104 protein-coding genes (1 of these 104 cut by a window edge) are annotated in these 112066 nt (G+C 72.9%); 64 read left to right on the forward strand and 40 right to left on the reverse strand.

Annotated elements, in window-relative coordinates:
• Nucleotides 1–61: 61 nt before the first annotated feature.
• The 8 genes from mqo to ACFT2C_RS06685 all read right to left on the reverse strand — a co-directional run bounded on the left by mqo (nt 62) and on the right by ACFT2C_RS06685 (nt 6610).
• Nucleotides 62–1552: a malate dehydrogenase (quinone) gene (mqo, locus tag ACFT2C_RS06650; protein WP_377206235.1), complete on the reverse strand. Its 1491-nt coding sequence runs from the start codon at nt 1550–1552 to the stop codon at nt 62–64.
• A 102-nt stretch (nt 1553–1654) separates the two neighbouring features.
• Nucleotides 1655–2326 carry a maleylpyruvate isomerase family mycothiol-dependent enzyme gene (locus ACFT2C_RS06655; protein ID WP_377206236.1) on the reverse strand — a complete coding sequence of 224 codons (672 nt, stop codon included), beginning with the start codon at nt 2324–2326 and terminating at the stop codon, nt 1655–1657.
• Nucleotides 2327–2417: 91 nt separating this feature from the next.
• Nucleotides 2418–3071: a pyridoxal 5'-phosphate synthase gene (locus tag ACFT2C_RS06660; RefSeq protein ID WP_377206237.1), complete on the reverse strand. Its 654-nt coding sequence runs from the start codon at nt 3069–3071 to the stop codon at nt 2418–2420.
• Entirely contained in the window at nt 3068–3628 is a 561-nt protein-coding gene (locus tag ACFT2C_RS06665) for a TetR/AcrR family transcriptional regulator (protein WP_377206238.1), read from the reverse strand. Before ACFT2C_RS06665 ends, ACFT2C_RS06660 begins: the two co-directional genes overlap by 4 nt.
• Before the next feature lie 67 nt (nt 3629–3695).
• A complete protein-coding gene (locus ACFT2C_RS06670; RefSeq protein ID WP_377206239.1) occupies nt 3696–3914 on the reverse strand; it encodes an SCO4848 family membrane protein in 219 nt (72 codons plus the stop codon).
• 89 nt (nt 3915–4003) lie between these two features.
• The gene (gene eis / locus ACFT2C_RS06675) at nt 4004–5227 is read right to left on the reverse strand and encodes an enhanced intracellular survival protein Eis (RefSeq protein ID WP_377206240.1); all 1224 of its coding nucleotides are present in this window, start codon (nt 5225–5227) and stop codon (nt 4004–4006) included.
• A 78-nt stretch (nt 5228–5305) separates the two neighbouring features.
• On the reverse strand, nt 5306–5941 hold the full coding sequence (locus ACFT2C_RS06680; protein ID WP_377206241.1) for a GNAT family N-acetyltransferase: 636 nt from the start codon (nt 5939–5941) through the stop codon (nt 5306–5308).
• 132 nt (nt 5942–6073) lie between these two features.
• Entirely contained in the window at nt 6074–6610 is a 537-nt protein-coding gene (locus tag ACFT2C_RS06685; protein WP_377206242.1) for a GNAT family N-acetyltransferase, read from the reverse strand.
• 87 nt (nt 6611–6697) lie between these two features.
• Here ACFT2C_RS06685 and ACFT2C_RS06690 point away from each other — a divergent pair, with 87 nt between their 5' ends.
• Nucleotides 6698–8086, forward strand: a complete 1389-nt coding sequence (locus ACFT2C_RS06690) for an MFS transporter (protein ID WP_377206243.1) — start codon at nt 6698–6700, stop codon at nt 8084–8086.
• A gap of 118 nt (nt 8087–8204) precedes the next feature.
• On the opposite strand, the gene ACFT2C_RS06695 is transcribed toward ACFT2C_RS06690, so the two are convergent.
• The 4 genes from ACFT2C_RS06695 to ACFT2C_RS06710 form a co-directional block, all read right to left on the reverse strand.
• Nucleotides 8205–8744 (reverse strand): GNAT family N-acetyltransferase, encoded by a 540-nt coding sequence (locus ACFT2C_RS06695; RefSeq protein WP_377206244.1) that lies wholly within the window; start codon nt 8742–8744, stop codon nt 8205–8207.
• Nucleotides 8741–9220, reverse strand: a complete 480-nt coding sequence (locus ACFT2C_RS06700; RefSeq protein WP_377206245.1) for a VOC family protein — start codon at nt 9218–9220, stop codon at nt 8741–8743. Before ACFT2C_RS06700 ends, ACFT2C_RS06695 begins: the two co-directional genes overlap by 4 nt.
• A gap of 122 nt (nt 9221–9342) precedes the next feature.
• The gene (locus tag ACFT2C_RS06705) at nt 9343–10266 is read right to left on the reverse strand and encodes an NADP-dependent oxidoreductase (RefSeq protein ID WP_377206246.1); all 924 of its coding nucleotides are present in this window, start codon (nt 10264–10266) and stop codon (nt 9343–9345) included.
• Nucleotides 10267–10324: 58 nt separating this feature from the next.
• Nucleotides 10325–12868, reverse strand: a complete 2544-nt coding sequence (locus ACFT2C_RS06710) for an ATP-dependent DNA ligase (protein ID WP_377206247.1) — start codon at nt 12866–12868, stop codon at nt 10325–10327.
• A gap of 101 nt (nt 12869–12969) precedes the next feature.
• On the opposite strand from ACFT2C_RS06710, the gene ACFT2C_RS06715 reads away from it, so the two are divergent.
• Nucleotides 12970–13293, forward strand: a complete 324-nt coding sequence (locus ACFT2C_RS06715) for a glutaredoxin domain-containing protein (protein ID WP_377206248.1) — start codon at nt 12970–12972, stop codon at nt 13291–13293.
• 66 nt (nt 13294–13359) lie between these two features.
• Nucleotides 13360–14169 (forward strand): Ku protein, encoded by an 810-nt coding sequence (locus ACFT2C_RS06720; protein ID WP_377206249.1) that lies wholly within the window; start codon nt 13360–13362, stop codon nt 14167–14169.
• Nucleotides 14170–14175: 6 nt separating this feature from the next.
• Here the strand turns inward: ACFT2C_RS06720 and ACFT2C_RS06725 are convergent, their stop codons facing one another.
• From ACFT2C_RS06725 to ACFT2C_RS06735, 3 genes are read right to left on the reverse strand one after another with little or no spacing between them, the layout of a single operon-like run.
• Nucleotides 14176–14691: a hypothetical protein gene (locus ACFT2C_RS06725; RefSeq protein ID WP_377206250.1), complete on the reverse strand. Its 516-nt coding sequence runs from the start codon at nt 14689–14691 to the stop codon at nt 14176–14178.
• A gap of 2 nt (nt 14692–14693) precedes the next feature.
• Nucleotides 14694–16694, reverse strand: coding sequence for a primary-amine oxidase (locus tag ACFT2C_RS06730; protein ID WP_377206251.1), 2001 nt, complete (start codon nt 16692–16694; stop codon nt 14694–14696).
• Between the two features lie 26 nt (nt 16695–16720).
• Nucleotides 16721–18211: an APC family permease gene (locus ACFT2C_RS06735; protein WP_377206252.1), complete on the reverse strand. Its 1491-nt coding sequence runs from the start codon at nt 18209–18211 to the stop codon at nt 16721–16723.
• Nucleotides 18212–18449: 238 nt separating this feature from the next.
• Here ACFT2C_RS06735 and ACFT2C_RS06740 point away from each other — a divergent pair, with 238 nt between their 5' ends.
• Together ACFT2C_RS06740 and ACFT2C_RS06745 are read left to right on the forward strand one after the other, a co-directional pair.
• Entirely contained in the window at nt 18450–20015 is a 1566-nt protein-coding gene (locus ACFT2C_RS06740; protein ID WP_377206253.1) for an APC family permease, read from the forward strand.
• Entirely contained in the window at nt 20015–20722 is a 708-nt protein-coding gene (locus ACFT2C_RS06745) for a helix-turn-helix domain-containing protein (protein WP_377206254.1), read from the forward strand. The genes ACFT2C_RS06740 and ACFT2C_RS06745 overlap by 1 nt, the downstream gene beginning before the upstream one ends.
• A gap of 64 nt (nt 20723–20786) precedes the next feature.
• Here the strand turns inward: ACFT2C_RS06745 and ACFT2C_RS06750 are convergent, their stop codons facing one another.
• The gene (locus ACFT2C_RS06750) at nt 20787–21305 is read right to left on the reverse strand and encodes a hypothetical protein (RefSeq protein ID WP_377206255.1); all 519 of its coding nucleotides are present in this window, start codon (nt 21303–21305) and stop codon (nt 20787–20789) included.
• A 325-nt stretch (nt 21306–21630) separates the two neighbouring features.
• Here ACFT2C_RS06750 and ACFT2C_RS06755 point away from each other — a divergent pair, with 325 nt between their 5' ends.
• The 4 genes from ACFT2C_RS06755 to ACFT2C_RS06770 all read left to right on the forward strand — a co-directional run bounded on the left by ACFT2C_RS06755 (nt 21631) and on the right by ACFT2C_RS06770 (nt 26068).
• Complete coding sequence (locus tag ACFT2C_RS06755) at nt 21631–23298, forward strand: metallophosphoesterase (protein ID WP_377206256.1); 1668 nt, start codon at nt 21631–21633, stop codon at nt 23296–23298.
• Nucleotides 23299–23308: 10 nt separating this feature from the next.
• The gene (locus ACFT2C_RS06760) at nt 23309–24055 is read left to right on the forward strand and encodes a metal-dependent transcriptional regulator (protein ID WP_377206257.1); all 747 of its coding nucleotides are present in this window, start codon (nt 23309–23311) and stop codon (nt 24053–24055) included.
• 77 nt (nt 24056–24132) lie between these two features.
• Complete coding sequence (locus ACFT2C_RS06765) at nt 24133–25362, forward strand: MFS transporter (protein ID WP_377206258.1); 1230 nt, start codon at nt 24133–24135, stop codon at nt 25360–25362.
• 46 nt (nt 25363–25408) lie between these two features.
• Entirely contained in the window at nt 25409–26068 is a 660-nt protein-coding gene (locus tag ACFT2C_RS06770; RefSeq protein ID WP_377206259.1) for a vitamin K epoxide reductase family protein, read from the forward strand.
• A gap of 6 nt (nt 26069–26074) precedes the next feature.
• On the opposite strand, the gene ACFT2C_RS06775 is transcribed toward ACFT2C_RS06770, so the two are convergent.
• Nucleotides 26075–27370, reverse strand: a complete 1296-nt coding sequence (locus ACFT2C_RS06775) for an alkaline phosphatase family protein (protein WP_377206260.1) — start codon at nt 27368–27370, stop codon at nt 26075–26077.
• A 129-nt stretch (nt 27371–27499) separates the two neighbouring features.
• On the opposite strand from ACFT2C_RS06775, the gene leuS reads away from it, so the two are divergent.
• Nucleotides 27500–30451, forward strand: coding sequence for a leucine--tRNA ligase (leuS, locus tag ACFT2C_RS06780; protein WP_377206395.1), 2952 nt, complete (start codon nt 27500–27502; stop codon nt 30449–30451).
• A gap of 62 nt (nt 30452–30513) precedes the next feature.
• On the opposite strand, the gene ACFT2C_RS06785 is transcribed toward leuS, so the two are convergent.
• The gene (locus ACFT2C_RS06785; protein ID WP_377206261.1) at nt 30514–31287 is read right to left on the reverse strand and encodes an endonuclease domain-containing protein; all 774 of its coding nucleotides are present in this window, start codon (nt 31285–31287) and stop codon (nt 30514–30516) included.
• A gap of 286 nt (nt 31288–31573) precedes the next feature.
• Here ACFT2C_RS06785 and ACFT2C_RS06790 point away from each other — a divergent pair, with 286 nt between their 5' ends.
• Nucleotides 31574–32455 (forward strand): DegV family protein, encoded by an 882-nt coding sequence (locus ACFT2C_RS06790; RefSeq protein WP_377206262.1) that lies wholly within the window; start codon nt 31574–31576, stop codon nt 32453–32455.
• Between the two features lie 93 nt (nt 32456–32548).
• On the opposite strand, the gene ACFT2C_RS06795 is transcribed toward ACFT2C_RS06790, so the two are convergent.
• Complete coding sequence (locus tag ACFT2C_RS06795) at nt 32549–33421, reverse strand: alpha/beta fold hydrolase (protein ID WP_377206263.1); 873 nt, start codon at nt 33419–33421, stop codon at nt 32549–32551.
• 448 nt (nt 33422–33869) lie between these two features.
• Between ACFT2C_RS06795 and ACFT2C_RS06800 the strand changes: the two genes are divergently transcribed.
• The 8 genes from ACFT2C_RS06800 to ACFT2C_RS06835 all read left to right on the forward strand — a co-directional run bounded on the left by ACFT2C_RS06800 (nt 33870) and on the right by ACFT2C_RS06835 (nt 41484).
• Complete coding sequence (locus ACFT2C_RS06800; protein ID WP_377206264.1) at nt 33870–34667, forward strand: helix-hairpin-helix domain-containing protein; 798 nt, start codon at nt 33870–33872, stop codon at nt 34665–34667.
• Nucleotides 34664–37180 (forward strand): ComEC/Rec2 family competence protein, encoded by a 2517-nt coding sequence (locus ACFT2C_RS06805; protein WP_377206265.1) that lies wholly within the window; start codon nt 34664–34666, stop codon nt 37178–37180. The genes ACFT2C_RS06800 and ACFT2C_RS06805 overlap by 4 nt, the downstream gene beginning before the upstream one ends.
• Before the next feature lie 73 nt (nt 37181–37253).
• Nucleotides 37254–38084, forward strand: coding sequence for a hypothetical protein (locus tag ACFT2C_RS06810; protein ID WP_377206266.1), 831 nt, complete (start codon nt 37254–37256; stop codon nt 38082–38084).
• An 11-nt stretch (nt 38085–38095) separates the two neighbouring features.
• Nucleotides 38096–38785, forward strand: coding sequence for a hypothetical protein (locus ACFT2C_RS06815; protein WP_377206267.1), 690 nt, complete (start codon nt 38096–38098; stop codon nt 38783–38785).
• The gene (locus tag ACFT2C_RS06820) at nt 38785–39633 is read left to right on the forward strand and encodes a neocarzinostatin apoprotein domain-containing protein (protein ID WP_377206268.1); all 849 of its coding nucleotides are present in this window, start codon (nt 38785–38787) and stop codon (nt 39631–39633) included. Before ACFT2C_RS06815 ends, ACFT2C_RS06820 begins: the two co-directional genes overlap by 1 nt.
• Before the next feature lie 72 nt (nt 39634–39705).
• Nucleotides 39706–40713 (forward strand): DNA polymerase III subunit delta, encoded by a 1008-nt coding sequence (gene holA / locus ACFT2C_RS06825; RefSeq protein WP_377206269.1) that lies wholly within the window; start codon nt 39706–39708, stop codon nt 40711–40713.
• Nucleotides 40714–40804: 91 nt separating this feature from the next.
• On the forward strand, nt 40805–41098 hold the full coding sequence (locus ACFT2C_RS06830) for an ArsR/SmtB family transcription factor (RefSeq protein WP_377206270.1): 294 nt from the start codon (nt 40805–40807) through the stop codon (nt 41096–41098).
• The gene (locus ACFT2C_RS06835; RefSeq protein WP_377206271.1) at nt 41095–41484 is read left to right on the forward strand and encodes a VOC family protein; all 390 of its coding nucleotides are present in this window, start codon (nt 41095–41097) and stop codon (nt 41482–41484) included. Before ACFT2C_RS06830 ends, ACFT2C_RS06835 begins: the two co-directional genes overlap by 4 nt.
• 78 nt (nt 41485–41562) lie before the next feature.
• Here the strand turns inward: ACFT2C_RS06835 and rpsT are convergent, their stop codons facing one another.
• A complete protein-coding gene (gene rpsT, locus ACFT2C_RS06840; RefSeq protein WP_377206272.1) occupies nt 41563–41823 on the reverse strand; it encodes a 30S ribosomal protein S20 in 261 nt (86 codons plus the stop codon).
• A gap of 244 nt (nt 41824–42067) precedes the next feature.
• Here rpsT and ACFT2C_RS06845 point away from each other — a divergent pair, with 244 nt between their 5' ends.
• Entirely contained in the window at nt 42068–43192 is a 1125-nt protein-coding gene (locus ACFT2C_RS06845; RefSeq protein WP_377206273.1) for a calcium:proton antiporter, read from the forward strand.
• Nucleotides 43193–43205: 13 nt separating this feature from the next.
• Here the strand turns inward: ACFT2C_RS06845 and ACFT2C_RS06850 are convergent, their stop codons facing one another.
• From ACFT2C_RS06850 to ACFT2C_RS06865, 4 genes are all read right to left on the reverse strand, one after another.
• Nucleotides 43206–43760, reverse strand: coding sequence for a type II toxin-antitoxin system PemK/MazF family toxin (locus tag ACFT2C_RS06850; RefSeq protein WP_377206274.1), 555 nt, complete (start codon nt 43758–43760; stop codon nt 43206–43208).
• Between the two features lie 67 nt (nt 43761–43827).
• Complete coding sequence (locus ACFT2C_RS06855; protein WP_377206275.1) at nt 43828–44259, reverse strand: type II toxin-antitoxin system PemK/MazF family toxin; 432 nt, start codon at nt 44257–44259, stop codon at nt 43828–43830.
• Nucleotides 44260–44301: 42 nt separating this feature from the next.
• Nucleotides 44302–45093, reverse strand: coding sequence for an alpha/beta fold hydrolase (locus ACFT2C_RS06860; protein ID WP_377206276.1), 792 nt, complete (start codon nt 45091–45093; stop codon nt 44302–44304).
• Between the two features lie 46 nt (nt 45094–45139).
• A complete protein-coding gene (locus ACFT2C_RS06865) occupies nt 45140–46027 on the reverse strand; it encodes an aminoglycoside phosphotransferase family protein (RefSeq protein WP_377206277.1) in 888 nt (295 codons plus the stop codon).
• A gap of 126 nt (nt 46028–46153) precedes the next feature.
• On the opposite strand from ACFT2C_RS06865, the gene ACFT2C_RS06870 reads away from it, so the two are divergent.
• The 4 genes from ACFT2C_RS06870 to ACFT2C_RS06885 all read left to right on the forward strand — a co-directional run bounded on the left by ACFT2C_RS06870 (nt 46154) and on the right by ACFT2C_RS06885 (nt 50248).
• The gene (locus ACFT2C_RS06870) at nt 46154–47806 is read left to right on the forward strand and encodes a circularly permuted type 2 ATP-grasp protein (protein WP_377206278.1); all 1653 of its coding nucleotides are present in this window, start codon (nt 46154–46156) and stop codon (nt 47804–47806) included.
• Nucleotides 47800–48729, forward strand: coding sequence for an alpha-E domain-containing protein (locus tag ACFT2C_RS06875; RefSeq protein WP_377206279.1), 930 nt, complete (start codon nt 47800–47802; stop codon nt 48727–48729). Before ACFT2C_RS06870 ends, ACFT2C_RS06875 begins: the two co-directional genes overlap by 7 nt.
• The gene (locus ACFT2C_RS06880) at nt 48726–49577 is read left to right on the forward strand and encodes a transglutaminase domain-containing protein (protein WP_377206280.1); all 852 of its coding nucleotides are present in this window, start codon (nt 48726–48728) and stop codon (nt 49575–49577) included. Before ACFT2C_RS06875 ends, ACFT2C_RS06880 begins: the two co-directional genes overlap by 4 nt.
• Before the next feature lie 95 nt (nt 49578–49672).
• A complete protein-coding gene (locus tag ACFT2C_RS06885; protein WP_377206281.1) occupies nt 49673–50248 on the forward strand; it encodes a Uma2 family endonuclease in 576 nt (191 codons plus the stop codon).
• A gap of 21 nt (nt 50249–50269) precedes the next feature.
• On the opposite strand, the gene ACFT2C_RS06890 is transcribed toward ACFT2C_RS06885, so the two are convergent.
• Nucleotides 50270–51010 (reverse strand): maleylpyruvate isomerase N-terminal domain-containing protein, encoded by a 741-nt coding sequence (locus tag ACFT2C_RS06890; protein ID WP_377206282.1) that lies wholly within the window; start codon nt 51008–51010, stop codon nt 50270–50272.
• Nucleotides 51011–51247: 237 nt separating this feature from the next.
• On the opposite strand from ACFT2C_RS06890, the gene ACFT2C_RS06895 reads away from it, so the two are divergent.
• The 6 genes from ACFT2C_RS06895 to ACFT2C_RS06920 all read left to right on the forward strand — a co-directional run bounded on the left by ACFT2C_RS06895 (nt 51248) and on the right by ACFT2C_RS06920 (nt 59403).
• Nucleotides 51248–52609 carry a hemolysin family protein gene (locus ACFT2C_RS06895; protein WP_377206283.1) on the forward strand — a complete coding sequence of 454 codons (1362 nt, stop codon included), beginning with the start codon at nt 51248–51250 and terminating at the stop codon, nt 52607–52609.
• On the forward strand, nt 52606–53652 hold the full coding sequence (locus tag ACFT2C_RS06900; protein WP_377206284.1) for a CNNM domain-containing protein: 1047 nt from the start codon (nt 52606–52608) through the stop codon (nt 53650–53652). Before ACFT2C_RS06895 ends, ACFT2C_RS06900 begins: the two co-directional genes overlap by 4 nt.
• A gap of 147 nt (nt 53653–53799) precedes the next feature.
• Entirely contained in the window at nt 53800–55677 is a 1878-nt protein-coding gene (lepA, locus tag ACFT2C_RS06905; RefSeq protein WP_377206285.1) for a translation elongation factor 4, read from the forward strand.
• Nucleotides 55678–57102, forward strand: a complete 1425-nt coding sequence (hemW, locus tag ACFT2C_RS06910; RefSeq protein ID WP_377206286.1) for a radical SAM family heme chaperone HemW — start codon at nt 55678–55680, stop codon at nt 57100–57102. It abuts the gene before it with no gap.
• 129 nt (nt 57103–57231) lie between these two features.
• Nucleotides 57232–58359, forward strand: coding sequence for a hypothetical protein (locus ACFT2C_RS06915; protein WP_377206287.1), 1128 nt, complete (start codon nt 57232–57234; stop codon nt 58357–58359).
• Between the two features lie 90 nt (nt 58360–58449).
• Nucleotides 58450–59403 carry a hypothetical protein gene (locus ACFT2C_RS06920; RefSeq protein WP_377206288.1) on the forward strand — a complete coding sequence of 318 codons (954 nt, stop codon included), beginning with the start codon at nt 58450–58452 and terminating at the stop codon, nt 59401–59403.
• A gap of 121 nt (nt 59404–59524) precedes the next feature.
• Here ACFT2C_RS06920 and ACFT2C_RS06925 read toward each other — a convergent pair whose 3' ends face one another.
• The 4 genes from ACFT2C_RS06925 to ACFT2C_RS06940 all read right to left on the reverse strand — a co-directional run bounded on the left by ACFT2C_RS06925 (nt 59525) and on the right by ACFT2C_RS06940 (nt 64238).
• Complete coding sequence (locus tag ACFT2C_RS06925; RefSeq protein WP_377206289.1) at nt 59525–60052, reverse strand: DUF4870 domain-containing protein; 528 nt, start codon at nt 60050–60052, stop codon at nt 59525–59527.
• Between the two features lie 36 nt (nt 60053–60088).
• Nucleotides 60089–60952 (reverse strand): DUF3097 domain-containing protein, encoded by an 864-nt coding sequence (locus tag ACFT2C_RS06930; protein ID WP_377206290.1) that lies wholly within the window; start codon nt 60950–60952, stop codon nt 60089–60091.
• A gap of 81 nt (nt 60953–61033) precedes the next feature.
• Nucleotides 61034–63943: an ATP-binding protein gene (locus ACFT2C_RS06935; RefSeq protein ID WP_377206291.1), complete on the reverse strand. Its 2910-nt coding sequence runs from the start codon at nt 63941–63943 to the stop codon at nt 61034–61036.
• 112 nt (nt 63944–64055) lie between these two features.
• Complete coding sequence (locus ACFT2C_RS06940) at nt 64056–64238, reverse strand: hypothetical protein (RefSeq protein WP_377206292.1); 183 nt, start codon at nt 64236–64238, stop codon at nt 64056–64058.
• 374 nt (nt 64239–64612) lie between these two features.
• On the opposite strand from ACFT2C_RS06940, the gene hrcA reads away from it, so the two are divergent.
• From hrcA to ACFT2C_RS06955, 3 genes are read left to right on the forward strand one after another with little or no spacing between them, the layout of a single operon-like run.
• Nucleotides 64613–65632 (forward strand): heat-inducible transcriptional repressor HrcA, encoded by a 1020-nt coding sequence (hrcA, locus tag ACFT2C_RS06945; protein WP_377206293.1) that lies wholly within the window; start codon nt 64613–64615, stop codon nt 65630–65632.
• A gap of 40 nt (nt 65633–65672) precedes the next feature.
• Nucleotides 65673–66794, forward strand: coding sequence for a molecular chaperone DnaJ (dnaJ, locus tag ACFT2C_RS06950; RefSeq protein ID WP_377206294.1), 1122 nt, complete (start codon nt 65673–65675; stop codon nt 66792–66794).
• 10 nt (nt 66795–66804) lie between these two features.
• Entirely contained in the window at nt 66805–67569 is a 765-nt protein-coding gene (locus ACFT2C_RS06955) for a 16S rRNA (uracil(1498)-N(3))-methyltransferase (protein ID WP_377206295.1), read from the forward strand.
• 66 nt (nt 67570–67635) lie between these two features.
• Here ACFT2C_RS06955 and ACFT2C_RS06960 read toward each other — a convergent pair whose 3' ends face one another.
• Nucleotides 67636–68457: an OmpA family protein gene (locus ACFT2C_RS06960; RefSeq protein ID WP_377206296.1), complete on the reverse strand. Its 822-nt coding sequence runs from the start codon at nt 68455–68457 to the stop codon at nt 67636–67638.
• Complete coding sequence (locus ACFT2C_RS06965) at nt 68454–70238, reverse strand: helix-hairpin-helix domain-containing protein (RefSeq protein WP_377206297.1); 1785 nt, start codon at nt 70236–70238, stop codon at nt 68454–68456. Before ACFT2C_RS06965 ends, ACFT2C_RS06960 begins: the two co-directional genes overlap by 4 nt.
• Nucleotides 70239–70480: 242 nt before the next feature.
• On the opposite strand from ACFT2C_RS06965, the gene ACFT2C_RS06970 reads away from it, so the two are divergent.
• A complete protein-coding gene (locus ACFT2C_RS06970) occupies nt 70481–70831 on the forward strand; it encodes a histidine triad nucleotide-binding protein (RefSeq protein ID WP_377206298.1) in 351 nt (116 codons plus the stop codon).
• Here ACFT2C_RS06970 and ACFT2C_RS06975 read toward each other — a convergent pair whose 3' ends face one another.
• Genes ACFT2C_RS06975 through ACFT2C_RS06985 form a run of 3 tightly spaced genes read right to left on the reverse strand, consistent with a single transcriptional unit; the run spans nt 70832 to nt 73580 of the window.
• The gene (locus tag ACFT2C_RS06975) at nt 70832–71647 is read right to left on the reverse strand and encodes an FAD:protein FMN transferase (RefSeq protein ID WP_377206299.1); all 816 of its coding nucleotides are present in this window, start codon (nt 71645–71647) and stop codon (nt 70832–70834) included.
• 14 nt (nt 71648–71661) lie between these two features.
• Nucleotides 71662–72132, reverse strand: coding sequence for an FMN-binding protein (locus ACFT2C_RS06980; protein ID WP_377206300.1), 471 nt, complete (start codon nt 72130–72132; stop codon nt 71662–71664).
• 17 nt (nt 72133–72149) lie between these two features.
• Entirely contained in the window at nt 72150–73580 is a 1431-nt protein-coding gene (locus tag ACFT2C_RS06985) for a ferric reductase-like transmembrane domain-containing protein (protein ID WP_377206301.1), read from the reverse strand.
• 147 nt (nt 73581–73727) lie between these two features.
• Here ACFT2C_RS06985 and ACFT2C_RS06990 point away from each other — a divergent pair, with 147 nt between their 5' ends.
• The 6 genes from ACFT2C_RS06990 to era all read left to right on the forward strand — a co-directional run bounded on the left by ACFT2C_RS06990 (nt 73728) and on the right by era (nt 79372).
• Complete coding sequence (locus ACFT2C_RS06990) at nt 73728–74408, forward strand: response regulator transcription factor (protein WP_377206302.1); 681 nt, start codon at nt 73728–73730, stop codon at nt 74406–74408.
• Nucleotides 74405–75382, forward strand: coding sequence for a sensor histidine kinase (locus tag ACFT2C_RS06995; protein ID WP_377206303.1), 978 nt, complete (start codon nt 74405–74407; stop codon nt 75380–75382). Before ACFT2C_RS06990 ends, ACFT2C_RS06995 begins: the two co-directional genes overlap by 4 nt.
• A gap of 138 nt (nt 75383–75520) precedes the next feature.
• Nucleotides 75521–76576, forward strand: coding sequence for a PhoH family protein (locus ACFT2C_RS07000; protein ID WP_377206304.1), 1056 nt, complete (start codon nt 75521–75523; stop codon nt 76574–76576).
• Nucleotides 76573–77025: an rRNA maturation RNase YbeY gene (gene ybeY / locus ACFT2C_RS07005; protein WP_377206305.1), complete on the forward strand. Its 453-nt coding sequence runs from the start codon at nt 76573–76575 to the stop codon at nt 77023–77025. Before ACFT2C_RS07000 ends, ybeY begins: the two co-directional genes overlap by 4 nt.
• A gap of 5 nt (nt 77026–77030) precedes the next feature.
• Nucleotides 77031–78422 (forward strand): hemolysin family protein, encoded by a 1392-nt coding sequence (locus ACFT2C_RS07010; protein WP_377206306.1) that lies wholly within the window; start codon nt 77031–77033, stop codon nt 78420–78422.
• Nucleotides 78419–79372: a GTPase Era gene (era, locus tag ACFT2C_RS07015; protein WP_377206307.1), complete on the forward strand. Its 954-nt coding sequence runs from the start codon at nt 78419–78421 to the stop codon at nt 79370–79372. The genes ACFT2C_RS07010 and era overlap by 4 nt, the downstream gene beginning before the upstream one ends.
• 59 nt (nt 79373–79431) lie before the next feature.
• Here era and ACFT2C_RS07020 read toward each other — a convergent pair whose 3' ends face one another.
• Nucleotides 79432–79884, reverse strand: a complete 453-nt coding sequence (locus tag ACFT2C_RS07020) for a MarR family winged helix-turn-helix transcriptional regulator (RefSeq protein ID WP_377206308.1) — start codon at nt 79882–79884, stop codon at nt 79432–79434.
• Between the two features lie 88 nt (nt 79885–79972).
• Between ACFT2C_RS07020 and ACFT2C_RS07025 the strand changes: the two genes are divergently transcribed.
• The 4 genes from ACFT2C_RS07025 to ACFT2C_RS07040 all read left to right on the forward strand — a co-directional run bounded on the left by ACFT2C_RS07025 (nt 79973) and on the right by ACFT2C_RS07040 (nt 84817).
• A complete protein-coding gene (locus ACFT2C_RS07025; protein WP_377206309.1) occupies nt 79973–81076 on the forward strand; it encodes an NAD(P)/FAD-dependent oxidoreductase in 1104 nt (367 codons plus the stop codon).
• A gap of 94 nt (nt 81077–81170) precedes the next feature.
• A complete protein-coding gene (locus ACFT2C_RS07030; RefSeq protein ID WP_377206310.1) occupies nt 81171–82445 on the forward strand; it encodes a cytochrome P450 in 1275 nt (424 codons plus the stop codon).
• A gap of 87 nt (nt 82446–82532) precedes the next feature.
• Nucleotides 82533–84059, forward strand: coding sequence for a class I adenylate-forming enzyme family protein (locus ACFT2C_RS07035; RefSeq protein WP_377206311.1), 1527 nt, complete (start codon nt 82533–82535; stop codon nt 84057–84059).
• A complete protein-coding gene (locus tag ACFT2C_RS07040) occupies nt 84056–84817 on the forward strand; it encodes a crotonase/enoyl-CoA hydratase family protein (RefSeq protein ID WP_377206312.1) in 762 nt (253 codons plus the stop codon). Before ACFT2C_RS07035 ends, ACFT2C_RS07040 begins: the two co-directional genes overlap by 4 nt.
• 72 nt (nt 84818–84889) lie before the next feature.
• Here the strand turns inward: ACFT2C_RS07040 and ACFT2C_RS07045 are convergent, their stop codons facing one another.
• Entirely contained in the window at nt 84890–86089 is a 1200-nt protein-coding gene (locus tag ACFT2C_RS07045; RefSeq protein ID WP_377206313.1) for an FAD-dependent oxidoreductase, read from the reverse strand.
• A gap of 72 nt (nt 86090–86161) precedes the next feature.
• On the opposite strand from ACFT2C_RS07045, the gene ACFT2C_RS07050 reads away from it, so the two are divergent.
• Both ACFT2C_RS07050 and ACFT2C_RS07055 read left to right on the forward strand, forming a co-directional pair.
• Nucleotides 86162–86770 (forward strand): PadR family transcriptional regulator, encoded by a 609-nt coding sequence (locus ACFT2C_RS07050; RefSeq protein ID WP_377206314.1) that lies wholly within the window; start codon nt 86162–86164, stop codon nt 86768–86770.
• Between the two features lie 27 nt (nt 86771–86797).
• Nucleotides 86798–88453, forward strand: coding sequence for an alpha/beta hydrolase family protein (locus ACFT2C_RS07055; RefSeq protein ID WP_377206315.1), 1656 nt, complete (start codon nt 86798–86800; stop codon nt 88451–88453).
• Nucleotides 88454–88571: 118 nt separating this feature from the next.
• On the opposite strand, the gene ACFT2C_RS07060 is transcribed toward ACFT2C_RS07055, so the two are convergent.
• Nucleotides 88572–89372 (reverse strand): 4'-phosphopantetheinyl transferase family protein, encoded by an 801-nt coding sequence (locus ACFT2C_RS07060; protein WP_377206316.1) that lies wholly within the window; start codon nt 89370–89372, stop codon nt 88572–88574.
• 219 nt (nt 89373–89591) lie between these two features.
• Here ACFT2C_RS07060 and ACFT2C_RS07065 point away from each other — a divergent pair, with 219 nt between their 5' ends.
• Together ACFT2C_RS07065 and leuA are read left to right on the forward strand one after the other, a co-directional pair.
• On the forward strand, nt 89592–91772 hold the full coding sequence (locus ACFT2C_RS07065; RefSeq protein ID WP_377206317.1) for a hypothetical protein: 2181 nt from the start codon (nt 89592–89594) through the stop codon (nt 91770–91772).
• Nucleotides 91773–92038: 266 nt separating this feature from the next.
• Nucleotides 92039–93868, forward strand: a complete 1830-nt coding sequence (gene leuA, locus ACFT2C_RS07070; protein WP_377206318.1) for a 2-isopropylmalate synthase — start codon at nt 92039–92041, stop codon at nt 93866–93868.
• A 91-nt stretch (nt 93869–93959) separates the two neighbouring features.
• Here leuA and ACFT2C_RS07075 read toward each other — a convergent pair whose 3' ends face one another.
• Complete coding sequence (locus ACFT2C_RS07075) at nt 93960–95549, reverse strand: serine/threonine-protein kinase (protein WP_377206319.1); 1590 nt, start codon at nt 95547–95549, stop codon at nt 93960–93962.
• A gap of 107 nt (nt 95550–95656) precedes the next feature.
• Between ACFT2C_RS07075 and ACFT2C_RS07080 the strand changes: the two genes are divergently transcribed.
• Nucleotides 95657–96610 carry a hypothetical protein gene (locus ACFT2C_RS07080; RefSeq protein WP_377206320.1) on the forward strand — a complete coding sequence of 318 codons (954 nt, stop codon included), beginning with the start codon at nt 95657–95659 and terminating at the stop codon, nt 96608–96610.
• An 83-nt stretch (nt 96611–96693) separates the two neighbouring features.
• Here the strand turns inward: ACFT2C_RS07080 and ACFT2C_RS07085 are convergent, their stop codons facing one another.
• Complete coding sequence (locus ACFT2C_RS07085) at nt 96694–96942, reverse strand: SCO4226 family nickel-binding protein (protein WP_377206321.1); 249 nt, start codon at nt 96940–96942, stop codon at nt 96694–96696.
• Nucleotides 96943–96987: 45 nt separating this feature from the next.
• Nucleotides 96988–97938, reverse strand: coding sequence for a DMT family transporter (locus ACFT2C_RS07090; RefSeq protein WP_377206322.1), 951 nt, complete (start codon nt 97936–97938; stop codon nt 96988–96990).
• A gap of 61 nt (nt 97939–97999) precedes the next feature.
• Here ACFT2C_RS07090 and ACFT2C_RS07095 point away from each other — a divergent pair, with 61 nt between their 5' ends.
• From ACFT2C_RS07095 to ACFT2C_RS07165, 15 genes are all read left to right on the forward strand, one after another.
• On the forward strand, nt 98000–98602 hold the full coding sequence (locus ACFT2C_RS07095; protein ID WP_377206323.1) for a TetR/AcrR family transcriptional regulator: 603 nt from the start codon (nt 98000–98002) through the stop codon (nt 98600–98602).
• 98 nt (nt 98603–98700) lie between these two features.
• Nucleotides 98701–100380 carry an FAD-dependent monooxygenase gene (locus ACFT2C_RS07100; protein ID WP_377206324.1) on the forward strand — a complete coding sequence of 560 codons (1680 nt, stop codon included), beginning with the start codon at nt 98701–98703 and terminating at the stop codon, nt 100378–100380.
• Entirely contained in the window at nt 100377–101000 is a 624-nt protein-coding gene (locus ACFT2C_RS07105) for a TetR/AcrR family transcriptional regulator (RefSeq protein WP_377206325.1), read from the forward strand. The genes ACFT2C_RS07100 and ACFT2C_RS07105 overlap by 4 nt, the downstream gene beginning before the upstream one ends.
• 42 nt (nt 101001–101042) lie before the next feature.
• Nucleotides 101043–102161 carry an acetamidase/formamidase family protein gene (locus ACFT2C_RS07110; RefSeq protein ID WP_377206326.1) on the forward strand — a complete coding sequence of 373 codons (1119 nt, stop codon included), beginning with the start codon at nt 101043–101045 and terminating at the stop codon, nt 102159–102161.
• Nucleotides 102158–103300, forward strand: coding sequence for an amidase (locus tag ACFT2C_RS07115; protein WP_377206327.1), 1143 nt, complete (start codon nt 102158–102160; stop codon nt 103298–103300). The genes ACFT2C_RS07110 and ACFT2C_RS07115 overlap by 4 nt, the downstream gene beginning before the upstream one ends.
• 193 nt (nt 103301–103493) lie before the next feature.
• On the forward strand, nt 103494–103958 hold the full coding sequence (locus ACFT2C_RS07120; protein WP_377206328.1) for a DUF4383 domain-containing protein: 465 nt from the start codon (nt 103494–103496) through the stop codon (nt 103956–103958).
• A gap of 123 nt (nt 103959–104081) precedes the next feature.
• Nucleotides 104082–104600, forward strand: a complete 519-nt coding sequence (gene uraD, locus ACFT2C_RS07125; protein ID WP_377206329.1) for a 2-oxo-4-hydroxy-4-carboxy-5-ureidoimidazoline decarboxylase — start codon at nt 104082–104084, stop codon at nt 104598–104600.
• Nucleotides 104597–104890 (forward strand): hydroxyisourate hydrolase, encoded by a 294-nt coding sequence (locus ACFT2C_RS07130; RefSeq protein WP_377206330.1) that lies wholly within the window; start codon nt 104597–104599, stop codon nt 104888–104890. Before uraD ends, ACFT2C_RS07130 begins: the two co-directional genes overlap by 4 nt.
• A complete protein-coding gene (gene pucL, locus ACFT2C_RS07135) occupies nt 104891–105850 on the forward strand; it encodes a factor-independent urate hydroxylase (RefSeq protein WP_377206331.1) in 960 nt (319 codons plus the stop codon). It abuts the gene before it with no gap.
• A complete protein-coding gene (gene allB, locus ACFT2C_RS07140; protein ID WP_377206332.1) occupies nt 105847–107292 on the forward strand; it encodes an allantoinase AllB in 1446 nt (481 codons plus the stop codon). Before pucL ends, allB begins: the two co-directional genes overlap by 4 nt.
• Entirely contained in the window at nt 107289–108572 is a 1284-nt protein-coding gene (locus tag ACFT2C_RS07145; RefSeq protein ID WP_377206333.1) for a pyridoxal-phosphate-dependent aminotransferase family protein, read from the forward strand. Before allB ends, ACFT2C_RS07145 begins: the two co-directional genes overlap by 4 nt.
• Entirely contained in the window at nt 108569–109936 is a 1368-nt protein-coding gene (locus tag ACFT2C_RS07150; RefSeq protein ID WP_377206334.1) for an allantoate amidohydrolase, read from the forward strand. Before ACFT2C_RS07145 ends, ACFT2C_RS07150 begins: the two co-directional genes overlap by 4 nt.
• A complete protein-coding gene (locus ACFT2C_RS07155) occupies nt 109933–110769 on the forward strand; it encodes a MurR/RpiR family transcriptional regulator (RefSeq protein WP_377206335.1) in 837 nt (278 codons plus the stop codon). Before ACFT2C_RS07150 ends, ACFT2C_RS07155 begins: the two co-directional genes overlap by 4 nt.
• Nucleotides 110770–110779: 10 nt before the next feature.
• On the forward strand, nt 110780–111610 hold the full coding sequence (locus tag ACFT2C_RS07160) for an FAD binding domain-containing protein (protein WP_377206336.1): 831 nt from the start codon (nt 110780–110782) through the stop codon (nt 111608–111610).
• A protein-coding gene (locus ACFT2C_RS07165; protein ID WP_377206337.1) for a molybdopterin-dependent oxidoreductase crosses the window boundary here: on the forward strand, nt 111607–112066 show its 5' portion. It continues 2297 nt past the right edge of the window; only the first 460 of its 2757 coding nucleotides appear in the window; it begins with the start codon at nt 111607–111609; its stop codon lies beyond the right edge, outside the window. The genes ACFT2C_RS07160 and ACFT2C_RS07165 overlap by 4 nt, the downstream gene beginning before the upstream one ends.

The raw sequence follows: 112066 nt of genomic DNA on the forward strand, positions 1-112066 counted from the left end.
CCATTGCGCTTGGTTCCACGGCTGGAACCAAGCGCAATGGCGTTCTCGAAGCGGACCTTCGTCAGGCGCCCGCCGTGACCCGCTGGTCGGTGAGCTGCGCGGTGTCGTAGTCGACGCCCCCGCCGAGGCTCGGCATCATCGAGGTGAGCTGGGGCTTCCACTCGTCGTACTTGGCGGGGAAGCAGCGCTCCAGCAGCCCGGTCATGGCGGCGACGGCGGTCGAGGCGCCCGGGGACGCGCCGAGCAGGCCGGCGATGGTGCCGTCCTGGGACGCGACGACCTCGGTGCCGAACTCCAGGACGCCGCCCTTGCCCTTGACCCACTTCATCACCTGGACGCGCTGGCCCGCGGTGATCTGCTCCCAGTCGCCGGGCTGCGCCGTCGGCATGAACCGCTGCAGCTCGTGGAACTTGGTTTCCGGAGCGGCCGCGACCTGGCCGACCAGGTAGCCGGTGAGGTCCATGTTCTTCGCGGCGACGCCGAGCATCGTGCCGATGTTGTGCAGACGCAGCGACGTGATCAGGCCGAGGTACTTGCCCTTCTTCAGGTAGTTCGGGCTGAACCCCGCGTACGGGCCGAACATCAGGTAGCTCTTGCCGTCCACGATGCGCGTGTCCAGGTGCGGCACGGACATCGGCGGGGCGCCGACGTCGGCCTTGCCGTACACCTTGGCGTTGTGCTGGGCCACGATCTCCGGCGACGCGGTGCGCAGGAACTCGCCCGAGATCGGGAAGCCGCCGTACCCGCGGGCCTCCTTGATGCCCGACGCCTGCAGCAGCGGCAGCGCGCCACCGCCCGCGCCGACGAAGACGAACTTGGCGGTGACGGTACGACGGCGGGTGCCCGCGTTCCAGGAGCGGTCGCGCAGGGTGAGGCGCCAGCGGCCGTCACGGAGCTTCTTCAGGCCGCGGACCTCGTGGTTCACGTGCAGCTCGGTGTTGTTCGCAGCGGCGAAGTCGATGAGCTGCTTCGTCAGCGAGCCGAAGTCGACGTCCGTGCCCGCGGCGGCGCGCGTCGCCGCGATCGGCTCGTCGGCGTCCCGGTCCAGGGTCATCAGCGGGGCCCACTGCCCGATGACGGCGGGGTCGGAGCTGAACTCCATGTCGCTGAACAGCGGGTGCACGCTCAGCGCCTCGTAGCGGCGGCGCAGGAAGTCGACGTTGTCGGCCCCGCGCACGAACGTCATGTGCGGCGTGACGTTGATGAAGTCCGTGCCCTCCATCAGGCCGGCGGTCAGCAGGTGGTTCCAGAACTCGCGCGAGGTGTGGAACTGCTCGTTGATCGTCACCGCCTTGGAGATGTCGACGGAGCCGTCCTTGCGCTCCGGCGTGTAGTTCAGCTCGCAGAGAGCGGAGTGGCCGGTGCCCGCGTTGTTCCACGGGTTCGACGACTCGAGAGCCACCTCGTCCAGGCGCTCGTAGATTCCGATACGCCAGGTCGGCTCCAGGATCGTGAGCAGCGCGCCGAGGGTGGCGCTCATGATCCCTCCGCCGATCAGCGCGACATCGACCTCTTCGGAGGGACGCGGGGCTGTCTGGAGGTAAGAAGTCACGGCAGAAACATTAGCGGGCTTGTGAAAAGCGGAACGAGCGCTGTGGCGTGAATCACGTGATGTGTTCCGTGACCTCGCTCACGCGCGCTCGTCCCGCCGGCGTCACCGGGCCGGGAGGGCGGACGGCCAGGGCCCCAGCTCGGGCAGGTCACCCCGCAGCGGGGTCTCCGGGACGCGCCCGGCCAGCCAGGCGGTGACGTCGCGGGGGTCGCCGGCGACGTCGGCCACGGACACGCCGTCGGGCAGGCGCACCGCCAGGAACTCGCGCAGGTGGGCGCACAGGGCGTCGTCCCACGTCTCGTACCCGACCTGGCGAGATGTGCCGGCGAGGGCATCGACCGAATGGATCCGCACCTCGCGCCACCAGCCGAGCAGGCAGCCCGACAGCGGCCCGCTCCGGTACCCGCTCGGGGCGTCCCAGAGCGGCGAGCCGGGCTCGGGCCAGGTCCGCGCCATCTCGTCCCGGAGGGCGCCCAGCACCGCCAGGTGCTCGGCGACACTACGGCCGGAACCGGCCTCGATCCCCGTGTCGCGGGCCTCCTGGCTCGCGTAGACGGGGACCACCTCGCCGCGTTCGGCGGCCCGCGCCTGGCCGAGCAGCGCGGCGCCGACGCCGGCGACGTGCGACAGGACGTGCCCGCGGGTCCAGCCCTCCAGTGTCGACGGCCCGGCGAGCTCGTCGCCGGTCAGGTGCCCGACGGCGTCCAGCAGCGCGTCGAGCCCGGCCGCCGAGTCGGCGAGGGCGTGGGGGATCGGGCCGGTGCTCGTGGTCATGGGTGTCCCTTGGTCTCAGTGGTATCGATCAGTGCGGGTGTCAGACGTCCAGGTCAGCCGGGTGACCTGGACGTCTGACAGGTGACGTGGGTCAGGGCCACGTCAGGCTTCGCGTCCAGCCCTCGGCGTCCGCCCGGTACAGCAGGCGGACGTGCGGGCCGTCGTCGGGCGCCTGCCAGAACTCGACCTCCGTCGGGGCGAGCACGTACGCGGTCCAGTCCGTGGCCGCCAGCTCGGGATCGGCGCTGACGGCGCGCAGCGCCTCGGCGAACGCGCGCTGGTACTCCGCCAGGGAGGCGAGCGGCTCGCTCTGCCGGTTCACCAGGCCCGCCGCGCGGGACGCGTCCGGCCGCGCCAGGAAGTCCGCCCGGCTCGCCTCCGGCCCGGCCGACGCCGCGCTGCCCGTCACCTTGACCTGGCGGCCCAGCTCGGGCCAGAAGAACGTCATCGCGGCATGCGGGTTCGCCGCGAGGTCGCGGCCCTTCGGGCCCGTCGACTGCGACGCGAACCACCATCCGTCCGCCGTCACGTCCTTGAGGACCAGCGTGCGGGCGTGGACGTGCCCCGCGGCGTCGGCGGTCGAGAGCGTCGCGGCCTGCGGCGCCAGCAGGCCGCCGTCGATCGCCTGGTCCATCCAGGCCACGAACAGCTCGTGCGGCGACGGCGGGACCGCCCCCGGGTCGAGCTCCGGCAGCCCGGGCCGGGCGAAGGCGGGCAGCGCGCGCAGGCGCTCGCGGAAGGTCACGGGGTCTCCTTCTGGGTCAGCAGGCCGACGAAGCCGCGCACCGCTGCGGTGAGGGCGTCGGGGTCCTGCGTGGCGCGGGCCAGGACGTACCCGCCCTGGATGATCGCGAGGGCGGCGTGCGCGCGGTCGCTCGCGGCACCGTCGGGCAGGCCGGTCTCGCGGAAGATCGTGGTGATGGCGCCGAGCAGCCGCACGAAGTAGGCGTTGAGCACGTCGCGCAGGCCGTCGTCGTCCATCACCGCCTGGTCGGAGGTGTGCCGCCCGACCTTGCAGCCGGCCAGTGCGTCGCGCGGCCGTTCGAGGTAGGCGACGATGCGCTCGACGGCGGGGGAGTCGCTGCCGAGCGTCCGCATCGCCTTCGCGAGGGCGTCGTCCACGGTGGCGCCGATGGCGGCGACCGCGAGGTCGTGCTTGGTGGGGAAGTGGTGGTAGAGGCTGCCCTGCCCGACGCCCGACGCCGCCAGGACCGCACGCGGGCTCGTGGCCCCGACGCCCTGGACGGCGAAGAGTTCCTGTGCTGCGCCGACGAGGCGTTCGCGTGCGCTGGCTGTGCTCATGCCGGAACCATACCTACCTCCAGGTATGGCGGCAACCCACGACACCCATGGGCGCTGGCGTGAGGGGTCAGAACAGGGTGAGGACGCCCAGCACGCCGACCGCCAGGGCCAGGGCGAGCGAGACCGTGATCAGGACGCTGTGCACGGTGAGGAACCTCGTGGCGCGGCCGTCGGCGTCGCGCGAGCGGGGGTCGGCGGCGATGCGCTGCCAGAACCGCGGCCAGATGAGCAGGTTCCACAGAGCGGTGACGATCAGCACGACGGACCAGGCAACGGGAATATCCACGGCCTCAGTATGGGCTCTTGTTGTGGGCGTGACCGTTGCGCCTAAAACGGTCAGGTAGTCGCAACGGTCGCGCCCACAACAAGGCCCGGTCAGAAGTAGTCGCGGACGTGGAGGCGGCGGCCCGCGAACAGCGCGGACAGGACGGCGTCCTGGTCGGGCAGGCCGGTCAGGTGGCCCGCGATCCGCAGGTTCGCCGCCGACTCCGCCCCCGCGTACAGCAGCGCCAGCCCGTTCGGGCTGAGCACGGGTCGCTCGTGGTGCGCGTCCTCGACGGCGATTGCGTCGCGCTCGAGGTGCGTGACGCCGTCCGACACCGTGAGGGTCCAGGCGCCGGCCAGATCCTGCCCGCCGCGGACGGCGAACGGGACCCGCGCGCCCTCGAGCGGCGCCTGAACGCCACCCAGCGCGCCTGCGACGTCCAGGATCCGCAGCATGTAGGGGTTGGCGGCGTGCACGGTCGAGGTCAGGTCAGGCAGCACCAGCCACGCGGGATCCAGGCCCGACGTCGAGACGCGCGCCGTGCCGACCACCGTCGAGAAGCTGCCGAGGGTGCGCCACAGGGCGCGGGCGGCGTCGGGCGTCAGGGCGATGAGGTCGTCGACCTCCATGACGGCCGTGGCGGGGGTGTACCCGTCGCCGCGGTTCCAGCTCGCGAAGCCGACGACGTCGCCCGCCGCGCCCGCCGAGCCGCCGGCGGAGACCGCGAGCGTGACCCCCGTGTAGTCGGCGAAGAACTTCTCGGGCGGGGTCCAGAACGGCTTCTCCGCCCGCGAGACGGGCCCGTTCTGCGCGGCGGCCCACGCGCGGTGGACGGCGACTATCGCGTCGAAGTCGGCGACGCCGGCCCGGCGGGTGACGACGCCGTCGGGTGCGGCGACGCGGCCCAGGTTCTGCACCGGCACGTCGACGTCGTCGAACGAGCCGACCACCTCGTAGCCGAGCCCGCGGTAGATGCCCGGCGCGGTCGGGAACAGGGTGGAGATGACGTCGCCGCGGTCGCGTGCCTCGTCGAGGGCGGCTCCGAAGAGGCGCGCGAGGTGGCCTGAGCCGCGCCGCTCCGGCGCGACGGCGACCCCGGCCACGCCCGCCGTCGGGACCCGCGCGCCGTGGAACCACGACGTGAATCCGTAGACGCGCAGGCGGGCGGCCAGGTCGCCGTCGTCGAACGCGCCCCACTCCCGGAAGCCCGCCGCCGCCCACTCCTCGCGGGTCGGGACGGGGCGGCCGGCCGCGGGCGTGCCGAAGGCCTCGGCGCCCAGTCGCGTGTAGTCCGGCTGGTCGGCGTACTCGACGGGGCGCACGGTGAGACTCATGGAGCCGACCCTAGGCAACGCGTGGCGGGCCCGGCGAGCCCAAAAGGCGCCCGCGGGCCCGTTTGGGCGGGCTCCGGGTCAGTCGCCGAAGTAGGCCACCTGCTCCTCGGCGGGGTGGGGGCGGAGCAGCGGGGTGCGCGTGACCTCGAGCGGCTCGGGCGTGAGCAGGCCCGACAGCTCGGCGTCGGCGGTGCGGTCGCCGGGAGTGATCCCGTCGTCGGACACGAGGTCGCGCTGGAAGAGCACGGCGTCGTGCCACTGGCCGAGCTTCCAGCCGATCTTCTCGAAGGTGCCCGCGTGGCGGAATCCGGCCGCCTCGTGCAGCGCGACCGCCGGGTCGTTCGGCAGCACGATGCTGGCGACGGCGCGGTGGTACCCGCGGCGCGCGAGCCGCGCCAGCAGGCTGTCGTACAGCATGCGGCCGCCACCGGTGCGCTGGTGGCCGGCGGCGACGTACACGTTGGTCTCGAGCGTCCAGCGGAACGTCGGGCGGTCGGCGAACGGCTTGGCGTAGGCGAAGCCGGCCACGGCGCCGTCCCGCTCGAGCACCAGCCAGGTCTCCCGGCCGAAGAACCGCTCGATGCGGCGCGTCATCTCGCGCGCGTCGGGCGGGCTGGTCTCGAAGGTCGCCGCCGAGTCGGCGACGAAGGGCGCGTAGATCCCTGCGCAGGCTGCGGCGTCGTCTGGTGTCGCGACGCGGACGATGCTGTCCATGGACGGATCCTGCCGTGCACCAGCCGGGCGGGATGATCGCAACCCGGAATTGACGGCGGTCGGTCGAGCGGGTAATCGGCCCCACCCCGGTCAGGGCCTGGCGGTCCGGGCACAGTGGTCAGGGCCCAGCGGTCAGGCGGGCTCGCCGACGGGCGGTGCGCCGCCGAGGCCGGGCGCGAGGTCCTTCTGCAGGCGCATGACGTCGCGCCACTCCCCGTGCTTCCACCCGATCCTGCGGAAGGTGCCCACCACCTCGAACCCCAGCGAGACGTGCAGGCCGAGGCTGGCGTCGTTCGGCAGGGCGAGGCCGGCCACCAGACGACGGTAGCCGCGTTCGGCGAGGCGCTCGAAGAGCGCCTCGTACAGCGCCCGGCCCGCCCCGGTCCGACGTCGGCCGGCCTCCAGGTAGACGCTGGACTCGACGGACCAGCGGTACGCCTCGCGCGAGGAGTACGGCGCGCCGTAGGCGAAGCCGACGACGTCGCCGCCCGCCTCCTGCGCCACGAGCCACGCGTGGTGGGCCGAGCAGCTCGCGATGCGCTGCGCCATCTCCTCGGTGCTCGGCGGCTCCGACTCGAAGCTGATGTGGGTGTGGCGCACGTAGAAGCCGTAGATGTCCGCGCAGGCCGCGGCGTCGTCGGCGGTGGCGGGCCGGATCGACAGGTCCATGAACCGATCGTGCCGGACATTCGGTCCAGGACGAAGAGGCCGGCGACAGGCGGGGCGAGTGTCGGTGGCTCGGCATAACGTGTGCCCGTGACAACGCTCCAGAGACGGGTGCTCCTCGTCGCCATCCTCGCGTCCTTCGTGTCGTTCCTCGACGGCACGGTGGTCAGTGTCGCGCTGCCCGCGATCGCGCGCGAGCTCGGCAGCCCGGGCGAGGCAGGCCTGGCCCTCCAGCAGTGGGTGGTGGACGCCTACCTCGTGACCCTCGGCTCGCTGATGCTCGTGGCAGGCTCGGTGTCGGACGTCTACGGGCGGCGCCGGGTGCTGGCCGTCGGGCTCGCGGGGTTCGCGGTCGCCTCCGTGCTGTGCGCGGTCGCGCCGACCGGCTCTGTCCTCGTCATCGCCCGCGCCCTGCAGGGGGTGGCAGGCGCCCTGCTGGTGCCCAGCTCGCTGGCGCTGATCGTCGCGACGTTCAGCGGCGAGGCGCAGGCCCGCGCGATCGGCCGGTGGACGTCGTGGACGACCGCCGCGCTCATCGTCGGCCCGTTCGTCGGCGGCATGCTGGTCGACTTCGTGTCGTGGCGCTGGGTGTTCTGGATCAACGTGCCCGTGATCGCCCTCACCCTCTGGCTGCTGCGCGGCGTGCCCGAGGCGGAGGGCGAGCCGGGCCGCCGGATCGACATCCCGGGTGCGGCGCTGGCCGCGTTCGGCCTCGCGGGAGTGGTGTTCGGGCTCATCGAGGGGGAGCGGCTCGGGTGGATGTCGCCCGTCATCCTGGTGTCCATCCTCGCGGGCGCCGCGATGCTGGTGGCGTTCGTGCTCTACGAGCGCCGGGCGGCCGACCCGATGCTGCCGCTGCGCCTGTTCCAGGCGCGCAACTTCGCGTGGGGCAACCTCGCCACGTTCGCGATCTACGGCGCGCTCTCGCTGGGCGGGTTCGTGCTCACGCTGTTCCTGCAGCAGGTCGCCGGGTACTCCGCCACCGAGTCCGGGGTGGCGCAGCTGCCGACGACGCTCGCGATGATCTTCCTGTCCGCATGGTTCGGCACCCTCTCGGGCCGGTACGGAGCGCGACTGTTCATGACGGTCGGGCCGATCGTCGCCGGGGTGGGGTTCCTCCTCATGCTCGCTATGGACGAGACCGCCTACTACCCCACGCAGGTGCTGCCCGGCCAGCTCGTGTTCGGGCTCGGCCTCGCGATCACGGTGGCGCCCCTGACGGCGGCCATCCTCGGCGCCGTCCCCACGCACGACGCCGGCATCGGCTCCGCGGTGAACAACGCGGTGGCGCGCGTGGCCGGGCTGGTGACCGTGGCGTTCGCGGGGATCATCACCGGCGGTGTCCTCGACGTCGCCTCGTTCCACCGGGCGCTCATCGTAACGGCGGCCCTGCTCTTCATCGGCGGGGTGCTGTCGCTGGTGGGTATCCGGAACGTGCGCGGGGTGGATCCGAACCAGGCCCTGGCCAAAGCTGGTTAGGTACCGTGCGCGTCGGCGTCGTACCGAACCGCCGGGTAGTCGGCAAAGTGTCAGGTCATCGGTAGCTCGGAATGCCGATGACCTGACGTTTCGCCGACCAGGCGAAGGCGAGAGCAGGTCAGCCGTAGACCGGCGGGTAGTCGATGACGCCGCGCAGGGTCTGGTCCGCCGGGTCGTACGCCGGCAGAAGGTACACCTGGACCGCGTCCGGCGGGGCCCAGTCCGGCACCGGATGGTCCAGCTCGAGCCCGTGCTTGCGCGCCGGCACGAAGCCGAGCGCGCCGTAGTACGTCGGGCTGCCCTCCAGCATGACCAACGACTCGCCGGCCTCCTCGGCGCCGGCCAAGGCCGCCCGCACCAGGGCCGAGCCGATGCCCTGCCGCTGGCGCTCCGGACTGACGGCGAGCGGGGTCAGCATCGCGATGGTGCGCCTACCGGCGTCGCTGATGACCGTGCAGCCGGTGATCATGACGTGGCCGACCACCTCGCCGTCGGACTCCGCGACCAGCGACGTCGCCGGGCGGTAGATCCACGACTCGCGGATCCGGTCGACGCCGTCGGCGACGGCGACCTCGTCGTCGACGAAAGCCGCGACCAGGACCTTGCGGATCGCGGGGAAGTCCTCCGGCCGTTCAGGCCGGATCGTCCAGTCGCTCATGCCTCGACCGGCCCTGCCTGCGCGGCCTGCGCGGCCTGCGCGGCCTGGTCGGCCGGCTCGCCCGACTCGGTCGGCGCGGACTGCTCCTCGACCTCGGCGAGCGAGCGGAGGACGCAGAACTCGTTGCCCTCGGGGTCGGCGAACGTCACCCAGCCGCTGCCGGGCCCGTACTGCCCCCGGTGGTCGCCGACGACCGTCGCACCGTGTGCGATCACGCGCTCGATCTCCGTGTCCCGCAGGTCCGCACGCGGGCGCAGGTCGAGATGCACGCGGTTCTTCACCGACTTGCCCTCCGGCACCTCGATGAACAGGACGGGCACGCCCCTGCCGTCGGGGTCGACGGTCATGCACTCGTCGTGGCCGGGCAGGTTCGGGTCGCCGGGTACGTCCTCGTAGCCGAGCACCGGTTTCCACCACTCGGAGAGCGAGTAGGCGTCGGAACAGTCCACGGTCACGTGCGAGATGAATGCTGTCATCCCGGGACCCTGGCACAGGCCGCCCCGGGCGGCCCAGACAAATTCGGCCCGAGTCGTCGGCAATAAGTCAGGTGATCGGCAGTCCGAGGTGCCGATCACCTGACGTTCTGCCGACCACGCGATCACACCCGGACTACCACCTTGCCGCGGGTGTGGCCCGTCTCGCTGGCCCGGTGCGCGGCAGCGGCGTCGGCCAGGTCGAAGACCTGAGCGACCTCGACCGACAGCTTGCCGGCGTCGAACAGCGCGGTGAGCGCGTCGAGACCCGCGGCGGACGGGCGCACCCACACGTACTGCCCGCGGTGCTCCGTGCGGGCCCGCGGGTCCGCGATCGAGGTGATGGTGCCGCCGTCGGCCAGCACCTCGGCGCTGACGGCGACCGAGTCGCCACCGGCGAAGTCGAGCGCGACGTCGATGCCGCCGGGGGCGATCGCCCGGACCCGGTCGGCCAGGCCCTCGCCGTAGGTGACGGGCTCGGCCCCAAGGCTGCGCAGGAACTCGTGGTTCGCCTCGCTCGCGGTGCCGATGACCCGCGCGCCCAGCTCCTTGGCGATCTGCACGGCGAACGCGCCGACGCCGCCGGCCGCCGCGTGCACCAGCACGGTCTGGCTCGCCCTGACGGCGGAACGCCGGATCGCCTGGTACGCGGTGAGGCCCGCGAGCGGCACCGCCGCGGCCTCCTCGAAGCTCAGCGACGCCGGCTTGCGGGCCAGGGTGCGCACGGGCGCGGCGACCAGCTCGGCGAACGTGCCGCCGTGCACGGTGTCCTTCCGCACGTAGCCGTAGACCTCGTCGCCCACCTGGAACTCGGGAGTGTCCAGGCCGACCTGCTCGACGACGCCCGCCACGTCCCAGCCCGGGATCGCGGGGAGCTGCATGTCGATCAGACCTTCCAGGTAACCGGAGCGGATCTTCCAGTCGACGGGGTTGACCGAGGCCGCCTTGACCCGGACCACCAGGGTGTCGGGGCCGATGTGCGGGTCCGGCTGATCGGTGAGCTCGAGGACGTCGGCGCCGCCGAACTTCGAGTACGTGATGGCTCGCATGCCGGCGACATTACCCGGCGCACAACAGGGGAATGGGCACTAAAAGTGTGCCAAGCGGTCACGCCTGACCCGGCAGCTCCACCTCGACGTCGCCGGGCGACTTGTCCGGGCGCCAGCCCCGCCACACCGAGTGCCGCATCCGGTGCTCGCCCGACGCCGCGTCGGTGCCGTCGGCCCAGTCGGCGAACGTCACCTCGCCCACCAGCTTCGGCGTGACCCACTGGGCGTCCGACGCGTCTTCCGCCGGGACGCCGGACGCGGCCGGCGTCTTGCGGGCCATGCCCTGGAGCCGGTCGGTGATCTCCCGGCGCTCGCGCTCGGTGAAGCCCGTCCCGACGCGCCCGACGTAGCGCAGGCCGGCGCCGTCGGCCCCGTGGTCCGGTACCGCCATGAGCAGCGAGCCCATCACCGAGGCGTTGGCCCGGCCCGGGCGCCAGCCCACGATGACCACCTCCTGCATGGCGCTGTGCTTGATCTTGAGCCACTCCCGGGAGCGCCGTCCGGCGTAGGTGGAGGTGCGGCGCTTGGCGACGACGCCCTCCAGCCGCAGGGTGCGCGAGGTGCGCATGGCGGCGTCGAGGTCGCCGTCGAACGCGGGTGGGACGTGCACGGGGGCGTGCGCCGTGACGAGCGCCTCGAGCAGCTCGCGCCGTTCGGTGTAGGGGCGGTCGGTGACGTCCTCGCCGTCGGCCTGCAGGACGTCGAAGAGCATGAGGTCGACCTGGACGCGGGCCCGGGCGCGTGTGACGTCGTGCTCCTTGCGGAGGTTGGCGCGGTGCTGGAGGCGGCGGAAGTCCGGGCGGCCGTCGCGGTCGAGGGCGACGATCTCGCCGTCGAGCACCACGGGGAGGCGGGCGGGGTCGACCTGGGCGGCGAGCGCCCCGAGCTCCGGGAACGTGATCGTGAGGTCCTGGCCGGAGCGGCTGACCAGGCGCACGGTATCGGGGTCCGGGACGTGGACGAGGGCGCGGAACCCGTCCCACTTCATCTCGAACATCCACTCCTCGGGCTCGGCCAGCTCGCCCCCCGATGCGGACGTGGCAAGCATCGCCCGCCATCCCCGAGCCTGTTGAGTGCTGGCTTTTCGCCCCTGATCGGCCTGTCGAGGGGGCGAAGATCCAGCACTCACCGGGTCGGGGTGGCCCGGCTGGGACTTGGTGAGGTGGATGAGCCAGTTGTTCTCCGCGTCGCCGTCGCGGCCGCCCGTGCGGATCAGGGCCAGGCGGCGGGACCCGCGCTCGGCGGAACGGAGGGTGACGATGACCTCGTCGTCGCGCCACTTCTCCAGGTCGTAGGTGCCGGAGTCCCAGATGGTGACCTCGCCGGCGCCGTACTCGCCGCCCGGGATGGTGCCCTCGAAGGAGCCGTACTCCAGCGGGTGGTCCTCGGTCTGCACGGCGAGGTGGTTCTTGGCCGGGTCGGTGGGCTCGCCGCGGGGGAGCGCCCAGCTCACGAGGACGCCGTCGTACTCCAGGCGGAAGTCCCAGTGGAGGCGGCGGGCGTGGTGCTCCTGGATGACGAAGGTCGGCTCATCGGTGGTTGAGCCTGTCGAAACCGGGGTCTCGGCACGCGGTTCCTGAGCCTGTCGAAGGGCGACCCGCGACGAGTCCGGCCCGAACGGCTCCGGGGTCTTGGCGGGATCGCGCTTGGCCCGGTAGGTCCCCAGCTTCTCGAAGGTGGCCAGGCGCTCCGGCGTCGGCTCCAGTGCCGAGAGGTGACCCTCCAGGAGCGGGGCGAGCAGGTCGCCGTCGGCCTCGATGCGGGCGACCACCTGGTCGGCGTCGAGCTGGGCAAGGCCCGGGTCCTCCAGCTCCTCCCAGGTGCGCGGCGCGGCCACCCAGGGCCGCTCGCGCCCGCGCAGGGAGTACGGGGCGATCGTGGTCTTGCTGCCGTTGTTCTGGGACCAGTCGACGAGCACCTTGCCCGAGCGCAGCTTCTTGCTCATGTCGCTGACGACGAGATCGGGATGCTCCGACTCGAGATGGCGGGCCAGCTCGTGCGCGACGGCGGAGACGGCGTCGGAGCTGAGGCGGGTGTCCTGCGCCTTGCCGAGGGCCGCGTACAGGTGGATGCCCTTGGACCCGGACGTCACGGGGAACGGCTCGAGGCCCATGCCCTGCAGGATCTCGCGGGCCCAGCGGGCGACCTGCGCGCACTCGGGCAGCCCGGCGCCCGGGCCGGGGTCGAGGTCCAGCACGAGGCGGTCCGGGTCCAGGCGCGCCCCCGTGCGGCCGAACTGCCACTGCGGCGTGTGCAGCTCGAGGGTCGCCGTCTGGCCCAGCCAGGTCAGGGTCGCGAGGTCGTTGACCAGCACGTAGTCGTTGGCCGAGGTCTTGTGCTGGATCGACCGGCGCTTGACCCAGTCGGGGGTGGAAGCATCGAGGTTCTTCTGGAAGAACATCTGCCCGCCGATGCCGTCGGGCCACCGCTTGCGCGTCGCGGGGCGGTTGGCGGCGTGCGGCAGGAGCACGGGTGCCACCTGCGTCAGATAGTGCAGCACCTCGCCCTTGGTGGTGCCCGACGCCGGGTACAGCACCTTGTCGAGGTTGCTCAGACGCAGGCGGTGCCCGTCGACCAGGACCGTCTGCTGCGTGGGCGCCATCAGACCATCGTGCCGCCGCCCGGCTTCCCGTGCCCAGGGGTCGTGGAAATCACTTGACTCGTGGTCGTGACCGCATCTCGAACTCCGCTAGGCTCCGGCGAGTGATTTCGGATGACCTCGTGATCGACGCGCCCGCAGCGCCCCCGGCGACTGCCGGCGACGCCCCGACGCTCGCCCGACCTGAGCAGCTCACCGTCTACGGTGCCGAGTGGTGCCGCGACTGCCGCCGCAGCAAGGCGGTGCTCGACGTCCGCCGCGTGCGGTACGTCTACGTCGACCTCGTCGCGGAGCCCCACCGGGCCGACGAGGCCGAGGCGCTGACCGGGCACAAGACCATCCCGGTGCTGGTCTTCCCCGACGGCTCGCAGCTCGTGGAGCCCACCAACGTGGAGCTCTGCGCGAAGCTGGACCGCTCCGGCCTCTGACGGCTGGTCCGTCGGCCCAGACCGAAAACCTGGGCATGTGGTGCGCTTGGGGCGCACTATAGGTGGATGAGGGCGATCTGGAAGGGTGCCGTGACCTTCGGCCTCGTCAACGTTCCGGTCAAGCTGTACAGCGCGACCGAGGACCACGACGTGCCGCTCCACCAGGTGCACGACGCCGACGGCGGACGCATCCGGTACAAGCGCGTGTGCGAGGTGGACGGCGAGGTCGTGCCGTACGAGCACATCGACCGCGCCTACGACGACGGCGAGCGCACGGTGGTGCTCACCAAGAAGGACCTCGCCGACCTCCCGGCCGAACGGGACCGCGAGATCTCGGTGGTGGAGTTCGTGCCGAGCGAGCAGATCGACCCGATCATGTTCGACCGGACGTACTACCTCGAGCCCGACTCCAAGTCCACGAAGGCGTACGTGCTGCTGCGCCGCACGCTGGAGGAGACGGACCGCACCGCCGTCGTGAAGTTCGCCCTGCGGCAGCGCACCCGGCTGGCGGCCCTGCGCGTGCGCGAGGAGGTGCTCGTGCTGCAGACGCTCCTGTGGGCCGACGAGGTCCGCGAGGCCGCGTTCCCGTCCCTCGACGAGCCCGCGAAGGTCACCGAGAAGGAGCTCACGATGTCGGCCCAGCTCGTCAGCAGCTTCGAGTCCGACTTCACGCCCGAGGACTACGAGGACGAGTACCAGGTTCAGCTGAAGAAGCTCGTCGACGCGAAGCTGGAGGCCGGTGAGACCGTCGACACGGCGGCGACCTTCGGCGAGGCGGCCGAGGGTGAGGGCGAGGGCGCCGAGGTCGTCGACCTCATGGAGGCGCTCAAGCGCAGCGTCGCGGACGCGAAGAAGTCCCGGCGCAAGACGGGGTAGCCGTCGTCAGACGAGGACGGCGGCCGCCATGAGCGCCACCGAGCCGGCGCCGGCCAGGGCGCCCACCCGGTCCGCCGTCCGCCGTCCGGGGGCGGCGGCCACCACGCAGCTCGCGACGACGAACGCCGCGGCCGTGCCAACCCCGACCATGGTCAGGGCGTCCGAGTCCGTGCTGTGGTGGTGCCCACCCGCGGCCGGCCCGGCTCCGGCCGACCCTGCCGCGGCAGCGGTGAGGACAGCCATCGCGAGCAGGGAACCGACGTGCAGCTGGTGACACGGATGGCGTTCGCCGGCCTCGGGTGACGCGCGCCGCAGCGTCCTGGCCAGGGCGACGGCGGCGGTGAGCAGCGCCGCGACCCAGACCAGGTCCGGCAACCCGGCGGGGAGGAGCGCCAGGTCGGCCATCGCGAGGAGCATGAGCAGCCCCGCTGCGACGGCGGCGCGTCCGCACCGCCCGTGGGCCGGGGTGCACGCGACGGCGAGCACCGCCGGCCCGAGGGCGAGAGCGTGGAGCACTCCCATGTTCAGGCGTCGTGGTGGTGGGGGCAGGGCCCTGCGCCGTGCGTCCCGCCGCAGCACTGGGCCGACGTCGAGGCGGGCACGTCCAGCGTGGGGTTGCGGTCGAAGAACCCGTAGGGGGCGAGCTTGAAGCTCGCGTAGTCCACGGGCATCACCGGCCAGTCCTCCGGGCGCGGGAAGTGCGTGAGCCCGAAGGTGTGCCACAGCACGACGTCCTGCCCCTCCAGCGGCCGGTCCTGGGCTTGCCACGCGGGCAGGCCGTCGCCGCCGGCGTGCTGGTTGACGTACGTGCCCGCGGCGTACTGCTCGTCGTCGGCGAACTGCGTGACCCATACGTGCTGGGTGGCGAACGCGGCGCGCGACGCGATCGAGGAGTCGTCGGCGGCCAGGAGGGTGGGGGTGTCCTGCGCGTGCAGCACGTATGCCGTCGGGCGACCGAGCCGGTTGGTGCGCTCGGTCGAGCTGATGTGCCAGGTGCGGCCTACCGACCCGTCGGCCCGGCGTGCGGCGCCGGCCTCCGAGGTCAGGCGCGTGCGCTTCGCGGTGAACGCGTTGCCGAACGGGTTGCCCTCGCCAATCGGCACGCGCACGGCCTCCACCTCGTCGACGGCGTTGGCCGTGCCGTCCACGTCCAGGTCGAGCCGGGCCGAGAACAGGTGCTGGTGGTAGGGGGCGCCCAGGCCGGGGGCGACCTCGGACGCGTACGGGTACGGCTCGCCGTCGGGCCCGGAGCCAGGGTAGGCCGAGGAGAAGAGGAAGCCGGTCAGCTTGGCCTCGCACTCGATGGTGCCGTCCAGGTACAGGTACCAGTAGAAGCCGTAGTCGTAGTTGCCCACCGTCGTGAAGAAGGAGATGACCATGCGCCTCTGGCGGCGCGTCTCGTTGACGCCCGTGAAGATGTCCGAGTGCTTCCACAGCACCCCGTAGTCCTCCTCGTGCAGGCAGATGCCGTTCTCGACCACGCGGGGCCGGCCCCGCTCGTCGGCGAGGACGGCGTCGAGGTAGCGGATCTCGCCGAGGCAGTCGCAGCCGAGCTCCAGCGAGTTCACGTACCGGCCGAACAGGTACTCGCCGGTGTCGAAGTAGTTCTGCCAGAACCGGGTGGGGGACGGGTCGGCGTAGGGCACGACCATCTCGGAGATCGACGCCCGGTAGGCCACCGAGCGCTGCTCGCCCGCATCGTCGATCGAGAGGCGGTGGAGCACCAGCCCTTCGCGCGCGTCGAACGACACCCGCACCTGCCAGCCCTCCCACGTCAGCAGGCCGTCGGCGGACACCTGGAAGGACGGGCCCTCCGGCTGCGTGATCTCGATGGGCCGGAGCGTGGTGCGGGGCGAGCCCGCCAGGTCGGGCTCGGTGTAGTTGCCGTGCTCGGCGGGCACCGGCACGACCGCGTGGTCGATGACGCGGGTGACCTCGCGCGTCGTGAGGTTCACGTACGCGACCAGGCCGTCGACGGGGTGCGCCCACGGGTGGTCGGCCTCGTGGTCCTGGCGGAACCCGAAGACGCGGGCCATGCGCTTGCCGACCTCGTCCTCGTAGCCGAAGACGCCCGCTGACAGCGGCACGGTCACCACCGTGGCGGGATCCAGGCCGCGTGCGGCCAGGGCGGCCAGCCACTCGGGCGACGCGGCAACGATCCCGGGGACTATCTCGAACTCCTCGTCGAGGATGGGCAGCTGGCCCACCTGCGCGGTGTCGAGCACCTCCTGGGACACGACGACGCCGGCGGTCACGTCCACGACGGCGTCGTGCTGGACGCCGGTGGCCAGGTCCAGGAGCTGGACCCGCACCCGCCGGGGCGGCAGGGCTCCGGATCCAGCCTCCCAGGCGAGGACGGCGGCCTTGGGCGCCTCGAGCAGCCCGACATAGACGAAGCGCGTGGTCTCCTCCACCAGACCGGCCGAGCCGACGACGGCGGCCGCGGCCGTGATCTCGTCGGCGGACAGGGTGGCCAGCGGATGGGTCGCGGCGGAGGTCGGGGCGATGGTGTGCGTGGCGGTCACGGTGTTCTCCTCTCGAAGGCCCGGCGTCAGCCGATGGCCTCGGTGATGCGGGCGTAGGTCTCGGGTCGGCGGTGGCGCAGGACGGCTGCCTGCACCCAGCCGGCGACGGGGCTGAGCACGATGAGGGCGAGCAGGACGGCGCTGGTCACGCCGAACCGCTGGTTGCCCGCGGCGTCGACGTCGCCCACCAGGAGCGGGAAGTACGCGACGATCGCGACCGCCGCGCCGGCCAGGCCCACGAGGCCGAGGGCCGGCGCGACCACCGTGTTCCACGCCCGCGCGTCCTGCCGCGTGCGGCGGAACCAGACGATGATCGCCAGGCTCGTGACGGCCATGAGGATCGCGATGGCGAGCGTGGAGACGCCGGCGAACCAGGTGAAGACCTCCAGCACGGGATCCAGGCCGGCCAGCGCGAACACGGTCACCAGCACGACCGTGGTGGCCGACTGCAGGAGCGACGACAGGTGCGGGGACAGGTGCCGTGCGTGCACGGCGCCCACGGCGCCGGGCAGCAGGCCGGCGTTCGCCATCGTGTGCTGGTAGCGCGTGACGACGTTGTGGAAGCTGAGCACGCACGCGAACATGCTGGTGATCAGCAGGACGTTGATGACCACCTCGCCAGCCGTGCCGAGGTACTTCGCGGTGGTCGTCAGGATCATCCCGCCCGGGTCGGCGGCGGCGACGTCGACGGCGTGGTCGGGACCCCAGGCCATGATGAGGCCCCAGGTTGCGAGCGTGTAGAAGATGGTGATGCCGATGACGGCGCCGTAGGTGGCGCGCGGGATGGTGCGGGCTGGGTCGCGCGCCTCGTCGCGGAAGACCGCCGTGGCCTCGAAGCCGATGAAGGCGGCGATCGCGAACGTCAGCCCGATGGCCGGCGACCCGGAGAGCACGGTGGCCGGCTCGAACGGCTCCAGGGACAGGCCCTGGTCACCGCCGGTGATCACGACGCCGGCGACGACCGCCAGCACGATGCCGATCTCGCCGACGAGCAGGACGCCCAGCACCTTGGACGACAGGTCGATGTGCCGGTAGCCGAGCACTCCCACGAGCGCGGAGACCGCCAGCGACCACAGCCACCAGGGCAGCTCCGGCAGGCCGAGCCGGGCGAACGTGCCCGACAGGAGATAGCCGATGTACCCGTACACCGCCGCCTGGACGGTGGTGTACGTCAGCAGCGCGAGGTAGGCGGCGCCGAGGCCGGCCCGACGGCCCAGGCCGTAGCCGACGAACGTGAAGAACGCGCCCGGCCGCGGGACCACGCGCGTCATGGCCGCCAGGCCCACCGAGAACAGCAGCAGGACGGCGCCCGAGACGACGTAGAGGGCGGGGAACCCGACGCCGTTGCCGAGCAGGATGCCGAGCGGGGCGGCGCCACCGACGACGGTGAGCGGCGACGCGGCGGCGACCACCATGAAGACGATAGCGAGCGGCCCGAGCTTCCCGGTGAGTGCGCGCCGGGCAGGGACGGGACCCGCGTCGGCCGGCGACGAGCCGGTACGGACCGGAGCGGACATGGGGACCTCCAGGGACGGGACAGGGCGTCGAGGGTGACGTCACCAGGCTCCGGGGCGGCGATTGCTCGGCGGTCTCGGGCCCGTAAACCTTGGCCGGGGGCGGCCGAGACGCCGCCGGCGCCCGTGTCTCGTTGAGGGTCACACCGCCGAAACACGGTCCGGCAGTTGTCGCAACAGGCCGTTGCTACGCTCCCGCGCACTCAGCCGGACGACGGCCCGACGACGGAGGGAGCGCCCCATGACCACGCCCACGTCTCCGGCGCGCGCCCGCCGGCCCGTCGTCGGGACCCGCTCTCCGGTGCACGGCCTTGCCCGTCGCTCGCTGCCGTTCACCGACGTGGTGGCGCAGTCGCTGTCGGCCGTCGCGCCGTCGGCCGCCGCGACGACCATGCCGCTCCTGGTCGCCACCGTGGCCGGCGGGTCGACGGCGCTCGCCCTCGCCGTCGCGCTCGTCCTCGCGGTCGCGGTCGCCGCCTGCGTCAACCAGTTCACCCGGCGCATCGCGGCCACGGGGTCGCTGTACACGTTCGTCGTGCGCGGCCTCGGTGCGCGCGCCGGGGTGGTCACCGGGGTGGCCATGCTGCTGGGCTACGGGTTCATCACCATGTTCGCCCTGGCCGGCGGCGGCTGGTACGCGCACATCCTGATCGGCCGGTTCGTCCCGGCCCTGGCCTCGGGAGCGGCCCCCGCGCTCGTCGTCGTGCTCCTCATGGGCGCGACGGTGTGGTGGGTGCTCCTGCGCGGTATCCGCCGCTCGGCCCGGGTCACGCTCGTCGTCGAGGTCGGCTCCGTGGCGCTCCTCGCCGTGCTCGTGCTCGCGATGCTCCTGCACGCGGGGCCCGCGGATGCCGTCCGCGCCGCGATCCCCGCGCCCGGCACGGGCCCGGCGGATGTGGCAGTCGGCACCGCGATCGCGCTCACCGCGTTCGTGGGCTTCGAGTCGGCAGCCACGGTCGGCGCCGAGGCACGGCATCCGTTCCGCGCTGTCCCGCGCGCCATCACCTGGACCGCGCTCGGGTCCGGCCTGCTGTACCTGGGCGCGTCGGTGAGCCAGCTCGTGGGGTACTCGGGCCTCGGTCTCGACCTGGCCGGCGCCCGCTACCCGGCCAACGAGCTCGCGGCGGCGTACGGCGTGAGCTGGGCGGGTCCGGTGCTCGACGTCGGCATCACGGCGTCGTTCTTCGCGTGCGCCATCGCCTCGTCGACCGCTCTGGTGCGCGTGCTGTTCACCATGGGGCGCGAGGAGCTGGCGCCCCGGTCGTTCGGCGTAGCGCACACGGTGCACGGCACCCCCGCTCGGGCGCTGGCGGTGACGATGCCGGTGGTGACGCTCGTCCCGGTCGCGGTGGTGCTGCTCGGCGCGGACCTGTGGTCGGCCATGCAGGTGATCCTGGTCGTGTCGGCGGGCGGCTACATCACCGCCTATGTCCTGGTGTGTGCCGCCGTCCCGGCCTTCCTGCACCGCGTTGGCGAGGTGACCTGGCGTCCCGTCGCGCTCTCCGCGGGTACCGCGACGCTGCTGGCCTGCTTGCTCGTCGTCATGCTCGTGGTCCAGAGCGGCTCGTCACGCCAGGCCGGGGTGTGGGCGTTCCTCGCGCTCCTGGCGGTCGGCGTCGCGACCGGACTAGCCCGGCTCGGGCGGCTCCCGCGGCTGAGGCGCGGGCTGGGCGTGCACGACGAAGCCGTCGTCGCCGACCTCCTCGGTGCCGGGCGCGTGGACGACCGGGCGCGCTCGCCGCGATCGCCCGGTGGTTCGGGCCCGTCCGGCGGTTCCGGCCCGTCCGGTGGTACGGCGGCCGCCTGATGAGCCGGCCCATCTTCGGCAGCCCGGAAGCCGCCGCGCGGCTGCTCGGGCTCGTGGACGGGAACGCGGCGGACAGCTCCGCAGCCGTCGGCGAGGACGAGCTGCGCGGGCGTCAGCCGCGCGCCGTGCGGCACGCCCTGCAGGTACTCGAGTGCGTGGCCGCGTCCGGGGCCGGCGTGACCGGTCAGGAGATCTCCGCCGCGCTCGGCCTCTCCCGCGCGACGACGTATCGCCTGGTGCAGGTGCTGACCGAGGACGAGTACCTCGTCCGGCTGCCGGACCTGCGCGGGTTCGCGCTCGGCCATCGGGTGTCCGCGCTGTTCCCGCCGCCCGCGCCGCGGCCGCCGCTCGCCGCGCGGCTGGTGCTGGACCGGCTGCGCGCCGGGCTGCGCGGTGGGATCCACCTCATCCGGCTCGACGGCGTGGTCCGCGCCGTGGTCGACGAGGACCCCGACTTCCCGCTCGTCCCCGAACCGGGGGTGCACGAGGTCGTCGACGGCGTCTGTGGCGAGCTGGTCGCCGGAGCGAGGTTCGCTGCCCGTGGTGGCGACAGATGGGCCGCCATAGGCGTCACCGTCCTCGACGAGCTCGACCGGCCGATCGCCGGTCTGGTACTCGTCGCGCTCGAGGACCGGATGCCCGGCGTCGCCGAGGCCGACGGCCGGCTCGCGCCCGCCGCCGTCGAGCTGGGGCCGTTGCTGGCCTGACGGGGGCGCTCCTGACGGGGGCGCTGGCGGGTCGCGGCTGCTGCCGGGGTCGTGGGCTGCGATCTCACGAACCGAGCCGTGCCGCCAGGCCCTGCTCGCCCGCGCGCATCACACGGGCGTGCGCCCAGGCGAGCGGTCCGGGGGCGACCCGGGCTGCCGCGCGGAACCAGGCCGGGACGGGGGACACCCGCCAGACGAGGCGGACCTCGGTCGAGCCCTCGCTGGTCGAGCCTGTCGAGACCCCGTCGGCCGTGCCAGTCGAAACCCCCGACACCGTCACCTCGGCAACGCCCGCCAGGTCCCCGGAGACGTCCAGCCGCGCGCGGCCCGGCTCGCCGTCGGACGGCGCCGTCGTCTCCGTCAGGTCCAGCCGGAACCGCAGGGCGTACCCGAGCGGGCTGCGGACCCGCAGCCGGGCCCACGCCCCGGGCGCGGCGAGCCCGTCCGACCCGACGACGGAGTGGGTGGCGTCGGCGGTCAGCCCTGGCCACCAGTCAGGCCAGGTGAACTGCGGTTTGGCGAGCACGGACCAGACCCGCTGCACGGGGGCGGCCGGGCGCCAGACCGACTCGAGCACGAACATCAGGCCATCCTGCCGTCCTGGCCGGCGGGCGGACAGTGGGCCGAGCCGCAAGTTGGTCGTCGGATCGGACGGGCCGAGCCGCGACCTCTGTGTCCACTTGTCCAAGCCACCGGCGTCGAACCGCAACCCACGAGTCCGTCGCGGGGTCGAGCCGAAGGCTGTGCGTTCTGCAAGCGCCAGATAGACGCGCGGGTTGCGGTTCGGCGCAAGTGGTCGTTCAACCTGCGGTTCGGCGCCGACGCCGGTGCCGACTTCGACGAGGGCTCCGGCTACCGCCGCGCCCGCAATGGGCGACATGCGTGCACCGCGTGACAAGGTAGATGCGATGAACCGCACCGACCCACCCCGCTGGCTGCGCTGGACCCTTGCCGGCGTCGTCGCGGTGCTCGCGTGCCTGACCTACGGGGTCACGACGGCGAAGGCAGACCTCAGCCTCGGCCCGCACGAGGCCACGTACGCGGTCACGGCGGACGACAGCCTGGTCGCCGACCTCGGCCCGCTCGGCACCGTCGTCACCGACTCCCCGCTGCCGCTCACCCTCGGCGTGCGGATCACCGTGCACGAGATCCCCGCCGACCTCTCCGCCGTCGACGCGGCCAGCTTCGACGCGCTCGCCGGAGACCTCGACGGGTACCTCCAGTTCTTCGACAGCCCCGAGCAGACCGTGCGCACCGTGACGTGGGCCCTCGTCTGGGACGCCGTCCGCGGTACGGGCGCCGCCGTGCTGCTGGTCGTGGCGGCCGGCTTCGGCGTGCGGGCCCTGCTGGGTCCTGCCCGACGGCGGGACCTCGCCCGGGCGCTCGCGGCCCGCACCTGGGAGATCACCGGCGCCGTGCTCGTCGTCGTACTGGTGGCTGCGACCGCCGCCGCGAGCGCCGGGCCCGAGGAGCGGGCGACGCTGCCCGCCTCGCCGGTGTTCGAGGGGACGGCCCTGGAGGGCGCGCGGATCACGGGCCGGCTGGCGGGCGTGATCGACACGTACAGCGGCCAGCTCGTGGACACGTACCAGGCCAACGAGGTGTTCTACGCGGGGGCGCGGGAGAAGCTGATGGCGGCCTGGGACGCGCGGGTCGCCGAGCAGGAGGCGGCGGAGGGCGGCCGGGGCGGCGCGGCGTCGGCGAGCCCGGAGGACGACGGGTACGTGACGCTCCTCGTCGTCGCGGACCTGCACTGCAACACCGGTATGACGCCGCTCATCCGCGACCTGGCGGACCGGCTGAGGCCCGACGTCATGCTGAACGCGGGGGACACGACCATCAACGGCACGAGCGTGGAGTCGGTCTGCGTGGACTCGTTCGCGTCCGCGGTGCCGGACGGCGTCCCGTTCGTCGTGGCGGACGGCAACCACGACTCGCGCCTGACGACGGCCACCGAGCTGGCGAACCGCCAGATCGTGCTCGACGGCGACGTGGTCGATGTGGAGGGCCTGCGGATCCTGGGCGACCGGGACCCGCTGGAGACGCGCATCGGCGGCGGCACGGTGATCGCGCGCGAGGAGACGCCCCAGGAGGCCGGCGAGCGCCTGCGCGACGTCGCGTGCGAGGCCGCGGGGGAGCCCGGGCTCGGCGGGTTCACCGCCGAGGACCGGGTCGACCTGCTGCTGGTGCACCAGCCGGCCGTCGGGGACGCGGCGCTGGAGTCGGGCTGCCTGCCGTTCCAGATCTCGGGGCACATGCACACGCGGATCGGCCCGGAGGTCGTGGGGTACGGCGTGCGGTACGTGAACGCGAGCACGGGCGGCGCGTCGAAGGGCAACACGTCGGTGGGCCCGCTGCGCGACTCCTCCGAGATGACCATCCTGCGGTTCGACCCGGAGGCCCGGCGGTTCGTGGACTGGCAGCTCGTCGAGGTCACGACGGAGGGGGAGGCGGCGGTGAGCGAGCGTCAGGCGGTCCCGCCCGCCGGTGTGCTGCCCGACGAGGTACCGGACGACGCGCCCGGCGACGTGCCGGGTGCGGGTCCGGCGCCGACGTCCGCTGCGTCGGGCAACTAGGCTCAGGGGCGTGGAGATCACAACCGACCCGGCCGAGCTGACGCCCGTCGCCCAGGACTACCTGAAGGCGGTGTGGTCGGCCCAGGAGTGGTCGGACGAGAAGGTGACGACCAAGCATCTCGCGGACCGGCTGGGGGTGGGTGCGTCCACGGTGTCGGAGACGGTGCGTCGCCTGTCCGGGCAGGGCCTGCTGGAGCACGAGCGGTACGGGGCGATCCGGCTGACCGACGAGGGGCGCCGTCTGGCGCTGGTGATGGTGCGCCGGCACCGGCTCCTGGAGACGTTCCTCGTGGACCAGCTCGGGTACGGCTGGGACGAGGTGCACGACGAGGCGGAGGTGCTGGAGCACGCGGTCTCGGACGTGTTCGTGGAGCGGATGGCGGAGCGCCTGGGGAACCCGTCGCGGGACCCGCACGGTGACCCGATCCCGAGCGCCGACGGCACCGTGGTGCGGCCGTCCGCCGTCCCGCTGTCGTCGATGCACGCCGGTGATGCCGGCACGGTGGTCCGGATCTCGGACGCGGACCCCGACGCGCTGCGCTACCTCGCCGAGCTGGGCCTGGACCTGGACATGCGGGTCGAGGTCACGACGCGGCGCGAGTTCGCGGGCACGGTCGCCGTGTCCTGGACGTGCCCGGCGCCCCGGCAGGACGGGGACGACGCCGCGGGCGCCGCCGACGCGCAGCCCGGCGCGGACGAGCGGGTGGCCGATCTCGGCCTGTTGGCGGCTTCCCGCGTGTGGGTGGCGCAGGAGTAGTCTTCCTCCGTTCCTCCCCGCTCGTCGCCGGTGTCGCTGACGGTCTCCCCGAATCGATACGACACACTGGAGTCCCCATGGCGACCAGCTCCCCGCAGAGTGCCCCGGACCGTACGACGGCCGCCGCGTCCATGCGCCGAGCGGCGCCCGCGCTCGTCGCGCTGGCCGTCGGCGGTTTCACCATCGGCACCACCGAGTTCGCCGCGATGGGCCTGCTGCCCGACGTCGGCGCCGACCTCGGCGCGACCGACCCGCAGGTGGGGCACACGATCACCGCGTACGCGCTCGGCGTCGTCGTCGGGGCGCCGCTGCTGACGGTGGCCGCGGCGCGGATGTCGCGCAAGCGCCTGCTGCTCGTGCTGATGGGCGCCTACACGCTGGCGAACGTGCTGTCCGCGGCGGCGCCGGACATCGGCTGGCTCGTGGCCGGCCGGTTCTTCGCGGGCCTGCCGCACGGCGCGTTCTTCGGCGTCGGCGCGGCGGTGGGGGCCGCCGTCGCCGGGCCGGCCCGGCGCGGGCGGGCGGTCGCGACCATGATGACGGGCCTGACCATCGCGAACGTCGTCGGCGTGCCGCTGTCCACGTGGGTGGGGCAGGCGTTCGGGTGGCGCACGTCGTACGTGCTGATCGGCGTGCTCGGGCTGCTCACGCTCCTGGGGCTGTGGCGGCTCGTCCCGGCCGGTGCCGGAGGCGTCGGCCGCTCGGTGCGGACCGAGCTGGCGACCCTGCGGAACGCGCCCCTGTGGTTCGCGTTCGCGGCGGGGGCCATCGGCTTCGGCGGCATGTTCGCCGTCTACACCTATGTGGCCCCCACGATGACCGGCGTGACCGGCCTGCCCGGCGGGGCCGTGCCGTGGGTGCTCGCGCTGTTCGGCGTCGGCATGACTGTGGGCACGCAGATCGGCGGGCGGCTCGCCGACCGTGGCGTGCTGCGCGCCGTCCTCATCGGCTTCGTCTCGACTGCCCTCTCGCTGGTGCTGTTCGCCCTGACCGGCGGGTGGGTGGTGCCCGCGCTGGCCGCGCTGTTCCTGCTCGGCGTCACGTCGCAGATCCTGGGCCTCGCGTTCCAGACCCGGCTCATGGACCTGTCACCCGGCGCGCCGTCGCTCGGCGCGGCGCTGTGCCACGCCGGGCTCAACGTGGCCAACGGAGCGGGTGCGTTCCTGGGCGGCGTCGTCATCGACGCGGGCTGGGGCTACCTCGCGCCGGCCTGGGCGGGTGTGGTGGTCACCGTGCTCGGACTGGGCATGATCCTGGCGTTCGGGCGGCAGCGGGTCGCCCACCAGGTCGCGGAGACAACTTTGTGACTTTGGACCCAGGAATGTTTCAGGCTCCGCCGGTAGCGTGGGCCGGGTGACAGAGACCGGGGCGACCACGACGTCGTCGGACAGCTCGATCAGCGACGAGAACGACACAGCGGCACCCGTGCGCACGCCTCTTGGCGCGCGGACCATGGGGCTGCTCCTGGTGGTGCTGGGAGGCATCGGGTTCGTCGCCTCGTTCGCACTGGCCTGGGAGAAGTACCTGTCGTTCGTCGAGCCGGAGCGGACGGCGTCCTGCAGCATCAACCTGTTCGTGACCTGCAGCGCCGCCATGGAATCGTGGCAGGGCGCGCTGCTCGGCTTCCCGAACCCGTACCTGGGCGTCGCGGCGTTCCCCGTGGTCATCACGACGGGCGTGATGCTGCTGCTCGGTACCCGCCTGCCGCGCTGGTACTGGCTGTCGCTGCTGGCCGGGACCGTGGTGGGTCAGGCGCTCGTGTTCTTCCTGATGTGGACCAGCTTCTACTCGATCGTCGCGCTGTGCCCCTACTGCATGGTCGTGTGGACCATCATGTGGCCGCTGCTCTGGTACCAGATCGTGCGGGGCGTGCAGTCCGGCGACCTGCGCGTGGGCGAAGGCCTGCGGGACGCGATAGCGGGCAACCACGTCATCATCCTGATCATCGGCTACGTCGTGGCGGTGGCGTGGCTGATGCTCGCGGTAGGCGGGCCCTTGGTCGACTCGTTCTGAGGCGCTTCAGCGGCGCAGCGACTCGCGTAGTGCCCGGCCCTCGCTGCCCGACGGCGGCGCGTAGCCCAGCAGTGCCGAGATCGTCGGCGCGACGTCGATGTGGCGCGGGTTGCTCGGGTGCGCGCCGGGCAGGACGCCCGCGCCCGCCAGCACCAGCGGTACGTGCAGCTCCGTCGTCGCGCCGTGCCGCCCGGCCGGGTCGGCGGGCGTGGCGCCGAAAGACCAGCCGGGCTTCGGCTCCACGAGCAGGTCGCCGTAGCTCGGGCTCATGTGCATACGGGCCTGGTCCGTCTTGTCGAACACGGTCCGCACCTGCGGCAGCGCCTCCAGCGCCGTCCTCAGCTGCGCGACGGCGGCCGGGTCACCCGCCCGCTCGCCGATGATCTGCACGTTCGCGACCCCGCCGACGACGATCACGACGTCGGTGCCAGGAGCCGGCGACTGGCCGCTGGTGAGGATCTGCGGGGTGAAGCCCGCCGCCTCGATCGCGGCGAGCCCCTCGGCGCCGAAGCCCTTGTCGAAGGTGGTCATGCCGTGGTCGCCGGTGATGACGAACGCGGTGTCGCCGTAGATTCCCGCCTCCTTCGTGGCCGCCACGATGCGCCCGAGCTGCCGGTCGATGTCCGCCAGGGCTCCGGGGATGCGCGGGTCGGCGTCGCCGCCCTCGTGACCGATCGCGTCGAGCACGTCGCAGTAGACGGTCATGAGCTCCGGGATGCCGTTCGTGGTCACGAGCTGCCCGCCCGAGCTGACGGGTTCGCCCCGCAGCACGGCGACGGCGTCGTCGGTGCGGCGGGCGCAGTCGCCACCTGGCTGGGTGTAGAGGCCGTCGGGGTCGCCGAAGGTGACGCCGTAGTTCTGCAGGATGAACCATTGCGACGAGAAAACGGTGCCGCCCTGCTCGCGGACCGACTGCGCGATCGTGGGCACGGCGAGGTCGCGCTGCTGGCCCTTGGCGGTGCCGGTCGCGGAGTCGAACCAGTAGGCGGTGTTGCGGTGCGTCTCGGGCCACGCGCCCGTGGCGATGGACGACCACGACGGGTTGGTGATCGAGGTCATCACGCCGGTAGAGGTGGTGACGCTGCCCTGGCGCAGGAGGCGCTGCAGGTTCGGCATCGGCGCCGCTCCGGAGCGGACCAGGTCGAGGTACTCGACGTCGAACCCGTCGAGCGCCAGGAACACGACGTGGTCGGCGGGGCCGTCGCCGGCTTCGCTCGCGGGCAACGCGGAGACGGTGTTCGGGGCCACCCACACGATCGTGGCGGCGATGCTGGCGGCGAGGACCTTTCGCAACGAAGGCATCATGCGGACAATTCGAGCACTCGAGCAGGGAACTCCGGGGGAGGCGCGGGCGAATGTCGGATGAACCTTCGCCCTGTGGACGACCGAGGGCCGGGGACCCGGTCGGTCGGTAGACTCGGCCGGGTGACCATGCCCGACGCACCCGAGCGCACCACGTCTTCGGACGAGCCCCGTTTCCGCTACACCCCGGTCCTCGCGCAGCAGATCGAGCTGCGCTGGCAGGACGTCTGGGAGGAGCGCGGAACCTTCCACGCGGCGAACCCGCAGGGGCGACTTACGGGGCCGGGCGGGAGCCCGGCGGAGGGCGACCCGTACTTCATCATGGACATGTTCCCGTACCCCTCGGGTGCGGGCCTGCACGTGGGCCACCCGCTGGGCTACATCGCCACGGACGTGACCGGGCGCTTCCGCCGCATGCGCGGCGACAACGTGCTGCACGCGCTGGGCTACGACGCGTTCGGCCTGCCCGCCGAGCAGTACGCCGTCCAGACGGGCCAGCACCCGCGCACCACCACCGAGGCCAACATCATCAACATGCGGCGCCAGCTGCGCCGCCTCGGCCTGGGCCACGACTCGCGCCGCACGTTCGCGACCATCGACCCGGAGTACATCCGCTGGACCCAGTGGATCTTCCTGCAGATCTTCGAGTCCTGGTACGACGCCGACGCCGAGCGTCCCGGCCCGTCGACCGGCTCGGGAACCGGCCGTGCCCGCCCCATCGCCGAGCTGCGCGAGGAGCTGGCCGCCGGCACCCGACCCGTTCCCGGGCACGACGGCGACAACACCGGCGGCGCCGTCTGGTCCGCGCTGAGCGAGTTCGAGCAGCGCGACGTCATCGACGCGCAGCGCCTCGCCTACGTGGACTCCTCCCCGGTGAACTGGTGCCCGGGCCTGGGCACGGTGCTCGCCAACGAGGAGGTCACCTCCGACGGCCGGTCCGAGCGCGGCAACTTCCCGGTGTTCCAGCGCAACCTGCGGCAGTGGAAGATGCGCATCACCGCGTACGCGGACCGCCTGGCGGACGACCTGGAGCTGATCGACTGGCCCGACAAGGTCAAGTCGATGCAGCGCAACTGGATCGGCCGGTCGGTGGGCGCCAACGTGCGGTTCGACGTCGTCGGGACCGCCGAGGAGGACCCGGCCGGCGCGGCGGGCAGCCTCGAGGTCTTCACCACCCGTCCCGACACGCTGTTCGGCGCCACGTTCATGGTGGTGGCCCCGGAGCACCCCCTGCTCGACGAGGTCCCGTCGGCCTGGCCCGACGGCACGCGGTCCGCGTGGACCGGCGGGTACGACACCCCGATCGCGGCCGTCGCTGCGTACCGCCGCGAGGCGTCCGCGAAGACCGCCGTCGAGCGGCAGGCCGACGCCGGCAAGAAGACCGGAGTGTTCACGGGGCACCTCGCGGTGAACCCGGCCAGCGGCATGCAGGTCCCGGTGTTCACCGCCGACTACGTGCTCATGGGCTACGGCACCGGCGCCATCATGGCCGTGCCAGGCGGCGACGAGCGCGACTACGCGTTCGCCGAGGCGTACGACCTGCCGGTGATCCACACGGTGGAGCCGGCTGGCGGCCTGCCCGAGGACCACTCCGGCGCGTACGCGGACGACGGCGTCGCCGTGCGCTCGTCGAACGAGGAGATCTCGCTCGACGGCCTGGGCGTGACCGAGGCCAAGGCGAAGATCATCGCCTGGCTGGAGAGCAAGAACATCGGCGAGGGCACCACCACCTATCGCCTCAACGACTGGCTGTTCAGCCGGCAGCGCTACTGGGGCGAGCCGTTCCCCGTGGTCTGGGACGAGAACAACCGGCCGGTGGCGATCCCGGACGCGATGCTCCCGGTGGACCTGCCCGACGTGCCGGACTACGCACCGCGCACCTTCGACCCGGAGGACGCGAACTCCGAGCCGGAGGCGCCGCTGGGCCGCAACGACGAGTGGGTCAACGTCACTCTCGACCTGGGCGACGGGCCCAAGACCTACCGCCGCGACACCAACACGATGCCCAACTGGGCCGGGTCGTGCTGGTACTACCTGCGCTACCTCGACCCGGCCGAGACCGCGGCCGCCGCGCTCCCGGAGCTCGAGAAGTACTGGCTCGGGCCGCAGCACAACCCGACGTCCGGCCCCGCGGGCGGCGTCGACCTCTACGTGGGCGGCGTCGAGCACGCGGTGCTGCACCTGCTGTACGCGCGGTTCTGGCACAAGGCCCTGTTCGACCTGGGCCACGTGACCGCCATCGAGCCGTTCGGCAAGCTCTTCAACCAGGGCTACATCCAGGCGTACGCCTACACCGACTCGCGCGGCCAGTACGTGCCGGCCGAAGAGGTCGAGGGCGACGAGCAGACCGGGTTCACCTGGCAGGGCCAGGCCGTCAACCGTGAGTACGGGAAGATGGGCAAGTCGCTCAAGAACGTCGTGACGCCCGACGAGATGTACGAGCAGTACGGCGCCGACACGTTCCGTGTCTACGAGATGTCGATGGGCCCGCTGGACCTGTCGCGCCCGTGGGACACCCGCGCCGTCGTCGGCTCGCAGCGGTTCCTGCAGCGGCTCTGGCGCAACGTCGTCTCGGAGGAGACCGGCGAGCTCACGGTGACGGACGACGAGCCCGACACCGCCACGCTGCGCGCCGTGCACCGCACCATCGCCGACGTCCGCGTCGAGATGGAGAACATGCGGCCCAACACGGCCATCGCCAAGCTCATCACGCTGAACAACCACCTCACGGGGCTGTCGTCCGTGCCGCGCTCGGCCGTGGAGCCGCTGGTCCTGATGACGGCGCCCGTCGCGCCGCACATCGCGGAGGAGCTGTGGTCCCGGCTCGGGCACGAGGAGTCGCTGGCGCACGCGCCCTTCCCGGCCGCCGACGCCGCGTACCTCGTCCAGGACACCGTGACCTGCGTCGTGCAGGTCCAGGGCAAGGTGCGCGCCCGGTTCGAGGTCGCCCCGGACATCTCCGCGGAGGACCTGGAAGCGACGGCCCTGGCCGAGCCGAACGTGGTCAAGTTCCTCGACGGCCGCGGCGTCCGCAAGGTGATCGTCCGCGCCCCGAAGCTGGTCAACATCGTCCCGTCCTAACCTTTCGTTGAGTGCTGGGTATTTGTTGGTTTTGCAGCCTGAAACCAACAAATACCCAGCACTCAACGTTTGTTGATCGCCGTCTCGATGCGGGCGATGATGCGGTTGGGGTGGCGGATGACGTCGTCCGCCGTCGCCGTGATGATCAGCCAGCCCGCGTCCTCGAGGCGCTGCCGGCGTTCGACATCCCGGCGCCAGGTAGCCGGGTCGGTACGGTGATGGTCGCCGTCGTACTCGATCGCGATCTTGAGTCGTGGATAGGACAGGTCGGGGAGCGCGAGGAACTGCCCTTCGTCGTCCAGCGCGGGGACATTGACCAAGGGCTCGGGCAGTCCGGCGTCGACGATGAGCAGCCGTAGGTCGGTTTCCATCGGTGAGTCGGTTCCCGGGCGGATCAGCTCGATCGCCTCCCGGCAGAGCGTGAGCCCTTTCATCTTGAACGTCTCGCGCATCAGGAAGCTCAGTGCGTCGGTCGTGGTCACGGGATTCTTGCGGCGTGTCATCGCATCCCCGAGGCTGACCAGGCTGTTCCTGTTCAAGCGGTGTGCCACCTGGAGCCAGGTTTGCGGTGGCGAGGTGATCCGCAGGCCGAACCGGTCGACGACGTCGAGCTGCTTCTGCCCGCAGAAGTGCGGGGTGACGGCGAATCGCTGTGGTCGTTCGCCTCGGCGCGGCGTGACGATGTGGATCGCGTGATCGTCCTCGAGCTGCCAGGGGATGTCGACGCCGAGCAGGCGGAGCGCTGTCGTCCGGGCGAATGCCGCGTTCGGGTGCACGACCCGGGCGATTGCCCGGCAGCGGTCGATCACCGACGGGTCGGTGTCGTCGATTCGCACGCCGGATGTGGGAGCCGAGAACCGTCTGGTCCGCAGATCATGTGCGCTGATGTCGAGATCTGGCGCTTCGGAAACCGTGAAGATGTCGGATGGCACACATCCAGGTTCAGCCGTTCGGCCGACCCCGGCTGACTATCCACAGCCCCAATCCCGGTCAGGTCGCTGAGTGCTGGGTATCTGTTGGGTTTCGCTGCCAGAGCCAACAAATACCCAGCACTCAACGGAGGGTTGGGAGGCAGGTGCGGTTTGCGGGTTCGGGTTCTCGCGCGGATAGAGTGGCGCGGTCATGCGCAACCGACGTCGTCATTCCCGCCCGGCACCCCAGGAGGTGCGGGTCGTCACCGACTCCACCGCCTGCCTGCCCGCCGGCCGGACGGGCGGCCTGGTCGTGGTGCCCCTGCGCGTCCTCGTGGGGGACGAGGCCTACGCCGAGGGCGAGGACATCACCCCCGAACGCCTGGCCGAGCTCGTCGCCGAGGGCGAGCAGGTGACCACCTCTCAGCCGCCCCCGGAGGCGTTCGCCGCCGTCTACCGCAGCCTGGGCGGCGAGGGTGCCCGCTCCATCGTGTCGGTGCACCTCTCGGGCGCGCTGTCCGGCACGGTCGGCTCGGCGGGCACCGCAGCCGCGCGGTCGCCGCTGCAGGTCCGCGCCGTCGACTCGCGGACCGGCGCGGCGGGCCTCGGCTTCGCCGCGCGAGCCGCGGCCGAGTGTGCAGCCGCCGGGGCCGACGCCGACCACGTCGCCGCCCGGGCGATGGAGGTCGCCGGCACGGCGCACGTCCTGTTCGTGGTCGACACCCTGGAGCACCTGCGCCGCGGCGGCCGGCTGTCCGGGCCGGCGGCGGCGCTCGGCACGGTCCTGGGCGTCAAGCCGATCCTGAAGCTGTCGGACGGCGCAGTCGAGCTCTCCCAGCGGGTGCGCACCCGCGCCGCCGGGGCCGAGCGCCTGCTGGAGCAGGCGGCGGGCCTCGTCGCCGAGGCGGAGCGGCCGGTGGTTGCCGTGCACCACTTCGGCGCGCACGACCGGGCGCAGGCGCTGGCCGGTCGCCTGCACACGCGCACGCGGGCGGACGTCGAGGTCACACCGCTCAGCGCCGTGCTCGGCGTGCACGTCGGCCCCGGCACGCTCGCCGTCGTAGTCGCGGACCTGGGCACCCACACGCACTAGGCCTCCGGCTGGGGTGATCGGTAGACCGTCAGGAGATCGGCAGACCGAGCTGCCGATCTCCTGACAGATTGCCGATCACGCGGGCCGTGCGGCTCAGGGCGTCAAGACCTCGCGCAGCTTTGCCGCGAACTCCTCGGGCTTGTCGGCCGGCTGGCCGTACTCGCCGCCGCTGAAGCCGCCGTGGCCGCCAGGGAAGACGACGGGCTCGGTGCCGAGCAGCGCCGCGGCCGCGATGGCAGACCGGCCGGCCATCCCCTGGTCCGAGTCCGTGCCGACGCCGATCACGACGCGCGGCGTGCCGGTCCTGATGGTCGCGTATGCCGGCTCGAACGGGGGGATCGTCAGCATGTTCACGCTGAGCAGCAGGTCGTCGCGGGAGCCGTCGTCCTCGGTCGGCAGGCCGAACGTCGCCGGGTCCGGCGCCGGCTGGTTTGCGTAGTCGGCGGTGAGCTCGCCCTCGGTCATGAGCAGGGCGATGAACTTCGCCGTGGCGGGCCCGGAGCCCTTGGCCTGGTAGGTGTCGTAGATGTCTCGCATCGCGGCGACCATGGCGTCGCGGTCCGGCAGCGCCGTCGGCAGCGGCGGCTCGTGCGCGACGACGGTCCGCACGTCCTCCGGGTGCGTCGCCGCGAGGCCGAGCGACACGGTGGCGCCGCCGCTGGAGCCGAACAGGTCCACGGGGCCGCCTCCGACGGCCTGGATGATCCGGTGCACGTCGTCGGCGAAGGTGGGGATGCCGGGCAGGTCCGCGCTCGCCTCGCGGGTGCTGCGCTCGACGCCGCGCGGGTCGTGGGTCACCACGGTCCGGTCGGCGAAGTGGCTCGCGAGCGTGGCGAAGCCCTCCGCGCCCATCGGCAGGCCGATCAGCAGCAGCGGCGGCTCGTCGGTCGGTGCCGCGGGCTCGCGCACGTCGTAGGTGAGGACGGCGCCCGGCACGTCGAGGGTGAAGGTCTTCTTGTCGGTCATCGTGACGCTCCTGATCGTGGCGCGTGGCCCAGTCTGCTGGGTGCCGTCCGGGTTCTCGCGCGCTCTGCCAGGTCCGACGCCGCGGCCGCGGAGAACTCATCGGTGGCCGTGGTGGAAATCTGTCGACCGATCACGCAGACCCTCATCACGGCCCGGTGCGGGTGCGAGCCCGACCACAGGGGACGTTCTTCCGCGTCTGTGCACAGGCGGGCCGCCGGGCTCTCCTGGGGCATGCGGCGCGCGCCTAGCGTCCTGAGACATGCAGCCAAAGACCGCACAACAGCGACTTCCAGACCCGTGGCCGTTCAGCCCGGTGCCCGGGTCCGGTGACCAGGCTGAGCCGTCGGCGCCGGGCCCGCCGACTCCCTCGGCAGCGGATCCCTGGGCCGCGGGTCCACTCGTCCGGAGTGCGCCCCAGGATGGAGCCAGGGACGAGGCCGACGAGCTGGTGGCCCGCCTCCGTGCCCGGCGCTCGACCTCGGGCGTCGCGGCGGCCTACGCCGCCGCGCACGGTCATCCGACCGACCCGCGCGCCGAGCAGGGCGCGCGCCGGTGGGCCCTGACCGGCACGACGGCGGTGGTAGCGATCGTCGCCGTGCTCCTGCTCGGCGTGGGCGTGGCGGCGTTCTCGCTGGGCGGCGACGGGGCCGAGTCCCTGACGCCGGTGGCCGCGGGCGAGGAATCGTCCGGTGGGTCGGCGAGCCCGTTCGCGGAGGGCTTCCCGGAGGCGACCCCGACCGGCGCAGGCCCGGATGCCGGCGCGGGCCCGGTTCCGGGCGGAGGGCCGGACGCCGGCTTGCTGGTGCACGTGGTCGGCGCGGTGGCCGAGCCCGGCCTGGTCACGGTGCCCGACGGCGCCCGCGTGGCCGACGCGCTGCAGGCCGCCGGGGGCGCGACCGGCAAGGCCGACCTGACCGCCGTGAACCTTGCCCGGACCGTGGTCGACGGCGAGCAGCTCTACGTGCCGGAGCCGGGGGAGACGGTGCCCGGGGCCGAGGCGCCGGCCACGGGCGACTCGGGTGTCACCGGCGGGGAACCGGCGGCGGGCGCCGCCGTCGACATCAACGCCGCGGACGCGGCGGCGCTGGAGGCGCTCCCCGGCGTCGGGCCGTCGATCGCGCAGGCGATCGTCGAGTGGCGCGAGGCCAACGGGCCGTTCGCGAGCGTGGACGAGCTGGAGGACGTGCCGGGCATCGGCCCCGCGACGCTGGACGAGATCCGCGAGAGCGCGCGGGTGGGACCATGACCGACCTGCGGATGGTGCCCGCGGCCCTGGCGGTCTGGGTGACGGCGTGGCTGCTGACCGGGCCCGGGGGAGCCTGGAGTGGCCCGGTCACGTGGGCGGCCGCGGCCGGTGCCGCGGCGGCCTGCCTGGGCGTGGCGGCGACAGCCTTGGCGCGGCGCCCTCACCGGCCGGCCGTTCCGCACGCGGCCGCCACGTATGCGACTGTCCCGCACGCAGCCGTCCCGCACGCGGCTGTCCCGCACGCGGCCGCCACGTATGCGACTGTCCCGCACGCGGCTGTCCCGCACGCGGCTGTCCCGCACGCGGCCGTCGCGCACGCGGCCGTCGCGCACGCGGCCCTCGCGGCGGCCTGCGTCCTCGCGGTCACGGCGTCCGCGCACGTCCAGCTCGCCGGGCGTGCCCCGCTGGCCGATCTCGCGGACCAGCGGGCGACCGCGACGCTCACGGGGGTCGTCGTCGCCCAGCCGGAGCCGTTCTCCTTCGCGCCCGGCGTGGAGCAGTACCGCTGGGTGCTGGCCGCCCGCGCGGTCGACGCCCGGGGCGTCAGCTCGGCGGCCCGTGCCCACGTCGGGGTGCTCTCCGGCACCGCCCCGCGCTACGGGGCGACAGTGACGGTGTCCGGATCGCTGCGGCCCGCCGACCCCGGCGCGGCGGAGACGGCCCGCCTGACCGCCGACGGCGCCCGCGAGATCCGCGCGCCGCCGTCGGCCCTGCGCGTGCTCGATACCCACCGCACGGCGCTGCTCGACGTGACCGACCCGCTGTCCGCGCAGGCACGCGGGCTGGTACCCGGCGCGGCGATCGGCGACACCTCACGCCTCCCGGACGACCTCGCGGACGACATGAAGACCTCCGGACTGACACATATCACTGCCGTCTCGGGCGGCCACTTCGCTGTGGTCGTCGCCGTCCTGACCCTCCTCTGCTCGCTGGCCCGGCTGCCGAGACCGGTCAGGGTGGCCCTCGTCGCGCTGGCATCCCTCGCCTTCGTGGCGCTGGTTCGGCCCGAGCCCGCAGTGCTCCGGGCAGCGGTCATGGCGGCGTTCGCTCTGACGGGCGTGGCGATCGGGCGGCCGTCGCAGTCCGCCCCGGCGCTCGCGGCGTCGGTCGTCGGGCTGCTCGTGGTCGACCCGTGGCTGGCGCGTTCGTTTGGGTTCGCGCTGTCCGCGGCGGCAACCGCGGGCCTCGTGCTGCTCGCGGCACCCCTGGCCGCGCGGCTCGAGCCCTGGACGGGAGACGCGGCGGCGTTCGCCCTCGCGGTCCCGCTCGCCGCGCAGGCGGCGTGCGGCCCCGTGCTGGTGCTGCTCGACCCGTCGGTGTCCATGGTCTCGGTCCTCGCGAACCTGCTCGCCGCCCCCGCGCTCGTGCCGGCCACCGTCCTGGGGCTGGTCGCGACGGTTCTCGCGCCGTGGCTCCCGGCCCTCGCCGGCGTCGTCGCGTGGGCGGCGTCCGGCGCCACGTGGTGGATCGCGACCGTCGCGCACTGGTGTGCCGCGCTGCCCGGCGCCACCGTCCCCTGGCTCGGCGGGCCGGCCGGGGCGCTGCTGCTCGCCATCGTCAGCGGGCTGGCCCTGTGGGCGGTCCTGCGCCGCCCTCCCCGCCCGGGCTGGCCCGAGTCGTGGCGTGCCGCGGTGCGTTCGGGCCTGCGCGAGGCGCTCGCGGCGCGACGGCGGCGGCTCACTCGGGGCCGGTTCGTCGCGCTCCTGGCGGCGGGCGCGGCAGCCGCGCTGGTGATCGCGGTCGCGGTGCCGCGCCTGGCCGCCCGGTCGGGGATACCGGAGGACTGGCAGGTGGCGATGTGCGACGTCGGGCAGGGGGATGCGCTCGCCTTGCGCACGGGACCGGCGTCGGCGGTCGTGGTGGACGTCGGGCCGGAGGGGCCGGCGGCGGGGCGCTGCCTCGACCGGCTCGGCGTGACCCGGGTGGATCTGCTCGTGCTGAGCCACTTCCACGCGGACCACGTGGGCGGCATCGGGCCCGTGCTGGCGGGGCGCGAGGTGACCGCCGCGCTGGTGTCACCGGTGCCGGAACCGGCGGCGAACGCCGCGGCGACCGGGTCGGCGCTGGCCGCCGCCGGCGTACCGGTGCGGGCAGCGCGGGCCGGGGACCAGGGCACGGCGGGCACCCTCGCCTGGCGGGTCCTGCTGGCAGGCGCGGGCGACGGTGCCAACGACTCGAGCGTGGTGCTCGCCGCGCGGGCCGCCGGGCTGGACGTGCTGCTGCTCGGCGACCTGGAGGACGCGGGCCAGGCGGAGCTGGTCCCGCTCGTCGGCCGTGCCGACGTCGTCAAGGTCGCCCACCACGGCTCGGCCGTGCAGTCGCGCGCCCTGGCGGAGCGGCTGAACCCGGCGGTCGCGCTCGTCTCGTCGGGCAAGGGCAACGAGTACGGCCACCCGACGGACGAGGCGCTCGACCTGTACTCGGGCCTCGGCGCCGCCGTGGTCCGTAGCGACGAGTGCGGCACGACGGCGCTGGTCGTGCGCGGTGGGGAGGTGTCCCTGGCGGGCTGCTGACCTGAGCCGGACACCTGGTAGCACCACATGGTGCGAAACGTTGCGGATCCTGGCCGCGCGCCTACCGTGGGTGATGTCGGAGAGTTCCGTCATCACGTGCGAGGGGGGCTTCGTGGTCGATCTCAAGCTGACTGCGCGGCGGTATCGCCGGACCATCGCGGTCACCGCGGCGGCGGCTCTGCTCGTTCCGGCGGCGGCGTTCAGCGCCGCGGGACAGGGCCAGGCTGCCGCCCAGCTCCAGCAGCAGGAGGAGCTCCTGGCGGAGTCCGTGGTCACCGACGTCTCGGAGGCCGATCAGGTGGTCCACGTGGACGTGGCGCAGGACCCCGCGGCGGCGGACGCCTGGCTCGACGAGTCCGCGGAAGTGCTGGACGGCTGGACCGTCGTCGTTGGGGGAATGGGGAGCAAGCCCGGCAAGAAGCGCGCACAGCTCGACGCCGAGGCGGTCGCAGGCGACCCGGCGCCGTCCGCCGAGGAGTGCCCGGACATCCCCGAGGGGCCGCGCTCCCACAACGGCGCGACGACCCCGTACCTGGGCTGCGGCCCGAACGAGGGCGTGCAAGCGACCGCGCGGACCGTCAAGGGTGGCCCGTCGAAGACGACGCTGGCCACAGCGGTCGACGAGGTCCTCGCCTCCTACCTCCCCGGCGCCGGCCTGCCGCCCACCAAGGTCCGGATCACCAAGGGCCAGGCGACCGTCGACGTCGCCGCCGGGTTCGAGCAGGCGCTGGCCGACGCCGCCGTCGACCCGGGCGAGGTCTGGCAGGCCCTCCTGTTCACGGCGCACAGCAACGGGTCCATCCACTCGGTGAAGTTCACGCTCGACGGAGACTGCCTCGCCTTCGCGTACGCGACCGGCGGCGACATGTGCGCGTCGACGGACCTGCCGATCGAGCTGGGCTGAAAGGGATGCAGATGCACGCAACGCTCCGCCGGCTGCTGTCCGCTCTCGCGGCCCTCGCGCTCCTCGGGGGCGGACTGCTGGCCCTGGCGCCGGCCGCCGCCGCCGACGTCACCTACGTGCCGGACAGCTGGAACGGCAAGGTCGTCTACCTGTCCCAGGCGTGCCACGACCGCGGCGACACGGTCTGCCACACCAACACGGGCTGCGACGGGTTCAGCGAGAACGTGAACTCCTACTACCTGGCGGTCACGGCGACGCACCAGCGGGACCCGGACCACATGAACCTGCTCGAACGGGGCTACAAGGTGGTGCGTGGCAACGGCCTGACCAGGGAGAACATCGCGAACTCGAACCGGGTGGGCGCGGACCTGCACCTACCCCTCCACTCGAACGCGATCAGCACGTCGTGCGAGACGGGCTTCTCGGCGGAGCGCTACGGCACCCAGGTGATGTACGTGTCGTCGGCGGGCAGCAGGTGCGCAGAGATCATGGCCACCCGCATCGGCCCGAGCGGCCCGGGCACCAACGACGTCCGCCGGTACCGCACCGACCTCGGCGAGCTCAACCAGACCAAGGCCGTCGCCTGCTACCTCGAGCAGGAGTTCCACGTGTGGAACGAGGGTGTGAGCTGGATGCGGAACCGTGCCGACTGGTCCTGGCGGGTCGGCCTCGGCGTCGACCTCTACATGGGCTACCCGTGATGCGCCCGCGTCGGCTCGTGCCGAGCGCCGCCGTCGCGGCCGCCGTCCTCCTGCTGGCCGCCTGCACGGCCGCACCGGCGGGCCCGGGCCCGTCGGGATCGCCGGGGGAGACCGCAGCGACCAGCACGCCGGAGGGCGGCCCGACGGCGTCCGACGGTCCGGAGGGGCAGGACGCCGAGCCGTCCCTCACCGTCCAGGTCGCGGGCGGCGCCTGGCTGGTGCGCGGCGCGGGCTTCACGGGCGGCGACCAGTACCTGGTCCAGTGCACCGGCGGCACGACGGCGGGGGCGAGCGCCCTCGACGAGTGCGACATGTCGACCAGGGAGCAGATGGTCGCCGACGACGAGGGCCGGATCACCGCGACGCGACAGGCGCGGGCCTTCGTCAACGTCGGCTCGGTGTCAGAGGTCGACTGCACGGGCGACCCGTGCACGCTGGCCGTCGCGGACCTGTCGGACAAGGTCCTCGCGGCGGCCGCCGCCCCGCTGCCCGACGGAGCGGAGCTGCCGGACGCGCCCACGCTCGAGGTGTCCGAGCAGCAGTTCGGTGACGACGCCGGCCGGGTCACCGTGACGGGGGAGGGCTACGCGCCGGGCGCGGTGGTGCGGATCGTGCAGTGCGCCACGGGGCCGGACGGCGGCGTGGACGGCGATGACTGCCTGTACGACGACGGCAAGCGGGTCGTCGCCGACAGCGCAGGCTCCGTGGTCGCCGAGCTTCCGGTCAAGCGGGAGGTCGAGCTCGTCGGCGGGGGCGTGGCGGACTGCGCCGAGGCCGGCGCGTGCGTCGTCGCGAACGCGTGGACCGACGGAGGGCGGATGGCGCTGGCCGACCTGCTCTGGAAGTAGCGGGCGACCGACTTCGGGGCACGAGGGGCCGCACCACCCGCGAGTGTGGGTGGCGCGTGGCAGGCTGTGTTCGTGCCTCCAGCGACCAGACGCCGTACCGCCACAGCTCCCACTGGCCGGAGCTGGGACGAGCCGACGCTCGCCCCCGTGGTGCTCGTGCGCGGGGCCGAGCCGCTGCTGACCGAGCGCGCGGTAGACGGCGTCGTGCGGCTCGCGCGGGAGCGCGACCCGGAGGTCGAGAAGGTCGAGCTCGAAGGCGCCACGTACGGCTCGGGCCAGCTGCTGGTCGCCGCGAGCCCGTCCCTGTTCGGCGAGGCCAAGGTGGTGGTGGTCCGGTCGACGGAGTCCGGCACCGAGGAGCTGATGGCCGACCTCATCACGTACGTCGGCGCTCCCGACGAGGAGACGGTCGTCGTGGTGGTGCACGGCGGCGGGCAGCGCGGCAAGAAGATGCTCGACACGATCACGAAGTCGGGCGCGCCGGTCATGGTGTGCGAGCCCGTGACGAAGGACGCCGAGAAGGCGTCGTTCGTGGTGGGGGAGTTCAAGGCAGCACGCCGCCGGGTCGACGCCGAGGCCGTGCGAGCCCTGGTCGACGCCCTCGGCAACGACCTGCGCGAGCTCGCGTCCGCCTGCTCGCAACTGATCGCCGACACGACCGGCACGGTCACGGCAGCCACGGTGGACCGGTACTACGGCGGCCGGGTCGAGGCCACGGGCTTCCGGGTCGCCGACGCCGCGGTGGCGGGCGACGCGGGCGCCGCCGTCGCGTTCCTGCGGCACGCGCTGGACACGGGGCTCGACCCGGTGCCGATCGTCGCGGCCCTGGCATTGCGCCTGCGCAACCTCGCGAAGGTCGCCTCGATGCGCGGGGGCGGGCTCTCGGCGCGAGACCTGGGCATGGCGCCCTGGCAGGTGGACCGCGCCCGCAAGGACCTGCGGAGCTGGACGCCCGAGGGCCTGGCGGCGGCGATCTCCGCCGTCGCGCAGGCCGACGCCGACGTCAAGGGCGAGGCCCGGGACACGGTCTTCGCGGTGGAACGCGCGGTCATGACGATCGCGCGGTCCCGCCGCTCCTGACCTGCGAATTCCGCTCCGTCCGGCCGCCTGGTACCCACGGCCGGACAAGCATCGGTCGACAGGCAAGTGACTACTTGCCTATCATGGTGGCGTGGCCGACGACATCTTCAAGGCATTGGCCGATCCCACCCGCCGGATCATCCTCGACGAGCTCACCGAGCGGTCGGGACAGACTCTGTTCGAGATCTGCTCCCGGCTGAGCATGAGGCATCAGCTCGCGATCTCGCGCCAAGGGGTCTCGCAGCACCTCGCCGTGCTGGAGGCCGCCGGGCTCGTCGAGACCCGACGTGAGGGGCGTTACAAGTTCCATGACCTGAACACGGCACCGCTGGCGCAGATCGCCGAGCGGTGGATCAGGCCCGACGAATCGGAGAGCACACCATGAGAATCCATCTGAACAGCATCTTCGTCGACGACCAGGCCGAGGCCCTGCGCTTCTACACGGACGTGCTGGGCTTCGTGAAGAAGCACGACGTCCCGGTGGGCGAGAAGGACCGGTGGCTGACAGTGGTCTCGCCTGAGCAGCCCGACGGGGCTGAGCTGCTGCTGGAGCCCGCAGGGCACCCAGCGGTGAAGCCGTACCGGGACGCGCTGAACAAGGACGGCATCCCGGTGACCGCCTTCGCGGTGGACGACGTGCACGCGGAGTTCAAGCGGCTGCGCGACCTCGGGGTGCGGTTCACCCAGGAGCCGCTGGACATGGGCACGGTCACCACCGCGGTGCTGGACGACAGCTGCGGCAACCTGATCCAGCTCCAGCAGCTGGCCTGACCAGGGCGGGACTGGCCCGGCCGGGCACGCGAAAGACGCCGTCCGCCCCCGAGGGCGGACGGCGTCTTTGAAGTCTGCTCAGAGAGCCGCGACCGACTTCGCGAGGGCCGACTTGCGGTTCGCAGCCTGGTTCTGGTGGATGACGCCCTTGGCGACAGCCTTGTCGAGCTTGCGCGACGCGGTGGCAAGGGTGACCGTCGCGGTCTCCTTGTCGCCGGCTGCGACGGCCTCGCGCACCTTGCGCACGTGGGTCTTCAGCTCCGACTTGACGGACTTGTTGCGCAGACGAGCCTTCTCGTTCGTCTTGATGCGCTTCATCTGGGACTTGATGTTTGCCACGATGGGACTTCCTGGTGTGTTCGCCTGACGGCGAGCGGATAGGTCGTAGAGGGCGGTCACAGTTCCGGGACTGGGGTGGGGACCCGTGGAGAGGAACTGAGACTGTGCCCGCCGACCTGGGCGGACACGCGACCTCCAAGGTTACCAGAGGGTCGGCCGCCTCGTGCGGCCCGCCCGGTGTGAGACCGGCTACGCCCGGCGTCCGCCAAAACGGCCTCTGACGAGCCACCTTAGAATTCATCCCATGACTACCACCACGCTGAGAGGCCGATTCCAGTGGACCGTGGTGGTTCCGGTCCTTGCCGCGGCGCTCCTCGTGATCACGTGGAGCAACCATGAGCACCCGGTTGTCCTGGCCGTCATCGGCGCGGCGCTGATCGGCGCCGTCCTCGCGGCGGTGCACCACGCCGAGGTGGTGGCGCACAAGGTCGGCGAGCCGTTCGGCTCCCTCATCCTCGCGGTCGCGGTGACCGTGATCGAGGTCGGGCTGATCCTCATGCTGATGAGCAGCGGCAGCGACGCAGCGAGCACGTATGCCCGCGACACCGTGTTCGCCGCCGTGATGATCACGTTCAACGGGATCGTCGGGCTGTCCCTGCTCGTGGGCGCGAGCAAGCATCACCTGGTCAGCTTCAACGCGTCGGGCACGGGCTCGGCGCTCGCCACCGTGATCGCGCTGGCCGGGGTCACCCTGGTCCTGCCGCGCTTCACGACCTCCGCGCCGGGCGGGGCCTACACGCCCTTCCAGCTCGGCTTCGCCGCGGCGGCGTCGCTGGTGCTGTACGGGGCGTTCGTATTCACGCAGACGGTGCGTCACCGCGACTTCTTCCTGCCCGTCACGAGCGACAGGTACGGGCGCGTCACCGGGGTCATCCGGGACGACGACGGCGACGACCACGCCGACCCGCCGGCCGCCAAGGAGGCGTGGTTCAGCGTCGGGCTGCTGCTCGTCGCGCTGGTCTCGGTGGTGTTCCTGGCCAAGATGCTCTCGCCCACCATCGAGCAGGGGGTGACGACGGCCGGCCTGCCCTACGGCGTCGTCGGCGTCGTGATCGCGCTCCTCGTGCTCGCGCCCGAGTCGATAGCCGCGGTCCGCAACGCCCTCCGCAACCGCGTGCAGACGAGTCTCAACCTCGCCTACGGCTCCGCGATGGCGTCGATCGGCCTGACCATCCCCACCATCGCGGTGGCGATGATCTGGATGGGCGGGCCGCTCACCCTGGGCCTTGAGCCGGTCCAGATGGTGCTGCTCGCGGTCTCGGTGGTGGTGGCGATGCTGAGCATCGCGCCAGGCCGGGCCAACACGCTGCAGGGCGTGGTGCACCTGGTGCTGCTCGCCGCGTTCCTCGCGGTCTCGATCCAGCCGTAACCCGCCCGACGTGTCAGAGCGCGGCGGCCACCTGGTCGAAGACCGCCTTGTCGAGGACGGCCCCCTCCCGGCGGACGGCGTCCGGGTGGATGCGGATCACGCGGTTGAGGCGGACCTCGGAGGCGCGGCCGGAGCGGTCCCAGGCGCCGGTGCCGATGTCCATCCAGGTGCGTCCGGCGCGGGCTTCCTGCTCGGCGTCGCGGTCGTGGTCCTGGCTGGTCAGCTGCAGCGCGAGGAGCCAGGGCCCGTCGTTGCCCACGATGAGCACTGGGCGATCCTTGCCCTGGCTGTGATCTTCTTCATACGGAACCCAGGACCAGACGACCTCGCCCGGGTCGGGCTCGCCGTCCAGCTCGGGCCGGTAGACGGGCGTGACCCGGCCCACGAAGTCGCCGGGGTAGCCGTCGGTCTCGGGCAGGTCGCGGCCTGACGCCGGGCGGGGCGCCCGCGGCGTCGGGCCAGGCGCGGGCCGGCCGCCGCTCGGGCGGCTCTCGTTCTGGTCGAAGACGGAGCGCGCCACGGCTTCGACGACGTCACCGAGCAGCTTGATCCACGGGTTCTGATTCACGCAGGGCAGGCTAGCCCGACGTCGGCCCCCGAGCAGGACGGGCCGACGCCGCGCCGCTGCGCCCGGATCAGGTCAGGTCGAGCGCCCGGTCCATGTACTTCACGACGTCGTTGAACACGTCTTCCGCGAGGATGTCGCCCTCGCGGCGTACATCGTCCGGGTCGACGCGGACGACCCGGTTGATCCGGACCTCCGAGTCGCGGCCGCTGCTGTCCCAGCGGCCGGTGCCGACGTCCATCCAGATGCGGCCGGCCCGCGCCTCCTGCAGCGCGTCGCGGTCGTGGTCCTGGCTGGTCAGCTGGAGGCCGAGCAGCCAGGGCCCGTCCTTGCCCACGAGCAGCACGGGGCGGTCCTTGCCCTGGCTGTGGTCCTCTTCGTACGGTACCCAGGTCCAGACGACCTCGCCGGGGTCCGGCTCGCCGTCGAGCTCAGGGTTGTAGATCGGGTGGACGTCACCCTCGTAGTCGCCGGGGTAGCTGTTGTCAGATGCGAAGCTCACGCCCGAAACCGTACCGGAACGGGTGAAGCGCGCATCCGGGATCTAAACCGCGCATTGCCGGACGAACTCCGCCAGCTCCGCCGCCATCGGCCCCGGCTCCCAGGTGTGCATCGCGCCCGGCATCTCCTTGTCGGTGCCCTTCTCGACCGACGCCACGATGCTCGCCGCCGCCACGGGCATCTCCGGGAAGGTCAGCGCCCCGTACATCGCGAGCACCGGGACCGTGATGTCGAGCGTGCCGTCCTCCAGCGCCTGCTGCGCCCACGCGAGCGACTGCGCGTCGGCGCGCTGGCTTCGCGACGACCTCGCGCTCTCCGGCCAGTCCGGCGCGGACTTCATGCCCGCCAGCCACTCCGGCGGCATGTCCTCCATGTACTTCTCGGTCGCGCCGACATAGTCCTCGGCGTCGAGGTGTCGCACGATCTCGTCGGCCCAGGCCCGGGTCTTGTCGGCGGGTGCGACCAGGGGCGCCTCCCAGAGGGCGAGGCCGTCGACGGATAACCCGGCGTCGGCCGCCGCGAGCGAGATGGAGCACCCGGAGGAGTGGCCACACAGCACGGCGGATCCGCCCGCGACCTCGATCATCGTGGCGACCGCCGCGAGCTCGCGGTCCAGGTCGAGGCGGCCCTCGGCGGGGCTCTCGCCACGCCCGAGCCGGTCGAACACGACGGTGGTCAACCCGGCGTCGGCGGCGAGCCGCGCCGTGGGGGTGGTGACCGGGTCGACGGCGCGGTACGGCCCGGCGCCGGCGACGAACACGAGCGCGGAGCCGGAAGCCCCGTACAGGTCGTAGGCGACGCGGTCGCCCTGGCTGGTGGTGGCGTAAAGAGTCATGCCTGTCCGACGACGGGAGCGCCCCGGACTCATCGGTTCCGCGGCGTCAGTCCGCCAGCACCGCCGCGATCCGCTCCTGGCTCCCACGCGCGAACTCGGGCCAGCGGTCCCAGTAGTACGGCAGCGCGATCACGGCCTGGACCAGCACCCAGCCGCGCCCGCGCTCCCAGGCGTCGTCGGGGTCGGCGAGCCCCTCGGTCGCCGCCGCGCGGAAAGCCGCGCGCTCCGCGCCGCCGAACTGGGTCCAGGCGGGGATCAGGTCGGCGGCCGGGTCGCCGACGCCCACGCCGCCCCAGTCGATGACGGCGGTCATGCGGCCGTCGCGGGCCAGCAGGTTGCCGGGCAGCAGGTCGCCGTGGATCCAGTAGCCGTCCGACGCCGGCCGCGCGCCCAGCGCCTGGTCCCACGCCTTCGTCACGGCGCGGGCGTCGACGCGGGTGCCGGACTCGGTGATGGCGGCGCGGACGTCGTCGTCCAGCCGCGCGAGCGGGACGCCGCGGGAGGTGCCCTCCTTGACCGGGGCGCTCGCCGTGCTCACGGCGCGCAGGGCGGCGACGAACTCGCCCAGCTGCCGGGCCGCGCCGGCGTCCAGCTCGCCGACGGCGGGGGGCGCGCCGTCGAGCCAGGGCGTCACCGACCAGCGGTAGGGGAAGCCCTCGCCGGGCTCGCCCACCGCCTCGGGCGCGGGCAGCCGCAGCGGCAGGTGAGGCGCCAGGCGTGGGAGCCAGCGCGCGTCGTTGGTCGCCTGGTCCTGGGCCCAGGCGATCTTGGGCATGCGGACCAGCAGCTCGTCGCCGAGCCGGAACAGGTGGTGGTCCGTGCCGCCCGCCGGGCCTGGCGTCACCGTCAGGTGCGCCCACTGCGGCATCTGGTCCGCGATCAGGCGCCGGACGAGATCGGGCGTCGAGAGGACCTCGTCGTCGTGCAGGCTCATGCGCACACCGTCGCACCGGCGCGGGCCGGCGGGCCAGCACTTTTCGGGCGGCGAACCGCCGGACCGACACGCAGCCGAAACATGTCCGGAACCGGCACGTCTTGACCATCGCCATACAGTTCGGACATGACAGACCTGTTCGATGGATACCCACTCCAGCAGGCCTTCGACGAGATGCTGGACCGCGACGGCGTGCTGCGGTCCTGCTACGAGCAGGTCCATGGCCGGCTCACCCACCTCACCGCCGACGAGGTTGCGTCCCGCGCTGACGCGCTCGCCCGGTCGTACCTGGCCCAGGGCGTCACCTTCGACTTCGCGGGGGAGGAACGTCCCTTCCCGCTGGACGTGGTGCCCCGCGTCATCGAGCAGGACGACTGGACCGACATCGCGCTGGGCGTCCAGCAGCGGGTGCGGGCTCTGGAGGCGTTCCTCGACGACGTCTACGGCGCGCAGCAGGCCGTCAAGGACGGCGTCGTGCCACAACGGCTCATCCTGTCGAGCTCGGACTTCCAGCGGGTCGCCGCGAGCATCCGCCCGGCGGGCGGCGTGCGCTGCCACGTGAGCGGCATCGACCTGATCCGCGACGAGGCGGGCCGGTACCGCGTGCTGGAGGACAACGTCCGGGTCCCGTCGGGCGTGAGCTACGTGGTCAGCAATCGCCGCGCCATGGTCCGGACGTTCCCCGAGCTGTTCGGCCGGCTGCGGGTGCAGCCCGTCGTCGACTACCCGCAGCGGCTGCTCGCCGCCCTCGTGGCCAGCGCGCCTGACGGCGTCCCCGACCCGACCGTCGTGGTGCTCACGCCGGGCGTCTACAACTCCGCGTACTTCGAGCACAGCCTCCTGGCCCGGCTGCTGGGCGTGGAGCTGGTCGAGGGGCGCGACCTGTACACCAAGGGCGGCCGGGTCTACATGCGGACCACCGAGGGGTCGCGCCGCGTCGACGTCATCTACCGGCGGGTGGACGACGAGTGGATCGACCCCGTCGAGTTCCGCGGCGACTCCATGCTCGGCGTGCCCGGCCTGGTCGGCGCCGCGCGGCTCGGAAACGTCACGCTCGCGAACGCGATCGGCAACGGCGTCGCCGACGACAAGCTCGTCTACACCTACGTGCCCGACCTCATCCGCTACTACCTCGCCGAGGAACCCGTCCTGGCGAACGTCGACACCTGGCGCCTCGAGGAGCCCGAGGCCCGCGCCGAGGTGCTCGACCGCCTCGACGAGCTTGTCGTGAAGCCGGTCGACGGCTCGGGCGGCAAGGGCATCGTGGTGGGCCCCCAGGCGACCCGCGCCGAGATCGACGCCGTGCGGAAGCGGATCATCGAGGACCCGCGCGGTTGGATCGCGCAGCCCGTGGTCCAGCTGTCGACCGGCCCGACGTTCGTCGACGGCGCCTTCCGGCCCCGCCACCTGGACCTGCGCCCCTTCGCCGTGAACGACGGCTCCGACGTCTGGGTGCTGCCCGGCGGGCTCACCCGCGTCGCGCTGCCAGAAGGGCAGCTCGTCGTGAACTCGTCCCAGGGCGGCGGGTCCAAGGACACCTGGGTGCTGGAGGACGGCGCGACGCCCCGGCCACCGGTGCCAACCCCTGCCGAGGCGGCGCCGCCGTCCGCCCGGCCGGCCGAGCCGGTCGCCGGCGTGCCCCGCGCGACCAACCCGGACGACACGGCCGCGAACCAGCAGCAGCAACAGCAGCAACAGGTCTCGACCACGCCGCGGGTTGAGCTTGTCGAAACCAGGGTCTCGACAAGCTCGACCACCGAGGGGAGCATCGCATGCTGAGCCGGATCGCGGAGTCGCTGTTCTGGATCGGGCGCTACGTCGAGCGCGCCGACGACACGGCGCGGATTCTCGACGTGCACGTCCAGGCGCTCTCGGAGGACCCGTGGGCCGACGAGGCCACGGCCTGCCGGTCCCTGCTGGCGATCATGGACCACCCGGCGGGGCCCGGCGACGGCGAGGTGAACCGCGAGACCGTGCTCCGGCTGCTGGCGCACGACCGGGAGAACCCGTCGTCGATCGCCGGGTCGATGCTCGCGGCGCGGGAGAACGCGCGCCGCGCCCGCGAGATCGTCTCGACGGACCTGTGGGAGTGCCTCAACACGACGCGCAACACCCTGCCGTCGCACGCGCGTAGCGGGCCGCACGAGTTCTTCTCCTGGGTGCGGGAGCGGGCCGCCGTCGTCGCGGGGCTCATGGAGTCGGCGACGCCGCGCGACTCGACGTGGCACTTCATGGTGCTGGGCCAGGCGATCGAGCGGGCCGACATGACCGCGCGCCTGATCACCACCCAGGCCCGGCTCGGGACGGGCGGTCCCGGCTGGAACACCCTGCTGCGCTCCTGCGGCGCGTACGAGGCCTACCTGCGCACCTACCGCGGAAGGGCGTCAGACGCCGACGCCGCGGGCTTCCTCATCCTGGACCGGCTGTTCCCGCGGTCGATCGTCTACGCGCTGCACGCCGCCGAGCGCGCCCTGCGCGAGCTGGAGCCCGTCGAGGGCCGGCACGCGGTGTCCGACGACGCCCGCCGGGCGCTCGGCATGATGCGTTCCGAGCTGGAGTTCGCCCGGCTGGGCGACCTGCTCGCCGACCTGCCCGAGACCATGGAGCGCGTGCAGGTGGCGTGCACGCGGGCGAGCGGCGCGATCAAGCACCGGTACTTTCCGGCGGTGGCCACGACGGCCTGGGTGGAGGAGGCGCTGTGACGCTGCTGAAGGTGGTCCACACGACCCTGTTCGACTACGCGTCGCCGGTCACGGACTCGTACAACCAGGCGCGCATGCGCCCCGTCGAGGACGCCCGCCAGACGGTGCGCTCGGCGACCCTGGCGACGTCGCCCACCACCTGGTCCGCCGACCACACCGACTACTGGGGCACGAGCGTGACCGCGTTCGAGATCCTGCGCCCGCACACCCAGCTCAAGATCGTCGCGGAGGCGCTGGTCGAGGCCTCGGGGTACTCCGCCGACGGCCGCCCCGCGGGCGACGTGCCCGGGTGGGAGGACCTGGCGAGCGAGCCCGTGCTGGACGCGCAGGCGGCGTTCCTCGCGGAGTCGCCGGTGACCACGCCGCCGTCGGACCTCGCGACGCTCGCGCTGGAGGCCGCCGGCGGGCTGGACCCCGACCGGGCGGCGGAGGCGATCTGCCTGGCCGTGCGGGAGCGGCTCGAGTACGTGCCCGGGGTGACCACCGTGCACACGCCCGCCGTCGAGGCCTGGGAGGCGCGCAAGGGCGTGTGCCAGGACATGGCGCACCTCGCGCTCGGCGCGCTGCGTTCGGTCGGCATCCCCGCGCGGTACGTGTCCGGCTACGTGCACCCCGAGCCCGACGCCGCCATGGGCGAGCAGGTGCGCGGCGAGTCGCACGCCTGGGTCGAGTGGTGGACGGGCGAGTGGGTCGGCTACGACCCCACGAACCGGAAGTTCGTCGGCGGGGACCACGTGGTGGTCGGGCGCGGGCGGGAGTACGGCGACGTGCCGCCGTTCAAGGGCGTCTACGCGGGCGCGGGCTCGTCGACGCTCGCCGTGACGGTGGACATCACGCGGCTCGGGTGATCGGTTTGCACGAAACACGTCCCTCGCGGTGCGGGTTCATTCGCACGCTGGCATGATCCGCTGACATAGAGCACGCGCGTTGCTACCGTGAACCCATGACCACGCTGCCCGACTGGATGAGTCCTCCACGTCCGGAGGGCTGGTTCGCCGAGGACCTGGACTCCTTGCCGGATGCTCCGCGCCACACGGAACTGATCGACGGAGCACTGGTCTTCATGATGTCCCCCCAGCGCCGCTGGCACAGCAGCGTCATCTTCGCGCTACGCGCCGCGATCGCGGCGCGAGCACCGGAGGGCGTGGTCGTCGACAGCGAGATGACGGTCCGCCTCGACGACCGCAACCGACCCGAGCCCGACGTCATCGCGTCGACGGCCTCGGTCGGGCCCGATGGCACGTGGTACGAAGCCGCGGACGTGATCCTGGCGGTCGAGGTCGTCGCGCCGGAGTCCGAGCACCGTGACCTGACGGTCAAGCCGCACAAGTACGCCACGGCGGGCATCAAGCACTTCTGGCGCATCGAGGACGAGGACGGGAACGCGTCGACGGTGGTCCACGTCTACGAGCTTGACGACATGACGCGGACTTATGCCCCAGTCGGAGTCTTCCGCGAGACGCTCAAGGTCGATCACCCGTTCCTCATCGAGCTGGACGTTCAGGGGTTGTACTCCTGAGCGGCCGGGCTCGGGCTCGGCTCACGGTACGATCGCCTGCCCCAGCGCTGCCTCGAGGTCGGCGCGGTCGCCCTTGACGGTGAGCCCCGCCTCGGCGGGCGTGAGGCGGCGCCAGAGGGTCAGCGCGAGCCCCTCGGCCGGGCCGGAGACGACGACGTCGGGCGCCACCTCCTCCGCGCGCTCGCCCGGGGCGCCCAGTACCCAGCCGGGGGTGCCGGCGACGTCGGTCGCCACGAGGGAGACCGGGTGCCGGAGCGGCTCCATGCGGCCGAGGCCCACCTGCCGCGGCTGGAGCACGGTGACCACCTCGTCGACGGTGTCCGCCCACACCTCGGGCTCGGCCCGCACCAGGCCGAGGGAGCCCGCGCCGGCGGACGCCGCCAGCAGGTCGTGCAGGTGCACCAGCGTCTCGTGGGTCTGCCGCCGGTGCCAGAACCGCGCCGGGCCTGGTCCCATGGGCTTCGGGTGGGTCATTACCCGGCCGACCGCGTCCGGGGCGAGCCCGGCCAGGGTCTCGCGGAGCTCCGCGGCCTGGGCGGCGTAGTGCGGCGCCAGGTCGAACGGCCCGGCGCCGAGGGGTGCGCCCTTGACTCCCCGGGCCTGGCCGGCTGCCCAGTGATGAACGTCCGCGAGGTGTTCCACCAGCTCGCGGACCGTCCAGTCGCCGCAGGCGGGGACCCGCGCGTCGGCGTCGGCGTCGGGCACCGCAGCGAGGAAGTCGCGCTGGAACCGGGCAAGCAGCGCGAGGTGGTCGAGGCTCATGCGTCGAAAGGTAACGCGCGCCACCCACACTCTCCGCGCTCCGGATGACGACCGTCGCGCGCCGTGGAACCGTGGGACCGCGTCCGTCGTTCTCCACGCGATGCCTCCGGGGCATCCGGCCGGTGACCCTCGGGCCGCGACCGAACCGCACCACTCTCAGTGAAGGATCATGGACGCCGACTGTCATAGTCCCTGCCCAGCCGAACGCCGTAGGACCGCCGGGCGGAGGTGGTGGCGTTGAGCTGGGTGATCTCTCTCCTGCTGGGAGTCGTGGTGATCCTCGCGATCACCGCCGTGACGGGCTATTTCGTCGCGCAGGAGTTCGCGTACATGGCCGTGGACCGCGCACGTCTCGCGGCCCGCTCGGAGGCCGGCGACGCCGGGGCGCGGCGCGCGCTCGGCGTGACCCGGCGCACCAGCTTCATGCTGTCGGGCGCGCAGCTCGGCATCACCGTCACGGGCCTGCTCGTCGGCTACGTCGCGGAGCCGCTCGTCGGTGAGGCGCTCGGCGAGGCCCTCGGCGGCGTCGGGGTGCCGGTCGGCACGGGCGTCGCCGTCGGTACCGTCCTGGCACTGTTGTTCTCGACGCTCGTGCAGATGCTGTTCGGCGAGCTCGTCCCCAAGAACCTGGCCATCGCGCGGCCGGAGCCGGTGGCGCTGTGGCTCGCGCGCTCGACGACCGTCTACCTCGCGGTCTTCGGCTGGCTCATCAGGGTGTTCGACGCCGCGTCCAACGCCCTGCTGCGGCTGCTGCGCATCGAGCCCGTGCACGACGTCGAGCACTCGGCGACGGTTCGCGACCTGGAGCACATCGTCGCCGACTCGCGGGCGAGCGGCGACCTGCCCGGGGACCTGTCGGTGCTGCTGGACCGCATCATCGACTTCCCGCGGCAGGACGTGGAGCACGCCATGATCCCGCGGGCCCGGGTCGGCGTCGTGCACACCGACGACACGCTCGCGCAGGTGCGCGAGCTGATGGCCCGCGGCCACTCGCGCTACCCGGTGGTGGACGACGACGGCGAGGTGGTCGGCGTCGTGCACCTGGCGGACCTGCTCTCCGCGGGCCCCGGGGCGACCTCCGTCCCGGATCTGCTGCGCCCCGCGCTCGTGCTGCCCACGTCGATGGCGCTGCCCGACGCGCTGCGGGAGCTGCCGGCCACGCGCAACCAGCTCGCGTGCGTCGTCGACGAGTACGGCGGGTTCGCCGGCGTGCTCACCGTGGAAGACCTCGCGGAGGAGCTGGTCGGCGAGATCACCGACGAGCACGACGACGAGATCGACCCTGTGACCGCGGCGTCGGACGGGGTATGGGTCATGGCCGGCGACGTCCACCTGGACGAGGTGGAGCGCGCCGTCGAGCGCGACCTGCCGGACGGCGACCACGAGACGATCGCCGGCCTGGCGATCGCGGTGCATGGCGCGCTGCCGGCGGCGGGCGACGTCGTCGACGTCGGGCTGCCCGCCGACCCGGCCGACCTGGTCGCGCACGAGCCGCACCCGGCCGAGGCGCTCCGGATCGAGGTGCTCGAGGTGGAGCGGCACGTGCCGTCCCGCGTCCGGGTCACCGTCGTCGAGACCCAGGAGGCGGAGACCCGATGAGCAACCCCTGGGTGGTCGCAGCGGCGACCGCCGCCATCATCGCGCTGAGCGCGTTCTTCGTGGCCGTGGAGTTCGCGCTGCTCGCGGCCAAGCGGCACCGCCTGGAGGACGCCGCGCCCACCAGCCGTTCCGCGCGGGCCGCGCTGCGCAGCGCGAGCGAGCTCACGGTGCTGCTGGCGGGCTCGCAGCTCGGCATCACGATCTGCACCCTGGCCCTGGGCGCCATCACCAAGCCGGCCGTGCACCACTGGCTGACGCCGGTGTTCGAGACCTGGGGCGCGCCGTTCTGGGCCGCGGACGTCGCGGGCTTCGTGCTGGCCCTGGTCATCGTCACGTTCCTGCACCTGGTCGTGGGGGAGATGGCGCCCAAGTCGTGGGCCATCGCTCACCCCGAGACGAGCGCCACGATGCTGGCGCTCCCGATGCGGGCGTTCATGGCCGTGACGCGGCCGGCGCTCATCGCGCTGAACGGCGCGGCGAACTGGTGCCTGCGGCGGATCGGCGTCGAGCCGGCGGACCAGGTGTCGTCCGGGCAGAGCCCGGAGGACCTGCGGCACCTGGTGGAGCACTCCGCCAACGTCGGGGCGCTCTCCGCGGCGTACTCCGACCAGCTCTCCGGCGCGCTGGACCTGCGCCGGCTGACGGTCGAGGACCTGCTCGCCGGCCATGCGGCGCCGTCCGCCGTCGGGCAGCATGCCACGGCCGCCGAGGTGCAGGAGGCGTCCCGCGTCTCGGGCCACCTGCGGATCCTCGTGCAGGGCACGGGCGGGCGGCCGGACGGCGTCGTGCACGTGCGCGACACGCTCCTGCTGGCCGACGACGCGTCCGTCGCGGACGTCACCCGGCCCGTGTTCGAGCTGGCCGCGGACGTGCCGCTGCACACGGCGCTGACGACCATGCGGGAGACGGGCAACCACCTCGCGGTCGTGCCGAGGCCGGACGCCGACGGCCCGGACGGGCCCGCGGCGGACTACGGCGTGGTCACCCTCGCCGACGTCCTCCGCCGCCTCCTCCCGAGCACGACAACCGCCCAACCGGCCTGATCGCCTGCGCTGAGTGCTGGATATTCGCGCCGACCGACCGGTTCCGGGCGCGAATACCCAGCACTCAGCGGGCAGCGGGGGAGGTGGGTGGGGCATGGGAGAATGGTCGTCGGCACGCCCACCCCCTGACTACGGAGCGAGAACGCTTTGCCCATCCCCGGTCCTGCGCTCACGGCGCGCATCCAGCCGAACGCCACAGCGCCCGAGCTGATCCGCAACTTCTGCATCATCGCGCACATCGACCACGGCAAGTCCACCCTGGCCGACCGCATGCTCCAGCTCACCGGCGTGGTGAACTCACGCGACATGCGGGCGCAGTACCTGGACCGGATGGACATCGAGCGCGAGCGCGGCATCACCATCAAGTCGCAGGCGGTGCGCATGCCGTGGGCCCTGGCCGACGACGCCGGCGTGCTGACGCCGCACGCCCTGAACATGATCGACACCCCGGGGCACGTCGACTTCACGTACGAGGTCTCCCGCTCGCTCGCCGCGTGCGAGGGCGCCGTGCTGCTGGTCGACGCCGCGCAGGGCATCGAGGCGCAGACCCTGGCCAACCTGTACCTGGCCATGGAGAACGAGCTGGAGATCATCCCGGTCCTGAACAAGATCGACCTGCCGGCGGCGCAGCCGGAGAAGTACGCCGAGGAGCTCGCGAACCTCGTGGGCTCCGACCCGGAGGACGTGCTCAAGGTCTCGGGCAAGACGGGCGTGGGCGTCGAGGCTCTGCTGGACCGCATCGTGCAGCGCGTCCCGGCCCCGGTCGGCGACGCGAGCGCCCCGGCGCGCGCCATGATCTTCGACTCCGTCTACGACACCTACCGCGGCGTCGTCACCTACGTGCGGGTGGTCGACGGCGACCTGAACCCGCGCGAGAAGATCGCGATGATGTCGACGCGGGCCACGCACGAGCTCCTGGAGATCGGCGTCAGCTCGCCCGAGCCGCACCCGACCAAGGGTCTCGGCGTCGGCGAGGTGGGCTACCTGATCACCGGCGTGAAGGACGTGCGCCAGTCCAAGGTCGGCGACACCGTGACCAACGCGGCCAAGCCCGCCACCGAGGCGCTCGGCGGCTACAGCGACCCCAAGCCCATGGTGTTCTCGGGCCTGTACCCGATCGACGGCTCGGACTACCCGGTGCTGCGCGACGCCCTGGACAAGCTCAAGCTCAACGACGCCGCGCTCAACTACGAGCCCGAGACGTCGGTGGCGCTCGGCTTCGGGTTCCGCGTGGGCTTCCTCGGCCTGCTGCACCTGGAGATCGTGCGCGAGCGCCTGGAGCGCGAGTTCAACCTCGACCTCATCTCCACGGCCCCGAACGTCATCTACGACGTGACGATGGAGGACAACACGACGATCGAGGTGACCAACCCGTCGGAGTTCCCCGGGGGCAAGATCAAGGAGGTCCGCGAGCCCGTCGTGAAGGCCACGATCCTCACCCCGAGCGAGTTCGTGGGCGCGGTCATGGAGCTCTCGCAGTCCAAGCGCGGCGACCTGCAGGGCATGGACTACCTGTCCGAGGACCGGGTCGAGATGCGCTACCACCTGCCGCTCGCCGAGATCGTCTTCGACTTCTTCGACCAGCTCAAGTCCAAGACCCGCGGCTACGCGTCCCTCGACTACGACACGAGCGGCGACCAGGCCGCCGACCTGGTGAAGGTCGACATCCTGCTGCAGGGCGAGCAGGTCGACGCGTTCAGCGCGATCGTGCACCGCGACAAGGCGTACTCCTACGGCGTCATGATGACCGCCAAGCTCAAGGAGCTCATCCCGCGCCAGCAGTTCGAGGTGCCGATCCAGGCCGCCATCGGCGCGCGCGTGATCGCCCGCGAGACCATCCGCGCCATGCGCAAGGACGTGCTCGCCAAGTGCTACGGCGGTGACATCAGCCGGAAGCGCAAGCTGCTGGAAAAGCAGAAGGAGGGCAAGAAGCGCATGAAGAACATCGGCTCGGTCGAGGTCCCGAAGGACGCGTTCATCGCGGCGCTCTCCTCGGAACCGGCCCCCAAGGACAAGAAGAAGTAGGTGCCCGCACTTCCCTCCGGCATCCCGGTGCCCGACGACGGCGGGCTGCCCGCCTGGGTGCGCCCGGCCGATCCTCCGCTGGTCGAGCCCTCGCTGGTCGAGCCCTCGCTGGTCGAGCCCTCGCTGGTCGAGCCTGTCGAGACCCCGGTCTCGACAGGCTCGACCACCGATGCCCGGCCGTTCGGGGTGTACGTGCACGTGCCGTTCTGCTCCGTGCGCTGCGGGTACTGCGACTTCAACACGTACACCGCGTCCGAGCTGGGCGGCGGCGCGAACCAGGCCGCCTATGCGACCACGGCCCTGCGCGAGGTCGACCTCGCGGCGAAGGTCCTGTCCGACGCCGGGCGGTCGCCCGCCGAGGTCTCGACGGTCTTCTTCGGGGGCGGTACCCCGACGATGCTGCCCGCCGAGGACCTCGCCCGCGTGCTCGGCGGGATCAGGGAGGCCTGGGGCCTGGCCGGCCCTTCGACCGGCTCGGCGCGAGCCGCGGAGGTGACGACGGAGGCCAACCCGGACTCCGTCACGCCCGAGTCGCTGCGTGTCCTGGCCGACGCCGGGTTCACGCGCGTCTCGTTCGGGATGCAGTCCGCGGTGCCGCACGTGCTGGCGACGCTGGAGCGCACCCACGACCCGCTGCGCATCCCCGACGTCGTGAAGTGGGCCCGGGACGCCGGGCTGGACGTGTCGCTGGACCTGATCTACGGCACTCCCGGCGAGTCCCTCGACGACTGGCGGGCCAGCGTGGAGACGGCGCTGGCCACCGGCGTCGACCACGTGTCCGCGTACGCGCTCGTCGTCGAGCCCGGCACCAAGATGGCCGCCCAGGTGCGGCGCGGCGAGGTCGCGCTTCCCGACGAGGACGACCAGGCCGCCAAGTACGAGCTGGCCGACGGGTTGCTCACCGAGGCGGGCCTGCGCTGGTACGAGGTGTCGAACTGGTCGCGTCCCGGGCACGAGTGCCGGCACAACATCGGGTACTGGCGCGGCGACGACTGGTGGGGCATCGGCCCGGGTGCGCACAGCTACGTGTCGGCCCCGACGGCGACTCCGGCGCCGTCGGTCGAACCGTCGCTGGTCGAGCCTGTCGAGACCGGGACGCCCGCCGGCGTCCGCTGGTGGAACGTGAAGCACCCCCGCGCCTATGCGACGCGGCTCGAGGCCGGGCAGAGCCCGGGCGCCGGGCGCGAGCTGCTCACCCGCGCGGAGGCGCACCTCGAGCGCGTGATGCTGGGCGTGCGGCTGCGCGAGGGGCTCGACCTCGGCGTGCTGACGTCGGCGGGCCGCACCGCGGTGGCGGGTCTTGTGGCGCGTGGCCTGCTCGAGGGACCGGCGGCGGTCGGCGCCGGAGGGGTGCCCGCGCGGGCCGTGCTGACCCAGCGCGGCCGCCTGCTGGCGGACGCCGTCGTGCGCGACCTGACCGCCTGAGACAAAGCACCGGCGATCTTCGGCGGAGTGCCGATTGGTTTGTTTGCGCAGTAGCCGAAATCGTCGATATCTTGTGGCCATTCACACCGTTATGAGGCGGCACACGTCCGCCTGACAAGGGGCACGCGAATGAGCAACACCTACGGCGGCTGGAACCCACAGGATCCGCACCGCGCGCAGAACCCCGGGCACCGGCGAGGACAGGACGCGAACCCCCACGGCCAGGAGGCTTCCGCCCGGGACCCCTATGGGCAGGACCCTCTGCCGCAGGACCCTCAGCCGTTCGACCCGTACGGCCCGCGCGACCCCTACGGGCGTCCGGCCAACCCGTACGGCCGGCCCGACTACCAGCCTCAGCAGCGGCCGGAGCAGCGCGACCCGCAGCCGGGCATCTGGGGCCAGCCCCAGCGCCAGCAGGCCCCCGCGCCCGGCTACCAGCAGGGCTACCAGACCCCTGGCCAGGGCTACCAGACCCCGCAGCAGGGCTACCAGACCCCGCAGCCGGGCTACCAGACCCCGCAGCCAGGATTCCCGCAGTACTCCGACGTCGCGGCCGCGGAGTACCGGCCCGACGACGGCGAGCCAGTGACGGTGGGCAACGCATGGCGCTGGGCCTGGAGTGGGTTCGGCACGAGCTGGGGCAAGTGGGTGGTGATGAGCCTGCTGCTCGGCGTGGCGCAGGCCGCCGTCGTCCTGATGTTCAGCCCGTCCGCCCTCGACGGCATGCTGAACGCGACGGACCCGGCGGCGGTCGACGCCGCACGGGTCGCCGGCCAGACGCTCACCGCCAAGGGGCTCGCCGCCGCGGGTACGGGGATCTGCTTCCTGCTCCAGTCCCTCCTGTACGCCGGAGCGCTCGCGGCGACGCGGACGCGCTCCGTCGCACTCCGTGACTTCTTCGCGCTGCGTGGCTTCGGCGGGCTCATCGGGTACGCGGTGATCACCGGGGCCCTCGGCTTCGCCAGCACCGTCGTGCCGATGGTGGGCTGGCTGATACAGGTCGTCTTCACGCTGCTCCTGCTCCCGGTGCCCTTCCTGATCCTCAAGGGGATGGGCTTCGGCCGGGCGCTCGCGGGCGGCGTCGGGCTCGTGCTGTCGCACCTCGGGACCGCGCTCGCCGTCTTCGCGATCTTCGCCGGCCTGGCCATCGCGTCACTCTTCACGTGCGGGATCGGGCTCGTCGTCGTCGCACCCGCGATGCTGCTGGTGGGGGCGTATCTCGTGCAGCGGTGGACCGGGGAGTCCGTCCGGGGCTGATTCCGGGGTGACAATTCGGCTCTCCGCATGCGGGCATGCGGAGAAGAGGTGAAGGTTGGGTCGGACCACTGACCAGCCAAGGGGATTCACATGAGTGAGAACACGCCGCACAGCCCGTACGAGCCGAACCAGGGCGGGCCGCCGCCGTCGGGCGGTCCGACCCAGCCGCCGTCGGGCGCGCCCACCCCTCCGCCGGGCGGGCCGACGCCCCCGCCGTACGGCCGACCGACGCCGCCGTCCGCCGGTGGTCCGACGCAGCCGCCGCCCTACGGTGGCGCGGGCGAGCCGCCCGCCTACGGCGGGCCGGACCCGTACTACGGGACGCAGCCGTCCGGCCCGTTCAGCGTGGGTGAGGCGCTGGGCTACGGCTGGGAGAAGTTCAAGGCGAACTGGCTGTTCTGGGTCCTCTTCGTGCTGCTGACCTTCGTCGTGGGCGGCATCTTCAACGGCCCGTCGTTCAGCGACTACCAGGACCAGATGCGCGCCGCCACCGACAACCCCGGCGACGTGGGTTCCATAGCGTCGGGCGTCGGCGGCTCGACGCTCGGGCTGATCGGCTCCCTGATCGTCTCGGTCCTTCAGGCCCTGGGAATCAACGCGGCGCTGCGTGAGGTCTCCGGCGAGAAGGCGACCTGGGGGACGCTTTTCAAGGTCAACAGCTACGGGATGATCATCCTCGCGGCGCTCCTGCTGCTGGCTGCCGGCTTCGTCGGCTTGCTCCTGTGCGGCGTGGGCCTCATCGCCCTGGCGATCTTCGCGCCGTTCACCTACCACAACGTGGTCGACAGGGGCCTGAACGCCTGGGAGGCCTTCACCTCGTCGTTCCGCCTGGTGGGGCAGAACTTCGGCGCCGTGTTCCTGCTGGAGCTCGCGCTCCTCGGCATCAACATCCTGGGCGCGATCCTGTGCGGGCTCGGCCTGTTCGTCACGCTCCCGCTGTCGCTCCTCGCGCTGGCCTTCGCGTTCCGCCGGCTCACCGGCGGCCCGGTCGCAGCAGGCCCGGCCGCATTCGGCCCGACGACATACGCCCCGCCCGCCGCCTGACGCCGTCGTCCGTCGTCCCTCGTCCGTCGTCGAAAATGACCATGCACCTGCTGCCAGATCCGGGTTGGAACTGGCAGGAGGTGCATGGTCATCTCTCCGGCCGACGGTGGCCGGTCTCGGCCTACTTGATGAAGCGGATGGTGACCGGGTAGCGGTACGGCTCACCCTTGCCGTTGGCCACGGCCGCCAGGATCATGAACACGATCGGGGCGATGAACGCGAGGTACACGATCCCGCCGAACCCGAGCGTGACCGCGGTGATGATCGCCGCGGCGATCAGTGCGAGCACCACGGTGATCTGGAAGTTCAGTGACTCCTTCGCCTCCTGGTCCACGAACCGGCTGCGCTCCCTGAGCACCAGCCAGATCACCAGGGGCGCGATGAACCCCAGCACGAACGGGCCGACCTGGGCGATGACCGACCACGTGCGCTCGTCGGACGGCGTGAGCGGCTGCGGCTGGTAGGGCCCGCCGTAGGGGGCACCCGGCTGGGGCTGACCCGGGTACGGCTGGCCGGGCGGGGGCTGGGACTGGTCCTGGTAGGGCGGCTGGCCGGGCTGCGGCGAGCCGTAGGCGGGACCCGGCTGCGGCTGCTGAGGCGGCGGACCGGGCTGCTGAGGAGGCTGCGGTTCCTGCGGGTTCTCGGACATGGCCCCAACCGTAGAGGCTGCGGCCCACGAGATGGCCTAGGACGCGGTCACGAAATCGATAAGTTCTTCGACGCGTCCGAGCAGGGCTGGGTCGAGGTCCCGGAAGTCGCGCACGGCGGAGAGGATGCGCTGCCAGCCGCGGGCGACGTCCGCCTGCGTATCCGCAGGCCAGCCGAGGGAACGCAGGATGCCGAGCTTCCACTCGGTGCCCCGGTCGATCACCGGCCAGCGGTCCAGCCCGAGGCGCTCGGCGCGGACCGCCTGCCACACGTCGACGTAGGGGTGGCCCAGCACCAGCACGGTGCCGGCGGGGACGCCGCGCAGCGCCTCGTCGGTGAGTCGCTGCTCCTTGGAGCCGGGCACGAGGTGGTCCACCAGCACGCCGACCCGGCGCTCGGCGTCGGGCGCGAACTCGGCGAGGCGCTCGGCGAGGTGGTCCACGCCGTCGAGCATCTCGACCACCACGCCCTCGACGCGCAGGTCGTCACCCCAGACCTTCTCGACGAGCTCGGCGTCGTGCTTGCCCTCCACCCAGATGCGGCTGCCGCGCGCCACGCGCGCCCGGGCGCCGTGCACCGCCACGGAGCCGGAGGCCGTGCGCGTCGGCCGGGCGGGGGCGCGGTTCAGGACGGGCGCAGTGAGCACCACCGGCTTGCCCTCCACCCAGAATCCCGGGCCGAGCGGGAAGGTGCGGGTGCGGCCGCGGCGGTCCTCCAGGACCACCACGTGCATGCCGCCCGACTTCTCGACCCGCACGACGGCGCCCACCCAGCCGGTCTCGACCTCCTCGACCACGAGGCCTGGCTCGGCGGGCGTGGGCAGCGACGTCGGCCGACGCCCCCGCTGCGCGCCAGGAAATGCGGGGGACAGCACATCGGGCCCATACCGTTCGTCGAACACCCCGTGAGCGTAGATCCGCCCCCTCGTCGAGTGCTGGATCTTCGCCCGTTCGGTGTGTCATCCGGAGCGAAGATCCAGCACTCAGCGACGGGTGGTGAGGAGGGCCGCTTCCGTGCGGGTCGACACGCCCAGCTTGCGGAGGATCGCCGAGACGTGCACCGACGCGGTCTTGGCCGAGATGAACAGCCGCTCGGCGATCTGCCCGTTGGTCAGGCCCTCGGCGACGAGCGCGAGGACCTGCTGCTCACGGGCGGTGAGCGAGTCGAGGCCGGTGCCCGGCCCTTCGGCAGGCTCGGGACGGCGTTCCTCGGCCTGGCCGGTCAGCCCCGCCCGGTCGAGGAGCCCCTGCGCCCGCCCGACGACCAGCCCCGCGCCGATCTTCTCCGCCTCCGCGACAGCGGACCCCAGCGTCGACCGGGCGCCGGCCCGGTCCCCGGCGTCCAGCAGCCGCGCGCCCTCGCGGTACAGCGCGTACGGGCGCACGTGCACGGGTCCGGGGCCGGGCAGGTCGGCGACCGCCGTCCACGGGCCGGTGCCGAGCTCCGCCTCGAACAGCGCCGACCACAGGGGGAACGTCGGCCAGCGCGCGCACTCGGCCAGGGCCGCGCGGTAGGGGGCGTCGTCGACGTCCTGCCCGGCCGCGCGCAGCCGGGCGATCGCCAGGGCGGCCACGGCGAGCTGCGGCAGGTCGTAGGCCGGGATGCGCACGGTATCCGGGGCGACCACCACCGACATCCGCTCCAGGGCCTCGGCCGGCTCGTCGCGCAGCAGCGCGAGCTCCGCCAGCGTCATGCTGGTGCGCGACCTGATCTGCCCCTCGAGGCGCCCGAACCGCTCCCAGCTCGTGGCCCTGCGGCGCGCCTCGGCCTGCGCCTGCTCCACTCGCCCCTGCCACATCATGAGCCAGGCCCTGCGCTCGCTGAGGTAGACGGAGTACACGCTGTCGTGGATCGGCGGGACCGTCCGCTCGTACCAGGCGGCGGCGTCGGCCCAGTCGCCCCGCCCGATCCACGCCTCGGCGAGGTTCCCCTCGATCATGATCCGGCTTGCCTCGGACGAGCCGTACCGCTGTGCCGCGCCCACCCCCTCCTGGGCGATCTCCGCCGCCCGGGTCCAGTCGCCGACGAGGAGCCAGACGTCCGACCCGTTGATGTAGTACCGGCTCAGCCCGTGCCAGGTGCCCACGGCCGCCTCGCGGGCGGCGTCGATCTCCGCGAAGCCGCCGGTGTCGCCGAGCTGGACCCGGCTCACGCCCCGCAGGTTCAGAGCCACCGACACGACCTCGGCGCTGCCGATCGCGCTGCCGGTCTCGTAGGCGGCCGTTGCTGCCTCGATCGCGTCCCGGGGCCGGCCGTCCAGCATGGCGTGGCGCGCCCGCAGCATCAGGAGATGGCCGCGTACGGCGTCGTCCCGGCCGGGCTCGACGAGCGCGAGGGCCCGGTCGATGAGCTCCGGCCCCTCGTCCGAGCCGGCGTGGCCCGCGATGAGCGCCGTGTCGGAGAGCATTCCGGCCAGGCCCGCCGGGTCGTCGGCGGGCCACTCGTCGATCGCCTCGTGAGCAACGGCCAGTGCGCGGGCGGCCCGGGTGGACCCGCGCAGCGACTCGGCGACCGTGCGCAGCAGCTCGTGGTGCGGCAGGCCGGCCACGGCCTCGGCGTCAGGCACCTGCTCCCAGAGCTCCAGGGCGCGCTCGCCCAGGGCGACCGCGGTGGACGACGCCGCGCCGTCAGCAGCCGCCCGGTGCCCGACGACGGCCGCCGCGAGCGCCTTGTCGAGCATCCCCGCGCGCCACCAGTGGTCGGCGATGCGGGACAGCTTCGCGACGGACCGGGCGCGCCGGGAGAGGGCCAGCTCCAGCGCTCGTGCGTAGGCGGCGTGCAGCCGACGCCGTTCGCCGGGCAGCAGCTCGGCGTACACCGCCTCCTGGACCAGGGCGTGCCGGAACGCGTACCCGACGTCGGTGACGACCAGCACCTGCGCCTCGACGGCCTCGCGCACCGTCTCCTCGGGCTCGGCGCCGACGTTCGGGACGACGTGCTGCCCGGACTGTGTCGAGGGGAGCCGTCCTGAGCCTGTCGAGGGGTCCGCCAGGACGTCGTCGAGCACGTCGTACCAGACGCGCGGGCCGGCGGCCGCGACCACGCGGCACAGCGCCTGGGCCTGCCGGCTCAGGTTCCAGTAGCGCAGCAGGAGGATGTCGCGCAGGGAGTCGGGCAGGTCGGTGCCGAGAAAGCCGACGAGCTCCTCGACGTAGAAGGGGACGCCCTCGCTGCGGTCCGCCAGGTCGGCGAGCGCCTGGGCGTCGAGGCCGGTGTCGAGCCCGGCGTCGAGCAGGTCCTGCGCCATCTCGCGGACCTCGCTCTCGCCCAGGCGGGTCAGGTCGAGGCGGGTGGTGAGGCGGGCCCGGTCGAGCTCGGCCATGACGGTGCGCAGGGGGTGTGCGCGTCCGACGTCGTCGCTGCGGTAGGTGAGCAGGAGGAGCAGGCCGGGGGGCGCGGTGCGGGCGAGGCGGAGGGCGACGGCGCGGGTGACGTCGTCGGACCAGTGCAGGTCCTCCATGACCACGACGAGGGGCTGGTCGGCCGCGAGGCCGGTGAGCAGGTCGGTGAGGACCTCGGGGATGCGGTCGGCTCCGGCGTCGGACGCCGGGGCGACGAGCTGCGGTGCTACCGCGGACAGGGCGCCGGCGGCGGGTCCGGCCGCGGCGACGACGGTGTCGGGACGGCCGACTGCCTGGACGATGCCGTGCAGCAGGCCGGCGAGGGCCGCGTAGGGGAGGGGCCCGGACCCTTCGTCGGCGCACTGCCCGGTGACGACGGTGACGCCGTCGGCGCGTGCGGTGAGCTCGTCGAGGAGGCGGGTCTTGCCGATGCCCGCCTCGCCGGCGATCACGAGGGTGCGGTTGGCGCCCGAGCGGACGTCGTCGAGAGCGGCGGTCAGCGCGCCGAGCTCACGGGCTCGGCCCACCAGGCGCGCACGAGGGACCGGCATGGGCTCATCGTCCCATGCCGGTCCCGTCGTCGTGTCTGTCACTGTGTCGATGGTCGTCGTCTCGGTGGGCATCGTCGCTGGTCAGCATCGTGCTGGACGGCTGGGCGGGCGGTCAGGCGACCCGGGGGCGTGCGGCGTGCGTGGCCCGCTCCGCGGTGCGCTCGGCGCCGCGGCGCTCGGCCGCCTGCCGGCGGACGGTGTCGCGCTGCTCGCGGGCCACCCGCGCCTGCTCGGCCCGGCGGTCGAGGTCCTGCTCGTTCTGGCGGTACTCGGCGTAGCTGGTGAAGCCGAACATGGTGTTCCTCCTGGTCGATGCCGGCCCCTCGCCGGCAGTGGTTCTAGATTCGTCCGTGAGGTAGCCCCGGCGGATCGGGCGGTCGCCGCATCTTTCGGGCCGGTTCTCCGGGGCGGTTCGGGGGCCCCTAAGGCATTGCCCTACTCAGCCCCTCGCGAACGTGTAGGAGGCCTTGGTCACCCGCGTGACCTGCGGGTCCGGTGCGTCCCGTGCGGGCGCGCGACGGGCTGGGCGCGGGTCGGGGACTTGGCCCCTGGCGTGTGCCGCGTAGGATTGGCACTCGGTCGGCGAGAGTGCTGGAGCGAGAGCGCTGGAGAGCGGCCGGAACCCGGGTGCAGGTCCCGGACGTTCTATCTGGGACGGAGGTGAGCGCGGTGAGCGAGGAACGCAGGCTCGATGTCTTGCGAGCGATCGTGGAGGACTATGTCCGGACACGGGAGCCCGTCGGATCGCGCATACTCACCGAGCGGCACAAGCTCGGCGTCTCGCCCGCGACGGTGCGCAACGACATGGCCGCGCTCGAGGAGGCCGGGCTCATCGCCCAGCCGCACACCTCGGCGGGGCGCATCCCCACGGACAAGGGCTACCGCCTGTTCGTGGACCAGCTCGCGGAGGTGCGGCCGCTGACCGTGCCCCAGAAGCGCGCCATCGAGACCTTCCTGTCCGAGGCGGTCGACCTGGACGACGTCGTGGCGCGGGCCGGGCGGCTCATCGCCCAGCTCACGGGCCAGGTCGCCGTCGTGCAGTACCCCTCGCTGCGCCGGTCCGGGCTGCGGCACCTCGAGCTCGTGCCCTCTGCCGAGGGGCGGCTCCTCGTGGTCGTGATCACGGACACGGGACGGGTGGAGCAGCGCTTCCTCGACGTGCCCGTGGGCCTGGACGACGGGACGCTCGGCGAGCTGCGCGCCCGCTTCAACGCCGTCGCCGCGGGCCACCGCCTCACCGAGATCGGCACCGCCTTCGCGCGGGTCACCGAAGCCATGCCCGACGAGCACCGGGCGCTGGCCACCGCAGTGGCCGAGGTCGTCACCGCCGCGCTCGCCGAGGAGAGCGAGGAACGCATAGTGCTGACGGGCCAGGCCAACCTGGCGCGGGCAAGCATGCGGTTCGAACAGGGCCTGCGCCCGGTGCTCGAGGCGCTGGAGGAGCAGGTGGTCCTGCTCGGTCTCCTCACCGACATGACCGACGACGCCGGGGTGGCGGTGAGCATCGGCCACGAGAACCGCATGGCGGGCCTGTCGGAGACCTCCGTCGTCACCTCCGGCTACGGCTCGTCCACCGGCGACACCGTCGCGATCCTGAGCTCGATCGGCCCCACCCGTATGGACTATCCGGGCACCATCGCCGCGGTGCGCGCCGTCGCGCGCTACCTGTCGCGAGTGCTGCCCAGCTGACACCCCCACCTTCCACAATCCTCCCCACAAAGAGAGACCTGTGACCGACTACTACGAGATTCTCGGTGTTCCGCGCGACGCCTCGCCCGAGCAGATCAAGAAGGCCTACCGCAAGCTGGCTCGTGAGCTGCACCCCGACGTGGCGGGTGACGTGGGCGAGGACCGGTTCAAGGACGTCGCGCGCGCGTACGAGGTGCTGTCCAACCCGGACAAGCGCCAGCAGTACGACATGGGCGTGGACCCGACCGCGCCGGGCGGTGGCGCGGGCGGCGGGTTCGGCGCCGGGTTCGGTTTCCAGGACATCTTCGAGACCTTCTTCGGCGGCGGGCAGCCCGCCGGGCCGGTCCCGCGCGCACGGCGCGGCAACGACGCGCTGGTGCGCCTCGACCTCGAGCTCGCCGAGGCCGTCTTCGGCGCCAAGCGCGAGATCCAGGTCGACACCGCGGTGGTCTGCAACACCTGCGGCGGCGACGGCGCGCGGCCGGGCACCTCGGCGCGCACCTGCGACGTCTGCCACGGCCGCGGCTCCGTGCAGCGGGTGGCCCGCTCGTTCCTCGGCCAGGTCATGACGAACCAGCCGTGCTCCGCCTGCGGCGGCTTCGGCACCGTGATCCCCGAGCCGTGCACCGACTGCTCCGGCGAGGGCCGCGTGCGCTCGCGCCGCACCATCTCGGTCAACGTGCCCGCCGGCGTCGACACCGGCACGCGCATCAAGCTTTCCGCGCAGGGCGAGGTGGGCCCCGGTGGTGGCCCCGCCGGCGACCTGTACGTCGAGATCCGCGAGCGCGCGCACGACACGTTCGTCCGCCGCGGCGACGAGCTGCACTGCACCCTCCAGGTGCCGATGACGGCGGCGGCGCTCGGCACCGTGCTCGAGCTCGACACCCTGGACGGGCTCCAGGAGATCGACCTGCGCCCGGGCACGCAGCCCGGCCAGGTGATGACCCTCAAGGGCCTCGGCGTGGGACACCTGCACTCCCCGGGGCGTGGCGACCTCAACGTGCACATCGAGGTCCAGGTGCCCACCGCGCTGGACGAGGAGCAGACCGCCCTCCTGCAGCAGCTCTCGGTGCTGCGCGGCGAGGAGCGGCCCGAGTCGCGGCTCGCGTCGGTCCACGGCGGCGTGTTCTCGCGCCTGCGCGACAAGCTCAGCGGGCGCTGACCGCCGGTCCATGAGCGCGCCAGTCTTTCTCGCGGAGGCGTCCGCCGCCCATCCGTTGTCCGGGTACGCGGCCGGCTCGGTGTACGTGCTCGACGGCGCGGAGGGCCGGCACGCCGGCGTCGTCCAGCGCCGCGGCCCCGGGGAGCGGATCGACGTGGTCGACGGCGCCGGGGTGCGCCTGCGGACCGTCGTCGAGTCCGTCGACGGCGCGGAGGTGCACCTGCGCGTCGACCAGGTCGACGTCGAGCCGGCGCCCGCCGTCGTCATCACGCTGGTCCAGGCCCTCGCCAAGGGCGACCGTGACGAGATGGCGATCGAGGCCGCCACCGAGACCGGGGCGGACGCGATCGTCCCCTGGCAGGCGGACCGCTCGGTCGTCGTATGGCGCGGGGACCGGGCAGCGAAGTCGCGGGCGCGCTGGGTCAGCACCGTGCGCGCCGCGACGAAGCAGGCCCGCCGGTGCCGCATCCCCGACGTCGAGCTGCCGCTGACCACCAAGCAGCTCGCCGCCCGTGCCCGCGAGGTGGTCGCCGCGGGCGGGACGGTAGCGGTGCTGCACGAGGAGGCGTCGGACGGCCTCGCCACGGTGCCGCTGCCCGACGCCGGCGAGCTGCTCGTCGTCGTCGGACCCGAGGGCGGGATCTCCGAGGCGGAGGTCGCCCTCCTCACGGACGCGGGCGCCGTGCTGGCCCGCCTGGGCCCGCACGTCCTGCGCACCTCCACGGCAGGCCCGGTGGCGATAGCCCTCCTGAGCACCCGCCTGGGCCGCTGGTAGACAGTTGAGTGCTGGGTATTTGCGGGTCTTGACGCCTCGACCCGACAAATACCCAGCACTCAACGATCAGTTCGCTACGTTGAACTCCACGCGGCGGTTCTTCTCCAGGTCCGCGAAGGTTCTCGGGACCACCAGCGGGTCCGACTCGCCGTAGCCCTTCGACGTCAGCCGGTCGCTGTCGATGCCGAGCTCCACCAGCCGGTCCAGCACCTCCTCGGCGCGGCGCTCGCTGAGCTCCTGGTTGTGCGACGTAGTGCCCACCGAGTCGGTGTGCCCCTCGATCCGGACCTCGACCTCCGGGTGCTCCTCGAGCACCTCGGCGGCCTCCCGTACCACACGCCGACCGTCCGCGGTCAGGCGCGCGCTGTCCGTGACGAACGTGATGTTCGGGATCTCGACCAGGTCCTCCTGGGCCTGCTCCCGCTCCTTGCGCGTGGGCTCACGCTCCGGCTTGTCGCCCTCGGGCTCGGCCGTCTCGCCGTCCGTCGGCTCGCTGTCGGACGGCGGGTCGGTCGCCTCGGGCGAGGGCGTCGCCTCGGCGGTGGCGCTGTCCTCGCCCGGGGTGCTCTCGGGATCGCTCGCAGCGGCGGCCTCCGCCGACGCCAGGCCGTCCGGCGTGTACGCCACGGTGGTGCGGATGCCGTCCACGTCGCCCACGACGTCGGCCGCCGCCAGCGCGTCCGCGTCGGTCGGCGCGGTCACGTCGGCGTCGCGGCCCGTGAGCTCGACCTCCACCGCGCCGAGCCCGGCCGCCGAGAGGGCCTCCTGCGCGCGCTCCGTCAGCTTCGACTCGATCTGATCGCGGAACCCCGTGTCCTGGACCCCCGAGAGCACGCCCAGCCCGAGGACCGCGACGATCACCGGAGGGAGAACCGCCCGCAGGTTCATGCCTTGACCTCGGACTCCGCGGACTCGGTGTCGCCGCCCCCGGCCGCCGTCCTCGCCTCGTCAGCGGCGAGCGCCGCGGCCTTGGCGTCCGCGTCCTCGATCTCGTCGACGTCCGTGTAGTCCACGTCCTCGCTGAACTTGGCCCGCCGCTCCTGACCGCCCACGAGGTAGTCCTGGTACTCCCGCAGGGCGTCCTCGTCGCCGTTCGCCAGGAGCTTGGCCTGCTCGGCCCAGCTCGCGGCGGCCGGGGCGAACTTGATGCCGCCGTCGGCGAGTGCCCCGCGCAGCTCGGACTCCGACGCGGCGGCGACCTTGGCGTAGGTCGTGTAGCCGGCCGACTTGAGCGTGGCCTCGATCTTCGGGCCGATGCCCTCGATGCGGCGCAGATCCTGCGGCTCGGGCTCGGGCTCGGGCTCGGGCTCCGGCGTCGGCTCGGCCGCGGCGGCCTCCGCCTCGTCCTCGGCAATCGCCTCGGCCTTCGCGTCGGCGCCCGCGATCTCGTCGACGTCGGCGTAGTCGACGTTCTCCTTGAACTTCGAGGCGCGGTCCTGGCCGCCGATGAGGTAGTCCTGGTACTCCCGCAGGCCGTCCTCGTCGCCGTCGACCAGGTACTGCGCCTGGTCGGCCCAGCTCGTGGCGGCCGGGGCGAACGTGATGCCCGCCGAGGACAGCGCCTCGCGCAGCTCGTCCTCGCTCGCGCCGGCGACCTCGGCGTAGGTCGTGTAGCCGGCGGACTTGAGGGCCGACTCGATCTTCGGCCCGATGCCCTCGATGCGCTGCAGGTCCTGCGGCTCGGGCTCGGGCTCCGGCGTCGGCTCGGCCTCGACCGCGGCGGCCTCCGCCTCGTCCTCGGCGATCGCCTCGGCCTTCGCGTCGGCGCCCGCGATCTCGTCGACGTCGGCGTAGTCGACCTTCTCGTTGAACTTCGCGCGCCGCTCCTGGCCGCCCACGAGGTAGTCCTGGTACTCCTCCAGGCCCTCGGCGTCGCTGTCCACGAGGTACTGCGCCTGGTCGGCCCAGCTGCTGGCCGACGGCGCGAACTTGATGCCCTGGCCCGCGACGGCCTCGCGCAGCTCGTCCTCGGTCGCGGCGGCGATCTTGGCGTACGTGGGATAGCCGGCGGCGACCAGCGCGGACGCGATCTTGGGCCCGATGCCCTCGATGCGCCGCAGGTTGTCGGGGGTCTCGGGGGCGTCGGCCTTCGCGGCGGGCCCGTCCGCTTCCGGCGCGGCGGCTGCCTTGGCCGCGGCGTCCGCCTCGGCGGCCTTGCGCGCGACGGCCTCGGCCTCGGCGACGACGTCGGCCTCGGCGGCCTCGACGTCGGCCTCGCCGTCAGCTGCGTCCGCCGGCTCGCTCTCCGCGGCGTCGTCACCCGCACCGTCGGCGGGGGCGTCGGCCTGGTCGGCGTCGGCGTCCGACGCGCTGTCCGCGACCGGGAGCACCGTGTCCGTGCCGACGGCGGTCTCGGGGTCGGGCGATCCATCAGTGCCCGTATCGGAGGCGGCGACGGCGAGCGCGCGCACCGGCTCGGCGTCGGCCTGCTCCGTGTCCGCATCCGTACCGGCCTCGGCACCCGCCGCAGTCGCGGCAGCCTGCTCCGTCTCGGCGCTCGACGCCGACCGGGCGGCGGTAGCGCGCGCGGCGGCCTCGGCCTTCTCGGCAGTGTGTTTGCCCTTGGCACGGTGGCCCCAGACGAGCCAGCCGATCCAGATGCCGATCGCGAGGCCGATCAGGGCCGCGATGATGATGAATGCGAGCGATTGGGCGATGAACCAACCCACGCGAACCTCCAGGTGACTCTGTGTGTGGTGTGAGGGCGACGACGAGGCCCGGCGGGATCGACCCCGGCGAAACGGTGCCGCAGTACGCCAATCTCCCTCGAATGCCGCAAACTCTCCCACATCCCTTTCACCCAGGCATTTCCAACTATGTAACGGTATGGAAAATCGTGGCGAAGGCCGTCCGGCGCGGGTCGGCCGCCTGCGGGAGCCGTCCCCCGACGTCCGCCGGTAGCCTGCGAGACATGACGAGCACCGACAGCCCTGACTGCCTCTTCTGCAAGATCGTGGCGGGAAGCATCCCGGCGGACATCGTCGCGTCGTCGGACACCGCCGTCGCCTTCCGGGACATCGCGCCCAAGGCGCCCGTGCACGTGCTCGTGGCGCCGAGGGAGCACTATCCGGACGTCCCGGCCTTCGCGGCCTCGGATCCCGCGGGGCTGGCGAGCCTGATCGCGCTCGCCGACGGCGTCGCCAGCGAGCTCGCGGACGGCCAGTACCGCCTCATCTTCAACACGGGGCCCAAGGCAGGGCAGACCGTCTTCCACGTGCACGCCCACCTGCTCGCGGGCGGGGACCTGCCCGGCTTCGCGTGATCAGCCGGCGCGTTCCGTGACGGTGACCTCCGTGCTGCCGGTCCAGCGCCGGATCCGCCCGTCGGGAGCGATCAGCATCCCGGACTCGCTGCGCGCCTCGTCGAGCCAGCCGAGGTCGTCGAAGCCGGCGACGACGGCGGTGGTCGCCCAGAGATCGGCGTGAGTGAGCCGGTCGGATACGACGGTCGCGGAGCGCACAGTGGTCGCCGGTCGTCCCGTCCGGGGATCGATGATGTGCTGCCCGCGTTCGCCGGTCCCCGAGGTAGCCACAGCGCCGTCGCCGACGTCGACAGTGGCGAGCGTGGCCATCCGGTCGTCGGGGTCGGCGATGCCGACGTGCCAGCGCCAGGCCGATCCGGGGGCGGTCAGCAGCTGCATGTCGCCGCCTGCGTTGATGCCTGCCGCCTCGACCAGCGGCTCGGCCAGCAACGGCCGCAGGAACCGGGCCGCCGCTCGCTCCACCGCCCAGCCCTTGACCAGCCCCGTCGGGTCGAACCAGCCCTGCCACCATGCCGAGAACCTCCCGCGCGTCGCCGCCTCGGCGGCCTGGCTCTCACGGAGCACCTCCGCGACCATCGGGTCGGCGTCCGCCAGGTCCAGCTCTCCGCGGGCGATTCGGCGGATGTCGGAGTCCTCGCGGAACGTGGAGAAGACCCGGTCGACCTCGCGCAGGTCGTCGAACGCGTGCCCGGTGGCGCGCCCGACGGCCGGTGTGTCCCGGTCGCGGTCGAGGTCACCGAGGATGACGTGGACGCTGATCGGCATCCCCATGATCTGCTGGACCTCGATCAGCCGGCGGAACCTGTTCTCGCGCACGATCGTCGCCCCGGTCAGCCGCGCGCCTGGTCGAGGGCGCTCTGCAGGGAGTCGAGGTAGCCGCCGCTGGTGACGGTGGCCCCGGAGACCATGTCGATCTGCGTGTTCTGCGCGTCGAGGACCTCACCGTTGAGCACGGGGATGGCGTAGCTGTTGATCCGGTCGTCCGTGCTGTTTCCCGTGGGGTACTGGAGGGCCTGGGCGTCGGTGATCTGTCCGCCCGAGACCGTGATCTGCACCTGCACCGGGCCCCACCGCGTCGAGGCGGTAGTTCCCTGGTAGGTGCCGTCGCTCAGGCCCGTCGAGGTCCCCGACGTCGTGCCGCCCGAGCTGGTCGTGCCGCTCGAGCTGTTGCCTTGGACGGTAGGTGAGAGCGCCTGAGGTTCGAGCGCCGTCGGCGTGACCACCTCGGTGGAGGTCCGGTAGCCGAACAGCAGCACCAGGCCGGTGAAGGTGGCCAGCAACGCGTAGACGATCCTGCTCATGATCACTCCTGTCGTTTCTAGATCGCGAAGGCCTCGGAGTGGATCCGCGAGGGCGCCACGCCCAGGCGGTCGAGGTCGGCGCGCACGGCGTCCATCCACGGCACGGGTCCGCAGAGGTAGACGTCGTACTGGGCCAGGTCGGGGGCCAGGTGCGCGATGAGCTGGGTCCCCTGCCACTGCTCGTAGAGGCGCGGCAGCCAGGGGGAGCTCACGCTGGTGCGGGGTCCGTCGAGCGGCACGTGGCGGACGCCCCGCTCCCGGACGAGCTCGGCCACGGCCTCGCTCAGCAGAGCCGCCTCCGGACGGCTGTCCCGGGTCACCAGGGTCGCGGCACCCGGCGCGTACGGCTGCTCCTGCAGCAGGGAGACCAGGGGCGCCACCCCGGCACCGGCGCCGAGCATGAGGAGCTTGGTGCCCTGCCGGTGCGTTCCGACGAGGTGGCCATACGGCCCCTCGATCAGCACCCTCGTCCCTGGGCGCAGGCGCCCCAGGCGGTCTGTGCCGTCACCGACGACCCGTGCCGTGAGGCTCAGCCCGTCCGCGCCCGGACGGGCGGAGATGGAGAACGGGTTGCCGCGTGACCAGCCGGGCCCGTCCAGGAAGCGCCAGACGAAGAACTGCCCGGCCTGGACGCGCAGCCGATGCAGGTTGCGCCCGGTCAGCCGCACGGTCACCCCGTCGCTGCCGTCGGGCACCACCTCGGCCACGCGGAGACTGTGCCGCGCCGACCGCACGAGGGGGACGATCACGCGGTAGACCAGGGCGCAGCCGGCGGCCACCGCCCACAGCGTCCACCAGTACCAGGTTGCCGGCGGCGAGGCGAGGAAGTCGGCGCCGGTCCAGAGCTGGTGCGGCAGCGCCAGCCCCACGCCCAGGTACGCGTACAGGTGCAGCATATGCCAGGACTCGTACCGCATCTTGCGGCGGGCGCGCCGGATCGACAGGCCGACCACGCCGAGGAGAAGCAGCGTGCCCGCCGCGGCCAGCAGCATGCCGGGGTAGTCCACGACCAGCTGCCAGAGCTGCGCGAGGAACCCGGTCTGCGCCGTGCCCGCGTAGCCGAAGGTGATCAGCACGATGTGCGCGAGCATCAGCCAGAACGACCAGAACCCGGTGAGGCGGTGGCCCCGGGTCAGCGCGTCGTGGCCGAAGGCCTTCTCGAACAGCGGGACCCGGGCCATCAGCAGCACCTGGTAGAGCAGCAGGTTCGCCGCCACCAGCCCGGTGATCCGGCCGAGCGTGGTCAGCATCGGCGCGCCGCCCTGCACGGTGGACTGGATCCCACCGCCGTCGACCCACAGGGCCACCACGAACAGGCTGGTCAGCCAGAGGGCGGCGACCCCCGCCGTCCGCCACAGACGTAGGCTGCGCCGGCCGCCGTGCCCGCGCGGAGCGTGCGACGGGACAGGTCGTGCCGAGGTCTGCCTACCGCTTACCAGAGTGTCCATGCCCACAGCGTCAGGCCCGGTCTCTAAGACTGGGCTCAGAAATCGGGCCCGGGGCGCGCGGATCCAATTCTCAGCGAACTCTTGGAGCGTGGGCGGAGGATAGGCATGATCCGGAGCAGCGCTCCACGAACGCCCAGGGAGGCGAGCATGGACTCCGAGACCGCCCCGTCGCGGCCCGCGCTCCTGGTCGTGGAGGACGACCTGGCGATCGCGGGGATGATGTCCGAGGTCCTGTCCGAGTACTACGAGGTCGACCACGCCGTCGACGCCGAGCGCGGGCTGGACCTGTGCCTGCACCGGCACTACGACGTGCTGGTCGTGGACCGCCGGCTGCCGGGCAAGGACGGCGTGGCGCTGATCGCGGCGGTCCGCCGGGCCCGGATCAACACGCCGGTCCTCATGCTGACCGCCCTGGGCACGGTGGACGACAAGGTCTCCGGCCTCGACGGCGGTGCGAACGACTACCTGGTCAAGCCGTTCGAGTTCGACGAGCTGCTCGCACGCCTGCGGGCGCTCCGGCGCGGCTTCGCGGCGGACGGGAGGCGCCGCTACCTCGGGGACTGGATCTACACGCCGGACAACCAGACGATCTACTCGCCCACCGGCGCGCGCATCCCGCTGACGACGACGGAGAACGCACTGCTCGACCTGCTCAGCTCCAGCCCGGAGCACGTGTTCTCCCGTGACGAGATCCTGCACGCGGTATTCAGCGCCGACGACTCCCCGGGGAGCGTCGACACCTACGTGCACTACCTGCGCAGGAAGACCAGCCGCCAGATGGTCGAGACCGTCCGTGCTCGGGGATACCGGGTAGGTGACCTGCCATGACGGAAGTCGCCGACCGGTCGCGCGTGCGCCGAGCCGCCCTCTCGATCGGTCTCTACGTCGGCATCGCCTCCGCCGTGCTGACGGTCGCGGGAGTGGCTGTGCTGATCACGACGATCTCGTTGAAGGCGCGGCAGGAGCGCGTCGAGCACGGCGTCGGCCACCCCCCGGACGGCCGTGAGGTGGCCTGGGTGGTGGAACGGGACGAGGTGATCGGCCTTGTCGTCGTGCTGGGCGTGATCGGCATCGTGCTGCTCGGGCTCGTCGCCTGGCTCACGGCACACCGGGCGGTCGCGCCGCTGGCGGAGGCGCTGCGGTTGCAACGGAACTTCGTCGCCGACGCCAGCCACGAGCTGCGCACCCCGCTGACCGTGCTCACCAGCCGGCTGCAGGTGCTGCAGCGCCGGCTGGAACGCGACGAACCCGTCGGGGAGGTGGTCGGCCGGCTGCGGGCCGACGCCGCGTCGATGGCCGACGTCATCAACGACCTGCTGCTCAGCGCCGAGGGGGCCGCGGAGCCGGGCGATCCGGTGACGGCCGTCGCCGACGCCGTCCGGACCACCGTGTCCTCGATGGAGGTCCTGGCGCACGAAGCGGGGCTCCGCATCGAGACCCGGGTCGACGCGGAGCCGACGGTCGCAGTGCCGCAGGTCTCCGTCGCGCGCTGCGTCGTGGCGCTCGTCGACAACGCCGTGCAGCACTCGCCCGCCGGTGCAGCCGTCGAGGTGCTGGTCGGGGTGGACGGCGAGATGGCGTCGGTTCGCGTGCGCGACAGCGGCTCCGGCATCCAGGGCATCAGCCCGGAGCGGATCTTCGAACGGTTCGCCCGTTCGTCGGAGAACCCGCGACGCCGGAGCTTCGGCCTCGGCCTGGCGCTCGTGCGGGACATCGCGCGCCGCTATCACGGCGACGTGACCGTCGAGTCGACGTCGCCGCAGGGGACGACGCTGCTCCTGCAGCTCCCGCGCACCCGCTGAGCTGTTCCCGAACGGCGAGGAGGCGCAGGCGGGCGACCCTGTGGAAAGACCGTGGCGGAGGCCCGGCAGATCGATAGGATGAGGACTGTCGTCATCCCTACCGCACGAAGGAGCGGATCGGCCCCGCGGGGCCGGCTCATGACAACTACGCCCAGTACACAGTCCCAGACCCGGATCGAGCACAAGATCGTCGTCCCGGCCCACATCCCGACGGTCGCGCTCCTCGGGAGCCGGGACTCGGTGCTGCGGGCCGTCGAGGAGGGCTTCCCCGGCGTCGACGTCCATGCCCGTGGCAACGAGATAGCGGTGAACGGACCGGCGGGCGACGTGGCCCTGGTCACCCAGCTGCTCGACGAGCTGATCGAGGTGGTCGAGGCGGGCACCCAGCTCACCCCCGAGGTCGTGAAGCGCTCGGTGGCGATGCTGAGCGACGCGTCGTCGTCGCGTCCCGCCGAGGTCCTCACCTTCAACATCCTGTCCAGCCGGGGCCGCACCATCCGGCCCAAGACGGTCGGGCAGAAGGCGTACGTGGACGCCATCGACACCAACACCATCACGTTCGGCATCGGCCCGGCCGGCACCGGCAAGACCTACCTCGCCATGGCCAAGGCCGTCCAGGCGCTGCAGGCCAAGCAGGTCAACCGGATCATCCTGACGCGCCCGGCCGTCGAGGCGGGGGAGCGCCTCGGGTTCCTGCCCGGCACGCTGTCCGAGAAGATCGACCCGTACCTGCGCCCGCTGTACGACGCGCTGCACGACATGGTCGACCCCGAGCAGGTGCCCAAGCTCATCGAGGCGGGCACCATCGAGGTCGCGCCCCTGGCCTACATGCGCGGGCGGAGCCTGAACGACTCCTTCATCGTCCTGGACGAGGCGCAGAACACCTCGACCGAGCAGATGAAGATGTTCCTGACCCGCCTCGGGTTCGGCTCCAAGATGGTGATCACGGGCGACGCGACGCAGGTCGACCTGCCCGGCGGCACCACCTCGGGCCTGCGCGTGGTCGAGGACATCCTGCTGGGCGTGGACGACGTCGAGTTCTGCCGCCTGACGTCGTCCGACGTCGTGCGGCACAGGCTGGTGAGCGACATCATCGACGCGTACGCGCGCTGGGACGTGCTCACGGACGACCGCCGTCCGGGCCGCCAGCCGCAGGACCACCGTCCGGGGAGCAACAAGAGGCAGCGCCGGTGAGCATCGAGGTCAACAACGAGTCCGGGTTCGAGGTCGACGAGGCGGAGTTCGCCGCGCTCGGCCGGTACGTGCTCGACGCCATGCGGGTGCACCCGCAGTCGGAGCTGTCGATCATCCTCGTCGACACCACCGTCATGACGGACCTGCACGTGCAGTGGATGGACGAGCCCGGGCCCACCGACGTCCTGTCCTTCCCGATGGACGAGCTCCGGCCGGGGCGGGACGGCGACGTCACCCCGGCCGGGACGCTCGGCGACATCGTGCTGTGCCCGGAGGTCGCGGTCACCCAGGCCAAGGCCGCAGGCCACTCCACCACCGAGGAGCTCCTGCTCCTGACCACGCACGGGATCCTGCACCTGCTCGGCTACGACCACGCCGAGCCGGAGGAGGAGAAGGAGATGTTCGCGCTCCAGCGCAAGCTCCTCCTGACCTTCCTCGCCACTCGGTGACCGGCGTGATCGTCCTGCTCCTGGCCCTGATCGTGCTCGTCGGCCTCTCGCTGGCGGGCATGCTCTCGGCCGGCGAGGCAGCGCTCCTGCGGGTCACCCGAGCGTCCCTGACGGAGGCGCTCGCCGAGGCGGAGCTCGGCCGGTCACCCGACCCGGAGCGCGCGGCCCGCATCAGGCGCGCCCAGGCGCTCGTCGTCGACCCGACGGCGATCGTCGCCTCCTTCGCGCTCGTGCGCGTCATGTCGGAGGTGGTCGCGATCGCGGCCGGGACCCTGCTCGTGCAGCAGATGCTGACGGGCCCCGGCCTGCCCGACGAGCTCACCGTGATGCTCATCGCGCTGGTCGTGGGCGTCGTCGTCGGTGTCATCTTCGTGCGGGTCTCGCCGCGCGCGCTCGGCTTCCGCAGGCCGGTGGCCGTCCTGCTCGCGCTGGTGGGCCCGCTGACCGGCGTCTCCCGCGCGGTCGCGTGGCTGACCCGGTTCTCGGTGCCGCGCTACGACCCGTCACCGCCCACCGAGGCCGAGCTGCGCGACATCGCCGACCGGGTGGGGGAGAGCCTCTCGGAGAGCAACGCCTTCGAGGAGTCCGACCGGGAGCTCATCCGCTCGGTGATCGAGCTGGGCGGCACCATCACGCGCGAGGTCATGGTGCCCCGCACCGACATGGTGACGGTCGCCGCCGGCACCTCGCTCGACCGCGTGCTGCGGCTGTTCCTGCGGTCCGGCTTCTCGCGGGTGCCGGTGATCGGCGAGTCGGTGGACGACGTCGTCGGCGTCGCCTACCTGAAGGACGTCGTGGCCGCGGTCCACTGGCCCGTGGACGACGGCGGCGGCGCGCGCGAGCCGTCCCAGCGCCCCGCGGCGGACGTCGCGCGCGATGCGGTGTTCGTGCCCGAGTCCAAGCCGATCGACGACCTGCTGCGCGAGATGCAGGCCTCGGCCAGCCACATCGCGCTCGTGGTCGACGAGTATGGTGGCGTCGCGGGCCTGGTGACCATCGAGGACCTCCTGGAGGAGGTCGTGGGCGAGCTCACCGACGAGCACGACACCGTGCCCGTCCAGGAGGTCGAGGATCTCGGCGGCGGCGTCCTGCGGGTGCCGGCCCGGCTGCCCGTGGACGAGCTCGGCGACCTGTTCGACCTGCGCCTGGACGACGACGACGTGGACACCGCCGGTGGCCTGCTCGCCAAGGTGCTGGGCAAGGTGCCGCTCGCGGGCTCGTCCGTCGAGGTGGGCGGCGTGCACCTGGAGGCGGAGCGGGTGGAGGGCCGGCGCAAGCAGATCTCGACCATCCTCGTGCACCGCACGGAGCCGGCCGATCCGGAAGACAGCAACGGCAGTCCCGACCAGCAGGACCACCGTGATCAGAAGCGTGACCAGAAGGAAGTGACCTCGTGAGCGACCAGACCACGGAACACCGCAGCGGGTTCGCCTGCCTGGTGGGCCGCCCCAATGCCGGCAAGTCCACCCTGACGAACGCGCTGGTGGGGCAGAAGGTCGCGATCATGTCGGCACGGCCGCAGACCACCCGGCACACGATCCGCGGGATCGTGCACCGGGACGACGCCCAGCTCGTGCTCGTGGACACCCCGGGCCTGCACCGGCCGCGGACCCTGCTGGGGGAGCGGCTCAACGACCTCGTGCGGGACACGCTGTCCGAGGTGGACGTCATAGCGTTCTGCCTGCCCGCCGACCAGAAGGTCGGCCCCGGCGACCGGTACATCGCGGCGCAGCTCGCCGAGCTGATGACGGGGCGCCGACGGGTGCCCGTCGTCGCCGTCGTGACGAAGTCCGACCTCGTGCCGCGCAACGACCTCATGGAGCACCTCGTCGCCGTCGACCGGCTCGCGCGGTCCGTGGACCGCGAGTGGGACGACATCGTGCCCGTCTCCGCGAAGGACGGCTACCAGGTCGAGGAGCTCGAGGCCGTCCTCATCTCCCACCTGCCTGAGGGCCCCGACCTGTACCCGGACGGCGAGCTGACCGACGAGCCCGAGGCCGTCATGGTCGCCGAGCTCGTGCGCGAGGCGGCCCTCGAGGGCGTACGCGACGAGCTGCCGCACTCGCTGGCGGTGGTCGTCGAGGAGATCGTCGAGCGCGAGGGATCTGGCGACCCCGCGAAGGGCAAGCCGTCGCTCCTGGACGTCCGCGTCAACCTGTTCGTGGAGCGCGACTCCCAGAAGGCGATCATCATCGGGCGCGGCGGGTCCCGGCTGCGGTCCGTGGGCACCGAGGCGCGGCAGGGCATCGAGAAGCTGCTGGGCCAGCGCATCTACCTGGACCTGCACGTGAAGGTCGCCAAGGACTGGCAGCGCGACCCGAAGCAGCTCCGGCGCCTGGGGTTCTGACGAGCAGCTGACCTGCGCGGACACCCGAGCGGGCTGGAAATAAGTAGAACTAAGCAACTCTAAGAAAGCTGGTCGATCAGGCCTCTGCTCCAGGCGCCGATCGCTACGGCCTGCTCCGGTGAGAGCCGGTCAAGGGCGAGCCGGCGGATGGTGCGCTCGTGTCCGCGGATCGCTCGCCCGACCACGTCCTTGCCCGACGCCGTCAGCGCGACGCCGGTCCGACGGCCGGCCGCACCTGCTTCGCTTCTCTCCAGCAACCCACGGCGCTCCATCCGCGTGAGCTGGTGCGCGACGCGGCTCTTCTCCCAGTCGAGCGAGCCGGCCAGGTCGGTGACCCGCATCCGTCCGTCGGGGGCCGCCTGCAGCTTCACGAGGATGCTGAACTCGGCCTTGGAGATCCCGAAGTCGTGCTGCAGGGCGCGGTCCACCTCTGTGGCGAGCAGCCGCTGTGCTTGCATCCACGCGTCCCAGAACGACCACTCCTCCGGCGACAGGGGTGCGGGCTCGGCCATGCGGACAGCCTAGCCACCCAGAGTTGACGAGACAACTCATGGCGTTAGAGTTGTCGCGTCAACTCTTAACGAGCGGAAGGCGCAGCACATGAGCACAACGGTCGTGGTCGTCGGAGGCGGGTATGCCGGCACCCTCATCGCAAAGGCCTTGGACGGCGACGCGGACGTCACCCTCGTCGATCCGCGAGATGCGTTCGTCAACTTCTCGGGGTCGCTGCGGGCGCTGGCCCGGCCCGACTGGGCGCACCACACGTTCTTCGACTACCGGACCCTGCTCGAGCACGGCCACGTGCTCCGGGACACCGTGACGTCGGCCGATCCCACCGGCGTCGCCCTGGCCGCCGGCGGACGCCTCGATGCCGACTATCTCGTCCTGGCGACGGGGTCGAGCCACTCCTACCCGGTGCACCCCCGGCACGCGACCACGGGCGCCGCGCAGGCCATGGCCGATCTGTACGCCACGAACGACCAGCTCGCGCACGCCCGGCGGGTGCTGATCCTGGGTGCGGGGCCGGTCGCGCTCGAGCTGTCGGGCGAGATCCGCGAGGTGTGGCCGGACAAGCGCGTCACAGTCGTCGCCCCGTCGTCGGAGCTGCTCCCCGGGTTCCTGCCCGAGGTGCGCGAGGAACTCCTCCGCCAGCTCAAGGAGCTGAACGTGGAGCTGCGCCTCGGCACGTCCCTGACCGCCTTGCCGCCCGTCGAGGCCGGTACGGCGGCGACCTTCGCCGTGACGACGGACACCGGCGAGTCGATAGTCGCCGACATCTGGTTCCGCGGCTTCGGCGCGCGGGTCAACACCGGCTACCTGGAGGACGGCGCCCTGGTTGGGCTTACCGAGCGGCGTACCGTCCCGGTCGACGAGCACCTGAACGTCGTCGGCCACCGGAACGTCTACGCGCTCGGCGACATCGCCGACCTGTCCGATGCCAAGATGGCCACTCATGCGCAAACGCAGGCGCTGGTCGTCGTCGAGAACCTCCGGGCCCAGCTGCAGGGCGAGCGGCCCGGAGCCGTGTACGAGCCGGCACCGGTTCCGAGGATCCTCCTGCCGCTAGGCACCCGTGCCGGGGTGGGCCAGCTCCCCGGCCCCGAGGGCGGCGCCGTGGCGGCCCCCCTCGAGACGGTGGTCCGGCGCAAGGGGGCCGACCTCTTCACCTCCCGGTTCGCGGAGAGGTTCAACCGGACTGCTTAGCGCCGATGGACCCTGGGTCCGACGATCTCCAGGCGGCAGCGAATATCGCAGCCACGATTACGGGCAATCCGGACGCTGTGCTGAGATGGGTGCCATGGACAGAGTGGCTGCCCCGACGGCGCCCATCGAGCTCACGGGCCTGAAAGGGCTCACCCCCCTGTCAGCGACGACGGGCGGTGCGGACTCGCAGGAGATCTATAACGTCCTGCGGGGGAGATGGGGCGTGGTGGCGCCCGTCGACATGGAGCCCGGCGTGCCCGCGTGGCTGGTGATGGGGCACGCCGAGATCTGCGAGATCGCCCGGAACGAGGCGCAGTTCTCCCGGGATCCCCGCAACTGGCGCTGGCACTACGACGGCCTGCTGTCGGAGCGCTCGGCCCTGCTCGGGATCTCCCCGCGGGAGCCGCGCAGCTCGTCCTACCACCACGACGGCGAGAAGCGCCGCCGGCTGCGCGAGCCCCTCGACGACGGGCTCGCCGCACTGGCCGAGAAGACCGTGGTGGACCAGGTCGAGGAGGTCAGCATGCGGCTGATCGACGGCCTCGGGCGCAGCGGCGAGGCGGACCTGGTGCGGGACTGGTCCAAGAAGGTCGGCTTCCTCGCCGTCACGTCGCTGTTCGGGTTCGACCAGGAGACGGCGGACCAGATGATGATCGACTCGGCGCACATCATGGACCACACGGGCCATGCCGCCGAGGCGCGCGACCGTATGGGGCGCAACCTCATGGCGCACGTGCAAAGCCGGCGCGCGACGGGCGAGGCCGACCTGACCTCCACCTTCGTGCGGCACAAGAGCTTCCACGACGACCGCGAGGTCGCGGACTCCATGTCGGTGCCGCTCATCGCGGCGAGCGAGTTCCTCACCGCGTGGATCGCGCTGACCCTGCGGCTCCTGCTCACGGACAAGCGGTTCGCCGCGCGCTGGACCGGCGGCCGGATCGCGCTCGACGACGCCCTGGACGAGGTGCTCTGGCGCGAGGCGCCCGCCGCGAACCCGCCGCTGCCCCGGTACGCCATGCAGGACCTGGAGCTGGACGGGAAGCTGATCCGCAAGGGCGACGCCCTGATCATGGCCGTGGCCGCCGCGAACCAGGACCCGCTGGTGCACACCGGCGACATGTGGGACGAGGTCGGCAACCGGGCGCACCTGGCCTGGGGCGTGGGGCCGCACCGCTGCCCGGCGTCGCGGCAGGCGCGGATCATCGCGCGCGTGGCCATCAACCGGCTGCTGACCGAGCTGGACCTGGAGCTCGCGGTCGCGGACCATGACCTGGCGTGGGTCCCGTCGCCCTGGGTGCGGCACCCGCAGGCGCTGCCGGTCCGCTACGAGCGGGCGCGATCGTCGGGTACGGAGATCTACCAGGCGTGACGTGGCCGACGCCGGCTTCCACCGTGCGCAGGCCCGGTAGTACGGTCACGAATCGTACAAACCGGATAACTTGCCGTGGAGGAATGCATGCTCACCGTTGACCTGGTCCGCCGCGGCGCCGCCCGGTTCGGGCCGCGTACCGCCGTCCGCTTCGGGGACCAGTCGCTGACATACACGCAGGTGGACGCCGCGGCGAACGCCATAGCGCGGGTGCTGCACGCCCACGGCGCCGAGCCCGGCTCCCGCGTGGCGCTGCTGCTGGGCAACGGCCTGTGGTCCATCGCCATGGACTTCGCCTGCCTCAAGGCGGGGGTGACCCGGGTGCCGCTGAACGCCCGGCTGTCCGCCGCGGAGCAGGGCCGCATGCTCGACGAGACGGGCGTGCGGCTCCTGGTGCACGACGGCGTCCTGGCCGAGCGGGCGGGCGAGCTCGCCGAGGGGCACGGCGTCGCCACGCTCGGGCTGGGAGCGCCGGGCGCCGTCGGCGGCGTCGACCTGCTGGTCGCGATGCAGGAGGTCTCCGCCGCGGACCCGCACCTGCCCGCGCTGCCCGAGGACCCGATCCTCCTGCTGTACACGTCGGGCACGACCGGCACGCTGAAGGCCGTCGAGCACACGCAGGCCAGCTACGCCGCGATCGTCGCGAACATCCTGACCAACCTGGTCAGCCCGGCGCGGGACTCGGGGATGCTGCACGCGGCGAGCCTGATCCACGCGAGCGGCACGTTCGTGCTGCCGTACTGGCTGCGCGGCGGGGAGTCGGTGGTGCTGCCCGGGTTCGAGCCGCAGGGCTACGTCGACGCGATAGCCCGGTACCGCGCCACGGAGATCAACCTGGTGCCCACGATGATCGGGATGCTGCTCAGCACCGGCGTCGCGCAGGGCGCCGACGTGTCCTCCCTGCGGACGGCGATCTACGGCGCCAGCCCGATGCCGCGACCCGTGATCGAGCAGGCCATGGACGTGTGGGGCCGCCGGTTCGCGCAGTACTACGGCCAGACCGAGGCGCCCCTGTGCATGACGGTGCTCGACGCCGAGGACCATGGCGACGCGTCCCTGCTCGGCTCGTGCGGCCAGCCCGCGCTGGACGCCGAGATCCTGGTGACGGACGACGCCGGCGTGCCCGTGGCGCCGGGCGAGATCGGCGAGATCCGGGTGCGCGCCCCGTTCACCATGGCCGGGTACCACGCGGCGCCGGAGCTGAACGCGGAGATGTTCGCGCCCGACGGCTGGGTGCGCACCCGCGATATGGCCCGCGTGGACGAGCGCGGCTACCTCTATCTCGTCGACCGGCGCAGCGACATGATCATCACCGGCGGCTACAACGTCTACCCGCGCGAGGTCGAGGACGTGCTGCTGGCCCAGCCGTCCGTGGCTCAGGCCGTGGTGGTGGGCGCGCCCGACGACACCTGGGTCGAGGCGGTCACGGCGTTCGTCGTCCCCGCGCCGGGCGCCGCCGTCGACGAGGCCGCGCTCCAGGCGGCGGTGCGCGACAGACTGGCCGGCTACAAGGTGCCCAAGGCGGTGCGGGCCGTCGACTCCGTGCCGCTCTCGCCCGTGGGCAAGGTGCTGCGGCGCGCGCTGCGCGAGCCGCTGTGGGAGGGCCGGCGATGAGCGTCCTGGTCTCCCGCGAGGGCGCCGTCACCCTGATCGGCATCGACCGCCCCGAGCGGCGCAACGCCGTCGACGGCCCGACGGCGGCGGCGCTCGCCGACGCCTTCCGGGCCTTCGACGCCGACGACGCCTCGGCCGCGGCCGTGCTGTACGGGACGGGCGGCACGTTCTGTTCCGGCGCCGACCTCAAGGCGCTGGGTACGCCGGACGGCAACCGGGCCGCGTCGGACGGCGACGGGCCCATGGGGCCCACTCGGCTGCGGCTGAGCAAGCCGGTGATCGCCGCCGTGTCCGGGCACGCCGTCGCGGGCGGGCTGGAGCTCGCGGCGTGGGCCGACCTGCGGGTGGCGGACGAGACCGCCGTGTTCGGCGTCTTCTGCCGCCGCTGGGGCGTCCCCCTGATCGACGGCGGCACGGTGCGGCTGCCCCGCCTGATCGGGCAGTCGCATGCGATGGACATGATCCTGACCGGCCGGGCCGTCGAGGCCCCCGAGGCGCTGCGCATCGGGCTGGCGAACCGGGTGGTGCCCGCCGGTCAGGCAGTCGCGGCGGCGGTGGAGCTGGCGGCGTCGCTCGCGGCGTTCCCGCAGGTCTGCCTCCGCGAGGACCGCGCGTCGGCGCTGGACCAGTGGGGCCTGGACGAGCCGGCCGCCCTGGCCCAGGAGTGGGCGCACGGCGAACGCGCCCTAGCGGCGGAGGCGTACGACGGCGCGGCCCGCTTCGCGACAGGCGCGGGCCGCCACGGCACCCCCGCCTGACCGCATCGTTGAGTGCTGGGTATTTGCGCCCGAACGCCCGTCTGGAGCGCAAATATCCAGCACTCAACGAAGTCAGGCGGGGAGGCGGTCAGCCGGGGCGTCCCAGTCGATCCGGTAGTCGGTCACCCAGTCGTGTGTCGTCCGGGCGGCGGCCTTGCCCACGAGCGGCATGATCAGGTGGTCGCGCACCACGCGAGTGAGCGGGTTCGGGATCTTCTGGTTCGACGTGCGCTTCGCCTGGGCGATCAGCTTCTCCACCCGTCGGCGGCGTGACGCCTCGAACGCCGCGAACGCGGAGGCCGGGTCGCCGTGGTCGCGCAGGAACCGCGCGAGCAGCACGCCGTCCTCGATCGCGAGGGAGGCGCCCTGGCCCGACGTCGGTGAGATGGCGTGCGCCGCGTCGCCGATCAGCCCGACCGGGCCGCGGTGCCACACCGGCACGGTCGGCAGGTCCATCGTGTTCCAGGGCGGGACGATGTCCGGCGTCGCGGCGATCAGGTCCAGCGCGGGACCGTCGTCGTCCGCGAAGAGGCGGGTCAGCTCGGCGCGCCAGCGGTCCGGGGTCCAGGCCGCGAGCTCGTCGTCGGTGGCCGCGCGGGCGCGCGGGACGTTGGCGAACCACCAGACGTCGCCCGGCCCCCGGTTCGCGTAGGCGAAGAAGGCGCGCTTGCCGAAGGTCATCGTGAACAGGCCCACCGGCGTGTCCACGGAGACGCCGGAGGCGTAGCCGCCGGTGTTCAGCAGGCCGGTGTAGCGCGGCGGCGGGCAGCCCGGGTCCAGGATCTCGCGCACGCGGGAGTTGAGGCCGTCGGCCCCGATGAGCAGGTCGCCCTCGGCGGTGGTGCCGTCCGCGAACGAGGCGACCACTGCGCCGTCCGGCAGCGTCGTGGCGTCGACGAGGCGCTTGCCGTACTCGACCGGGATGCCGCGGCGCACCGCCTCGTCGCGGAGCCGGACGTAGAGGTCGGAACGACGGACGGTCTGGCTGACCGTGCCGGCGTCGTCGTCCCGGCTCATCGCGAGGTGGGCCAGGACGCGGCCCGACGAACCGCGCAGCTCCAGCGCGGGCGTGTCGAAGCCGCCGAGCTCGCGCTGGTCGATGCCCAGCACCCGGAGGGCGGCCAGGCCGTTCGCGGCGAGGGTGAGGTAGGCGCCGACGCCGTCCGCGGTGCGCTCGTACGCCTCGTGGACCGTCGCGTCGATGCCCGCCTTCTGCAGGGCCATGGCGGTCACGGGTCCGGTGATGCCCGCTCCGATGATGATTGCTCTCATGTGGCAACCATAAAATGGATAACCATAAGATGGCAAGATGTTTGACCGACAGCCCCGCTTAGGCTGGGCGCCGTGACCCAGGACTCCAGGCCGCGCTCGCCGCTCGCGATGGTGCTGCTGGCGCTGCTCGCCGAGGAGCCGATGCACGCCTACCGGATGCAGCGGCTGATCAAGTTCCGGCGCAAGGACGACGTCGTCAACGTGGCGCGCAGCAACAGCGTCTACCAGTCGATCGAACGCCTGCTGCGGGACGGCCTGATCGAGGTGCACGAGAAGCTGGCGGCCGACACGGGGCCCGCCCGGATCGTCTACGCCCTGACCGCCGACGGCCGCGACGCCCTCCGACGCTGGATGGACGCCGCCCTCGCCACGCCCGCGCGCGAGTTCCCCGAGTTCCGGGCGGTGCTGGCGGTGCTGGCGATCACCGGGCCGGACCTCGTGCGGGACCGGCTCGCGGATCGCGTCGCGGCGCTCGAGGCCACGCTGGAGCAGGCGGAGCGCGAGGCGGCGTCCGCGGCGGAGTGGGGCCTGGCCAGGGTGCTCATGCTCGAGCACGAGCACCTCGTGGCCATCACCCGCGCCGAGCTGGACTGGGTGCGCGGGGTGGTCGCGGACCTGCGTTCGGGCGCACTGACCTGGGACACGGACGAGATGCTGGCCTCCCGCCCACCCGAGCACTGACCGGATCGGCGGGCGTAGCATCCGAAGGTGTTCTTCCGGACCGTCGCCACATCCGCAGCAATCCTTGTCGCGCTCGCCGTCACGGGCGCCGTCGCGGGCCCGGACTGGGAGCCGGCGCCCGTCACCGCGCACCTGCACCCCGCCTCGCCGTCGACGGCGATCGGTGGCGCCCTGGCCGACGGCGCCGAGCCGGGCGACTACGAGGTGCGCGAGACCCAGGTGACGATCCCGCTCGCCGACGGGATCGAGGTGGGTGGGCTGCTGCGGGAGCCGATCTACCCCGGGGGTTCGGGCGACGATTCTGGCGGCGAGACCGCCGGCCCGCCCGCCGCCGACCGGCCGGGGATCGTGTTCGTGCACGGCGCGGGAACCGGCAAGGCCGCCGACGCCTTCACGCTGGCCGCGACCGCCCTGGCCAGCGCGGGGATCGTCACGCTCGTGCCTGACAAGCGGCTCGACAACTACACCACCCGGCACCGGGACTACGAGGCGATGGCTCTCGACTACGCCCACTCGGTGGCGTTCCTGCGCGACGTCCCCGGCGTCGACCCGGACCAGGTCGGGCTGTACGCGGAGTCGGAGGGCGCGTGGGTGTCGCCGGTGATGATGGTGGAGGACCCGCGGCTCGCCTTCCAGATCCTGGTCTCCGCCCCGGTGGTGCCGCCCCGGCAGCAGGCCGCGTACGCCGTCGACAACTACCTCCGCAACACCGACGTGCCGGCCGACGTCTTCCGCGCGATCCCGCGCGCCGTGGGCATGAAGCTCCCCGGCGGCGGCTTCGAGTACGCGGACTTCGACGCCCGGCCGTGGCTCAAGCAGCAGGACGACCCGATCCTCGCCGTCTACGGCACCAAGGACGCCTCGATGCCGCTCGAACAGGGCACCCGGGAGCTCCTGGACGACGCCGACGACGTCACCGTGCGCTTCTACGAACACGCGAACCACGGCATCAACGTCGAGACGCCCGAGGGCCTCGTGCTGCACCCGGACTTCGCGGCCGACGTCGCCGACTGGGTGCTCGGGCTGCCCCGGACCGCATCGGCCCCGCCGCAGATCGCGGGCGCCCAGCCCGAGCAGCTCTACCTCGCGGCCCCCGTACCGCAGCCGCACTGGTACGGCGACGGCGACTGGCTGGTCGGGGTGGTCGTCACGGCCGGCGGGCTGCTGGTGGTCGGCCCGCTGCTCGTGGGCGGGACGGCGCTCGCGGGCCGCCTTGCCCGACGTCGTTCCGGTCGCCCGGGCGTGCGCCTCGCCCCGGGCCTGCGCGGGCCGCTGGCAGGGCTCGGCGCGGGCGCGGCGGCGACGATGATCGGCCTCGTCGCGTACCTGGCCGCCGTCGCGCGGCTCGCCCTCGACTACCAGAAGGACGCGCTGGTGGTGCAGGGCGGCTGGATCGGCGTGCGGGTGCTCGGCATCGTGGCCGTCGTGGCGGCGGCGCTGCTGCTGAACCGGCTCCGGGACCTCCGGGGGCACGCGGTGCTCGCCCCCGCCGTCGAGCTCGCTTCGCGGCTCGAGCCCGGTCCGGGCGACGAGCCCGACGCCCGGGCCGAGCCGACCTCGCGTGCCCACACCTCCCGGCCGAGCGCAGTCGTCGTCTCGACGGGCTTCTGGCTCACCCTCCTCGGCGCGACGGCGCTGCTGGTGACCCTGGCCTACTGGGGCGCCTACCAGCTAGGCATCTGACGGCCACGGCTCCGCGACTCGGCGGCGCCCCCACCGCCCCCGGCTGACTGGGGTTCAACAGGCCGCGGGCGACCGTTATCGCCCCCGTTGTGGTCGATCCTGCCCTGGTGAACCCGCCTCAGTAGCGTGCCGCCGAGGCGGCGGCCCGGGTGGGGTGCGACGGCTCGGGCTGACGGACCGGCGCCGGGACGGGGGCGACGGTGTCGGGAAGGGCGTCCGGGAGGCGGAGGTGGCGCACCTGGTCGACGTGCGTGGTCGTCGCCAGCGCCGCGCTGTGGCCGGCCGGCGCCGGGACGTGGGTCAGGTACGGGCGCGGGTAGGGGAGCCGGACCGACGGGTCGCTCGCCAGGAGCGTCGGGCGCGGGCCGGTCACGTCGAGGTCGCGCAGCGGGATCGTCAGCCCGTGCCCGGTCAGCTTGGTCGTCGCCTCCTTGCGCGTCCAGTACGCGAGGAGGGCGTCGGCCCGGTCCCGGGCGGGGAGCCGCTGCCAGGCGCGCCGCTCGGCCGGCGTGAGGGCGGCGGCCGCCAGGTCGTCCAGGTCGTGGTCGGCGGGACGGGCGTCGAGGTTCGCACCGACCCGGCCGTCGCCCACCACGGCAACCATGACCCACGCCCGCGTGTGCGAGACCGAGTAGTCCAGGGCCGCCCCCGGGACATGCGGGCGCCCGTGCTGCGCGTCGCCGCAGCGGGTGCACGACCGGTCCACCGTGATCTCGTCCGGCGGCACGCCGAGGTAGCGCGACAGGATCAGCCGCTGGGCGGCCCGCGACGTCAGGTGGACCTCCGTAGCCGTGCCGTCGAGGCCCACGAGATGCTCCCGATCCGGTACGGTCAGGAGGCGCGTCCAGGCTTCGCGGCGTCGGACCGGAACGAGCCAGACGTCGCAGGTGCGGGGTGCCGGTGCGGCAGCTGAGCCCACTGGGTTCTCCTTGGACCTCGACGTGCTGCCGGCTCCCGCCGACAGTGGTTTTCCACCCACGTCGAATGTGATGGACGTGCGCAGAAGTGCAGGTGTGACCGGACTCGCCGTCGTACGGCCTGACAAGGTCTGTTCCCAGCGGGTACAAACGTCGGGGACCCCACGCCGCCAACCACACTTCCCCAGTCTCGACCAGCGGCGTTATCGAGGAGTGAACGGATGATGGACCACCACGCTTCCGAGCGTGACGAGAGAACTTCGGGCGACGGCGCGCAGGACGCGAACGGCGCGCCGACCGAGAATCTCGGCCACGCCTACGTCGCCACGATCGCGGCACCGAGCGAGGGAACTGCGCCCGAGAGCGCCGGGGACCCCGCCGCCGGGGACGCCAGCCCCTTCGCCAACATCGCCGTGGCGGACTACGTGCGGGACGCCATCGCCGCGCTCGCGCTCCTCGTGTCGCTCGCGCTGCCGTGGAACCTCGCCGACCGCTCCGCCGACCGGGTCGAGGTGGTCCTGGCCGTCGCGCTGTCCCTCGCCTCCCTGTCCCTGCCGTACCTCGCGCGCTTCGCCGTGCTGCCCGCGACCTGGACCGTGCACTCCACGCGCCGCGCGCGCCTGCTCGCCGGGCTCCCGCTGGCCGTGATCGGCCTGCTGCACCTCATCTTCGACCTGCGCGGCGGTGCGGGCGTCGGCACCGGCCTGGGCCTCGCCCTCGCGGGCGCGGCGCTCGCGGCCACCCCGCGCGACAGCGAGCTCGGCCCCATCGAGGAGGACGGCGCGGTGGTGCGCGCCTGGCGCCTCGGCCTCGCCGGCGTCGGCGTGCTGATCGCGGTGGGCGCGGTCCTCTCCACCCTGTTCGCGGAGCTCGCCGACGGCGCGACGCTGGGCGAGCGCCTGCTCTCGCCCGTGTGGCTCGTCCTCGTGCTGGGCCTGGCGTGGCTCCTGGTGGGCGCAACCGTGCGGCACGACCGCCCCTCGCGGCTGGTGCTGGTCGCCGCCGGGATCGTGCTCGCGCTGCTCTTCGTCTTCACCTCGGGCGACTCGCTCACCGGCCTGGAGTCCATGCACCCCGGCGTGACCGACCCGAGCCGGTTCGGTCTCGTGCTGCTCCCGCTCGCCGCGGCCATCGCCGGTGCGCCCGCCGTGCGCCGCGACCCCGAGGCCGAGGACGACGGCAGCACCGAGCGCGCGGCGGGCGTCTGGGTGCGGGTGGCGATCCGCGCGTTCGACGTCATCGTGCTGCTCGCGGTGTGCAGCGCGCTCGCCGCCCTGGTCCAGCTCATCGACCCCGGGTTCGGGGCCGGCGCCGGCGGCGTGACGCTCGTCGTGCGGCTGGTGCTCGGCGGCATCGTGGCCGGCATCGCCTGGTTCGCACGGCGCTCCCTCAAGCGCGACCCCGGCACGGGGCACGTACCCGCCGTCGGCGCCGCGTGCATCGCCGGCGTGCTCGGCCTCGTCGTCGTCATCGCGACGTCGGGTGCGAGCCTCGGCATGAACCTCGGCGACCTGCTCATGGCGCTCGGCATGCCGATCGTCGCGGCGTCCGCGCTGATGGTGCCCAAGGCAGTGCGCGACCACTTCCAGACGGCGGGCATCGGCGGCGACGTCGCCGCCGACCGCAGCCAGGCCTACCTGTGGGCCCCGCCGCAGCCCAAGGCCGACAGGGCGGCTCCGGCCGCGCTGCCGGAGCAGCCCGTGCGGTCCGCCCCCGAGCTGCGCCGCCCCGCGGAACCCCGCCGGGTCACCTCGACGGGCGCGGTGCGCACCGTCGCGGGCGCGGCGGCCACGCAGCGCGGCGTCGTTCCCGTGCGGCAGGCCGCCGAGCCGGAGTCCGGCGAGGTCCCGCTCAGCGCGATGCGCACCGTCGAGGACATGCCGGCCGCGGGCGCGCCCGCCGGCTCCTCGATGGGCGAGACGGCGACGATGCCCCCGGTGCGCTCCGGTGCGACGCCGGTTGCGTCCGCGCAGCCGGCCGCGCACGTCCAGCGCGTGGCCTCCGGGCAGCACACGACGGCGCGCATCCGCCCGGCGACCAGCGGTCAGCCGGCCGTCCAGGCGTCGTCCAACGGCTACGACGCCGGAGGCGAGGGGCAGGAGCAGGTGACGCGCCGCGTCGTCGTCGGACAGGGACAAGGCCAGGGGCAGGGCGCCGGGGCGGCCGACTACGGCTCCGAGTCCGGGCATACCGCGGTGCTGCCGCCCGTGGGCGGCAGGTGGACCGCCACGGTGGCGCTCGATCCGGCCACCCCGCTGGCGGACCTGGCGAAGATCGTGCAGGAGGCGCCCCACCTGCGGCCGCAGGTCGCGGCCAACCCGTCGACGTACCCCGCGCTGCTGGACTGGCTGGGCGCGCTCGGCGACCCGCAGGTCGACGCCGCGCTACGCAGCCGCCGCTGACCCGCCGCCTCGGCGCCGACGGCCGAAGTGCCGGCCGCTGGTCGAGCTTGTCGAGACCGGTCTCGACACGCTCGACCAGCGGATGCGGGCCGACGAGCCGAGGCCGGGTCGCGAGACGCGGCTCGACAAGTTCGGCCGGCGCGATACAGTGACCGCGTGCGCATGACGGTGATCCTTCTCCTTCGCTGCCGCGACGAGGCCTAGACAGGTCGGTCCCTCGTCGCGGAGGCTTGGTGTGCCGGCCAACCTCACCGAGCGAAGGAAACATGATGGAGAACAGCGTCACCGCCACCACCCCCGGCGGAGTTCACGAGACAGCAGTGCACGGCGTAGCGGGCGGGATCATCGAAGACAACCCGCAGCAGACGTCGGGCATGCCGATCCAGAAGTACCGGCCGTTCCACGAGCAGATCCGCGTGGAGCTGCCCGACCGGACCTGGCCCACCAAGCGCATCGAGCAGGCACCCCGCTGGTGCGCCGTCGACCTGCGGGACGGCAACCAGGCCCTCATCGAGCCGATGGACCCGGAGCGCAAGCTGCGGATGTTCGAGCTGCTGGTCTCGATGGGCTACAAGGAGATCGAGGTCGGCTTCCCGTCGGCGAGCCAGACGGACTACGACTTCGTCCGCAAGCTCATCGAGGAGAACCGGATCCCCGACGACGTGGTGATCCAGGTACTCACGCAGGCCCGCGCGCACCTGATCGAGCGGACGTACGAGGCGATCACGGGCGCCAAGCAGGCGATCGTGCACCTGTACAACTCGACGTCCGTGCTGCAGCGCGAGGTCGTGTTCCGCACCGACCAGGACGGCATCGTCGACATCGCGCTGGACGGCGCCAAGCTGTGCCGCAAGCTCGAGGAGACGGTCCCGGACACGCGGATCTACTACGAGTACTCCCCGGAGTCGTACACGGGCACCGAGCTGGAGTTCGCGGTGCGCGTCTGCAACGAGGTCATCGAGGTCTTCGAGCCGACGCCGGAGCGCAAGGTCATCATCAACCTGCCCGCGACCGTCGAGATGGCCACGCCCAACGTGTACGCCGACTCGATCGAGTGGATGAGCCGGCACCTGGCCCACCGCGAGAACGTCATCCTGTCGCTGCACCCGCACAACGACCGGGGCACCGCCGTCGCGGCGGCCGAGCTGGGCTACCTGGCCGGCGCCGACCGCATCGAGGGCTGCCTGTTCGGCAACGGCGAGCGCACCGGCAACGTCGACCTGGTGACCCTGGGCATGAACCTGTTCTCGCAGGGCATCGACCCGCAGATCGACTTCAGCGACATCGACGGCATCCGCCGCACGGTCGAGCACTGCAACCAGATGCCGGTGCACGAGCGGCACCCCTACGTGGGCGACCTGGTGTTCACGGCGTTCTCCGGCTCGCACCAGGACGCCATCAAGAAGGGCTTCGAGCATATGGCGGGGCGCGCCGAGGCAGCCGGGGTCACCGTCGACGACCTGGACTGGGGCGTGCCGTACCTGCCGATCGACCCGCGCGACGTCGGGCGCTCGTACGAGGCAGTGATCCGGGTCAACTCGCAGTCCGGCAAGGGCGGCGTGGCGTACCTGCTCAAGAGCGAGCACAACCTGGACCTGCCGCGGCGTCTGCAGATCGAGTTCTCCCAGGCCGTGCAGCGCGTGACCGACGCGCAGGGCACCGAGGTGACCGCCGCGGACATCTGGCGGATCTTCACCGACGAGTACCTGCCCGTCGAGGAGGGCGCGCCGTCCGGCCTGGAGCACTGGGGCCGGCTCACGCTGCGTGGCACGCGTGGCGTGTCGGCGGAGGGCGAGCAGGACACCCTCGAGGTGGACGTGCTGGACCGCGGCCAGGAGCTGACCCTGACCGGCACCGGCAACGGGCCCATCGACGCGTTCGTCAACGCGATCGCGCAGGTCGGCGTCGACGTACGCGTGCTGGACTACACCGAGCACGCCCTGTCCGAGGGCGGCGACGCGAGCGCCGCGGCTTACGTCGAGTGCGCGGTGGGCGACGACGTCCTGTGGGGCGTCGGCATCGACCCGTCCATCACGCTGTCGTCCCTGAAGGCGATCGTCTCCGCGGTCAACCGAGCGGACCGCACGACAGCCTGACCGTTCCGTGTCCGTTGAGTGCTGGGTATTTGTTGGGTTGACGGCCCAAAATCAACAAATACCCAGCACTCAACGGGTACGTGGTCGAGGGTCAGTTGATTCTCGTGTACGTCGCCGCGTAGGCGTTGGGGCCCTGCTCCGTGTAGGTCGTGTCGTCGCAGGTGTACTCCACCGCCGGGACGCCCCCGCTGGGCTGGTACTCGGCGCTCTCCCCGGCAAGTGCCTTGACGACCGAGACGTCGCTGAAGTCCACGCCCGTGGCCGTGAGCTTGTTTCCGCTGGTCCGCACCGGGTAGGTGGCGGTGCCGGTCCAGGTCTCCGTGTACTCGCCGGCCGAGAGCTCGGCGCGCAGGGGCTGGGCGTCGTCGTAGTTCACGAGCTGGGTGCCGTCGGCCTGGAACTCGGTCACGCGCCCCTCGAAGCCCGTGGCCTCGACGGTCTGGCCGCCCAGGTCCGCCTGCTGGCTCAGGCTGTCGAGCCGCCAGCTGCCCACCAGGCACTCGTCGATGGCCGCGGGCGACGCCTCCGCGGAGGCCGACGGCGATGCCGTGGGATCGGCGTCGCGGCTGCCGGAGGGCATGCCCAGCATGACCGCCGTCGTGACGCCGCCGACGACGAGCAACCCCGCGGCCGCGACGATCCAGGTGAGCGGCCGGGACAGCCGGCGCCGTGCGGGCGCCCCCGGTTCCGCCTCTGGCTCCGGCGTGGGCTCCGCCGGGGACGGCTGCACCGGCACCTTTACCACGGTGGCGTCGTCGTCCCGCAGCGCGGTCGCGTCGTCGTCCAGCGGGGCGTCGGGCACTGCCGGGCCCGGGACGATCTTCGTGGTCGCGGTGCGGTGGCCGGCTGAGATCCCGTTCAGGAAGTCGAGCACCTCCTGCAGGCCCGGCCGGGCCTCGGGGTCCTTGGACAGGCAGGCCTGCACGAGCGGGAGCAGCCACGCGGGGCACGTGCTGAGGTCGGGGTCCTCGTGGACCACGCGGTAGTACACGACGGTGGTGTCGCCCTCGCCGAACGCGCGCTGCCCGGTCGCGGCGTAGAGCGCGACGGCGCCCAGCGCCCAGACGTCGGCGGCCGGCGTCGCGCCGCTCCCGCGGATCTGCTCGGGCGCCATGAAGGACGGAGTGCCGACCTTCAGGCCGGTGCGGGTCAGCGACGTCGAGTCGGACGACTGGGCGATCCCGAAGTCGATGACGAACGGGCCGTCCTGGCCGAGCAGGATGTTGGACGGCTTGAGGTCGCGGTGCACGATGCCGACCGCGTGCACCGACCGCAGGGCCTCCGCCACGCCGGCGAGCATGGTGCGCACGTCGGGCTCGGGCAGCGGGCCCCGGGCCTGGACGACGGCGGTGAGCGACGGCCCCTCGACGTACTCGATGGCCAGCCACGGCTGGTCCGCGTCCGGATCGGCGTCGATCAGGGTGGCGAGGAACCGGCCGCGGACCTTCATCGCCGCTGCCGCCTCTCTGCGGAAGCGGGTGCGGAAGTCCGGGTCCTGGACGAACTCCTTCAGGATGGCCTTGAGGGCCAGCTTCCGGCCGGTACGGGTTTCTGCGAGGTAGACCACTCCCATACCACCGGCGCCGATGCGGCCGAGAAGCGGGTAACCGCCCAGCTCCTGCGGGTCATTCGGTTCGAGCGGGTGGATCTGCGGGGCTTCCCCTGAGCCTGGCACGATCATGGGGGAAAGATACCCTATATCCTTGAATTCACCCGACATATCAGCCAGGGTGAATTCATCTGCTCCCAGATGCCAGATACGCAGTGATACCAGATACAGGGGGACACATGAAGAGGAAGTTTGTCAGCCGTGCGCTGCCGACCGCAATCGTTGCGGGCGGTCTGCTCGTCGCGGGCGCCATGTCCGCGTCTGCGGCCGGCGAGAGCACGTCGAACCTCGACCAGTCGACAGGCAGTCTCGGTGGTCTCCTCACGGACACCGTGGACGCGGTCGTCGGTGAGGACGGTGCTGTCGACAGCACGCTGAACCAGGTGACCGACACCGTTGGGCAGGTCACCAAGGAGGACGGTGCCGTCGACGACACCGTGAAGGGCGTCACGGGCGTCGTCGACTCCGTAGCCGGCAAGGACGGCGCTGTCGACGACGTGGTGTCGGGTGTGACGGGCGGCGCGTCGGACGCGTCGGACGACGTCGTGACCACGAAGGCGGCCACGCCGTCGGCCAACGACGGCGGCCCCGTGGAGGACGTCCTGGGCGGCGTCACCGGCGCCGTCAACGCGGTGGCCGGCGAGAACGGTGCGGTGGACGACGTCCTCGGCGCCGACGGGCCCGAGCAGGGCGTGACCGACAACGTGGCGTCCGAGATCATCAACGACGTCGGCTCCATCGGCGAGAACCTCGGCAGCGGCGACGTGCCCGGCGTGATCGGCGGCGCCGCGGGCGAGGACGGCGTCGTGGACGACCTCCTCGAGAGCCCCTCGTATGCCAGCAACCCGGGTGGAGAAGACCCGGGCGACGGTGGCGGTGACGACGGCGGCTCGGACGACGGCGGCCCGGATGACGGGTCCGACGACGGCGGCGTCGTCCCGATCGGAAACGACCCGGGTACCGGGATCAACCCCGTCGCGCCCATCGGTGCGGACGGAGAGGCGCAGGCGCCCGGAGCGCTCGCCGAGACCGGCGGCCAGGTCGGCGGAGTTGTCGCCGCCGGGCTCGCCCTCACGGCCGCGGGCGCGGCGATGATCCGCGCCCGGCGCCGGATGCTCGAGGTCCAGGACTGACCTGAGCTTCATCCCGCGCAAGCACGTGTCGGACGCTCAGGCCACTGCAGGTGGCCTGAGCGTCCGACACGTGGGGCCGTTGCTCAGGCCTCCACCGGGACCGGGTAGACCTCGGTGGCCGGGTGGCCGGTGCGCTCGTGGATGCGCTTGACCGCCTCTGCGCTGGGCGCCTCCGAGAGGCACCAGACCATCCCGGAGTCGGGGTCGCCCCACGCCTTCTGGAAGTCGACACTTTCGTCGGCCTGGATGTCGAGGTCCGCCTGGTGCGCGGCTCTCAAAGCGTCAGGGGTGATGCCTTGCATCCCGTGGTGAACGTCCATGAACTTGGGCATGATCGCAACCCTTCCGGCTCTGTGCGGCGCCGCCGTTGGCGCCGGCTACTTCTGTTGTACACCGATCGGATCGATAGCGTTCGTCGACGGTCGTCTTCCCGGTCCGCCGGAATCCGCCGCCGGCCTGGGCCGGGCAGGGGCGGGTCGCGTGACCAGCACACCCGTGAGGCTGACGGCGAACCCCGCCACGGTCAGCGGCGACAGCCGCTCCCCGAACATGGCCCAGGCCCACGCGGCCGACACTGCCGGGGTCAGGTACAGCCACGTGCTCACCGCGACCGGTCCCCGGGTGCGCTGCACGTACAGGTACATGCCGTAGCCGCCCAAGAACGCCAGCCCGACGAGCCAGGCGACGGCCAGCCAAAACGACGGGTCCGCGGGCGGCGCCGCCTGCCCGCTCGCGAACGCCACCGCGGAGAAGAACGCGAGCGCGACGACGCCCTGCACGGCCAGGGAGTCGAGCACGCCGTGCTCCTCCGGCGTCGGCCACAGGTCGCCCAGCACGGCGGCCGCCGAGAGCGACAGCATGCCGCCGAGCGCCCAGAGCGCGCCCTCCGCGCCGGTTCCGGCGACGGCGTCGGGCCCGACAGCGAGTGCCACTCCAGCGAACCCGGTCGCGAGGCCGACTGCCTGGCGGCGTCCGCCCCGTTGGCCGAAACCCGACAGGACGACGGCGACCAGGGCGGGCTGCAGCGAGGCGAGCAGGGCCGCGGTGCCCGCAGGGAGCCCTTCCTCGACGGCGCGGAAGACGCCGTAGAGGTAGCCCGCCTGGCCGAGCGCACCGAGGACCGCCTCGCGCCGCAGGTAGCGCGGCCCGTATCGCCGTCCGAGCGCCAGCACCGCCACGACCATGAGCGGCGCGGCGACGACGTAGCGCCACAGGAGGGTGGTGATGGCGGGCGCGGACGGGGCCGCGAACGTGGCGCCCACGAAGCCGGAGCTCCACATCACCACGAGCAGGGCGGGGGCGAGGTGTCGGAGGAGGCTTGTTCGCATCTCGCCAGGTAACCATACAGGTCGGTATACTCGCAGTGCACCCGAAGGACGGAGCCCTCTCATGCCGCGTCGCAGCCCCAACCCGCACACTCCGGCGGGCGAGAAGATCCTGGTCACAGCGGCCGAGCTGTTCTACGAGCGCGGCATCCGCGGCGTCGGCGTCGACCTGATCGCCGACCAGGCCGGGGTGACCAAGAAGACGCTCTACGACCGGTTCGGCTCCAAGGACGCGCTGGTCGCCGCCTACCTGACGCGCCGGCACGAGCGCTGGGCGGCCTGGTTCACCGAGCGGCTCGCGGCACGGGACGCGGCCCGGGACGCGGCGGGGCTCGCGTCGGGCGCCGACCAGGTCCTCGCCGCGCTGGAGATCGCGGAGGAGTGGGCGGAGGCCAACGCGCGCGGCTGCGCGTTCGTGAACGCCCACGGCGAGATCGGCGGGACCGGGCATCCGGGCAACGCGGTGATCCTGGCCGACAAGCAGTACATGCTCGCCGTGTTCACCAACCTCCTGCGCGACGCAGGGCACCGGGACGCGGAGCGGCTCGGGGCGCAGATCCACCTGCTCTACGAAGGGGCGATGGTCGCGCACACCACCCGGGCGCAGCCGGACGCCTTCGCTACGGCCCGGGCGGCGGCGCGGGCCCTGCTCGCGCCGTCCGGCTGAGGGGCTCGCGCCGTCGAGAAGCTGGGGGCTTCCGTTCACGGTCCGGTCGCGCTATTTTGTTAACGGTACCGGTCCGTTAATAAAAGGAGCAGGCAGACATGGCAGACGACGGCGTCACCGACGTACTCGTGGTCGGCGCGGGCCCCACCGGGCTCGCCCTGGCCTGCGGCCTCCGGCTGCAGGGGGTCGACGTGCGCGTCGTGGACCGCATGCCCGCTCCGGCGACGACGTCGCGGGCCAACTTCGTGCACGCGCGCGGCTCCGAGGTGCTCGACCGGCTCGGCGCGCTCGGCGACCTGCCGCAGCGGTCGGTGCGGGCCATGTTGATCACCACGTACGTGGGTGACAAGCCGATGATGCGCGTCCGGTTCGGCGACCCCGGTCTGCGGACCCCGGCCCCGCCCATGGTGGTGTCGCAGGCCCTGGTCGAGGCCGAGCTGCGTCGCCGCCTGGCGGAGCTGGGCGGGAAGCCGGAGTGGGGCGCGCGGCTCACCGGCGTCGTGCAGGACGACGCCGGCGTGACCGCCGAGCTGGACGACGGGCGCACCGTGCGGGCGCGGTGGCTCGTCGGCTGCGACGGGACGAGCAGCGCCGTCCGGGCGGCCGCGGGCATCACCGCGCCCGGCGTCCGGCTGAGCGAACGGTTCCTCCTGGCCGACGTCCACCTGGACTGGGACCTGGATCGGACCGGGACCTCGGGCTGGGTGCACCCGACGGGGATGCTCGGCGCCATGCCGATGCCCGACGCCGCCGGCCGGGGTGACCTCTGGCGGCTGATCGCGTACGACCCGACGAGCGTGGCGCTGGAAGAGACGGGATCCGACGCTGGGCCCGGCGGGGAGGGCGAGGCGGACGGCGCCGCGCCGAGGGCTGCTGACGCCTACGGGCGGCGGAGCCGGCTGACCGAGCAGCAGATCCTGGACCGGTTCCGGGAGATCCTGCCGGAGCGTACGGGTCGCGAGGTGCAGGTCCTGGGCAGTGAGTGGCTCTCCGAGTTCACGATCCATCGGCGGCTCGCCGACCGGTACCGGCGCGGCCGCATCTTCGTCGCGGGCGACGCCGCGCACGCGCACGCCCCGTTCGGCGGGCAGGGCATGCTGACCGGCCTGGGCGACGCCGAGAACCTCGCCTGGAAGCTCGCCCTGGTGGCGCGCGGCCGGGCGTCCGACGCGCTGCTGGACACCTACGAGGCCGAACGGCGTCCGCTGGCCACCGAAGTGCTGCGCGGCACCGCCAACGTGACGCGGATCAATGTGGCGCAGAGCGCGGTCGGCCGGTTCGTACGGGACCGGGTGCTGATCCCGATCTTCAACCAGCCGTCGTTGCAGCGCTGGGCCACGTTCACCGCCTCCCAGCTCGGGGTGAGCTACCGGTCGGGGCCGCTCGGGGTCGGGCGCGCCCAGCGGGCGGCTGCCCGGATCAGCCGACGGGTGTGCGTGGGCGACCGCGTGCGGAACCTCGTCTGCGCCCGTGCGGACGGCAGCTCCAGCCGCCTGTACGCCGAGCTGGGCGGGGAGTGGGCGCTGCTCGTGCCGCCGTCGGGCGATGCGGCGGGGCGTGCGGCAGGGCCGCGCGCGGCGGACGGCGTCGTGCGGGACAGTGCCGTGCGGGACGGCGTCCTGCGAGACGGCGTCGAACCGACGCGGCTCACCCGGACCGACGGCGTCCCGGAGGCGTGGCTCGTGCGTCCGGACGGGCACCTGGCCTGGCGCGGGACCGACCCGGCGGCGGCCGGCCCGTGGCTGGCGGCGCTCCTGCGCGACGGGCGTGCCCGATGACGGCCCCCGACGTGCGCCGGGGGCGCGGCCGGCCCCGGGACCCTCGTGCGGACGAGGCGATCCTGCGGGCGGCGCTCGAGCTGTTCACCGAGCACGGCCACGCCGGGACGAGCATCGAGCAGATCGCGCGGCGGGCCGGCGTCGGCAAGCTCACGGTGTACCGGCGCTGGGGGAGCAAGGACGAGCTGATCGCGGCCGCCGTCGAGTCTGCTCGCGGCGAGCTGCCGAACCCGGCCGCGGACGAGCTCGACGGCATGTCCTACGCCGAGGTCTCCCGCCTGCTCGCCGACGCCCTGCCCGTGGCCGCGCGGACGCTCGCCGAACCGGGCTACCGGGCGATGCTTGCCCAGGTCTTCGGCTCCAGCGTCACGCATCCCGGCCTGATGGGGGCCTTCTGGGAGAACCACGTGCTGCCCCGGCGGCGCACCATGCAGACGGTCCTGTCCCGGGCCGTCGACGAGGGCGTGCTGCCCGTCGGCACGGACATCGAGGCCCTGATTGACATGACGGTCGGGGCGGTCGTGTACCGGCTGCTGCGCCCCGAGCCGCCCGACGCCGACGAGCTGCTGGCCTACCTGCGCGCCGTCTACAGCCAGGCCGGGATGATCCCGCGGCAGTAGGCGGTGCCGGATCCGGGCCGGCCGGCTGTGTACTCTCGGCCCGTGCACCAGCAGACCATCCTCCAGCCCGGCCTCGACGTCCCCGCCGGGGCGGCCTACCTGCCCACCTCGGTCGAGACCGCGTACTGGGGCCGCCTGCCCTGCGGGGTGGACAGCGCGGTCCTGTCGGTGGACCCGGGCCAGGAGGTTGTGATCGACACCCTGTCCCACGAGGGCATCCTCGAGGACCAGGGTGGCGACCCGCTCGCGTACTTCGCGCGGCACGCCGTCGGGCAGGACGCCGTCCTGGCCGACGCCGTCGAGCTCGCCACCGCACGCCGCTCCCGCCTGGGCGACCGCATACCCGGCCTGCCCGGCGTGGCCGGCGCCCACGGCGGCCACGTCGTGACCGGGCCGATCGAGGTCCGGGGCGCCCGGCCGGGCGACCTCCTCGCGATCCGCGTGCTGTCGACGGAGCCCCGGGTCCCGTACGGGGTGATCTCCAACCGGCACGGCCGCGGCGCACTGCCGCACGAGTACCCGGTGCGCGGCGCGGACGCCGTGAGCGTGTTCGCGAAGGTCGACTCCTGGGCCGACGGCGCGGGGCGCGGGAGCCTGCCGCTCTTCGAGGGCTCGGACCGGACCGTGAGCTTCGACCTGCACCCCTTCCTCGGCATCATGGGCGTCGCCGCCGCGGGGGACGAGCGGCCGCACTCGGTGCCGCCCGGGCCGTTCGGCGGCAACATCGACATCAACCTCCTGGGCGCCGGCGCCACGCTCTACCTGCCGGTTCAGGTCGCCGGCGCGCTCGCCTACGTCGGCGACCCGCACTTCGCGCAGGGCGACGGCGAGGTGGCGCTCACCGCCTTCGAGGCCTCGTTGCGGGCGCGGCTGCGCTTCGACGTGATCCCGAAGTCCGACGCCGTGGCGGAGTTCGGGCGGCTCGTCGGTCCGCTCGCCGAGACCGCCGAGTTCCTGGTCCCGACCGGGCTGGACCTCGACCTCGACGTCGCCGTGCAGAACTGCGTGCGGGCCGCGATCGCGCTGCTGGAGGCGCGGTACGGGATGTCGCCGGCGCACGCCTACGCGTACCTGAGCGCGGCCACGGACTTCGACATCTCCCAGGTGGTCGACGTGGTCAAGGGCGTGCACGCGCGAATCCGCAAGGCGGACTTCGCATGACCTTCGATCCCAGCGTGTGGCGGGTCCGCCCCGAACCCGGCCCGCTCACGGACCCGACCGACTCCGGCGTGCTCGACGGCGAGACCGTGGCCGTCAAGGACCTGTTCGCCGTCGCCGGGCAGCGGGTCGGCGCTGGGAACCCCGCCTGGCTCGGGGCGGCGCCCGTCGAGGAGGCGCACGCGGACGCCGTCGACCGGCTGCTCGACGCCGGGGCGGCGCTCGCGGGGATCGCGCAGACCGAGGAGTTCGCGTACTCGCTCACGGGCGCGAACGCCCACTACGGCACGCCGCCCAACCCGCGGGCGCCGGGCCGGATCAGCGGAGGGTCGACGTCGGGCCCGGCGTCGGCGGTGGCGGCCGGCCAGGCGAGCGTCGCCCTCGGTACCGACACCGGCGGGTCGGTGCGCGTGCCGGCCGCCTACCAGGGGCTGTGGGGGATCCGGCCGACGCACGGCGCGGTGGCGGACGGCGGGCTGCTCCCGCTCGCGCCGTCGTTCGACACGGTCGGATGGCTCGCGCGCGACGCCGCCACGCTGGCCCGCGTGGGGGACGTGCTGCTGCCGGCCGACACGACGGCGCTCCCCGACCCGGCCCCGCTCGTGCTGAGCGACGCCCTGCTCGCCCTGGCCGCGCCGGAGGTGCGCGACGCAGTCGGGCAGCTCGGCCGTGCTGTGGGGGCCGAGCGGATCGACTGGGCGCCCGAGCCCGGCTGGCTCGCGGCCTTCCAGGTGCTCCAGGCCGCCGAGGCATGGGCCGCGCACGGCGCCTGGCTCGCGGACCGGATGGACACGCTCGGGCCGGCGGTGCGGGGGCGGTTCGAGCGGGCGCGGTCCATCGGCGCGGCGGACGCGGAGGCGGCGCGGGCCGCCGTCGGCCGGGCACGGACGGAGATCCGGGCGCGGCTGGGCGAGCGGGTGCTGTTCCTGCCGTCGACGGCGACCGTCGCACCCCGCCCCGAGGATGCCGAGGCCGCCCGGGAGGCGACGATGCTGCTGACCTGCATCGCGGGGATCGGCGGGCTGCCCGCCGTGTCGGTTCCTGTCGCGACGGCGTCCGGCCTCCCGGCGGGCGCGTGCCTGGTGGGGCCGGCGGGGTCGGACCGGGCGCTGCTGGAGCTGGCGGGCCGGATACAGGCCTGACCGGCGAGCGGATGTCAGGGTACGGCGACACTGCAGCGATGTCACGATACGTTGACACAGCTACCAGCGTCGTGAACGTCGTCCCACCCGCCTGAGGTGCGAGAACGAGGCAGGCGACCGGTCGGCCCGCGTGCGAATGGCCCCGAACAGTGTGACTGTGGAGACACAGCAACGGATGGACGGGAGAAGGACCATGGCCCACTCCACAGCTCCTCAGAGCGGACGCGGTACGCATCAATGGATCGCCCTCATCGTCGGCGTGGTCTTCCTGCTGGTCGGTGGCGCCGGCTTCATCGTGACCGGGTTCAGCGACGTCATGGAGCACGACGAGAGCGAGCGGCTCCTTGGTTTCGCCGTCAACCCGCTGCACAACGCCCTGCACCTCCTGATCGGGATCCTGGGTGTCAGCCTCTGGGTCTCGTCCGCCGGGGCGCGCGTCTTCGGCTGGCTCCTCCTGGTCGTCTACGGCGCGGCGTTCGTCTACGGGCTGTCCGCCGTCAACAACCCGGAGATCGACTACCTGAACACCAATAACGCGGACAACTGGCTGCACCTCGGCGGCGCGGTGGTCGGCCTGCTGATAGCGATCTGGCCCGCCCGCAGGCGAGTCGTGGAGCAGCCCGGCACCACGGAGACGATGCCGCGCGACGTCCGGTAAGGGCGCAAGAACCCGGGCGGGCGTCGGCCGCGTACCCGCCCAGCCGCCTCCTGCCCGGAAGTTTTTACCCATCTGAAACGCGTGTCTCACCGCAGGGGACAGTTTGAAACTAGGTTTGTCCCCGTGGACCTCGCGACCTTCAACGCCCTGCCCCCCGCGGACGCCGCCGCGGCAGTCCGCCCGTGCGCCGATATCGGCGCGTGGGTCGACGACGTCGTGGCCGGCCGCCCGTACCGGTGCCGCGACTCCCTGCTGCTGCGCGCGATGCGGGCCGCCGCGGACTGGACGGCCGACGACGTCGACGCCGCGCTCGCGCACCACCCGCGGATCGGCGAGCGCGCGGCCGGCGACAGCGCCGAAGCGCGCCTGTCCCGCACCGAGCAGCCCACGGCGGCCGAGGAGACCGCCGCCCGGATCGCCGAGGGCAACGTCGCCTACGAGACCAGGTTCGGCCGGATCTTCCTGGTGCGGGCCGCCGGCCGCACCGCCGAGGAGATCCTCGCCAACCTCACCGAGCGGCTGGCCAACGCTCCCGCGACAGAGGCGCTCGTGACCGCCGAGCAGCTCCGCCAGATCGCGCTGCTGCGGCTGGAGTCGATAGTCGAGGAGCCCGCCGCCGACCCGGCCGAGGTGACCTCGTGAGCACCGCCTCGACCCACGTGCTCGACGCCGCCCGCGGCCTGCCGGCCGCGGGCCTCGCGGTCACCCTCGGCGACCGGCGGGCAACGACCGACGCCGACGGCCGCATCGCCTGGGGCGAGGTCACGCCCGGCCAGCACGTCCTGACCTTCGCCGTCGGCGACTGGTTCGGGGCGCAGGACCGGGAGACGTTCTTCGGGCAGGTGGTGCTCGACGTCGTCCTCGGGCCCGACCACACGCACGTCGCCCTGCTGCTGAGCCCGTTCGCCTACACGACCTACCGGGGGAGCTGAATGTCGATAGTCCTGGGACCCAACCAGTACGGCAAGGCCGAGGTGCGGCTCGTGCGCGTCGACCGTGACACCGCGCGCCACCGCATCACCGACCTGAACATCACCTCGCAGCTCCGCGGCGACTTCCACGCCACGCACGAGTCCGGGGACAACACCGGCGTCATCGCCACCGACACGCAGAAGAACACGGTGAACGCGTTCGCGCGGGACGGCGTCGGCTCGCCGGAGACGTTCCTGCTGCGGCTGGCGCGGCACTTCCTCACCGAGCCGCAGGTCACGGGCGGGCGGTGGCTCGCCGAGCAGTACGGCTGGGAGCGCATCGCGACCGGCGCCTCGGTCGATGTCGCTGCCGGCCCGGGGACCACGGCAGGCTCCGGGGCCGACGCCGGAGGCCACGACCACGCCTTCGTGCGCGGCGCGGCCGAGCGGCGGACGGCGCTCGTGCACGCCGACGACTCGGGCCTGACCGTGCTGGCGGGGCTGCGCGACGTCACGGTGCTCAAGTCGACGGGCTCGGAGTTCTCCGGGTTCCCCCGCGACCGGTACACGACGCTGCCCGAGGTCGACGACCGCATCCTCGCGACGGACGTCACGGCCTGGTGGCGGTACGCGCCGTCGTTCACCGAGACGGCGGGACCCGCCGAGTACGACCGGCGGTTCGCCGCCGTCCGCTCGCTCCTGCTGGAGACCTTCGCTCAGCTGCACTCGCTGGCCCTGCAGCAGACGGTGTTCGCGATGGGCAAGGCCGTGCTGGAAGCGTTCGACGACGTCGCGGAGATCCGGCTGTCCTGCCCCAACAACCACCACTTCCTCGTCGACCTGGAGCCGTTCGGCCTGGACAACCCCGGCGAGGTGTTCTTCGCCGCCGACCGGCCCTACGGGCTGATCGAGGCGGCGGTCCAGCGCTCCGAGAACGGCTCCGAGCACCCCGTCTGGTCGACGATCGGAGGTTTCGTATGAGCCTGGAGGGCGACGTCATTCTCGGCGGGACGCCACACGACCGGCCGCCGGGCCTGGTCCTCGCGTCCGAGCGGGTACTGATCGAGGGCGAGCTCCAGCCCGCCGTCCTCAGCATCGAGGACGGCCGGATCCACCAGGTGTGGTGGGGCTCCGCCGACCCCGCCAAGGCCGGGCTCGCCGGAGACGCCGTCCTGCTCGGCGACAAGATCGTGCTGCCCGGCGTCGTCGACACGCACGTGCACGTCAACGAGCCCGGCCGCACCGCCTGGGAGGGGTTCGCCTCCGCGACCCGCGCGGCCGCGCTCGGCGGGATCACCACGATCATCGACATGCCGCTCAACTCGATCCCGGCCACGACCACCGTCGCGGCCCTTGAGGCCAAGCGCGCCGCGGCCGAGGCCGTCCGCGCCCGGGGCGAGCTGCACTGCGACGTCGGCTTCTGGGGCGGCGCCGTGCCCGGCAACGCCGACGACCTGGAACCCCTCTGGGACGCTGGAGTGTTCGGCTTCAAGTGCTTCCTCGCCGACTCGGGAGTGCCCGAGTTCCCGCCGCTCGACCCGGCCGGGCTCCTGGACGCCATGGACCGGATCGCGCGGTTCGGCGGCCTGCTCATCGTGCACGCCGAGGACCCGGCGGCGCTCGCGGCCGCCCCGCACGAGGGCAGCCGCGCCTACGCGGACTTCCTGCTCTCCCGCCCGGACGAGGCGGAGACGACGGCGATCGCCGGGCTGCTCGACGCCGTCCGCGAGACGGGCGCGCGCACCCACGTGCTGCACCTGTCCTCCGCGCGGGCCCTCGACCTGATCGCCGAGGCCAAGGACGAGGGCCTGCCGGTCACCGCCGAGACCTGCCACCACTACCTCGTGTTCGACGCCGAGCACATCCCCGACGGCGACGCCGCCTTCAAGTGCTGCCCGCCCATCCGCGACCGCGGCAACCAGGACGCGCTGTGGGACGGGCTGCGCGACGGGATCCTCGACTGTGTGGTCAGCGACCACTCGCCGGCGACGGCCGAGGAGAAGTACCGGGGCGCCGCCCCGGGCGAGACCGACCTGCAGCAGGCGTGGGGCGGCATCTCCGGCCTGCAGGCCGGGTTCCTCGCGCTGGCGGACGCCGCCCGACGCCGGGGCGTGCCGCTGGCCGACGTCTCCCGCTGGACCTCCGCGAACACCGCCGCGCTCGTGGGCCTGGACCGGGGCCGGCGTCGGAAGGGCGTGATCGCCGAGGGCGCCGCAGCCGACCTGATCGTCTATGACCCCGACGCGACGACCACCTTCCGCGCGTCGGATCTGGCCCACAAGAACAAGATCAGCGCCTACGACGGCCTGACCGTCCAAGGCGCGGTCGTTGAGTGCGGGCTATTTGCGGGGTCAGAACGTTTCGATACCGCAAATAGCCAGCACTCAACGACGTCGGGGTCGCTGTTGAGGAGAGGCGCATGACTCAGATACATCCTCCTGCCCGGCTGCTGATGGGGCCCGGGCCCGTTGATGCCGATCCCCGCGTGCTGCGGGCCATGGCCGCGCCGCTGGTGGGGCAGTTCGACCCGTTCATGACCGACACGATGACCGAGGCCATGGGCCTGTGGCGCACGGTCTGGGACACCGCCAACGAGCAGACCTTCCTCGTCGACGGCACCTCGCGCGCCGGAATCGAGGCCGCGCTGGTGTCCCTGCTGGAGCCGGGCGACCGGGTGCTGGTCCCGGTGTTCGGCCGGTTCGGGCACCTGCTCGCGGAGATCAGCGCGCGCGCCGGCGCCGAGGTGCACACGATCGAGCGGCAGTGGGGCACCGTCTTCGACCCGGCACAGATCGAGGAAGCCGTCCGTCGCATCCGGCCCCGGCTGGTCGCCGTCGTGCACGGGGACACCTCCACGACCATGGCCCAGCCGCTCGCCGAGCTGGGCCGGATCGCCCACGAGCACGACGCCCTGCTGTACGTCGACGCGACGGCCACGCTCGGCGGCAACCCGTTCCACACCGACGAGTGGGGCATCGACGCGGCGACGGCCGGGCTGCAGAAGTGCCTGGGCGGCCCGTCGGGCAGCGCACCCGTGACGCTCTCGCCCGCGGCGGTCGCGGCCATCGACCGGCGCAAGCACGTCGAGGCCGGCATCCGCACCGACGACGACGTCGCCCCGCACGGCGCCCCGATCGTGTCCAACTACCTCGACCTCGCGCAGATCATGGACTACTGGGGCCCGCGCCGCCTCAACCATCACACCGAGGCCACGTCCATGCTGTACGCGGCGCGCGAGTGCGCGCGCCTCCTGACGGTCGAGGGCATGGCGACGGCGGTGGACCGGCACGCGCAGCACGGCGCGGCCATGCTCGCCGGGGTGCGCGGGCTGGGCCTGGAGGTCTTCGGCGACGTCGCCCACAAGATGCACAACGTGGTCGCCGTGCGCATCCCCGACAGCGTGGACGGCGACGCCGTCCGGGGCGCTCTCCTGGACAACTTCGGCATCGAGATCGGCACGTCGTTCGGCCCGCTGCACGGCGTCGTCTGGCGGATCGGGACCATGGGCTTCAACGCCCGCCGGGACACGGTGCTCACCACCCTGGCGGCCCTGGAGGCGGAGCTCCGCCGCGCCGGCTTCGCCGCCCCGCCGGGGTCCGGTGTGGACGCCGCGCTGGCCGCGTACGACGCCGACCGAGTACCGCAGGCGCCCGCACCGGGACACGATCCCGTTCTCGCCGCGACCAAGGAGGCACGACTGTGAGCGACCTGCCCGCCACGGAGATCCGGACCACCGCCCCCGAGATCGGCACCACCGAGTGGGTGATGGACCGGTGCGACGACCTGACGCGGCACTCGTCGCGGCCCGACGCGCTCGAGCGTGTCTACCTGTCGCCCGAGCACTCCGCCGGCAACACGGCGGTCCAGGCCTGGATGCGCGACGCCGGCCTCGACACCGAGACCGACGCCGCCGGCAACATCTGGGGCCGCCGCGCTGCCGACGGCACGCCCCAGCGGCCCGCCACCCGGGGCGAGCCCGCGCTCGTGCTCGGGTCCCACCTGGACACCGTGCCGGACGCCGGCCGGTACGACGGCATGCTCGGCGTGGTGCTCGCGATCGCCGTCGCGCACCGGCTCCGCGACACACCCCTGCCGTTCGCGCTGGAGGTCGTGGGGTTCTCCGCGGAGGAGGGCACCCGGTTCGGCAAGGCGCTGCTGGGCAGCTGCGCGACGTCGGGCCAGTGGGACCCGGCATGGTGGGAGACGGCCGACGCCGACGGCGTCACCCTGCGCGAGGCGTTCGTGCGGTTCGGGCTGGTCCCGGAGCGGGTGGGCGACGCCGCCCGGGACCCCGCGGACCTGGTCGGCTACCTGGAGGCGCACATCGAGCAGGGCCCGGTGCTCGAGGCGCGGGACCTGCCGCTCGGGTACGTCACCACCATCGCCGGAGCAAGGCGGTTCGTGCTGACGGTCACCGGCGAGGCCCGGCACGCGGGCGGCACGCCGTTCAGCCGACGCAAGGACGCGCTGGTCGCCGCCGCCCACCTCGTCACCAGGATCGAGGAGCTGGCCAAGGCCACGGACAGCCTCGCGACCGTCGGCGACATCCGCGTGCAGCCCGGCGCGGTCAACGTCATCCCCGGACGGGCCGAGCTCACGCTCGACCTGCGCGGTCGCACCGACGCCGGCCGCGACGAGCTGTGGGAGCAGATCGCGGCGGCCGGGCGCGACATCGCCCAGGAGCGCGGCGTGACGTTCGAGTTCGCCGAGACCCACCGGGCGCCGTCGACCGCCTGCGCCGACCGGATGAAGGCCGCGGTGGCGACCGGAGTCGCGGAGGCGACCGGGACCTCGCCGGACGATGTGCTCGGGCTGTGGAGCCCCGCCGGGCACGACGGCATGGCGATGGACGCGGTGACCGACGTCGGCATGCTGTTCCTGCGCTGCCGCGACGGGATCAGCCACCACCCGGACGAGCACGTGGAGCCCGAGGACGTGGGCGCCGCCCTCGACGCGTACACGGCGGCCGTGCTGGAGCTGGCCCGGGTGCACGTGCCCGCCCCGCTGGTCGCCCTTCGACAGGCTCAGGACCCGCCTGTCGAGACCCCCGGGGAGAAGGCCCGATGACGCAGTTCGCGACCACGCCGCTCGAGGACCGCATAGCCGCCGGCTACCGGGAGCTCTCGCCGCAGGAGCGGCGCGCCGCCGACGCCCTGCTGGACCACCTCGGCGACCTGGGCACGTACCGCGCCACGGAGCTCGCGGCGCTCGCCGGGGTGTCCAAGGCGACGATGAGCCGCCTGTTCCGCAAGCTCGGCTACGACGACTTCGAGGGCCTGCGCGAGCACCTGCGCGTCCAGCGCGGGCGCGGCCTGCCGATCGCGGTGGACCCCTCGCCCGGCCTGCGCGAGCGGCTCGAGCAGGAGGTCAAGAACCTGGAGAAGGTCTACGCCGCCCTCGACGACGGCATGCTCGACGAGGTGGCCGGGGCGCTCGCGACGGCCCGCGACGTCGTGGTCGTCGGACGCCGGGGCTCGCTCGGGCCCGCCACCCAGCTGCGGCGCAACCTGATCCAGGTACGCGGCCGGGTGCACCTCGCGCCCGGCCCGGGGCAGTCGCTCGCGGACGACCTCGTGGGCCTCGGCCCCGAGGACGTCGTCGTGGTGGTCTCGATCCGCCGGCACGCGTTCCGGGTGGGCGAGATGGTCGAGTCCCTGCTGGCCGACGGCGTCCGCGTGCTCCTGCTCGCCGACTCCAGCCTGCGGCACCTGGCCGGGAGCGTGACCTGGTGGATCGAGTGCCCCATCACCACGGAGGGCGCCTTCGACTCGATGGTGGCGCCGGTGAGCGTGGTGGCGGTCCTGTCCGACCGGGTGCACGAGGTGCTCGACGGCGCCGGCGCGCGCGTCGAGGCGATCGACGCCCGGTACGCGCTGCTGCGCGAGATCGACGAGGGGTGACGGGGGTTCCATGGATCTCGACATCGACACGGTCCGGGTGGCCCGGTCGCGCGCGGACTGCGCGCTGCGGCCCGGCGAGACCTTCCTGGGCGGCGGCACGTTCCTGTACTCCGAGCCGGTGCCCGCGGAGGTGACCGGCCTGGTGGACCTCACGGGGATGGGCTGGGAGCCGTGGTCCGTGGACGGGTCCGGGCTGCGGGTCGCCGGGACGTGCACGCTGGAGGAGCTGCTCGCGGGGCCCGGGGCGCTGGGCGGCGCGCCAGGTGCGCCCGGGCCGTACCGCGGCCTCGGGATCGTGGGGGAGTGTGTCTCCGCGCTGACCCTCTCGGCGAAGGTGGCCCGCACCGCGACGGTGGGCGGGAACCTCGCGCTGGGGCTGCCCGCCGGGTCGATGGCCGGGCTGTTCGCGGCGCTCTCGGCCCGGGCGGTCGTCTGGACGCCGGACGGCGGCTCGCGGGAAGTGGCCGTGTCCGACCTGGTCACCGGGGCGGGTGTCGTCGACCTGGCGCCGGGGGAGGTACTCCGCGAGGTGCGGGTGCCGGCCGCCGCGCTCGGGCAGCGCACGGCGTTCCGGCGGGCGTCGCTGACCGCGACCGGTCGGACGGCGGCGATGGTGACCGGGCGGGCCGGCGACCGGTCCCCGAGGATCACCGTGACCGCCGCGGTGGGAGCGCCGCTCAGCCTCTACGCCCGCGACCACGACATGGTGGACCGGTGGGTCGACTGGATCGGCAGCGAGGGCGCCTGGTACGAGGACACGCACGGCAGCCGTGACTGGCGCGCCGCGATGACGCGGCGCCTGGCGCACGAGGTGCTGGACGAGCTGGGCGGCGCGGCGTGAGGATCGACGGCGCAGATGTCGCGGCGGAGCCCCGGCCGGGCCAGTGCCTGCGCACCTACCTGCGCGAACAGGGCACCACCGCGGTGAAGAAGGGCTGCGACGCGGGCGACTGCGGCGCGTGCACCGTCCTGCTCGACGGCGCCCCCGTGCAGTCCTGCCTGATCCCCGCGCACCGGGCCGTCGATGCCGAGGTGGTGACGGCCGCGGGCCTGGGCCGGTTCGGGCCGGGCGGCGACCCCGACGCCGACGCCGACCACCTGCACCCCGTGCAGCAGGCGTTCGTCGAGGCTGCCGGGTTCCAGTGCGGGTTCTGCACGGCGGGCATGGTCTGCACGGTCGCGGGCTCCCCCGCGTTGGCCGAGCTTGCCCGTCAGCTGGTCGAGCCTGTCGAGACCTCTCCAATCACCAGTAACCAGGTCTCGACAGGCTCGACCAGCGGTGGCGGTGTCGACGAAG

It is taken from the genome of Promicromonospora sp. NPDC057138, from assembly GCF_042670845.1.
Lineage (GTDB): Bacteria > Actinomycetota > Actinomycetes > Actinomycetales > Cellulomonadaceae > Promicromonospora.

What these genes read in the sequence shown, in the direction of transcription:
- ACFT2C_RS06655 (WP_377206236.1), bottom strand. Translation starts at nt 2,326, where the DNA reads ATGACCACGAGCACCGGCCCGATCCCCCACGCCCTCGCCGACTCGGCG.
- ACFT2C_RS06665 (WP_377206238.1), bottom strand. Translation starts at nt 3,628, where the DNA reads ATGAGCACAGCCAGCGCACGCGAACGCCTCGTCGGCGCAGCACAGGAA.
- eis (WP_377206240.1), bottom strand. Translation starts at nt 5,227, where the DNA reads ATGAGTCTCACCGTGCGCCCCGTCGAGTACGCCGACCAGCCGGACTAC.
- ACFT2C_RS06680 (WP_377206241.1), bottom strand. Translation starts at nt 5,941, where the DNA reads ATGGACAGCATCGTCCGCGTCGCGACACCAGACGACGCCGCAGCCTGC.
- ACFT2C_RS06685 (WP_377206242.1), bottom strand. Translation starts at nt 6,610, where the DNA reads ATGGACCTGTCGATCCGGCCCGCCACCGCCGACGACGCCGCGGCCTGC.
- ACFT2C_RS06695 (WP_377206244.1), bottom strand. Translation starts at nt 8,744, where the DNA reads ATGAGCGACTGGACGATCCGGCCTGAACGGCCGGAGGACTTCCCCGCG.
- ACFT2C_RS06700 (WP_377206245.1), bottom strand. Translation starts at nt 9,220, where the DNA reads ATGACAGCATTCATCTCGCACGTGACCGTGGACTGTTCCGACGCCTAC.
- ACFT2C_RS06705 (WP_377206246.1), bottom strand. Translation starts at nt 10,266, where the DNA reads ATGCGAGCCATCACGTACTCGAAGTTCGGCGGCGCCGACGTCCTCGAG.
- ACFT2C_RS06710 (WP_377206247.1), bottom strand. Translation starts at nt 12,868, where the DNA reads ATGGCGCCCACGCAGCAGACGGTCCTGGTCGACGGGCACCGCCTGCGT.
- ACFT2C_RS06720 (WP_377206249.1), top strand. Translation starts at nt 13,360, where the DNA reads ATGAGGGCGATCTGGAAGGGTGCCGTGACCTTCGGCCTCGTCAACGTT.
- ACFT2C_RS06725 (WP_377206250.1), bottom strand. Translation starts at nt 14,691, where the DNA reads ATGGGAGTGCTCCACGCTCTCGCCCTCGGGCCGGCGGTGCTCGCCGTC.
- ACFT2C_RS06735 (WP_377206252.1), bottom strand. Translation starts at nt 18,211, where the DNA reads ATGTCCGCTCCGGTCCGTACCGGCTCGTCGCCGGCCGACGCGGGTCCC.
- ACFT2C_RS06740 (WP_377206253.1), top strand. Translation starts at nt 18,450, where the DNA reads ATGACCACGCCCACGTCTCCGGCGCGCGCCCGCCGGCCCGTCGTCGGG.
- ACFT2C_RS06745 (WP_377206254.1), top strand. Translation starts at nt 20,015, where the DNA reads ATGAGCCGGCCCATCTTCGGCAGCCCGGAAGCCGCCGCGCGGCTGCTC.
- ACFT2C_RS06750 (WP_377206255.1), bottom strand. Translation starts at nt 21,305, where the DNA reads ATGTTCGTGCTCGAGTCGGTCTGGCGCCCGGCCGCCCCCGTGCAGCGG.
- ACFT2C_RS06755 (WP_377206256.1), top strand. Translation starts at nt 21,631, where the DNA reads ATGAACCGCACCGACCCACCCCGCTGGCTGCGCTGGACCCTTGCCGGC.
- ACFT2C_RS06765 (WP_377206258.1), top strand. Translation starts at nt 24,133, where the DNA reads ATGGCGACCAGCTCCCCGCAGAGTGCCCCGGACCGTACGACGGCCGCC.
- ACFT2C_RS06775 (WP_377206260.1), bottom strand. Translation starts at nt 27,370, where the DNA reads ATGCCTTCGTTGCGAAAGGTCCTCGCCGCCAGCATCGCCGCCACGATC.
- leuS (WP_377206395.1), top strand. Translation starts at nt 27,500, where the DNA reads ATGCCCGACGCACCCGAGCGCACCACGTCTTCGGACGAGCCCCGTTTC.
- ACFT2C_RS06790 (WP_377206262.1), top strand. Translation starts at nt 31,574, where the DNA reads ATGCGCAACCGACGTCGTCATTCCCGCCCGGCACCCCAGGAGGTGCGG.
- ACFT2C_RS06795 (WP_377206263.1), bottom strand. Translation starts at nt 33,421, where the DNA reads ATGACCGACAAGAAGACCTTCACCCTCGACGTGCCGGGCGCCGTCCTC.
- ACFT2C_RS06805 (WP_377206265.1), top strand. Translation starts at nt 34,664, where the DNA reads ATGACCGACCTGCGGATGGTGCCCGCGGCCCTGGCGGTCTGGGTGACG.
- ACFT2C_RS06810 (WP_377206266.1), top strand. Translation starts at nt 37,254, where the DNA reads ATGTCGGAGAGTTCCGTCATCACGTGCGAGGGGGGCTTCGTGGTCGAT.
- ACFT2C_RS06815 (WP_377206267.1), top strand. Translation starts at nt 38,096, where the DNA reads ATGCACGCAACGCTCCGCCGGCTGCTGTCCGCTCTCGCGGCCCTCGCG.
- ACFT2C_RS06820 (WP_377206268.1), top strand. Translation starts at nt 38,785, where the DNA reads ATGCGCCCGCGTCGGCTCGTGCCGAGCGCCGCCGTCGCGGCCGCCGTC.
- ACFT2C_RS06835 (WP_377206271.1), top strand. Translation starts at nt 41,095, where the DNA reads ATGAGAATCCATCTGAACAGCATCTTCGTCGACGACCAGGCCGAGGCC.
- ACFT2C_RS06845 (WP_377206273.1), top strand. Translation starts at nt 42,068, where the DNA reads ATGACTACCACCACGCTGAGAGGCCGATTCCAGTGGACCGTGGTGGTT.
- ACFT2C_RS06860 (WP_377206276.1), bottom strand. Translation starts at nt 45,093, where the DNA reads ATGACTCTTTACGCCACCACCAGCCAGGGCGACCGCGTCGCCTACGAC.
- ACFT2C_RS06865 (WP_377206277.1), bottom strand. Translation starts at nt 46,027, where the DNA reads ATGAGCCTGCACGACGACGAGGTCCTCTCGACGCCCGATCTCGTCCGG.
- ACFT2C_RS06870 (WP_377206278.1), top strand. Translation starts at nt 46,154, where the DNA reads ATGACAGACCTGTTCGATGGATACCCACTCCAGCAGGCCTTCGACGAG.
- ACFT2C_RS06875 (WP_377206279.1), top strand. Translation starts at nt 47,800, where the DNA reads ATGCTGAGCCGGATCGCGGAGTCGCTGTTCTGGATCGGGCGCTACGTC.
- ACFT2C_RS06885 (WP_377206281.1), top strand. Translation starts at nt 49,673, where the DNA reads ATGACCACGCTGCCCGACTGGATGAGTCCTCCACGTCCGGAGGGCTGG.
- ACFT2C_RS06890 (WP_377206282.1), bottom strand. Translation starts at nt 51,010, where the DNA reads ATGAGCCTCGACCACCTCGCGCTGCTTGCCCGGTTCCAGCGCGACTTC.
- ACFT2C_RS06900 (WP_377206284.1), top strand. Translation starts at nt 52,606, where the DNA reads ATGAGCAACCCCTGGGTGGTCGCAGCGGCGACCGCCGCCATCATCGCG.
- ACFT2C_RS06915 (WP_377206287.1), top strand. Translation starts at nt 57,232, where the DNA reads ATGAGCAACACCTACGGCGGCTGGAACCCACAGGATCCGCACCGCGCG.
- ACFT2C_RS06920 (WP_377206288.1), top strand. Translation starts at nt 58,450, where the DNA reads ATGAGTGAGAACACGCCGCACAGCCCGTACGAGCCGAACCAGGGCGGG.
- ACFT2C_RS06925 (WP_377206289.1), bottom strand. Translation starts at nt 60,052, where the DNA reads ATGTCCGAGAACCCGCAGGAACCGCAGCCTCCTCAGCAGCCCGGTCCG.
- ACFT2C_RS06935 (WP_377206291.1), bottom strand. Translation starts at nt 63,943, where the DNA reads ATGCCGGTCCCTCGTGCGCGCCTGGTGGGCCGAGCCCGTGAGCTCGGC.
- ACFT2C_RS06940 (WP_377206292.1), bottom strand. Translation starts at nt 64,238, where the DNA reads ATGTTCGGCTTCACCAGCTACGCCGAGTACCGCCAGAACGAGCAGGAC.
- ACFT2C_RS06955 (WP_377206295.1), top strand. Translation starts at nt 66,805, where the DNA reads ATGAGCGCGCCAGTCTTTCTCGCGGAGGCGTCCGCCGCCCATCCGTTG.
- ACFT2C_RS06960 (WP_377206296.1), bottom strand. Translation starts at nt 68,457, where the DNA reads ATGAACCTGCGGGCGGTTCTCCCTCCGGTGATCGTCGCGGTCCTCGGG.
- ACFT2C_RS06970 (WP_377206298.1), top strand. Translation starts at nt 70,481, where the DNA reads ATGACGAGCACCGACAGCCCTGACTGCCTCTTCTGCAAGATCGTGGCG.
- ACFT2C_RS06980 (WP_377206300.1), bottom strand. Translation starts at nt 72,132, where the DNA reads ATGAGCAGGATCGTCTACGCGTTGCTGGCCACCTTCACCGGCCTGGTG.
- ACFT2C_RS06985 (WP_377206301.1), bottom strand. Translation starts at nt 73,580, where the DNA reads ATGGACACTCTGGTAAGCGGTAGGCAGACCTCGGCACGACCTGTCCCG.
- ACFT2C_RS06990 (WP_377206302.1), top strand. Translation starts at nt 73,728, where the DNA reads ATGGACTCCGAGACCGCCCCGTCGCGGCCCGCGCTCCTGGTCGTGGAG.
- ACFT2C_RS06995 (WP_377206303.1), top strand. Translation starts at nt 74,405, where the DNA reads ATGACGGAAGTCGCCGACCGGTCGCGCGTGCGCCGAGCCGCCCTCTCG.
- ACFT2C_RS07000 (WP_377206304.1), top strand. Translation starts at nt 75,521, where the DNA reads ATGACAACTACGCCCAGTACACAGTCCCAGACCCGGATCGAGCACAAG.
- ACFT2C_RS07020 (WP_377206308.1), bottom strand. Translation starts at nt 79,884, where the DNA reads ATGGCCGAGCCCGCACCCCTGTCGCCGGAGGAGTGGTCGTTCTGGGAC.
- ACFT2C_RS07025 (WP_377206309.1), top strand. Translation starts at nt 79,973, where the DNA reads ATGAGCACAACGGTCGTGGTCGTCGGAGGCGGGTATGCCGGCACCCTC.
- ACFT2C_RS07030 (WP_377206310.1), top strand. Translation starts at nt 81,171, where the DNA reads ATGGACAGAGTGGCTGCCCCGACGGCGCCCATCGAGCTCACGGGCCTG.
- ACFT2C_RS07035 (WP_377206311.1), top strand. Translation starts at nt 82,533, where the DNA reads ATGCTCACCGTTGACCTGGTCCGCCGCGGCGCCGCCCGGTTCGGGCCG.
- ACFT2C_RS07040 (WP_377206312.1), top strand. Translation starts at nt 84,056, where the DNA reads ATGAGCGTCCTGGTCTCCCGCGAGGGCGCCGTCACCCTGATCGGCATC.
- ACFT2C_RS07045 (WP_377206313.1), bottom strand. Translation starts at nt 86,089, where the DNA reads ATGAGAGCAATCATCATCGGAGCGGGCATCACCGGACCCGTGACCGCC.
- ACFT2C_RS07065 (WP_377206317.1), top strand. Translation starts at nt 89,592, where the DNA reads ATGATGGACCACCACGCTTCCGAGCGTGACGAGAGAACTTCGGGCGAC.
- leuA (WP_377206318.1), top strand. Translation starts at nt 92,039, where the DNA reads ATGATGGAGAACAGCGTCACCGCCACCACCCCCGGCGGAGTTCACGAG.
- ACFT2C_RS07075 (WP_377206319.1), bottom strand. Translation starts at nt 95,549, where the DNA reads ATGATCGTGCCAGGCTCAGGGGAAGCCCCGCAGATCCACCCGCTCGAA.
- ACFT2C_RS07080 (WP_377206320.1), top strand. Translation starts at nt 95,657, where the DNA reads ATGAAGAGGAAGTTTGTCAGCCGTGCGCTGCCGACCGCAATCGTTGCG.
- ACFT2C_RS07085 (WP_377206321.1), bottom strand. Translation starts at nt 96,942, where the DNA reads ATGCCCAAGTTCATGGACGTTCACCACGGGATGCAAGGCATCACCCCT.
- ACFT2C_RS07090 (WP_377206322.1), bottom strand. Translation starts at nt 97,938, where the DNA reads ATGCGAACAAGCCTCCTCCGACACCTCGCCCCCGCCCTGCTCGTGGTG.
- ACFT2C_RS07095 (WP_377206323.1), top strand. Translation starts at nt 98,000, where the DNA reads ATGCCGCGTCGCAGCCCCAACCCGCACACTCCGGCGGGCGAGAAGATC.
- ACFT2C_RS07100 (WP_377206324.1), top strand. Translation starts at nt 98,701, where the DNA reads ATGGCAGACGACGGCGTCACCGACGTACTCGTGGTCGGCGCGGGCCCC.
- ACFT2C_RS07105 (WP_377206325.1), top strand. Translation starts at nt 100,377, where the DNA reads ATGACGGCCCCCGACGTGCGCCGGGGGCGCGGCCGGCCCCGGGACCCT.
- ACFT2C_RS07115 (WP_377206327.1), top strand. Translation starts at nt 102,158, where the DNA reads ATGACCTTCGATCCCAGCGTGTGGCGGGTCCGCCCCGAACCCGGCCCG.
- ACFT2C_RS07120 (WP_377206328.1), top strand. Translation starts at nt 103,494, where the DNA reads ATGGCCCACTCCACAGCTCCTCAGAGCGGACGCGGTACGCATCAATGG.
- pucL (WP_377206331.1), top strand. Translation starts at nt 104,891, where the DNA reads ATGTCGATAGTCCTGGGACCCAACCAGTACGGCAAGGCCGAGGTGCGG.
- allB (WP_377206332.1), top strand. Translation starts at nt 105,847, where the DNA reads ATGAGCCTGGAGGGCGACGTCATTCTCGGCGGGACGCCACACGACCGG.
- ACFT2C_RS07145 (WP_377206333.1), top strand. Translation starts at nt 107,289, where the DNA reads ATGACTCAGATACATCCTCCTGCCCGGCTGCTGATGGGGCCCGGGCCC.
- ACFT2C_RS07155 (WP_377206335.1), top strand. Translation starts at nt 109,933, where the DNA reads ATGACGCAGTTCGCGACCACGCCGCTCGAGGACCGCATAGCCGCCGGC.
- ACFT2C_RS07160 (WP_377206336.1), top strand. Translation starts at nt 110,780, where the DNA reads ATGGATCTCGACATCGACACGGTCCGGGTGGCCCGGTCGCGCGCGGAC.